This window comes from Ruegeria sp. HKCCD3925 (assembly GCF_057221175.1).
The window spans coordinates 394,980-507,180 of record NZ_JBWVBI010000001.1 but is presented as its reverse complement, the minus strand read 5'-3'; the positions used below and the strand labels follow the sequence as shown (position 1 = coordinate 507,180).

Here is a 112,201-nt window from a genome sequence, read left to right as displayed (position 1 = left end):
ACGGGTTTGCAGGTGGCGTTGGACGGGGCTGAGATCGGTGCGACTCGTCCTGACCCTGCACGGCCACCAGTGCGAGTGTGCCGGGATGTCGATGGGCCAGGGGTGGTGCGCCTGTTTACGGACCGTGTAGCCTCGCTGCCCTGACGGGTTGCAATGCCCTTGCAGATCGGGCAAAGCCTGCCCGGTTCAGCGATCCAAGGCGTTACCATGACCCAGCGATTTTCTTTCGACCTGAAAGCCACCGATGGCAAGGCCCGCACAGGCGTGATCAACACGCCGCGCGGTGAGGTGCGAACGCCGGCGTTCATGCCTGTGGGCACAGCCGCGACCGTCAAGGCGATGATGCCGGAAAGTGTGCGCGCCACGGGTGCCGATGTTCTGTTGGGCAACACCTATCATCTGATGCTGCGCCCAACGGCCGAGCGGATCGATCGTTTGGGAGGCCTGCACAAGTTCATGAACTGGGACCGGCCCATCCTGACGGATTCTGGCGGATTTCAGGTGATGTCGCTGGCCGGTCTGCGCAAACTGACCGAGAAGGGCGTGACCTTTAAATCTCACGTCGATGGCTCGAAGCACGAATTGACGCCGGAACGGTCGATGGAAATCCAGCGGCTTTTGGGCTCGGACATCGTCATGTGCTTTGATGAATGCCCTGCGCTGCCCGCCGATCGCGACCGTATCGCCGATTCCATGCGCCTTTCGATGCGGTGGGCTGCGCGGTCGCGTGAAGCGTTTGGAGACCGCCCCGGACATGCCCTGTTTGGGATCATGCAGGGCGGGCTGGAACAAGATCTTCGGAAAGAAAGTGCCGAGGCACTTAAGCAGGTCGGTTTTGAAGGCTACGCCGTCGGCGGCCTTGCCGTGGGTGAGGGGCAGGAGGCCATGTTCAGCTGCCTTGACTATGCGCCTGACTTCTTGCCCCAGGATAAACCGCGTTATCTGATGGGCGTAGGCAAGCCTGATGATATCGTAGGTGCCGTTGCACGTGGGATAGATATGATGGATTGCGTTCTACCTTCGCGGTCGGGTCGCACCGGGCAGGTGTTCACGCGTTACGGTGTGGTCAATATCAAGAACGCCCGCCATGCTGACGACCCACGCCCGCTGGATGAGAACTGCACATGCCCCGCGTGTTCAAGTTATTCTCGCGCCTACTTGCATCACGTGTTCCGCTCGAATGAGATGATCTCGGGCATGCTGCTGACTTGGCACAATCTGCATTACTTTCAGGAAATCATGCAGGGAATGCGGGACGCGATTTCACAGGGCACATTCGCAGAGTGGCAATCGCAATTCCACGCGCTTCGGGAGCAAGGCGATATTGAACCGCTGTAGATTGTGGCCATTGCGGTGACAAACGTAGTATTTTTTGCTATACTGTTCGCGCATTATTTACCATTTTCATTTGTTTTGTTCAGGAGGATTCAATGCCTCGCTTTATTGCTTCTATCGCAATCGTTTTTTGCGCCTCGACATCTCTTGCGGATGTCTGGACCTTCGAAACCCCGTCCGAGAATATTCAGTGTGTCGTCGGGCAGGGGGCAAGTGTTTCGGACCTGTCTTGCACCATAATTGAGCGGAGTGGTGCGCCTGCGTTCCCGCGCCCGGCGGATTGCCAGTCGGACTGGGGACATGATTTTTTCATGACCAATACGGGCGCCGTCCGCATGCTGTGCCAACCAGTCAGCCATAACCGGGACGGATTTGACCGTGCAGACTACGGCGTAACCGGAGAGTTTGGCGGGTTCGTTTGCCATTCCTCGAAAAAGGGCTTGGAATGTAGAAACGAAGTCGGTCATGGCTTCTTTTTGTCCCGAGCTAAGCAGAGGGTGTTCTGATCCACGCTGGATGATTTGTTGCCCGTTTTAATGCTGGGTTCGCTAAAATCGGTGGATATGTCTGTCGGATGCCTTGAAGTCCCCAAATCATCCGGTCATGCTGCATCACGACAAACGACGATGAGGTTGAAATGGGGGAACAGGTGCCCCACCTTTATCGTCCAAGACAGGAGATGGCCAAAGGTTGCCTGAATCAGGGACCAGCGCCGTCTTGCCAATGATAAGGATAGAGCATGCAAGAGCCTCTGAATTCCTCATACCCCGTCCTGCCGCTGCGCGATATCGTGGTCTTTCCACATATGATCGTGCCGCTGTTCGTGGGCCGTGACAAATCGGTCCGCGCCCTGGAAGAGGTGATGCAGGATGACAAGCAAATTCTGTTGTCCAGCCAGATTGATCCTGGTGAGGATGATCCGGAAATCGACGGTATCTACCGCTCGGGCGTTCTGGCCAACGTGCTGCAACTGCTGAAACTGCCCGATGGCACCGTGAAGGTGCTTGTCGAGGGGCAGGCGCGGGTGCAGATCACAGAATTCCTTGAAAACGATCAGTTTTTCGAAGCGCGCGCCGAGTATCTGACCGAGATTCCGGGCGATGTCACCACGACCGAAGCGCTGTTGCGCACCGTCGCGGACGAGTTTGAGCGCTATGCAAAAGTGCGCAAGAACATCCCCGAAGAAGCGCTGGCTGCTGTTGGTGAAACCACCGAGCCTGCAAAGTTGGCCGACCTTGTGTCAGGTCATCTGGGCATCGAGGTTGAACAGAAACAGGAACTGCTTGAGACGCTCTCGGTGAGCGAGCGGCTTGAGAAAGTCTATGGTCTGATGCAGGGCGAAATGTCGGTTCTGCAGGTCGAGAAAAAGATCAAGACCCGCGTCAAATCCCAGATGGAGAAGACGCAGCGCGAATACTATCTGAATGAGCAGATGAAAGCCATTCAGAAGGAGCTTGGCGATGGTGAGGACGGCAGCAACGAAGTTGCCGAACTGGAAGCCAAGATCAACGAGACCAAGCTGTCGAAAGAGGCGCGCGAAAAGGCCGAGGGTGAGCTGAAAAAGCTCAAGAACATGTCGCCCATGTCGGCTGAAGCGACCGTTGTGCGCAATTATCTGGACTGGATCCTGTCACTGCCGTGGGGCACCAAATCCCGCGTCAAAAAGGATCTGGGTCGCGCGCAGGACATTCTGGATGCCGATCACTATGGACTTGAGAAGGTCAAAGAGCGGATCGTCGAATATCTGGCGGTTCAACAGCGCTCGAAAAAGCTGAAAGGCCCGATCCTGTGCCTTGTTGGCCCTCCGGGTGTGGGTAAAACCTCGCTGGGTAAATCGGTCGCAAAAGCCACGGGGCGCGAATTCATTCGCATCTCGCTGGGTGGTGTGCGCGACGAATCTGAGATTCGTGGCCACCGTCGGACTTATATCGGGTCGATGCCCGGCAAGATCATTCAGGCGCTGAAGAAGGCGAAAACCACAAACCCTCTCATCCTGCTCGATGAAATCGACAAGATGGGGCAGGATTTCCGTGGCGATCCAGCCTCGGCGATGCTGGAGGTGTTGGACCCGGAACAGAACAACACGTTCATGGATCATTATCTTGAGGTCGAATATGACCTGTCCAACGTGATGTTCCTGACCACGTCTAACAGCTACAACATGCCTGGGCCTCTGCTAGACCGGATGGAGATCATCCCGCTGGCCGGTTACACCGAAGAGGAAAAGAGCGAGATCGCCAAGCAACACCTGATCGACAAACAGGTCAAAAACCATGGTCTGAAAGCCAAGGAGTTTGAGCTGACCGATGAGGCGCTGCAATCGATCATCCGCACCTATACCCGCGAGGCGGGTGTGCGGAACCTCGAACGCGAAATCGCCAAAGTGGCGCGGAAATCGCTGACCAAGATCATCAAGAAAGAGGCGGAGACCGTAAAGGTGACGCCCGACAATCTGGATGATTTTCTTGGAGTGCCCAAGTTCCGTTATGGCTTGGCTGAACAGGACGATCAGGTTGGTGTAGTCACTGGCTTGGCCTGGACTTCGGTCGGTGGTGATCTGCTGCATATCGAGGCTCTGAAACTGCCCGGCAAAGGGCGGATGAAGACCACTGGTAAGCTGGGCGATGTGATGAAGGAATCGATCGACGCGGCGTCGTCTTACGTCCGATCGATTTCGCCTCAGATCGGGGTTAAACCGCCGCAGTTCGACAAAATCGATATCCACGTGCACGTGCCCGATGGTGCGACGCCAAAGGATGGTCCGTCTGCGGGCTTGGCTATGGTGACCTCGATTGTTTCGGTCCTGACCGGTATTCCTGTGCGCAAGGACATCGCCATGACAGGCGAGGTTTCGCTGCGCGGCAACGCGATGCCGATTGGCGGGCTGAAAGAAAAACTGCTGGCTGCCCTGCGTGGCGGGATCAAGACCGTCCTCATTCCCGAAGAGAATGAAAAGGATCTGGCGGATATCCCCGACAACGTGAAAGAAGGGCTGGAGATCATCGCGGTCAAACACGTCTCGGAGGTACTAGAGCAGGCATTGATACGTAAGCCCGAGTCAATTGAGTGGGATGAGGCCGCTGAAGAGGCCGCTGCCGCTGCCGCCAAGGCGGCCGAAGGGGCAGGACCGTCGGCAACAGCCCACTAAGCCTGAAACAGATTAACTAGAAAGGCGGGGTTATTCCCCGCCTTTTTTGTTCAAAGCCCAATGACAGGTTTGGCCGGGTCCAGCACCTCTTCGTTTTCGATGTAAGCCTGGAATTTTTTGTCTGACAGCGCCGAGCGCACGGCGAGCGCAAAAATCACCGCCGAAAATGCCGCACACAGCACAATATCCCAACCAAACGGGATCTGCTTTTGCGCGCCTTCTCCAAACTGACCCATGTAAGAGATCAGCCCCAAACCACAGAAATAGGGCATCAGCCAAAGCGCCTCGGTCGCGTCCATTTCATCGAGCCGATTGTGAAAGCGGATCAGCAGCAGCGCCATGCCGATGAGCAGTGCAATTCCCAGCCTCCAGACCGTGTCCCATCCGCTCCAGTAGACGATCAGGGTTGAGATCGCGAAGGCCGTGAGCCCGACAAGTTTGACGGCGGGAATACGGATTGAGCGCGGGCGGTCAGGCATCAGATCGCGTAAGCACACCACGGCGATTGGGCCGACCGCGAATGAAAGCACAATGGCGGCCCCGTTCAGGGCGATTACGGTTGCGAACGGGACCGTCAGTAAAAACAGAGTGCCAATCAGAAAGTTGAGAGCCAAGGCCCAAAGCGGTACTCCGAACGATGACAAGATCTGCAAACGTTTCGGCAGGAACCCGTTTTGCGACAGGGCCAGAGCGATACGGGCGTTCGATCCTGTTGCAACCAACCCATTGCCAAATGGGCCGATGACCGACCCGACGTTCAGCATGCTGAGGAACCACAATATCCCGACGGACATGATGACGCCATCCAACGGACCTTGCCCACCGAAGCTGAGACTCGCCCAGCCATCGCGGATCATTGTGGGATCAAGCGCGCCGATAAAGGCCACCTGTAATCCAAGGTAGATCAAGGCACATAATACAATGGACAGAACCAGAGCGGCCGGGATGTCGAATTTTGGGTTTCGAACTTCTCCTGCCATATCAACAACATGCCGGAAACCTATAAAGGAAAAGATCACCCCACCGGTTGATACTGCGGCCATGATGCCTTTCAGGCCGTAGGGGGCGAAACCGTCAGGGGCGGAGAAATTCTGCACCTCAAAGCGGGTCGCGATCAACAACACGGACAATACTATCGGAATGGCAATCTTGGCCCAGGTCAGCGTTGCATTTACCTGTGCAAAAAATTTTACGCCCAGTGCGTTCACAGCGACGAACAGCAACATGAACAGCAAGGCGACCGAGACACCAGCGCCGGTCAGTTCGCCGGTATCCGCGGCGTGGAGCCATGACGCGTAGGGCGCGAGGTATTTAAGCATGGCTTCAACTTCGATCGGAGCGGTGGTGTTGTAGCCAATCCAGGCCGTCCATCCCATCGCCATCGACACGATGTTGCCGTGTGAGAACTGAGGGACGCGTGCGATTCCGCCTGGGATAGGTAACATCGCTGAAATCTCGGCGAATGTTATTGCCAGTATGAACATCGCAACGGCGCCAATAATCCAAGAAAGAACCGCGGCGGGGCCTGCGTGTTGCACGGCGAGTAGGGGGCCGAAAAGCCAGCCTGACCCAATGATTCCTCCAACCGAAATGAAGGTCAGGCCGACCAGGCCAATTTCCCGCTTCAGTTTCGCCATGTTATTTCTCGCCCAAAGAGGAGTGCCTTATTGGTGGCTATGACATCAGGATAAGCAGGCCACGGGAAACATGGCAAGCACCACATATCATGCAGAAAAATCGCGAAAACGAGGTCTGACCGATTCATCTTCTAAATCCTGCTGGGCGTGTTCTTCGAAACGCGATCGCCGGCAATAGGTATTTGAAGTGGAATCGACTCGGAACATGAGGCACGCTGGTCGTCTGTGCCAAGGTAGGAGAACCCAGGATGCCTCTGTACAATGATATGTTCGAGCTTTCGGTCGAAGATATGGATATAATCGAAGAGGCCATGCGTCATGCCATAGCTTCCAGATCGAATGTCCCTGTTGACGAGAGGGTAGAAGAAAGGGAAACCCGTGAAGACTTTGTGCGCAAGGCACACGACCTTCTGGGGCGTCTGCATGACCAAAAGGTTTTTTATCGTCCTAAATCCGGCGTGTATGTCGGAGGATGACAGCATTGTGCTCGCGGCGTTGAACTAAATGGTTCCAAAACGCTTCAACTATGTCGCATAAGCATTTGAATAATATGGTGGGTGATAAGAGATTTGAACTCCTGACATCTTCGATGTGAACGAAGCGCTCTACCACTGAGCTAATCACCCATAGCGGCGGTTGATACAGCGGCTTGTGTTTCGCCGCAAGTTCAAAGCGTTCAAATTGCAGCGCGTCAGACGAAATCCGGTTTTCACACATTGCCCGCCAAGTCGGATAGATCGGAAAAAATCAGGTTCGAGCAAAAAACTTGAAAACGCCGCTTGACGATGCCGGGGTGTAGCCATAATACACCCCAACGTTCAGAGATGAACGGGCAGTGGGCGGTTGTAGCTCAGTTGGTTAGAGTACCGGCCTGTCACGCCGGGGGTCGCGGGTTCGAGCCCCGTCAACCGCGCCATCGCTGCCAGCCTTTGATCCGGGCAAACGGATCGCACATAGACCCTAAATGCGCGGTTGTAGCTCAGTTGGTTAGAGTACCGGCCTGTCACGCCGGGGGTCGCGGGTTCGAGCCCCGTCAACCGCGCCATTTTCCTTCGATTTAGAAAGTCATACGCCCTTGTGGGCGTTTTTTTGTGCCGACATCTTACTGATCTTATGGTTTATTGCCTGCAAAACATCAGGGGCAAGCAGTGACCAGTCTAAATCGAGTTATTATGGCACGGCGCAGCCGGCAGTGGGTCCGCGGCCTAAAGCCGGAAACACTTGATGTCATTGAGATTTCTGGTTCGTGGGGTAAGCAATTTGGATTTTGCAGCTATGAACAGATTTGGCACAAGCAACATGATATCTGCACCGGACCCGTTCTGGACAAGCAGCAGCAGGTGCGAAAGGTCGATCTGGTTTTGGCCAATCAGGTGTGGGAGCACTTGGATCGCCCGGTTGAAGCCACGCTGAACGTGCTAGAGATGTTAAGGCCCGGAGGGTATTTCTGGCTTGCCGTCCCGTTCTTCATTCCGTTTCACGCCGCTCCGCATGACTGTTCGCGCTGGTCTGCGCGCGGATTGAAAAACCTGCTCACTGAGTGTGGGTTCGACCCGGATCTCATCCGGGCCGAACAGTGGGGCAATCGGCATGCCGCTTCGCGCAATCTCGAACTTGAATGGCCTCCTGTTTATGACCCTGAGACAGACAATTTGGAGAACGATCCCGATTTTCCAATCTGCGCATGGGCTCTGGCTAAGAAATCCAGTGCTTAAGCCGAGTGTCGAAAAATCGCCTGTTCTTACTTTGTTCTAATTTTTTGGTTGGAGACTCAGCCGCTCTCGCCTATCTCTGAGTGACGTTGGTTGTTGGGGGCCTGAATGGCTGAGCTGAAGAATATCGAGGTGCGCGGTGCGCGCGAGCATAACCTCAAGAGCATTGATGTCGACATCCCACGGGATCAGCTAGTGGTGATCACTGGCCTGTCGGGCTCGGGTAAGTCTTCTTTGGCATTTGATACGATCTATGCCGAAGGGCAGCGCCGCTACGTCGAAAGCCTGTCGGCCTATGCGCGCCAGTTCCTCGATATGATGGAGAAGCCCGATGTGGATCACATTAGCGGACTAAGCCCCGCGATTTCGATCGAGCAGAAGACGACCTCAAAAAACCCGCGTTCGACCGTGGGCACCGTAACCGAGATCTACGACTATCTGCGCTTGCTCTTTGCCCGTGCTGGTACGCCTTACAGCCCGGCCACAGGATTGCCGATTGAGGCACAGCAGGTGCAGGACATGGTCGACCGGATCATGACGATGGAGGAGGGCACGCGCGGCTATCTGCTGGCCCCCATCGTTCGTGATCGGAAGGGTGAATATCGGAAAGAATTCCTTGAGCTGCGCAAGCAGGGTTTTCAGCGCGTCAAGGTAGATGGTGAGTTCTATGAATTGGATGAGCCGCCGACACTGGACAAGAAGTTCCGCCACGATATCGACGTCGTTGTCGATCGTCTGGTGGTACGAGAAGGCATGGAAACACGCCTGGCCGACAGCCTAAGGACCGCACTGGATCTGGCGGACGGGATCGCAATCCTCGAAACCGCACCGAAGGAGGGCGACCCGGTACGGATCACATTCAGTGAGAATTTTGCTTGCCCGGTCAGTGGGTTCACCATCCCCGAGATCGAGCCGCGCCTGTTCTCATTCAACGCGCCCTTTGGGGCTTGCCCCGATTGCGACGGGCTTGGGGTCGAACTGTTCTTTGATGAACGTCTGGTCGTGCCGGACCAGACATTGAAACTCTATGACGGGGCACTTGCGCCCTGGCGGAAGGGTAAATCACCATATTTTCTGCAAACGATCGAAGCTATCGCGCGACATTACGAGTTTGACAAGAACACTCCCTGGAAGGACTTGCCCAAGAAAGTCCAGCAGGTGTTTCTGCGCGGGTCTGGTGATGAAGAGATCCAGTTCCGTTATGATGAAGGTGGCCGCGTCTATCAGGTTACCCGAAGCTTTGAAGGCGTCATCCCCAACATGGAGCGCCGCTATCGCGAGACTGACAGCGCCTGGATTCGCGAAGAATTCGAGCGCTATCAAAACAACCGACCCTGCGGCACATGCAAAGGCTACCGTCTGCGTGCTGAGGCGCTGGCCGTCAAGATCGCGGGTTTGCACGTCGGGCAGGTCGTCGAAATGTCGATCCGCGAGGCGCTGGCCTGGGTTGAGGATGCCCCAAATCATCTGAGCGCACAAAAGAACGAGATCGCGCGCGCAATTCTCAAGGAAATTCGCGAGCGGTTGGGTTTTTTGAATAATGTTGGATTAGAATATCTTACGATGTCTCGTTCAAGTGGCACCCTGTCCGGAGGTGAAAGTCAGCGTATCCGTCTGGCGAGCCAGATCGGCTCGGGCCTGACCGGGGTATTGTATGTGCTCGACGAGCCATCGATTGGTCTGCACCAACGCGACAATGATCGTTTGCTGGGAACGCTTAAGAATTTGCGTGACCAGGGCAACACGGTCATCGTCGTTGAGCATGACGAAGAGGCCATTCGCGAGGCGGATTATGTGTTTGATATCGGTCCCGGTGCAGGAGTGCATGGCGGACAGGTGGTCAGCCACGGTACGCCCGAGCATATCGCCGGCGATGCGGCCTCGATCACCGGTCAATATCTTTCGGGCACACGCGAGATCCCGGTGCCAGTTGAGCGGCGAAAGGGAAAGAAGCAGAAAGTGACCGTTGTTAAGGCGACGGGAAACAACCTCAAGAACGTGACGGCCGAATTTCCGCTCGGAAAATTTGTTTGTGTGACCGGTGTGTCTGGCGGTGGAAAATCGACGCTGACGATTGAGACTTTGTTCAAAACCGCCTCGATGCGGTTGAACGGCGCTCGCCAGACACCGGCGCCCTGTGAAACGATCAAAGGGCTTGAGCATCTGGACAAGGTGATCGACATAGACCAGCGACCCATTGGCCGGACTCCACGTTCAAATCCAGCGACTTACACCGGGGCTTTCACCCCGATCCGAGACTGGTTTGCCGGGTTGCCAGAAGCCAAAGCGCGTGGATACAAGCCCGGGCGGTTCAGCTTTAACGTCAAAGGCGGCCGGTGCGAAGCGTGTCAGGGTGATGGCGTCATCAAGATCGAGATGCACTTTCTGCCTGATGTTTATGTCACCTGCGAAACCTGTAAAGGCGCGCGATACAACCGTGAGACGCTTGAGATCAAATTCAAGGGTAAGTCCATCGCGGATGTACTTGATATGACAGTGGAAGATGCGCAGGAGTTTTTTAAAGCGGTGCCATCGATCCGTGACAAGATGGATGCCTTGGCTCGCGTTGGGCTCGGCTACATCAAAGTTGGTCAACAGGCGACCACGCTCTCCGGTGGTGAGGCGCAGCGTGTAAAGCTCTCTAAAGAACTGAGCAAGCGATCAACGGGTCGAACGCTGTATATTCTGGACGAACCCACAACGGGTCTGCATTTCGAGGACGTGCGTAAGCTATTGGAAGTCCTGCACGAACTGGTCGACCAAGGAAATACTGTTGTTGTCATCGAACATAATCTCGATGTCGTAAAAACCGCCGACTGGATAATCGACATTGGCCCGGAAGGTGGCGATGGCGGAGGTCAGATTGTGGCTGAGGGTACGCCCGAAGACGTCGCTGAATGTGAGCGTAGCCACACTGGGCGTTATCTGAAGCCAATGCTGGATGGGCAAGCCGTAGCTGCCGAATAGGAACAGAGCGAGAGAAGAAAATGCTGCGAATTTTCTTCTCTGGTGCTTCGTAGAGCGCTGCGTTCTGAGGTTGTTCAGTCTCTGGACCGCTTCTCAAAACGTGGCAGCATGGCGCTGAAATCGCGCCCCAAGCCATCTTCGTGTTCGACAAACAATTCATAGAGCTTTGTCGCAACCTGTCCCATGGGCGTATCAGCGTCCGCACTCTCGGCAGCCTGTTGGCTGAGACGTAGGTCTTTCAACATCAGCTCGGCGGCGAAACCAGGGGTATAGTTATTGTCGGATGGGCTTTCGGGTCCAACGCCGGGGGCAGGGCAATAGGCGTTCATTGTCCAGCTGTACCCTGAGGACGTGCTGACGACATCGAACATCTTTTGTCGATCCAATCCCAATTTATCAGCAAGCGCAAATGCCTCGCAGGTCGCGATCATCGTCACGCCGAGGATCATGTTGTTGCAGATTTTGGCGGCCTGACCCGCGCCAGCTTCACCGCAGTGAACCGCTTTTTGCCCCATGATTTCAAATAACGGAGCCGCCTTGGCAAAAGCTGCGTCAGATCCACCGGCCATAAAGGTCAACGTGCCTGCAGCGGCCCCACCAATCCCGCCGGATACAGGTGCATCGACTGATAGCAGACCAGCCTGAGCAGCTTGCTGCGCCACCGCGCGGGCGCTGTCGACATCGACCGTAGAGCAGTCAATCAGAACCGCGCCGTCTTGCATTTCAGGGACAACTTCATCGGCCACAGCGCGCAGAATTTGCCCGTTGGGAAGCATGGTGATAACCACGTCGGCTTCCGCAGCTGCGGCAGCGCCGGAAGGCGCCATGGCCACGCCTTCAACGGCGACATCAACTTGATCAAATCCGATGACGTCTTGGCCCGCGCGCGCCAGATTGGCCGCCATCGGGCCGCCCATGTTGCCAAGCCCTATGAATGCGATTTTCATCCCTTACTCCTCTGAAAAGCTTAGTGCATCCGCACCGAGCGGTTGCAGCATCTTGGACACCGCGACTGCAGGCACATCCAAATCAGCAAACTGCCAATTCGGGTTGCGATCCTTGTCGATGATCTGGGCGCGAATGCCTTCCAGAAAATCACCATGCTCCATCGCGCGATAGGTAAACCGGTACTCCAGATCCAGCGCTTTTTGCAATGTCAGGTTGGTTCCGCGCAGCCGATGCAAAATCTCGACAGCACAAGCCATGGAGATAGGAGAGTTTCGCTGCAGTGTGCCGAGAATTTTCGTCGAAAATTCTGTGTCATCGTTGCGCAAGCTGTTCAGGATATCGCCAAGGCTTTCTCCGCTGAATAGCCTGTCGATCTCGCCCTGCATTTCAGCCAAGGGGCTATCCGGTGCGGGCACTGCATGCTCATCCACCAGTTCCGCCCGTCCAGAGGCTTCCAACTGGTCTATCAGCCCCGCCCAATGCTTTTGGGGAATGAAATGGTCGGCAAACCCGGCATAGATCGCATCTCCGGGCCCCATGCGGTGGCCGGTGGTGCCCAGATACTCGCCCGATCGCCCCGGCGCCAGCGCCAACATCAGCGATCCGCCCACATCAGGAACCAGCCCGATTGAGCATTCCGGCATCGCGATCTTTGAGCTTTCTCCAACCACTCGATGGCTGCCATGGCACCCGATGCCAACCCCGCCACCCATGGTGAAACCTTGCAGGAAGCTGATCACTGGTTTTGAGTACTCAAAAATCAAGGCATTCAGGCGGTATTCGTCGCGCCAAAACGTTTGGCCATAAGCATAGTCCGCCTTGGTGCCGGTCGCATAAAGGTCGGCAATATCTCCGCCAGCGCAAAAGGCTTTGTCGCCTTCGGCATTGAGAATGATCAGATCGACTTGATCATCCTCACGCCAGTTGCGCAGAGCGGTATCGATGGCCATGCACATCTCATAGCTAAGGGCGTTCAGGGCGTGGGGTCGTGTCAGCGTGATGCGCCCGGCTCGGCCTGTGGTGCGAATGTCGATATCAGACATCAAAGACCTCAGCGATTGGAGAGCATCTGGCGCGCAACGATCACGCGCATGATCTCGTTCGTGCCTTCCAGAATTTGGTGCACGCGCAGATCCCGCACCAGTTTCTCGATGCCATAATCCGCCAGATAGCCATATCCACCGTGCAATTGCAGACACTGATCCACGACTTTCGATCCGGTTTCGGTTACGAACTTCTTGGCCATCGCGCAGAATTTTGTGGCGTCCGGTGCGCCCTGATCAAGTTTCCACGCTGCCTGACGCAAGAATGTGCGCGCCGCCTGTAGCTCAATCTCCATATCTGCCAGTCGGAACTGCAGCGCCTGAAACTGATCGATCGATTGTCCAAAGGCCTTGCGCTCGGACATATACTGCAACGTCATGTCCAGACCGTTCTGAGCTGCCCCCAGCGAGCAGGAGGCGATGTTCAGGCGGCCACCGTCCAGCCCCATCATCGCGTATTTGAAACCGTCGCCTTCAGCCCCGACCAGATTGCTGGATGGAATTTTGCAATCGTCAAACTGAACTTGCGCGGTTGGCTGGCTTTTCCAACCCATTTTTTGTTCCAGACCACCGAAACTCAGGCCCGGCGTGCCGTCTTCGACATAGACGGTAGAGATTCCTTTAGGGCCGTCTTCACCCGTGCGAACCATGCAGACATAGGCATCCGAATAGCCGCCGCCGGAAATGAACGCTTTTGTGCCGTTGAGCGTGAAGCCTTCATTGGTCCGTTCAGCGCGCGTTTTCAGCGCCGCAGCGTCCGATCCCGATCCGGGTTCCGTCAGGCAGTAGCTGAGGACGGTTTCGAGGCTGAGGATACTTGGCATAATGCGGGACTTCAGATCGTCACTGCCAAAGCTGTCCAGCATTTTGGCGCACATGTTGTGAATCGACAGGAACGCCGCGACCGAGGGGCAGGCCATCGATAGCGCTTCGAACACCAGTGTCGCATCCAATCGCGTCAAACCCGAACCACCAGCCTCTTCAGAGACATAAAGTCCACCAAATCCTAGTTCGCCGATTTTGGGCCAAAGCTCTTTGGGGATGGTTCCGTCTGCTTCCCACTGACGCGCGAAGGGGGCGATGTGGTCTTGGCCAAAGGCGTAGGCCATGTCGAAAATGGCCGTTTGTTCTTCGGTCAGCGCGAAATCCATGACGTGTGCTTCCTGATGGCTATAGAATTGAACGAGCGTTTTATTCTTCAATCCTTACAGAAATTTTTCAATGACGGCAAACCCGGCGATTTAGGGGATTTCTGGACGGTGAGGTATACTGCGGGAATTCTGCTTTCTTGATCATTACGGAGTATTCTTATGTCGTCACACAAGCTTGCTGTTATCGCGATTCACGGCATGGGCAGCCAGTACAATCCTCAGAACCAGCCCCCATCCACGACCCCAACGTTTTCCAAAGGGCTGAAACGACGCGTTTCGAACCGGGTCGGCGCGGATATGGATGATGTGATCTGGCACGAGGTGGTATGGGCACAGATCCTGCAAGGGCGGCAAAAGGCATATCTGCGCAAGGTCAACCGCAGCCTTGGATACGACAAGCTGCGCGAGTTTGTAGTGTGCAATCTGTCGGATGCTGCTTCTTACCGACCAACTCCGGATGATGGCGATAAGATCTATGAGGCGATCCACAAGAAAATCGAGAATGTGATGGGGGTCGTCAAATACCAGGTCGGACCACAGGGGCCTGTACTGATCCTGGCGCATTCGCTGGGTGGGCACATAATGTCGAACTATATTTATGACATGCAAAGACATCTGCGCCAGGGTGGTTCACCGGTTCACCCGACAGATGTTGAAAACATGAAAACCGTTGCTGGCCTCGTGACGTTTGGGTGCAATATTCCGATTTTTCTGTTCGCATATCCCGAGAATGAGATTTTTCCGATCATGGCCCCGAACCGCGCGCTGCCGCCTGCGTTGCAGTTTTCGACCTGGTGGCGAAACTACTATGACAAGCATGATGTTTTGGGTTTTCCTTTGGGCAAAAGCGCGCCAAGCTATGAACAGCTCGCTCAAAGTGGGGCCTTGAAGGATAAGCCGATCAATGCGGGCAAAATCTTTACGTCGTGGAACCCGCTTTCGCATAACGGATACTGGACGGATCGCGATTTGTATGAACCCGTAGCGGACCGGATCAAAGAGATTTTGGCGGCGGTTTGACTTTATAGGTCGGCGTGAAATTCCTCGATCAGGTGCTTGACCACCGCCATGCCCGGATCATCCCCGCGCGCCAAAGCTTCAGCGTAAACACGGCGTTGGCGGGTGGCGGAGGTGCCATTTTCTGCGATCTGCCGAAGTCGGGCGAGTTCGGTCATGGTGCCCAATGCCTCGGTGTCTTCGGCCAACATGCCCATCAGCTCTCCGATCAGTTCGGCCATCGGCTTGATCGCGCGATCGCCGAAATCGATCATGCCCTCGCCCACACCATAACGCTGCGCGCGCCAACGGTTTTCGCCGATCAGAAACTTATCATATTGCCGCCAACGAAGATTGCGGTCTTTCAGGCGGCACAGCATCCGGGTCAGCGCCTGCACTAGCGCTGCAAGCGAAAGCGTATGTTCAAGCCTTGGCTGTACGTCCATGATGCGTGTTTCTAGGGTGGGGAACCGGTGAGATGGACGTAGGTCCCACCAGATTTTAGAGGTGTCCTCGATCACGCCGAGTTCGACCAGCACGCCGGTGGTGCGTTCGTATTCGCCCCAACTGCTGAACACCGGGGGCAGACCGGTCCGGGGCAGATTGTCGAACACGGTGAGCCTATAGGAGGAAAGCCCGGTATCTTCGCCGTTCCAATAAGGAGACGAGGTCGACAACGCCAGCAGATGGGGCAGAAAGTAAGAAAGCTGGGGTACCAGGTCGGCGCGCAAGGCTTGATCTTCGACGCCCACATGCACATGCATTCCGCAGATCAGCATCCGCCGCGCCACGCCGCCCAAAGCATGCTGCAGGGCGTCATAGCGTTCTTTCCGTGTATGGTGCTGGTCTTTCCAGTTCGCAAACGGGTGGCAAGAGACCGCGATCGGAGCCAGATTATACTCGGCTGCACGTTTTGAAACACAAGAACGCAGGCGCTTTAGATCTTCGCGCGCCGATCTGATCGTAGCATGTGGGCGGGTCCCAACTTCGATCTGGCACTGCAGAAATTCCGGGCTGACCTGGCCTTCGAAATCTGCCTGACAAGCTTCCATCAATGCTGCGGGCGCCTCGGCGAGCTGCAGACTGTCTTGATCGACCAGCAGGTATTCCTCTTCAATGCCGATCGTGAATTCCTGCTGCATGGCGGCCCTCGTTGGTCAATTCACATCAGTGAATACGGAAATTAGCGTTTTGCCAAGGGTTTGGCCTGTCGGTTCTTGCGGAAGTCCTGCGTGCACGGGTAAAGAGCGGGCGCAACGTAATGTGGAGCCGTCCTCGTGAAACCCAGAAAATTTCCGCAGATCAATGCAGCCCTAGATGAGTTGGGCGTCAAGCTGATCGACAAGGTTACGGAACAGGATGAACGGGCGCGGCTGGAAGCGTTCGAACGGGCAGGGGGATTGACCAGGCCCGCTTATGCCCTGTCGCCGGGAATGGACGGATTCGATATCGCGCAACTGATCAAAGAGTATACGCGCCATGCCGATGAGCTTGCTGCGTTGAAGGACCCGGCGCGAAACCAAACCGGTTATTACACCGGCAACGGATATTACGATAGCCCGGATGCGGATGCGCTTTACCTGATGATCCGCCGCTTTCAGCCCAAGCGCGTGATCGAGGTCGGCTGCGGGAACTCTACCCGCGTGACGCGGCAGGCGATCATAGATGGTGGTTTGGATACGACGATCACGGCAATTGATCCGTACCCGCGCGCAGATATCGCCCATGTCGTCGATCAGTTTGAGCAGAAGCGACTGGAAGAAGTAGATCCCGCGCTGTTCGATCAGCTTGAGGCTGGGGATGTTCTGTTCATCGATTCAAGCCATGTGGTTCGGATGAGCAACGATGTCGCCCATCTATTCTGTCGGATCATTCCGGCGCTGAAACCCGGCGTTGTCATTCATGTCCACGATGTTTTTCTGCCTTATGAATACCCCAAACGGTTCTTCTATGACTGCCCAGGATGGGGTGAGCAGTACATGTTGCACGCCTTGCTGCAATCCGGTTTCTATTCAATGCTTTGGCCCGGTTATTACCTGCAGCAGGATCGCCCCGACGCCGTCGCAACGCTGCCGTTTCTAGAAGAGGGCCGTGCGCAGAGCATCTGGGTTCAGCTCAAAGAAAATTGATTTCTGTGTGATCCGGTTCGAACCCAGGCCCGTAACCCTTTCCATAACAAGCTGGAGAGGAGTTAACAGCCATGTTCCGCCGCACATTCATGGGCGCTGCCGCCGCATTTGCACTTGCACTGCCCGCCAAGGCACAGGCCGCTGATATCGTCGATACCGCAGTTGCTGCCGGGTCATTCAACACCCTGGTTGCTGCCGTTCAGGCCGCGGGCCTGGTTGATACGCTGAAAGGCGATGGGCCCTTCACCGTCTTTGCACCCACGGATGAAGCTTTTGCAGCTCTGCCTGAAGGCACTGTTGAAACCCTACTTCTGCCGGAAAACAAGGACCAGTTGGTGTCGATCCTGACCTACCATGTCGTGCCAGCCAAAGTGATGTCCGGCGACATTGCAGGAAAGCGCGCGAAGGTTCTGACCGTGCAAGGCGACCGACTAAGCGTGAACGCAAAAAATGGCGTGAAAGTTAATGGTGCCAAAGTTGTGCAGGCCGACATCGAAGCCAGCAACGGCGTCATTCACGTTGTCGACGAAGTGATCATTCCCGAATAAATCTACCACCTTCACGAAAACAAAAGCCCCGTTCCTGATGGACGGGGCTTTTTTGTGTTTCGTGTAGAAACTCGCCGTTTAGACCAAACGTACCTGAGTACCGACCTCTACCAGCGGATACAGCTCTTCAACGTGCTGGTTATAGAGACCAATACAGCCGGACGAGCTCTGACGTCCAATCTTGCGGGTATCATAGGTGCCGTGAACCAGGTAGGCAGGCCAGCCAAGATACATAGCGCGAGTTCCCAATGGGTTTCCAGGTTCACCACCCTCCATGCGAATTGGCAACGAGGGATCGCGTTCGCGCATTGATGGGGTTGGTGTCCAGCTTGGGTTCTCCGCCTTGCGTGTGACTTTGGTATAGCCGCGCTTGGTCAGCTCTTCGCTCATCGGGACAGAACTGGGGTACAGCTTGTAGGTTCCATCCGGCCCCCAGTAATGAACAGCCCGGCTGGTGATATCGGCCAACAATGCGCCGACGCCCAACTCGTCAAAGTGATCCTGCCAATTCTGCTGCGAGAACGATGAAACGTTACGACGTACTGGAAGCTGCGTGCTGATTGCTTCCTCGGTCTGTGGGAAAGCATCAGTGCTTTGAGCACGCACGATAGCAGGGGCCGCAATCAGCGATGCAGCGCCCAAAAGGGCGTGACGACGGGTAAAACGATTTTGGGACAAGGTTGCCTCCAGGGAGTTATGAGCTGCTCGGATAGTTGAATTACCGATAAAATATTAGTGAATGCCTGCTTTTTCCAGAGGGCGACCTCTGAATTTCTTGTGAGGTACGCGATCAGGCAGCAACTGGCGCAGGCACGAAAAAACCCGACCCATGTAGGGCCGGGTTTCCTGATTTGTAAGCTGAATGATCAGTCCATCGCTTTGAAGTTGAACTCGCCACCTTCCTTGATGCCCGACGGCCAGCGCGATGTCACTGTTTTGGTGCGGGTGTAGAACTTGAAGCTGTCTGGACCGTGCTGGTTCAGGTCGCCGAACATCGATTTCTTCCAGCCGCCAAAAGTGTGGTAGGCCAGCGGAACCGGGATCGGAACGTTGATGCCGACCATGCCGATGTTCACACGGCTGGCAAAGTCGCGCGCCGTATCACCGTCGCGGGTGAAGATCGCAGTGCCGTTGCCGTATTCATGATCCATCGCCAGTTTCAGCGCCTCTTCATAAGAACCCGCGCGGACGGTCGACAGGACCGGGCCAAAGATCTCTTGCTTGTAGATATCCATGTCGGGAGTGACGTTGTCGAACAGGTGCGGGCCAACAAAGAAGCCATCCTCATAGCCCTGCAGGCTGAAGTCGCGGTTGTCGACAACCAGCTTCGCGCCCTGCTCAACGCCCGAGTTGATCAGGCCAAGGATACGCTCTTTCGCGGCAGCAGTAACAACCGGACCCATGTCTACGTCGTCGCCCGCTGTGTAGGGGCCGACTTTCAGCTTTTCTACGCGCGGGATCAGTTTTTCGATCAGTGCGTCTGCGGTTTCTTCACCCACAGGAACGGCAACCGAGATCGCCATGCAGCGCTCGCCAGCCGCGCCAAAACCCGCACCGACCAGCGCGTCAGCAGCTTGATCCAGATCGGCGTCAGGCATAACGATCATGTGGTTCTTGGCGCCACCGAAGCACTGCGCGCGTTTGCCGTTGGCGGTTGCACGAGCATAGATGTACTGCGCGATCGGGGTTGAACCCACGAACGACACGCCCTGAATGATTTCGCTGTCCAGCAGGGTGTCCACGGCCTCTTTGTCACCGTTTACGACTTGGAACACGCCCTTGGGCAGACCAGCTTCGACAAACAGCTCTGCCAGCATCAATGGAACAGAGGGGTCGCGCTCGGACGGCTTTAGAACAACTGCGTTGCCGCAGGCCAGTGCCGGGCCAACGTGCCAAAGCGGCATCATTGCGGGGAAGTTGAATGGCATGATCGAAGCGACCACGCCCAGCGGCTGACGCATCGAATACATATCGATGCCCGGGCCCGCGCTGTCGGTGAACTCACCTTTCAGCATCTGGGGCGCGCCGATGCAGTACTCGATCACTTCCAGACCACGCTGCAAGTCACCCTTCGCATCGGGAATGGTCTTGCCATGTTCCCGGCTGAGAGCCTCGGCCAGCTTGTCCATGTCGCGGTTCATCAAGCCAACCATCGCCATCATAACGCGCGCGCGCTTCTGCGGGTTGGTTGCGCCCCAAGCGACCTGAGCTGCTGCAGCGTCTTCGATCGCAGCGGTGGTCTCGGCGACACTGGCCATCGGGCATTGGTACTGCACTTCACCCGTTGCTGGGTTGAATACATTGTCAAAGCGGCCAGATGTGCCAGCGACATTTTCGCCGTTGATGAAATGGGTCAGGTTCTGCATTGCAAACTCCTCCGGATTAAGTTGCGCGAAGAATAGACTTGCGAAAATCACCTGAACAGAGGCAATATTTCAAATCTGTTTTGCAAAAATGCAAAGGGTAGAGCATGACGCCGAATTGGGATGATTTGCGGGTATTTCTGGCGGTCGCGCGCGATGAAAGCCTTTCGGGTGCGGGGCGGGTTCTCAAGATAGACCCGGCGACAGTCGGGCGCAGAATCGCGCGGCTCGAAGCGGCATTGGACGCGGTGTTGTTCACGAAATCACAGCAGGGCTATGTGTTGACGACTGCAGGACAACGCCTGATGGAGCATGGGCTGCAGGCGGAAGAAGCTATGCGTGCAGCGACTGGTGTCATGTCAGGCTCTGCCAAATCGCTAAGCGGTCAGATCCGAATTGGTGCCCCGGATGGTAGTGCCAATTACCTGTTGCCACAGGTCTGCGCCAAGATCAGCGATGCCAATCCTGATCTCGACATTCAGATCCTGGCGTTGCCGCGCATCATCAACCTATCCCGGCGAGAGGCCGACATGGCGGTAACAGTCAGTGCGCCCACCGCAGGGAAACTGCTGGTGCAGAAGATATCCGACTATCGGCTGCATATGGTCGCAACGAAGGAATACCTGAGTCGTCACGCCGAAATTCGATCCATCGAGGATCTAAAAGGGCATCGGATGATAGGCTATATTCCGGACATGATTTTCGACCGCGAGCTGGACTATCTCAACGACATTGGTGTTGAACGTGTCGCGCTTGCATCAAACTCTGTTTCCGTTCAGCTGCGACAAGTTTCGCTGGGAACAGGGGTCTGCGTGGCACATGATTTCACATTGCCGTTCCATCTGGGATTGCAGAAAATCCTGACGGATCAGGTCAGTCTGACCCGGGGGTTCTATCTGGTCCGCCATCAGGGCGATCAGCGCAATGAGCGGTTGAACCGCTTTGCCGAGGCGTTGACGCGCGGAATACGGGACGAAGTAGCGCGGCTTGAGCGCGAAGCTTCACCTTGACACATTCACACATTCCGGCAACGCTTTGGAAAACAGTACGTAATTCCGGAGGTTTTCGCTTATGCTTGTACAGGCCATTCTCAAATCCAAGGCCAGCGGCGGTGTGGAGACGGTCGAGCCAACGGCATCCGTTTCTCAGGCTGCCGAGATTCTTGCGGAAAAGCGGATTGGTACTGTGGTCATTTCCGAGGATGGGGGGCAGACGGCAGCGGGCATTTTATCCGAACGAGACATTGTTCGCGAGTTGGCTGCCAGCGGCAGCGGATGCTTGGATAAACCCGTTAGCAACTATATGACCAAGCAACTTGTGACCGCCAGCCAGCAGGATACTGTTGAGTCTATCCTGTCCCAGATGACCGAAGGTCGATTTCGCCACATGCCTGTATTGGAAGATGGCAAACTGGTCGGCATCGTTACGCTGGGTGATGCGGTCAAGGCGCAACTGGCTGAACTTGCTATGGAAAAAGACGCGCTTGAGGGCATGATCATGGGGCACTGAACGCGGGGGCTGTTTCAGCCTCTTGCACCTGCGGCAAAGTTATGTTTGCTTGCGCAGAAATATTGTTGCGCTGGAGAGCCCAATGCGGGTTGGATTATATCCCGGTACTTTCGACCCTATCACCATGGGTCATATAGACATTATTCGCCGCGCGGCTGCGCTGGTGGATAAGCTCGTCATTGGTGTTGCTATCAACCGGGACAAAGGCCCGCTGTTTTCTTTGGAAGAGCGTGTCGCGATGATCGAGGCCGAATGCGCCCATCTAACCGAGCAGACTGGCACTGAGATTGTCGCGCATCCGTTTGAAAACCTGCTGATCGATTGCGCCCGCGATGTAGGCGCTCAGATCATCGTGCGCGGACTGCGTGCGGTTGCGGATTTCGAGTATGAATTCCAGATGGTTGGGATGAATCGCGCGTTGGACGACTCGATTGAGACCGTGTTCTTGATGGCAGAGGCACGGCATCAAGCCATTGCGTCGAAACTGGTCAAAGAAATCGCCAGATTGAACGGGGACGTGTCAAAATTCGTCACGCCCCGCGTCAATTCCGCCTTGAAAGAGCGGTTAGGATAGCGCGCCCATCGCGGCGGCAGTGTCCAGCATCCGGTTCGAGAAGCCCCATTCGTTGTCGTACCATGCAAGCACACGAACCAATGTGCCGTCAGTTACTTTGGTTTCAGCCAGTGAAACCGTCGAGCTGTGCGAGTCGTGGTTGAAATCGATCGAGATCAAGGGGCGATTCTCGGCCGCCAGCACACCGGGGATTTTGGCGGCGGCTTCTACAAAGAGGGCATTGACCTCTTCTTCGGTCGTCGGTCGCGAAACCTCAGCAACCAGATCAACGACTGAAACATTGGGCGTGGGGACACGAATGGCTTGCCCGGTCAACTTACCAGCAAGCTGCGGCAGAACCAGACCAACAGCCGATGCCGCGCCAGTTGTCGTCGGAATCATCGACAGCGCAGCTGCGCGCGACAGGTAGGGGTCTTTGCCCGCAGTGTCGTGAACCGGTTGGCTGGCCGTATATGCATGAACTGTGGTCATGTTGCCGTGTTTGATACCTAGTCCTGCGTCCAAAGCCGCCGCGACCGGCGACAGGCAGTTGGTGGTGCACGAGGCATTGGAAACAACGATATCGTCGGCGGTTAACTCATGATCGTTCACGCCGAACACGACTGTCTTCACGCCGCCGTCGCCACGGGCAGGGGCCGAGATCAATACTTTCTTTGATCCGTTTTTCATGTGCCGCTCAGCTGCTTCACGGGTCCGGAAAACACCGGTGCATTCCAGAACCACATCCACATCAGACCAGTCCAGTGCTTCGGGATCACGCTCGCTGGTCAGCCGGATGGGCCCAGCACCCACATCCAGACCTGCATCAGTCAGAGTTACGGGTTTGGAATAGCGTCCATGCACACTGTCGAACTCGAACAGATGTGCGTTCATTTCGGGCTTTGCCAGATCGTTGATTGCGATGATTTCAACATCAGTACGTCCGGATTCCATGACGGCCCGAAGAACGCCGCGCCCGATCCGTCCAAATCCATTGATTGCCAGCTTGAGTGTCATAATGCGCTCCGTCAGAACATGGTCCATAGATGGTTAGCGCTAACAAAGCCAGATTGGCGCGAAAGTCAAGAAAAACCTCTGTCAGCGCCAGAAGGCGAGCCAATCCAGGAAATCGTAGAGCTTCTTGCCCAGGAACAGCAGGTGTTCGGTGCCGAATAGTGCCACGTCCAGCATCAGACCGCCCAGAATTAGGATTCCAAGCCAGATGGCGATTTGATTTGTCATTTCTGCGCCCTGAACGAAAATGCCCGCTCAGATAACCTGAGCGGGCATAAAGGTACAAGCTATGTCCAAAGGGTCAGTTAAGGCGGCCCATCGCGACGGCGACATCCGCCATACGCACCGAGAATCCCCATTCGTTGTCATACCACGCCAGCACGCGCACCATACGGTTGTCGACCACACGGGTCTGATCCGGCGCGAAGATCGAGCTTTCTTCGGTATGGTTAAAATCGGTCGAAACCAGCGGCGCAGGCTCATACCCTAGAACGCGCTGCATCGGGCCTTTCGCTGCCTCTTCGACGATGGCGTTAACTTCTTCGACAGTGACGTCGCGCGAGGCGCGGAATGATAGATCAACGGCCGAGACGTTTGGAGTGGGCACGCGGATGGCCGAGCCGTCCAGGCGCCCTTTGAGGTTCGGCAGAACCTCTCCCAGTGCTGCAGCGGCGCCAGTGGACGTCGGGATCATCGACATGGCGGCAGCGCGGGCGCGATAAAGATCGCTGTGGCGACGGTCCAGCGTCGGTTGGTCGCCGGTATAGGCGTGAATCGTGGTCATGATGCCATGCTCGATGCCGATACCTTCGTCCAGAACCTTGGCAAGCGGAGCAAGGCAGTTGGTGGTGCAAGAACCGTTCGACACCATATTGTCGTTTGCGGTCAGGCTGTTGTGGTTCACACCAAATACGATGGTCTTGTCGACATTTTTGCCGGGAGCCGACAGCAGAACCTTACCAGCGCCGCGCTCAAGATGGGTTTTGGCTTTCAGGCCGTCGTTGAATTTACCGGTGCATTCCAGAACGACATCGCAGCCTTCCCAGTCCAGCTCGTTCATATCGTAGGTCGAGAACATCTCCATCGGGCCGCGACCCAGATCCATGGTGTTGCCTTCGACCGAGACGTCGCGTGGGAAACGTCCATGGATGCTGTCGTATTTCAACAGATGCGCCGAGGTTTCCAGCGGGCCGGTGGCGTTGACCTTGATCACTTCGATGTCGTTGCGCGCCGATGCGGCGATGTGCGACAGAGTACAGCGGCCGATGCGGCCAAAACCATTGATACCGACCTTGATGGTCATCCGACGTCTCCAAAAATGCGCTTGCGTTGCAGGCCATATAGCCGCGAATATTGAATCTCAAAAGGGCAAAAATGGCATATTTTTAAGGTGTTAGCGCAAACCTGCGCCGATTGCGCTAACGCTTGCGCTAGCCGTTGGATCAGGTAGGGTCCGATCGAACAGATGAATGGAAAGGAAGCGCGATGAGTGGTCTGTTGGCCCTGTTGGACGACGTGGCGGGCATTGCAAAGGTTGCGGCGGCCTCGGTGGACGATGTGGTGGCCGCTGCCGGCAAGGCTGGGGCCAAGACTGCGGGTGTGATCATTGACGATGCGGCCGTGACGCCCAAATACGTTCAGGGTTTTGCCCCGGCGCGGGAACTGCCGATCATCTGGCGCATCGCGCGCGGATCGATTTTCAACAAGATCATTCTGTTGTTGCCAGTGGCATTGCTACTAGCCAATTTTGCGCCTTGGTTGATCACACCGCTGCTTATGCTCGGTGGTTCATATCTGTGTTTTGAAGGGGCCGAAAAGATTTTTCATGTCTTGTTCCCACACGGAAGCCACGCGATCGAAGAGGATATGAAAAATCCTGATCCTGGCCATCTGGAAGAAAAGAAGGTGAAGGGTGCGATCAAGACTGACTTTATCCTGTCTGCCGAAATCATGACCATCGCTTTGGCGGCCATTGAAGCGCCGAATGTGTGGATGCAAGCCGCGACGCTGGCCGTTGTGGGCGTTGGGGTCACCGTCGCCGTTTATGGCTCGGTCGCTCTGATCGTGAAAATGGATGATGTCGGGTTGTTCCTGGCGCAAAACGCTCCGACGCCGATAGGGCGTGGAACGGGAAGGGGCCTCGTCAAAGCGATGCCCGTTGTTATGAAAGTTCTGTCTATCGTTGGTACTGCTGCGATGCTGTGGGTCGGCGGGTCGATCATGATCCACGGTATGGAGGTCCTGGGCTTTGGCTGGCTGGGCCATCACATTTACGACTGGGCAAATGCTGCGAGTCATGCTGTGTCTGAACAATGGGCAGGCGCGGTAAAGTGGATCGCGAAGGCGACAATGGATGGTGTATTCGGTCTGGTCTATGGGCTGGCGCTGATACCGGTGGCAACCAAGCTGCTGTCCCCCGCGATCAGCGCGATTTCGGGATCTGCGAACAAACACTGAAATCAGGATCATGTGACGTGAGGTTTCATCTGGCACAACGGTAAGAGCGGGGTAAGTTCCAATCGAAGCATATCCGGTGTGAGATCGATGACTAAACTCAGCCTTTCCCAAGTCCTTGCCAGTTCAGATCGGTTGAACGGGATGCTGCAGTTTCCGGTGCCGCCAAACTGGATGCAAGGCCGTACAACATATGGCGGCTTCTCGTCTGCCTTGCTGCTGGCTGCTGCGAGAAATGCGATCGATGTTCTGCCGCCATTACGCTCGGCCCTGATCAATTTTACCGCGCCCATCGGTTCACCTCCGCTGATCGAAACCGAGGTGCTTCGCAATGGGCGGAATGTCACAACGATCAATACACGAGCAAGGATTGAGGGGAATACAGCCGCACTTGGGACATTTACGTTTGGCAAGGCACAGGACAGCCATGTGGCGTTCGAACATCCGGCTAAGGCAGAGATACAGCCAGAGATCACAGAACACTATTTCCCGCCAGATTTGCCAAAACTTCCCATTGCATTTCTTGAGAACTTCGACGTTCGATTGATCGACGGGGCGCGGCCATTTGCTGGTGCAGAGCGTGGCTATGTGAAGGTTTGGGCGCGCCATAATGATGCCGATATGCGCGATAGGATCGAAGGGTTGATCGCAATTGCGGACCTGTTGCCACCGGCCATATTCCCGACATTGAAGAAGCCGGGAAACAACTCGTCAATGAACTGGATTTTCAACGTACTATCCGAAGATATTCATACTCGCGATGGATGGTGGTTGATGGAACATCAATTGACAGCTGGACATGACGGCTACAGCTCTCAGGTCATGCGGATGTGGAACACCGATGGTGATCTAATTGTCGATGGTATGCAGTCAGTAATAATTTTCGTCTAACAAAAAGGCCCCGGTTTTAACCGAGGCCTTTTGACTAATTTGGGTAGGTTCAACCCAGCAGTTCTTTGACCTTGGCGACTGTTGCTTCGGTCGTGATGCCAAAATGCTTGTAGAGCTCTCCGGCGGGTGCCGACGCACCAAAGCTGGACATGCCGATGAACCCAGCCTTGGCCTCGCGACCACGCTCGCCCAGAAGCCAACGGTCCCAGCCTCCGGCGCGAACCGCAGCCTCGATACCGACGCGGACGGCTCCCGCAGGCAATACGCGCTTGCGGTAGGCTTCGTCTTGTTCGGCAAACAGCTCCATACAGGGCATGGAAACGACCCGAGTGCCGATGCCTTCGGCCTCAAGTATTGCTTTAGCTTCCATCGCCAGCGAAACCTCGGAACCTGTGGCAATCAGAATCGCCTGACGCTTGTTTTCTGCGTCAGCCAATACATAAGCGCCTTGCGCGGTCAGGTTTTTGGCTTTGTGCTGGGTCCGAACAGTTGGCACGCCTTGACGGGTCAGCGACAGGACTGAGGGGCTATCCTTGAAGGTCAGCGCCAATTCCCAGGCTTCGGCGGTCTCAACCGTATCCGCGGGGCGGAACACATAAGTGTTCGGCGTCGCGCGTGAGATCGCCAGATGTTCCACCGGTTGGTGCGTCGGACCGTCTTCGCCCAGACCAATCGAGTCGTGGGTCATCACGAACACCGTCGGGATCTTCATAAGTGCAGCCAAACGCATCGAGGGCCGCGCATAGTCGGTGAAGGCCATGAACGTACCGCCATACGGGCGAATGCCACCATGCAGCGCCATACCGTTCATAGCAGCGGCCATACCGTGTTCACGAATGCCGTAATGGATATACCGACCCTTGCGGTTTTCCGGAAGGAACACGCCCATATCAGCCGATTTGGTGTTGTTCGATCCAGTCAGGTCAGCCGAGCCGCCAATGGTTTCGGGCATGATCGGGTTTACGACATTCAACACCTTCTCAGACGAGGCGCGAGTGGCCAGCTTTGGCTGGTCTTCCGACATCTGTTTCTTGAACGACCGGATGGCGCCGGCCAGCTTCTTTGGTGCCTCAAACGCATAGGCGCGGTTGAATTCGGCTTGTTTACGTTCGGAGACTTGCGCAAAACGCTCCTCCCACGCTGCGCGCTCGGCTTTACCACGTGCACCAATGGCCTCCCAAGCGGCTTTGACCTCAGCAGGGATGACGAACGCATCATGCGGCCAGTCATATGCTTCTTTGGCGGCGTTCAACTGATTCTGATCGGTCAGAGCGCCATGGCCTTTTGAAGTGTCCTGCGCCGCGTGACCCAGTGCAATGTGGCTTTCACAAGCAATCATCGTCGGTTTGTTCGACTTCTTCGCCTGCACGATGGCCGCATCGATGGCCTCGGGGTCGTGGCCGTCAATCTCAAGCACATGCCAGCCCGAGGCCGCAAAACGGCGCACCTGATCGGTGCGGTCGGCGATGTCGACTGTGCCGTCGATGGTGATGTTGTTGTTATCCCAGAAGACGATCAGCTTGCTCAGCTCGTGGCGACCGGCCAAAGTGATCGCCTCTTGGCTGACGCCTTCCATCAGGCAGCCGTCGCCCGCAATCACGTAGGTATAGTGATCAACGATCTTCTTGCCATAATGCGCACGCTGAATTTCCTCGGCCATCGCAAAGCCAACGGCATTCGAAATGCCCTGACCCAAAGGTCCGGTAGTGGTTTCGACACCATCAATCAGGAAGTTTTCGGGGTGCCCGGCAGTTTTGGCGCCCAATTGACGGAAGTTCTTGATCTCTTCCAGCGTAACATCGTCATGACCGGTGAGATACAGCAGCGAATAGACCAGCATCGAACCGTGACCCGCCGATAGGATGAACCGATCGCGGTCCGGCCAGTTCGGGGCAGTGGCGTCGAATTTGAGGTGCTTTTCGAACAATACGGTCGCAACATCGGCCATGCCCATCGGCATACCGGAATGGCCGGAATTGGCGGCGGCGACAGCGTCGAGGGTCAGGGTGCGGATGGCCGCAGCCTTGTCCCAGTGTTCGGGGTTGGCATTGCGCAGCGCAGTCAGGTCCACGGGCGTTGTTCCTTTGGTTTACGGGCAGATGGGCGCTGAATACCATCCGATTGTCAAAGTGCAAGCAGAACCGCGTGGCACGCCGAATTGGCGCTTCAAGAGCGGTGTGCAAGTGGTTGAAACCAAACAGTGGGTATTTTCTGTCGCATTCCGTTAGACTAGGGCTGAGCGCCGCCGCTTTTGATTCGGGTAGGCGAATATCAGAACGAACCTTGATAAAGAGGTGACACAGGCATGAGTCAGATCGAAGAACTACAACGCCGCATTATCACCGCGATGGAGCGGATCGGTAATGGTGTCGAGGCCTTGCACGTTGCTGGATCCGCAGCCGGTGATGACACGTCGCTGCGAACGGCGCTTGAAGAAGAGCGGGTGGCCAATGCCCAGCTTGAGGAACGGCTGAAAACGATCAAAGAGAGGCACGCGCAAGAGATTGACGCGCTGCGTGCGCAACCGGCACCGAGTTCGGAAGTGGATGCGCTGCGTGCGCAATTGGCCGAGGCGACTTCTCAGCTCGCCACGGTTGAGGCTGCGCGGGCCGAGTTGGCGGATGCCAAGGCTGCGCTTGAAAACACGGACGAAGTCGAGGGCTTGAAGGCAGAGATTGAGACTCTGCGATCACATCAGGGCGCTGCAGAAGAGGCGAATACGTTGCGCGCGCAGGTCGAGCAACTGACCCCAATCGCGGATCGCGCGGAAGAGATGGAGGCCGAACTGGCCCGTCTGCGGGCTGAACTGGTCGATAGCGAGCGGTTAACCGAACTCAATGCCGAGCTTGAGATGCTGCGCGCGGAACGGGCTAGCCATGGGGCCGCGATGTCCCGGTTGGATGATGATTTGCAACGGCTTCGCAATGCAAACGATCAGCTCCGAAGCGCTGTCGATGAATTACGCGCCGCCGCAGAGGACGGTGTCACGGATGCTGACATGCTGAACCGGGCCACGACAGCCGAATTAGAAGCCATACGTGCCGCGCGCGCGTCGGACGCAGCCGAAGCGCATGCGGTCCTGGCTCGGCTTGAGCCATTGCTAAGTCATGCCAATCTGGCCGAGGGAGAGGTGGAATAATGCCCGAAGTAACCATTCATATCGGTGGCCGCGGCTTTGATGTCTCGTGCCAGGACGGTGAAGAACCGTTTCTGCAGGCGGCAGCCAGACTGCTGGATGATGAGGCTCAGGTTTTGTCGGACCAGATCGGACGTATGCCGGAATCGCGGATGCTGCTGATGGCGGGACTTATGTTGGCAGACAAGGCAGCCGCGCATGAAGATCGCATGAAACTGGCCGAGGCCAAGCTGGTTGAATTGGAGACCGAATTGAAGCGGCTCCGCAGCCAACCGCAGCCGGAACCTGAACGGATCGAGGTCGCGGTAGTGCCGCCATCTGTCACGGATACGCTGGCTGAAATGGCGGCGCGCGCCGAAGCCCTGGCGGCAGTCATTGAAGAAAGGACGGCCTAATGCCGATCGCCCGAATGGCCTTTTGCGCGGCCGTCGTCTCGCTGACTGGCACGATGGCAAAGGCCGATATCGACATTCTGTCCGTGACGTTTACCTGTGAAAACAACACGCAAGTGCCGGTGTCCTACTTTAACGCCTCAAATGGCGATGGGGCGGCTGCGATGATGATCGATGATCAGTTGATCCCTATGAAACAGGTTCCAAGCGGCTCGGGCATCCGGTATGAATCCGTCGGAGGGGCAGGGACATACACCCTGCGCTCCAAGGGGTGGGATGCCACGATCAGCCATCAGGCCGAAGGCGACACAGCCCCGGAACTCGTATTGTTCAAGGACTGTAGCAGCCGATAGCTTACGCGTTTGCTTCGCGGATTTTGTCCGCAGCGTCTTTGTTATAGCCCACACTGTTTTCATCGAACAGTGTGTCTAGCTCGCCCGACAGCGTCATTTCAGTGATAATGTCGCAACCGCCGACAAACTCGCCTTTGACATAAAGCTGAGGCACGGTTGGCCAGTCGGAGTAGTCCTTGATGCCCTGGCGCACAGCTTCGTCAGCCAGAACGTTTACGTCGGTGTATTCGACGCCCATGTAATTCAGAACACCGGCCACCCGGGATGAGAACCCGCACTGCGGCATCTCTTTGGTGCCTTTCATGTAAAGCACCACATCGTTGGCTTTGACGGTTTCGTCGATCTGGGTCTTAACGTCGCTCATCTTGCTTTTCCTTTTCATCCGCTTGCGCGGCGGTCGTTCGGTTATCGGGCAGTTCAGGTGCCCATCCTTCTTCTTCAAGCCGCCGGTGTTCTGCTTGTGCAAGCGTCACCGGATCAAGCCCGTATCGTTCAATTCCCCCAACCTTGCTAAGCGTATCGGGGTCAGGGCGCATATCCGACAGTTTTCGTTTTCTGTTGCGTTTGACATAGGCTTCGATGAGGGCGGCGACAACTATCAATGCACCAAGAAGAGATATCCAGAAGGGCCAGCCACTCATCTTTTCAAAGCCACTTAGGCGCTTTTTTGAAAGTAGTTCTGTGTCATTCAGGTACCTTCGTCGTCAACGCCAGCGCGTGCAATTCCCCATCAGATCCATCCATCTTGCCTTTCAGCGCAGCGTAAACCGCACGCTGTTGCTGAACGCGGTTTTTGCCGCGAAAGCTCTCGTCCACGACCATGGCGGACATGTGCACGCCATCGCTGCCACCAACCTGAATTTGCGCATTGGGAAAGCTTTCGCGCAGCAGGGTTTCGATCTCGTGGGCGCTCATCGGCATGTAGGTTCACTCCTGTAGGTCTTTCCCAAGATGTAGAGTGATGAGAGCGGGCGTGCAAGATGTCGAGCATCTTTCAGATACGCGAATCCCGCGCCTATGGAAGACGCGGGAATTCTGGAATTCGGAAGAGACGATTTATCAGGCGACCGCGGCGGCAAAGCTCTGGCGGAAGGTCTCGGTCAGTTCTGCCAAAGGAGCTTCGGAATTGCCGATCTTCACGCTTTCACCGGTAAATCGACCAACCGAGACCAGCGGGACACCAGCCTGACCGGCAGCGATCATTAGCGCCTCGGCTTGATCGAAGTTGCACGCCACAAGATAACGGGCCTGGTCTTCGCCGAATAGGAACTCGGATGATGCATCATCCAGGCAAACGCCTACGCCTGCAGCTTCAGCAAGTTCAAACGCAGCCAGTGCAAGGCCTCCATCGCTCAGATCAGTACATGCTTTGATCATCTCGCGATTGGCACGGATGAATTCCCCGTTGCGCGCCTCTGCAGCCAGATCAACGTGCGGCGCGTCTCCGTCCTCGCGGTTGAATACCTCGGCCAGCAGGGCGGACTGACCCATATGGCCGTTGGTTTCGCCAATGACCAGCGCAACATGGCCATCCCGAACCTCGTTTCCGATGATCTCGTCGCTATGAGCAAGAAGACCAACCGCGCCGATGGTGGGGGTTGGCAGGATCGCCTGACCGTCTGTCTCGTTATAAAGCGAGACGTTGCCCGACACGATGGGCATATCCAGCGCACCAACGGCGGCACCGATACCTTGGATCGCGCCGACGAACTGACCCATGATCTCGGGCTTTTCGGGGTTCCCGAAGTTCAGGTTGTCTGTGGTGGCAAGTGGTTTGGCCCCCACGGCGGTCAGGTTGCGATAGGCCTCCGCCACCGCTTGTTTGCCGCCTTCCACCGGGTTTGCACGGACATAGCGCGGGGTTACGTCGCTGGTGAAGGCCAGCACCTTGTCGGTGCCATGTACGCGGACCATGCCAGCGCCCAGACCCGGCGTGCGAGTTGAATCCGCCATGACCATGGTGTCGTATTGCTCATAGACCCATTGTTTGCCTGCGTAATTGGGTGAAGAGAGCAGGGCGCGCAGACCGTCGATCGGATCGATCTGTGGTACGTCTTCCAGTGGCGCGGACTCAGGGGTCGGTTCCCACGGGCGGTCGTATTCAGGCGCGGTCGAGGACAGTTTAGACAGGACCAGATCGGCTTTGATCTCACCATTGTGCATGATCAGGAAACGGTCTTCGGTAATGGTTTCGCCTACGATGGCAAAATCGAGGTCCCATTTTTCGAACACGGCGCGGGCCTCGGCCTCAAGCTCAGGTTTGAGGACCATCAGCATCCGTTCCTGAGATTCCGACAGCATCATTTCATAGGCTGTCATGTTCTCTTCGCGCTGCGGGACATTCTCGAGGTCCAAACGCACGCCCAGACCACCTTTGTCGCCCATCTCTACAGCCGAGCAGGTCAAGCCCGCTGCGCCCATGTCCTGGATCGAGATCACGGCACCGGTCTGCATCAGTTCCAGCGTTGCTTCCATCAGGCGCTTTTCGGTGAAGGGGTCGCCGACCTGAACGGTGGGGCGTTTTTCTTCGATGGTGTCATCGAATTCGGCCGATGCCATGGTTGCTCCGCCCACACCGTCACGACCGGTTTTTGCGCCCAAATAGACGACGGGCATCCCAACGCCCGAAGCGGCCGAGTAGAAAATCTTGTCACTGTCAGCCAGACCAGCGGCAAACGCGTTCACAAGGCAGTTGCCGTTATAGGCCGGGTGGAACCGAACTTCGCCACCCACGCAAGGCACACCGAAGCAGTTGCCGTAGCCGCCAATCCCCTCGACCACTCCGTTCACCAATTGGCGCGTCTTATGGTGGCCCGGCTCGCCAAAGGACAGTGCGTTCATCGAGGCGATGGGCCGTGCGCCCATGGTGAAAACATCCCGCAGGATGCCGCCCACGCCGGTCGCCGCGCCCTGATAGGGTTCGATATACGAGGGGTGGTTGTGGCTTTCCATCTTGAACACCACGGCCTGACCGTCGCCGATATCGACGACACCCGCATTCTCGCCTGGGCCGCAGATAACCTGAGGGCCAGAGGTTGGAAGGGTGCGCAACCATTTCTTGGATGACTTATAAGAACAATGCTCGTTCCACATCGCCGAAAAGATGCCAAGCTCGGTAAAGGTCGGCTCACGCCCGATGATCTCAAGGATCATGTCGTATTCCTCGGGCTTGAGCCCATGTGCGGCAATCAGATCGGGTGTGATGGCGGGCTCTTGCATCTTCTGTCCTGTGTCCAAGTGGGCCGAGATTGCGGGCCTTTTAGGGCAATGGGCCGCTTGAGGAAAGAGCCAAACCCGCACAGGGGTCATCGGGCAATAAAAAACGGAACCGGCCATAAGGCCGGTTCCGATTTCAGAGGCGTGCTGATTTGGTTCAGCCAGCGGCTGAAACGTGTCGAAGCCTAAGTGTCAGGCGGGGTTTTGCCCTTTGTTGACCGCATCTGCGGCGGCTGCACCGGCGGCAGCTTTTTGTTCTTCAGTTATGTTCTCAGCCTCATCCAACCCCGGGATGGCGACGCGCACCTCGCGGCGGGCGAAATCGATACCATTTGCGTTGAATTCGGCCTTCACACGGTTAAAGATTTCCTTACGCAGTGTGAATTGCTTGCCGGGCTTGGCCATGAACTTGCCTCGGATGATCATACCGACATCGTCGAAGTCGAACACACCCTGAGATTTGAAGGGCTGCAGGAAGCCATCTTTGTGAACCTCGTCCTGCATCATCTCGGCACCGATCTTCTTGAAGATCTTCTTGACCTTGTTGGGGTCGGTGTCGAACGGCACAGTAAATTTCAACTTCATGATCACCCAGTCACGGCTGAAGTTGGTGAGCTTTTGAATCTCGCCATAAGGTATAGTGTGCACCGGACCACGATGGTGGCGAAGCTGCATTGAGCGGATCGAAATTTTCTCGACCGTTCCCATGGTCCCGCCGACATCGACATATTCGCCGACGCGGAAGGCGTCATCGATCAGGAAGAAGATGCCGCCAACGATATCGGCCACCAGTTTCTGCGCACCAAAGCCGATGGCCAGACCCAAAACACCAGCACCAGCCAGCAGCGGCGTGATGTTAATGCCCAGAGCGCTCAGGGCCAGTAGGCCGAAGATCACCGAGATGGTGACTTGTGCGGTAATCCGCAACAAGGGCAGGACGGTCGCCAGACGCGAACCACCCGCGCCGCCACCTTCTCCGCCGGCTTCTTCATCCAGCTCCTCGGCCGCTGTCTGTTCCTTGGCCAGACGACGGTTAATCCACAGAGAGACGATCTCGTTCAGGATGTAGCCGACAGCGATGATCAGCAGGAACTCTATGATTGCGCCGCCAACTTCGGCACCGATACCTGCGGACGCAACATGGCGCAGATCAAGCTGCCAAACACGGGAAATCATGAAGACGACGAAGAGGCCAGCAATCACCCGACCGATGCGAATATAACTGCGCTTGGCCGATCGATAGGCGCGTTCTGCTAATGGCCCTTCGCCCGACATTGGCGGCTGCAGGTGACGCACCAAACCACGTATCAATGTATCAAGTGCAGGTGCAATCAACAGCCAGAACATGGTTGTGAAATGCGCTCCACCGGACAGCACGCGGATCAGCGCCGGGTTGCGTTGTGCCACCAGGAATTCGACCAGCAGCCAAATCACGACCGAAACGCCGATTGCAAAATACGGGTAATACCGCGCGACTTCTTCGTCGAACTTGGTGTGGTCCGGGTCGGTACCCAGCATCATCTGTGACAAACCTTCGCGCGCAGTCCAGGCGATTATGCCAATATAGACGTGGATTGCAGCGTTCAGCCAGAAACCGATGCGCGTTTGATCGCCGGTTACCCCGTTGAGCGCGTTGAACCTTAGTACGAACAAGGTAAAGCCGATAAGGATCAGCAGACCGATCAGGTTGCGATGCAGGTATTTTGCCCAGTGGTCGTCAATGTTTACCAATCGGAATTGTGGCTTTTGCGGCGCAAGAACAAAGCGCGAGACTGCTGCCCCCAGACGCGGCACCCAGATTAGGTAGAATACAAATGGGGCTGCATAGATGATCTGCTCGGGGCTCAGCAATCCTCGGCCAATCGCCCGAATGACGACGTAGAATACGATAAGCCCTGCAATTTCGCGGCAAAATCGGCGGAACAGGTAGTTCACAGCGCCTCTGAGATCAGCGTCACCCGAGGGCTCGGTTGCCTCATGCCAGCGGCGGGTCAGGAAAATGAATAGCTTCTCAGCAATGAAGCCGACTATCAGGACCGAGAGCACCAGCCCCATTAGCGTCAGAACACCAGCGCCCCCCAATTTGTCAGAGAAATTGCTAAATGCAGTGATTTGCGCACTGATGATATTGGGAACTGTGGTCAGAACATGTGTCCAGGATGCGACCATTTCTGCCCAGATCTCATTGAGCTCGGTCAGCGGGTCTTCCTGACCTTCCTTTTCCGCCGCTTGCTTTTCGGCAACAGCGTCAAGGCGTTCCAGAAGGATTGCCCGTACCTGGTCGTCAGACATGCGCGCAACCAGATCATCAACCTGCTCTGGCGTCAGATCTTCGGGAATTTCAACTGTAGCGGTTGTGCTTGTGTCTTGTGCATGAAGTGGCACGGCCAGGAACAAGACTGAAATCATCGCCAACAATAGGCGGAATGAGTGGAACATGAATTAGCCCTCGAACACGAAATTTAGGTGTTTTTTCGGGATCATAGGCCTACGCGTTGGATTTTCCCAGTGCTTTCCACTGAATTGCATCAGCCTCGCGCAAAAAAAAGGCCGAGCACTAAGCTCGGCCGTAGTCCAACAGGGAGGTATGAAGATGATGAGCGTTTCAGCATCACCGCCTTCATGTGCTCATTTAGGGATCAGTTTATTAACGATCAAGGTCTATTAGCAGACCCCGGCGTCATGCCCGCTATGCTCTGAGTGCATGGCTATAGCTTGCCCAATTGCCTTAGCTGTTTGCGATGGGCGATTATCTCATCCTGCACAAAGTCCCGAAATGCCGCTATCCGTTTGGAATGACGCAATTCTTCGGGGTAGGCGAGGTAAACCGGTACATCAGCACTTTCGATGTCTGACATGACGGGGACCAGATCCGGGAAGTCCTCAGTCACATAATCAGGAAGTACTCCGATACCCAGATCATGCAGCACGCCCTGAAGAACGCCGAAATAGTTGTTCACGGTCAGCAACGAGCCGGGATTGTATGTCATAAGGTGACGAACCATCGACGCGCTTGCCCCAACCTGAGGGGCTGCGGGCGTTTGGCAGATCAATCGGTGCTTGGAAATGTCTTCCAGCGTTTCAGGCGCCCCACCATGAGCATCCAAATAGCTGCGCGTTGCATAGAGCAGCATCTGCACTGTCATCAGACGTTTGCGCACGAGATCGGCCTGGCTGGGCTCTTTCATGCGGATGGCCACATCGGCTTCACGCATTGGCAGATCCAATACCCGCTCTTCAAGCATGAGGTCGATATTGAGGTCAGGATACTGTTCATAGAGCTTCGGTAGGCGCGGTGCGAGCCACAGCGTGCCGAACCCGAAGGTGGTGGTCACCCTCAGTACGCCAAAGACCTCATCTTCACTATCCCGGATACGCGCTGCAGCGGCATCCAGACGTTTCAGCATGGCCGTCGTGGCATCGAACAGCAATTCGCCTTGTTCTGTCAGAATCAGACCGCGTGCATGGCGGTGGAACAAGGTTGCATCGAGTGATTCTTCAAGCGCGCGGATCTGACGGCTCACTGCGGATTGAGATAAATTGAGCTTGTCTCCCGCGTGTGTGAGGCTGCCAGCGTCTGCAACCGCGTGAAATATTCTGAGCTTATCCCAATCCATCGCCGCAACTTTCGTTATCCTCGCGCAGCCCTATATGAAACAGGTAACAAATTCCACAATGAAACCCGGAAATCGTTACGGAATAGAGTAAAATCACTATACAGGTCAGTATTTATGACCTAATATGCACGAGAATAAAGCACACTAATCCGACGAGGGGAGACGTCAGATGAGTCAGCCGAAAATTTCACTCAACGACCGGTTCGACCTGTCCAAAAGCCCGGTTCTTTTGAACGGAACGCAGGCACTGGTGCGTTTGATGCTGATGCAAAAAGTACGAGACACTGCGGCGGAATTGAACACAGCGGGTCTGGTCACAGGCTATCGGGGGTCTCCGCTTGGGGCTGTAGACCTTCAGATGTCTCGTGCAGAAAAGCAACTCGCCGAAAAGGATGTCACCTTTCAATTCGGATTGAACGAAGATCTGGCCGCAACCGCATTATGGGGCAGCCAACAGGCGGGGCTGCGTGGCGACGGAAAATTCGATGGTGTTTTTGGGCTCTGGTATGGCAAGGGGCCGGGCGTAGATCGATCCGGTGATGTGATGCGCCATGCCAATATGGCGGGCACGGCGCAACATGGCGGTGTATTGATGGCCATGGGCGATGATCACACGGGTGAAAGCTCGACCGTTTTACATCAGTCGGAATGGTCACTGGTGGACATGTATATGCCCGTGGTCAGCCCGGCAGGTGTGCAAGAAATTCTGGACTATGGCATTTACGGATTCGCGCTCAGCCGGTTCGCCGGGGTCTGGGTCGGGCTGAAAACGATGAAAGACACGATCGAAGTGACTTCCGTCGTAGATGGCCGCCCTGACCGAATGCAGCTGGTCACCCCTCAATTCGATATGCCAGAGGGTGGGCTGAATATTCGGCTGGGTGATACGCCGCATCTGCAGGAAGCGCGCGTAATCGACCACAAGCGCTTTGCGGCAGAGGTCTTTTCGCACGCCAACAAGTTGGACAAGCGGGTCTGGGGAAAACCGGGCGCCAAGATTGGGTTTGTGGCGGCGGGTAAGAACTGGCTTGATCTGACTCATGCCATGTCGCTGCTGAACATCAACGCGGATGAGGCCGAACGGCTAGGCATTACCACCTATAAGATCGGTCAGACTTTCCCTTTGGATATGAAGGGCTTCCACGATTGGGCTGAGGGGCTGGATCTGATCGTGATCGTCGAGGAAAAGCGCAAGCTGATCGAAGTTCAGGTTAAAGAAGCGATCTTTGACGACCGTCGTGGGCGCCGTGTTTATGGCTGGTACAAAGGCGGCGCGGGGACGCTGCACCGCGAAGAACTGTTCCCGACCCGAGGGGCGCTTGACCCGATCATGATTGCCGAGAAGCTGGGTGAGATCCTAATCGAAGAGGGGCGCGATACAGATGGCGTTCGTGCCGGACTGGAGGCGCTGTCCGAAGCGCGCCGGGCTGACAATGCGCAGGAAATCGCGGCGCGTTTACCATACTTTTGTTCAGGATGTCCGCATAACAGTTCAACCAAGCTGCCTGATGGCAGCCGAGCCTATGCCGGGATTGGCTGTCACTACATGGTGCAGTGGATGGATCGCGAAACCACCGGTTTCACCCAGATGGGCGGCGAAGGGGCGAACTGGATTGGCGAGGCTCCGTTTTCGACCACACAACATGTTTTCCAAAACCTCGGCGATGGCACCTATAACCATTCCGGCGTGCAGGCGATCCGGGCGGCACTGGCCGCGGGCACAAATATCACCTTTAAGATCCTCTATAACGACGCCGTTGCGATGACCGGAGGTCAGGAGAACGAAGGTGGGCTAAGTGCCGAACGCATCGTCGCCGAGGTCCGCGCGATGGGAGTCAGCAACGTTGCTGTCGTTTACGACGAAAAAGAAGATGTGAATTTTGGTGCGTTGCCTTCGGGCGTTGAGACGTTCGAGCGTTCAAAACTGATGCAGGTTCAGGAAAAATTCCGCGAAATCGAGGGTGTATCGGTCATTATTTATGTCCAGACCTGCGCAGCTGAAAAGCGCAGGAGACGCAAGCGCGGCACGTTCCCCGACCCCGATAAGCGAGTGTTCATAAATACTGATATCTGTGAGGGTTGCGGAGATTGCGGCGTTCAGTCGAACTGTGTTTCCATCGTACCGAAAGAGACCGAACTTGGCCGCAAGCGTGCGATTGATCAGTCAAGCTGCAACAAGGATTTTTCCTGCTTGAACGGGTTCTGCCCGTCTTTTGTAACCGTTGAAGGGGCGAAAATCCGCAAAGAGGCGACGACCGACCTCGACTTGCCCGATCTACCGGACCCCGTTTTGCCACAGATCAATGGCACTCATAACGTCGTAATTACCGGAGTTGGCGGCACAGGCGTTGTCACCATCGGGGCGGTTCTGGCGCAAGCTGCACAAATCGACGGCAAGGGTGCCGGTATGATGGAAATGGCCGGCCTCGCACAGAAGGGTGGCGCCGTACATATCCATTGCCGTCTGGCCAACCGGCCCGATGATATCAGCGCGATCCGTGTTGCCACTGGCGAGGCGCATGCGCTGATCGGCGGTGATCTGGTGGTATCGGCCGGGGCCAAGACGCTTGGCCTCACGCAAGCCGGCCAGACCGGCGCTGTTGTGAACAGTCATGAAATTATCACCGGTGACTTCACGCGCGATACAGAATTCACAATCCCCAGCGATCAATTGCAGCTTGCGCTGCAGGCGCGGTTGAAAGATGGGGTGGCCCTTTTCGATGCCACCGATCTGGCGCGAGCCGTGATGGGCGACTCAATCTATTCCAATATGATGGTCTTTGGCGCAGCCTGGCAGCGTGGTTTGCTACCGATCAGTCACCAAGCGATAATGGGTGCTATTGAGTTGAATGGTGCGGCGGTCGAGCGCAACAAACGCGCCTTTGAAGTTGGTCGCTGGGCGGTGACCCACCCCGACGACGTGGCCAATATTTTGCGCCCCAACGTAGCAGAGTTACCAAAGACCCTCGATCAAGTGATCGATTTCCGCGCTGCGCACCTGATCGACTATCAGAACAAGCGGTTGGCGAAACGTTATCGCAAGCTGGTCGACAGCGTCGAAGATCAACACGTTAGTGAGGCTATTGCCAAAGGCTACCATAAGCTTTTGTCATATAAGGATGAATATGAAGTCGCCCGATTGCTGCTCGACAGTCGCCAGAAGGCGGAGGCCGAGTTTGATGGTGACTTTAAGATGACCTTCCATCTTGCGCCGCCAACCCTGGGGACGAAGGGCGACAATGGACGCCCGGCCAAGAAAGCGTTCGGAGAGTGGTTTCTTGGTCCGTTGAAGGTTCTAGCCAAGCTGAAAGGTTTGCGCGGCACTCCGCTGGATATCTTTGGCTACACGACAGAGCGCAAAATGGAGCGTGCTCTGATCCGCCAGTATGAAAAGGACATGAAAGAGGTTTTGCCCAGCCTGAAACCCGAAACCAGTGATGCGATCGCGGCCCTTGCGGCTCTGCCATTGGACATTCGCGGTTTCGGTCCGGTTTTGGTCGCGAATGAAGCCAAGGCTGCGAAACGTCGCGAGGAATTGTTGGCTGTTATTCGCGATGGCGGGCCTCAGATGAAAGCTGCGGCAGAGTGAGGCTTTACAAGCTTGTCATCAAACCTATGCAAAATGGCTACCCGGCCTTATCTAAGCGGCAGCAAACCGGAGTAGCCAATGCCCTCGCGCCATCACGTCGCTCGTGACATCTCTTACGCCCATTCTGCAGAAACGCGGAGCGGGCGGATGGTGATCAAGCTGATGGAAAACACCACCGGTCGTCTGCGTCTTATCCGCCGCGCTGACGGGTATGAGCAGGAGGTCGCACAGGGGCGTGATTTTTGGTCCGTAATGGTGGATCGATATGGGCTGACATTAGACGTGGTTGGCGGTGCGTTGTCGAACATCCCAAAAGATGGGCCATTGATCCTGATTGCGAACCATCCCTATGGCATTCTAGACGGGCTAATGATGGGACACATCCTGTCTCAGACTCGGACAGACTTTCGCATTCTCGCCAATCATGTTTTTCGCAAAGCTGAAGACCTGAACAGCATCGTGCTGCCAATTTCGTTTGATGCCACAAAAGATGCGATGAAGCTGAACCTTGCGACCCGAAAAACCGCTCTGAACTACCTAAGCGATGGTGGTGCAATCGGGATCTTCCCGGGTGGCACCGTCAGCACTGCGGCCAAGCCATTTTCTCATCCGATGGATCCAGGGTGGCGCGGATTTACAGCGCGGATGGTTGCCAAATCCAATGCGACCGTTGTGCCGGTTTTCTTCGATGGTCACACCTCGCGTTTGTTCCAGATTGCCAGCCATCTGCACAACACTCTGCGGATGGGGTTGCTGATCAAAGAGTTCAAGAAACGTGTCGATACCCCCGTCCGCGTGGTTGTAGGAGACCCCATTGGGCGCGACATTCTGGACCCGCTGGGCAAGGATACGCGCAAGATGATGGATTTCCTGCGCAAAGCCACGTATGAGCTGTCTCCAGAGCCATTGAAGTCTTATGACTATGGCTATGAATTCGAGGAACGGCATCGCGCCTGAAGGGGCAAATGGCAGTAGGTATCTTTGATTCCGGATTGGGTGGTTTGACCGTCCTGAACGCCGCGCAGAAACGTCTGCCCGACGTTGATTTCCTTTATTTCGCGGACAGCGCGCATGCGCCTTATGGTGTGCGCGATGCCGAGGATATCTTTAACCTGACACGAAACGCTGTGCAGGACCTTTGGGATCGCGGCTGCAATCTGGTGATTCTGGCCTGCAATACCGCAAGCGCCGCCGCCCTGCGTCGGATGCAAGAAGCGGGCGTGCCAGAAGGAAAGCGTGTACTGGGCGTATTTGTGCCTTTGATTGAGGCGCTGACTGAACGGCAATGGGGCGACAACTCTCCACCGCGTGAGGTTCAGGTGCAGCATGTTGCGCTGTTTGCGACGCCCGCGACAGTGTCGAGCCGTGCGTTTCAGCGGGAGCTGGCGTTTCGGGCGATCGGGGTTGATGTCGAGGCGCAAGCCTGCGGCGGGGTGGTGGACGCCATCGAAGAGGGCGACATGATCTTGGCCGAGGCCTTGGTACGCAGCCATGTGGATGCTCTGAAGCGCAAGATGCCGGAACCGCAAGCAGCCATTCTGGGCTGTACGCATTACCCGCTGATGGCAGAGACGTTTCAGCAGGCGCTCGGACCGGATGTGAAAGTCTATAGCCAGGGTGATCTGGTTGCGGAAAGCCTTGCAGACTACTTGCAACGGCATCCGAATATGCTGGGTGAGGGCACTGATGGCTTCCTGACAACGGGTAAGCCGGGCGTTGTGACGGATCGCGCGACTCAGTTCCTCCGACGACAAATCACCTTTGAAGCCGCCTGACCTAGGTCAAGGACGGCGCTTTTCCGATTCCGTAATTCGTTGACCGTCACAGCGGCGGTCACCCCATGTGACACATGAATGAAAGAGGTCTGACATGACCCACAAAATCGCAATTCTTGGCGCTTCTGGTTACACCGGCGCGGAACTCGTGCGGCTGATCGCCGGGCATCCGAGTATGGAAATCAAAGCTCTGGCCGCCGAGCGGAAGGCTGGACAGACAATGGCGCAGGTATTTCCGCATTTGCGCCATATGGATTTGCCGGTGCTTTGCAAGATTTCCGAGATCGACTTTAGCCAAATCGACCTGTGTTTCTGCGCTCTGCCGCACAAGACCAGTCAGGAAGTCATTCGCGAACTGCCCAACACCTTGAAAATTGTTGACCTGTCAGCAGATTTTCGACTTCGCGATGGCGACGAATACAAGAAGTGGTATGGGAATTCACATGCCGCGCTTGGGCATCAGAAAGAGGCGGTTTATGGTCTGACCGAGTTCTACCGTGACGAAATCCGCGGCGCTCGGCTGGTTGCCGGGACCGGATGCAATGCCGCGACGGGTCAGTATGTGCTGCGTCCGCTGATTTCGGCGGGTGTGATTGATCTGGATGACATCGTTCTGGACCTGAAATGCGCGGTCTCGGGCGCAGGACGGGCGCTGAAAGAGAATCTATTGCACGCAGAACTCAGTGAAGGGGCGAACGCATATGCCGTTGGCGGGACGCACCGGCATCTGGGCGAGTTTGATCAGGAATTCACGGAACTGGCTGGACGGACGGTGCATGTGCAGTTCACACCGCACCTGATCCCAGCCAACCGGGGTATTCTGGCCACAACCTATGTAAAGGGTGACCCGCAGAGCGTGTATGAGACACTTCAATCGGCCTATGAAGCCGAGCCCTTCATTGAGATGCTGCCATTTGGCGAGACGCCCTCAACCCACCATGTGCGGGGGTCGAACTTCTGCCATATCGGTGTCGTTGGAGATCGGATCGAACGCCGTGCAATCGTGGTGGCAGCATTGGATAACCTGACAAAAGGTAGCAGTGGGCAAGCCTTGCAGAACGCCAACCTGATGTTAGGTGAGGATGAAACCCTGGGTCTGATGATGGCCCCCTTGTTCCCGTGAGGACGGTATGAAAACGCTTAAGAAACGTCGTCGTGTACAAGTCATTCTAGTGGCTGTTGCGGCCCTGATACTGGCGACGGGTCTGATTGGATATGCGATGCGTGATGGCATCAACTTCTTCCGCTCACCCAGTCAGGTGATTGCAGAACCGCCGAAACCGACCGAGGTGTTCCGTATAGGTGGATTGGTCGAAGAAGGTTCGATCATTCGCGGGCAGGGTGAGACTGTGCATTTCGTCGTGACCGACGGCGGTGAAAGCGTAAAGGTCGCTTTTACCGGTGTTCTGCCTGATTTGTTCTCGGAAAATCAGGGTATGGTGGGCACCGGAAGTTATGTGAACGGAGTCTTTGAAGCCACTGAAATCCTTGCGAAACATGATGAAACCTACATGCCCAAAGAGGTTGTGGACGCATTAAAAGAGCAAGGCGTTTATCAGGAATCAGGCGATAGCTGAATGCAGCATCGCTGAATGCCATCGGCGCTAAAATTTCTAAACAGAAGAAGCGGGGCGTTGCGTGCGAGAGGTAGGCAGCGCCCTTTGTTTTGCAGTGGTGTTAACGAAATTGTCCGACCGTTTACCAAAGTTTGGCAGAGGGGGCGGCAATGCGGACAGTGCGGCAGATTGCAAAAGGGATCGTGGCGCGGGAAGGTGGTTTTGTGGATGACCTCGATGATCCCGGCGGTGCCACGAAATACGGGGTGACGATCCATACCATGCGCAGATTGGGTCTCGATCTGGACCGAGATGGTTCGGTGACGCAACAAGACGTGCGCATGCTTAGCAAAGCGCAGGCCGTCGATATTTTTCTGGAACACTATTTTGAGAAACCACGCCTTCAGGTGCTGCCGGAAGCCGTACAGGCATCCGTGTTCGACATGTACGTCAATGCAGGAGCTCAAGCGGTGAAAATCCTGCAGAACCTGCTGCGGCAGATGGAGTATGACATTACGGTTGACGGGGTCATCGGCCCTCAGACTGCGCAGGCGAGCCGCGAGGCGGCTAGTCCAAAGCCTCTGGTGTTTCGCGATGCCTATGGGGTCGCAAGACGAAACTATTACTTCCGTTTAGCAGACCGGCGGATGGCTCTTCGTAAATATGCCAGAACACGCGCGGGCGGCAAAGGCGGATGGATCAAGCGTGCCGAAGAGTTTTTATCGCCCAAGTATCATCTGAGCGAGGACGCGTTTCGGAAAAGGGTTTCGGGATGGGTTTGATCTCGGGTTTGTTGGCGCTCTTGTTTGGCGGAGGTCGCAATGTGGTTCGCGAAACTGCGGAAGTGTTTCGCGAAAATGTAGAAAGCGGTGCCGAGCGTTCTGTCGAACTGCGCAGTGCGGCCATGGCGCAATTCGGCACTGAATTCCAAGCCCCAAGCAAAACCAGATTTGATCGGTTCATGGACGGGCTGAATCGCCTTCCGCGACCGGCGCTGGCTTTGGGAACATTGGGTTTGTTTCTGGCCGCCATGATCGATCCGCTGTGGTTCGCAGCACGTATGCAGGGAATTGCGCTGGTGCCAGAGCCACTGTGGTGGCTGTTAGGGGTGATCGTGTCGTTTTACTTTGGCGCGCGGCATCAGATCAAAGCGCAGGATTTTCAAAGAGAAATCAGCGCGACAATGCTGAGGGCGCCTGAGGTGATCGCCAATCTTGAAACGATCCGCGGGTTGCGCGATGACAGTCCGGGTGTCGCCGATACTGGCTCGGACGCATCGTTGGCCGAAGCCGTCAACCAGCCGGATTCGAACCCTGCATTGGAGGACTGGAAGCGGCTACGAAAGACCTGAGGCGCGACATTATGTGCGGTGATCCGAGGCGAATGTGAATGGCACTTGCACCGGTGCCGCAGTATAAGCAGGCCATGATTACAGAACTCGGCCATTTCGCACTTATCTTAGCCTTCCTCGTTGCCATCGTCCAAACTGTGGTGCCGTTGATCGGGGCTGCCAACCGTTGGAACGGGTGGATGGTTTTCGCTGAACCGGCCGCCATCACGCAGTTCATCTTGGCCGCCTTTTCCTTCGGTGCGCTGGTCTGGGCGTTTACCACGTCTGACTTCTCGTTGCGGATCGTGGTGGAGAATAGCCATTCGGCAAAACCGATGCTCTACAAGATTACCGGGACCTGGGGAAACCATGAAGGTTCGATGCTGTTATGGGTCCTGATTGTAGCGATATTCGGCGCGATGGCCGCCATATTCGGCGCTGGCTTGCCTCCGACCTTAAAGGCGCGGGTGCTGGCCGTTCAGGCCGCGATCGGAGTGGCTTTCTATGCCTTTATCCTCTTCACATCGAACCCGTTTGACCGACTGCCTGTTCCTCCGTTCGATGGACGGGACCTGAACCCGCTGCTGCAGGACCCCGGTTTGGCCTTCCATCCGCCATTCCTGTATCTGGGCTATGTCGGCCTCAGCATGGCGTTCAGTTTTGCCGTTGCTGCATTGATCGAGGGCCGGGTGGACGCGGCTTGGGGGCGTTGGGTACGGCCTTGGACATTGGCGGCTTGGGTCTTCCTGACGATCGGTATCGCGCTTGGATCCTGGTGGGCCTACTACGAATTGGGCTGGGGCGGGTTCTGGTTCTGGGATCCTGTTGAGAACGCCAGCTTTATGCCTTGGCTACTGGCGGCCGCTCTATTGCATTCCTCCATCGTGGTGGAAAAACGCGAGGCGTTGAAAAGCTGGACCATCTTGCTTGCGATTATCGCGTTTGGGTTTTCTCTGATCGGGACCTTTATCGTGAGATCGGGGCTGCTGACTTCGGTCCATGCTTTTGCCAATGATCCTGAGCGTGGCGTATTTATCCTGTTCATCCTGATCATCTTTACCGGCGGTGCGTTGACCCTGTTTGCTGCACGCGCGCAGGCGATGGAGGCGAAGGGTGTCTTCGGAATGGTCAGCCGCGAAAGTGCATTGGTTCTGAACAACATCTTGTTGGCAGTTAGCTGCTTTGTCGTGTTTTTTGGCACAATGTGGCCAATGGTGGCCGAGATGGCGTTCGATAGAAAACTCTCGGTGGGCGCGCCGTTCTTCAATGCGGCATTTACCCCATTCATGGTCGCCCTCGGAATCGTTCTTCCCGTCGGCGCAATGCTGCCGTGGAAGCGGGGCAAGCTAAGCCGGGCGGCATGGTCTTTGCGCTATGCATTTGTACTGGCGGTCACGATCGCGATACTGGTCTGGGTGATGCAGACCGGACGCAGCGCATTGGGACCCGTAGGTTTGTTCCTGGGGGCGTGGATCACCTTCGGCGCCATCGTCGATCTTTGGAGCCGCACTGGCCGCAAAGGCAGTTTTGGACGCCTGTTTCGACTGCCCGGCGCAGACTGGGGTAAGGCGGTGGCCCATTGTGGTTTGGGTGTCACCATGTTTGCCATCGCAGGCCTAACCGCTTGGGAAGTCGAGGATATTCGTGTCGCTCAACCGGGTCAGCCTTTTGAAGTGGGGCAGTTTACGTTGACGTTGCAAGATGTGCGTCAGGTACAGGGGCCGAACTATTTCTCAACCATGGCGGATGTGCTTGTTGAGAAGGACGGGCGCTATATCGCGACTCTTAACCCGGAAAAGCGCGACTACCCTGTGGCACGGATGCCGACAACTGAGGCTGCAATCGACTACCGCTTTCTGCGCGATCTATATGTTGTGATCGGGGATCAACAAGCTGATGGCGGCTGGGTGATGCGAACCTATATCAAACCTCTGGCCAACTGGATTTGGGGCGGATGTATCCTCATGGCTCTGGGCGGTGTGCTCAGCCTGTCGGATCGCCGTTTCCGTGTTGCAGCCGGTGCACGGAAAACGCCTGCAAGCGGGGTTCCTGCCGAATGAAGCGCCTGCTTGTTGTCCTGCTGCTGATTGCATCCCCGATCATGGCTATTCAGCCGGATGAAGTGCTTGACGACCCGGCGCTCGAGACACGAGCACGGGATATCAGTACCGGTCTGCGCTGCTTGGTGTGCCGGAACGAAAGCATTGACGAAAGCAATGCCGAACTTGCGCGTGATCTGCGTATCTTGGTGCGAGAACGTCTGGTTGCGGGGGATACTGATCAAGAGGTTGTGGACTTCATCGTTGATCGCTATGGCGAATATGTGCTGCTGAAACCCACCGCGACCGGCGCCAATCTGTTGTTATGGCTGTCGGCTCCTGTCATGCTGCTGATAGCGGCCGGCATGGGGTGGAACTTTTTGCGCAAGCGTTCGCAGCATCAGGAAGTAGCGCATTCAGAAGGCCTTAGTGAGGAAGAACAAGAGCGTCTGCGCCGAATTCTGGAAGACTGACGCGCGGTTCTTCTTTTCCTTTTTCCGCATTTGCGTCAGTGTTTTGCAGAACGCTGCGCAGCTGAGGTTTTGCATGGAATACGAAGCGGTCCTTCTGGACATTACTGATAATTTGGCGGTTTTGACATTGAACCGGCCGGATAAGATGAATGCGTTGACGACGCAGATGCGGGCCGAGATCACCTACGCAATGAAAGATGCCGCGCAACACGCTCGCGCGATCGTCCTGACCGGTGCTGGACCTGCCTTTTGTTCGGGGCAAGATCTTGGCGACGCGTCGAGCACAGGAAAGATCGACCTCGAACGCGCGCTTCGGGACGAATATGAACCGATGCTTGAGGCTGTCTATGATTGCCCCGTGCCAACTATAGCGGCAGTTAACGGGCCAGCAGCGGGGGCGGGGGCTAACCTGGCACTTTGTGCCGATGTGGTGATAGCAACCGAGAGTGCCTATTTCCTGCAAGCTTTCGCTCGGATCGGTCTGCTGCCCGATGCAGGCGGCACCTGGTTCATGCCGCGTCAGATGGGGTTTGCCAAAGCGATGGGTGCAGCGCTGTTTGCAGACAAGATCAGTGCGCGCCAGGCGGATGAATGGGGATTGATCTGGGAAGCGGTTGCAGATGATGAGTTCGACGCTCATTGGCGCAAGAGAGCTGCGTATTTGGCGAATGGCCCAACCTCTGGGTTTCGCGCGATCAAAAAAGCGATCCGGGGAACTTACGATAGAACGTTACCTCAGCAACTTGCGGCCGAAGCCCACCTGCAGGGCGAATGCGGACGTACCCGAGACTTTGCCGAAGGCGTCGTAGCCTTTCTGGAAAAGCGCCCTGCGAAATTCGAAGGGCGCTGATCATTCAATCAGGCCCGACGGCGGCGACGAGTGCGCCGTTCGGGAACGGCCTCCTCCCCAGTGCCATCTGAGGCTGAGGTAAACGGACCAAGTGCCGATACGATCTGATCCAGGGTCGGGCGTTCGCCGCGCGGGCCGTTGTCTAACGCCTCGCGCATTTTGCGCAAATGCGCAGGCATGGTGCCACAGCAACCGCCAATGATCGTTGCACCTGCGTCGCGCGCCATGGCGGCGTACTGGCCCATCAGTTCAGGCGTTCCATCATAATGGATATGACCGTCCACATATTTCGGGATCCCTGCGTTGCCCTTGGAAATCAGTGGACGTTCGTTTCCTTGGGCAGCGAACCCAAGCACCGTCCGCAGTATATCCGAGGCACCAGTGCCGCAATTCGCCCCGAACGCAACCGGAGGATTGGGCAGAGTTTCCACGATCATTGCCAGATCAGAAGATGTAACACCCATCATTGTGCGGCCAGCCGTGTCAAAACTCATGGTGCCGCACCACGGCATATCTGCCAGAGCGAACGCTTCTGCCGCAGCCCGGAATTCTTCCGGCGCGCTTATGGTCTCAAGCCACAGAACATCTGCGCCTCCAGTCTTTAGCGCCGCAGCCTGTTCATGAAACATCTCGACGGCTTCGGCGTGTGAAAGACTGCCGACAGGTTCCATGATCTCGCCGGTCGGGCCAACAGAGCCGGCCACGATGATCGGGCGACCTGCCTTATCAGCGACTTCGCGACCCAGTTCAGCGCCAATACGATTCAGCTCGGCCACGCGGTTCTGGGCGTCGTGTAACTTCAAACGCGCGGCTGTTCCACCAAATGTGTTTGTCAAAAACAGATCACTGCCGGCATCGACCGAGCCCTGATACAGAGCACGAATCTTGTCAGGCGCATCGACGTTCCACAATTCCGGCGCATCGCCTGATTGCAGGCCCATGTTGAACAGGTTCGTCCCGGTTGCGCCATCCGCCAGAATGACGTCAACGGTTTCCAGAAGGTTGCTGAGCGCGTTTGTCATTGGAGTATTCCAAAATTGGGGCCACAGCCCGTCAAAATATGAGACGCCCCGTGTCTCATGACCGGGGCGTCAAATCAAATTCATAAAACTCATGAAGATCATGAGTTTTGCAGCTCAGGCATCAGGACTCGGCTTCCGCCATCACCTGCTCTTTGGCTTCGACCAGAAGTTCGACCATCTTCTCGCGGATTTTAGCCTCATCCGCGAGATCACCGAGGTAGCCTTTGACCGCCTCGACAACATCGTCTTCGCTGACATTTTGCAGGTCGGTGTGGACAAGTTCCTGCCCGTATTTACGCGCCTGTTCCACAGTCTCGCCTTTCAGCGCCGAGGCCCATACAGCCATAAATCGATTGCGGCGCATCCGGGCGATGAACTGCATCTTTTCGTCATGAGCGAATTTGTTTTCAAACGCGGCTTCACGTTCGTCGAATGTGGTCATTGGTTGGGGACCTCTTGGGTTAGATGTTCTTTTCTGATGATATGACTATACGACGCCCTGTGCGCAAGGTATTTGCGCTGCGTCAAAGCCTCTCGGGGTTGCGAACTTGCGGGAAAGCGGGGCTTGCACTATGAGGGCGCCAACGTGAAGGGACTCATTCCCTTTCCCCAGACTGGAAAGGTCGCTCATGGCGCGTCGCAAGAAGATTTACGAAGGTAAAGCCAAGATCCTGTATGAAGGTCCCGAGCCGGGCACCATCGTGCAGTACTTCAAGGATGACGCCACAGCTTTCAACGCCGAGAAGAAAGACGTGATCGATGGAAAGGGCGTTCTGAACAACCGGTTAAGCGAATTCTTCATGACCGGTCTGGCCCAGATCGGAGTTCCGACGCATTTCATTCGCCGTCTGAACATGCGAGAACAACTTGTGCGGAATTGTGAGATCATTCCACTGGAAGTGATCGTCCGCAACTATGCCGCCGGATCGATGTCCAAACGCCTCGGTATCGCCGAGGGTACTCAACTGCCGCGCCCGATTGTTGAATACTGCTACAAGGACGATGCGCTGGGTGATCCGCTGGTGACCGAAGAGCACATTGCGGCATTCGGCTGGGCGAGCCAGCAGGATATGGACGATATCCTGAGCCTTGCACTGCGCGTTAATGATTTCATGAGCGGCGTGATGCTGGCGGTTGGTATTCGTCTGGTCGATTTCAAAATCGAGATCGGGCGCGTGTTCGAAGGCGATTTCCAACGACTGATCATTGCGGACGAAATCAGCCCCGATAGCTGCCGTCTATGGGATATCGAAACCGGTCAGAAGCTGGACAAGGATGTGTTCCGCCGTGATCTGGGTAGCCTGACTGATGCATATTCTGAGGTCGCCCGCCGTCTTGGCGTTCTGCCCAAAAGCAATGTCACAAAACCAACGCTGATCAACTGATCCTGTCCTGTATCGACAGGGTTGTCCGACAAGCCCAAGCGGGGTATCCCGCGCCCAACGAAACGGATCGATGCGCGGTCCATCAGTGGAGTTCTCGAAAATGAAAGCACGTGTGCATGTGATGCTCAAGAACGGGGTTCTGGACCCGCAGGGCGAGGCTGTGCGTCACGCATTGGGTGCGATGGGCTTTGATCAGGTCGAAGGTGTCCGTCAGGGCAAGGTGATCGATCTGGAACTGGCAGACGGCGCGACCGAGGCGGACGTAACCAAGATGTGCGAAAAGCTGTTGGCCAACACGGTCATCGAACGCTTCGAGATCGAACTGCTCTGAGTTTTCCGACCTAGGAGGGTCCGCCATGCGCGCAGCCGTCATCGTTTTTCCTGGTTCCAACTGTGATCGGGACCTTGCCGTCGCCTTCGAGCAGGCCGGTTTTTCCGTCGATATGGTCTGGCATAAAGATGCCGCGCTGCCCGAGGGCATAGATATTGTCGGTGTTCCGGGTGGGTTTTCCTATGGTGACTATCTGCGCTGCGGCGCGATTGCGGCCCAATCGCCGATTTGCAAAGCGCTGGCCGCGCATACCGAGCGTGGTGGCTATGCCGTCGGTATCTGCAACGGTTTTCAGGTTCTGACCGAAACCGGAATTCTGCCTGGCGCGCTGTTGCGCAACGCCGGTCTGAAATACATCTGCAAAACGATCGGACTGAAGGTCGAAACCAGCGATAGCGCCTTTACTGAAGGGTACAATGCCGGGGATGTGATCGATATCCCGATTGCGCATCACGATGGCAATTATTTCGCAGACGATGAGACCTTGGCCGAGTTGAAGGATCAGGATCGCATTGCCTTCACATATGCCGAAAATCCCAATGGTTCGCGCGACGATATTGCAGGGATTTTATCGCACAACCGGCGCGTGTTAGGCATGATGCCCCACCCCGAGCGGGCGGCGGATTCAGGCCACGGAGGCACCGACGGGACGGCGCTCTTCCGCGCATTGGCCGGGGTGCTGACGCCCGCGTGACTTGAGGTCATCAGTCGGGACGCGTAGCGTCAGTACATGAGCGCGGAAGATCAAGCAGACAGCAAAGGGTTTCTGAACCGGTTTCGCGGCGCGCCTATGGGCTGGCGGCTGCGGCTTGCCGTGTTTTTGTTGCTGCTTGCTACCGTCGCCACAGTGTGGATCACCAACAGTCTGCTAACAAGTCGCTTCACCGAATCGACCAGAAACCGGGCCGAACTGCGGTTAGCCTTGTATTCCGGCAACCTGCTGAGTGAGTTGCGACGCAACGCCATCGTGCCGCAGTTGCTTGCCCGTGACCCCACCCTGATTTCGGCCCTGCAATCCAGCGATTACACGCTGTCGAGCCAGCGCCTGATCTCTTTCGTTGAAGAAATCGGGGCGGCCTCGCTGGTTTTGCTGGATGGGGATGGCCTGACACGTGCCGCAACCGACCGGAACCGGTTGCAGGAAAGCCACCGGAACTCGCCTTACTTCATCGATGCTATCCGGTCGAATGCCACTATATTCTCGGTCATTCCACGTGAGTCCGGCGGTTACAGCTTTGTGTACTCGCGGCGAATCGAGGCGAATGCAGAGATTCTTGGCGTGATCGTAGTCGAAGTTGATTTGCAGAAATTTGAACGCGCCTGGGCTGGTATTTCTGACGCGGTGATGGTCACAGACAGCACTGGTACGATCATCCTCTCGACCGAGCCTCAGTGGCGAGGTCTGGATGAAAGCGGTGCCATGTTGCGCCAACCCCCTCAGAACGCGATTCAGCGCGCAATCCGGGCCACAACCGATTGGAGCGCTTTGCCCCCCGATGCCTATCTTCAGGGCGAGGCTGTGATGCGGATGGAGACCCGCATTCCGTTCCGGGGCTGGCAAATGACTTCGTTCACCACCTATTCATCGATCCGCGAGCGGGTGAACAGCGTTCTGGCGCTTGAGATCATGGCATTTGCGATTCTTCTGGCGCTGACCTTCTATGCGCTCAGCCGCAGAGCAACGTTGCGCATGACCTTGTTCCAGCGCGAGTCGGCGGAGCTTCGCGCATTGAACGTAAGGCTGCAGCGGGAAATCGCTGAGCGTGAACGTGTTGAAAAGACGCTGGAAGTTGCCGAACAAACCCTTGCCCAGAGCTCAAAACTGGCAGCACTTGGAGAGATGTCTGCGGCAGTCAGTCACGAGTTAAATCAACCTCTGGCTGCGATGAAAACTTATCTGGCCGGCGCGCGTCTGCTTTTGCGTCGAAACCGACCCGAAGAGGCGTTAGCCAGCTTTGGGCGGATCGACGGATTGATTGAGCGGATGGGAGCGATCACGCGCCAGCTCAAATCCTATGCGCGCAAAGGTGCAGATGCGTTTTCGCCAGTAAATCTTGGCGAAGCGCTGGCCTCGTCCCTGTCGATGATGGAACCGCAGCTGCGTCAGCGGCATGTGAAGATAACCCAGATTTTGCCCGAAGAACCTGTTATAGTGATGGGTGATCGGATGCGGATCGAACAGGTTATGGTCAATCTCTTGCGCAATGCGCTGGATGCGACCAAGTCTGTGGATGAGCCGGATGTCGAGATCATTCTCGCTGCAGGTGAAACTGCGGTACTGACCGTGCGGGACAATGGCCACGGGATCGAGGATATCGAAAACCTGTTCGAGCCGTTTTATACAACCAAACGCCCGGGGGACGGCGTTGGTCTGGGGCTTGCCATCTCGTCCGGGATCGTGAACGACCATGGCGGACGGCTGACCGCGCGCAATGGCCAACAGGGTGGCGCGGTGTTTGAGATGCAATTGCCCATATTGGGAAGCGACGGCCTTGAGGCCGCGGAATAGAGGAAGTGACTATGGCACAGGCCATGAAAATCGCCATCGTGGATGATGAACAGGACATGCGCCAGTCGATCAGCCAGTGGCTGGCTTTGTCGGGGTACGACACCGAAACCTTTTCAAGCGCCGAGGATGCGCTCAAGGTGTTAGGGCCAGAATACCCCGGGATCGTGATTTCTGACATCAAGATGCCCGGAATGGATGGCATTCAACTGCTGAAAAAGCTGATGGGGGCCGATAGCACGCTTCCGGTGATCATGATCACGGGACATGGCGATGTGCCAATGGCCGTAGAGGCGATGCGTGTCGGGGCGTTCGATTTCCTTGAAAAGCCGTTTAACCCCGATCGCATGTCCGAACTGGCCAAACGCGCCAGCAATGCGCGTCGTCTGACGCTCGACAACCGAGCCCTGCGGCGTGAGCTGTCTGGCGGTACGCAGATCATGAACAAGCTGATCGGTGCCAGCCCCGTCATGGAGCGGTTGCGTGAAGATATTCTGGATCTGGGGCAGGCGGATGGTCATGTCCTGATCGATGGGGAAACCGGAACCGGAAAGACTTTGGTGGCGCATGCATTGCACGCGGTTGGTAGCCGGGCGGGTAAGAAATTCGTCCTGGTTTCTTGCGCAGCACTTGAGGAAGAAGCGCTGTCGAAACGCCTGTTTGGCCCGATGCTCCCCGAAGACACGCAGTTGCCCGCCATCGAAGAGGCCCGAGGCGGTACGCTGGTTCTTGAGGATGTCGAAGCCCTGAGTGATACGCTGCAGGCCCGTCTATTGAGCGTTATGAATGAGCAGGGCACCCCTGCGGAAACGCGGATCGTTGCGATTTCGAACCTGCAGGAAGCGGGCAAAACCTCAGAAGATGTATTGCGTCCCGATCTGTTCTATCGGTTGGCGGCGCTGCGCATCACCATGCCTCCGCTGCGACAGCGGGGTGAGGACATCCTGACGCTGTTCACCCGTCTGAGCGAACAGTTCGCAGAGGAATATGGCTGCGACGCGCCTCAGGTCAGTGCGCAGGAAGCGGCTCAGCTGCTTCAGGCCCCGTGGCCCGGGAATGTGAGGCAGTTGATCAACATTGCTGAGCGTGCGGTGCTGCAGTCGCGGCGCGGGTCGGGGACAATTGCTTCGCTGCTGATGTCGGATCACGAAGAGATGCAGCCAGTGATGACAACTGAAGGCAAGCCGCTGAAGGAATATGTTGAAGCCTTCGAGCGGATGCTGATCGACAATACGATGCGCCGTCACAAGGGATCGATCGCCTCGGTGATGGAAGAACTCTGCCTGCCACGCCGGACACTGAACGAAAAGATGGCGAAGTACGGGTTGCAGCGTTCGGATTACCTGTGAAAGCGGAGGAGGGGGCCAGCCCCCTCTTGAGCTTGCGGTTCAATTCAACCCCTGGATATTTCTGAACAGATGAAGGGACTCTTCGGCGCGTTCTTGGGTCGCGATGCAGTTTGCCCATTGTCTTTTCCACAGGACTGCTTTTATTGTGATCGAACGGGCCGGGTATTTTGTGCCTGCAAGCCCCGTGTTTTGAGTTTCGCTGCTGAGCTGATGGTGAGGATAGATCCCGCGCGGCGCGGCAGACCGATTATGCCCCGATGGGGCAGATGAACGCCTGAACCCGTCTATGCGGGTGAAAGGAATAAATGGGCGGGCCGCATTTAGACGCGCCTGTCGGAGAAGAACCGCGATGACGCGCGCGCAACGATTGAGTATACGGGCAGGGGGCCAAAGCGCCAGACCCTGCCGCGCGCCGTCCGATATCGCCCGTACAAGACACCTCCCCAAAAGCGCCTGTCCGCCTGGACGGGTCAGGACAACGCGTTTGGCGCGGTGCACCAAGGACACATGGCTAAGAAAATGCTTATCGATGCCACCCACGCGGAGGAAACCCGCGTTGTGGTGGTCGACGGAAACAAGGTTGAGGAATTTGACTTTGAATCCGAAAACAAACGCCAGCTTGCTGGCAACATCTATCTTGCAAAAGTAACACGGGTTGAGCCGTCGCTACAGGCGGCATTTGTGGACTACGGCGGGAACCGGCACGGGTTTCTGGCGTTTTCTGAAATACATCCCGACTATTACCAGATCCCCGTCGCCGACCGTGAGGCGCTGATGGAGGAAGAGCGCGCCTATGCCGAGGCGATGAAGGCGCGGGATGAGGCCGAGGAAACAAAGCCCAAGAAGCGCCGGTCGCGTTCGCGCTCGAAGGCCGCTGACGTCAAGACGGACGATCCGGTTGAGACGCTGGAGGTTTCCTCAGAGCCGACCGGAATGGAAACCATCGATCTGGATGACGGTGAAGAGACGGAGGTGCCCGAAGGGACGTCTCCGATGGAAATCGTTGCCGAGACGCCGGTGGAAGAGCCAGAGGATGCCGCCGAGCCTGTTGCTGAAGAAGCTCCGACCGAAGAAGCTAAGTCCGAAGATGTAGATCAGCAGGCGGAAGCGCCAGAAGAGACTGCTGAGGTAGCGGAAGACGCGCCTGTCGAAGCAACTGATACCGACCAAGAAGAACCTTCGGATGAGGTCGAAGCCAAGTCTGACGAAGAAGAGGCGGAAGCTTCTGGTGACGAGCCCGAGGCGGATGGCGAGACAGAAAGCAAAAGCGCTGACGCGGCTTCGAAAGACGATACCATCGAGTCGGTCGCAGACGAAGACGATAGCGAGGATATCCGTCCTCCGCGCAAGCCACGCCCGCGCCGCTACAAGATTCAGGAAGTTATCAAGGTGCGTCAGGTCCTGCTGGTGCAGGTGGTCAAGGAAGAGCGCGGCAACAAGGGTGCGGCACTTACCACGTATCTGTCTTTGGCGGGTCGGTACTGCGTACTGATGCCCAATACCGCAAGGGGCGGCGGAATTAGCCGCAAGATCACCAATGCCGCTGACCGGAAGAAACTGAAAGACATTGCCGCTGAAATCGACGTGCCCACGGGCGCGGGTCTGATCGTTCGTACGGCGGGTGCCAAGCGGACAAAATCAGAGATCAAGCGCGACTATGAATACCTGCAACGACTGTGGGAGCAGATCCGCGAGCTGACGTTGCAATCCATTGCGCCTGCGAAAATTTATGAAGAAGGCGACCTAATCAAACGCTCGATCCGCGACTTGTATAATCGCGACATCGATGAGGTTCTGGTTGAAGGCGAGGGCGGGTATCGCATCGCCAAAGACTTCATGAAGATGATCATGCCGTCGCACGCCAAGAACGTGAAGCGATACGAAGACGCGCTGCCGCTATTCGCGCGATATCAGGTGGAAAGCTATCTGGCCGGGATGTTCAACCCGACGGTTCAGCTGAAATCCGGTGGCTATATCGTGATCGGGGTGACCGAAGCGCTGGTGGCGATCGATGTGAACTCGGGTCGGGCGACCAAAGAAGGTTCGATCGAGGAAACCGCGTTGAAGACCAATCTGGAGGCCGCCGAAGAAGTGGCGCGCCAATTGCGTCTGCGCGATCTGGCCGGTCTGATCGTGATCGATTTCATCGATATGGACGAGCGCAAAAATAACTCGGCCGTTGAGAAACGACTGAAAGACAAGCTGAAAACGGATCGTGCCCGTATTCAGGTGGGCCGGATTTCGGGCTTTGGACTGCTCGAAATGAGCCGTCAGCGTCTGCGTCCTGGAATGCTTGAGGCGACGACCCAGCCATGCCCGTCTTGCCATGGTACCGGCCTGATCCGGTCGGACGACAATATGGCACTGTCAATCCTTCGCCAGATTGAAGAGGAAGGCACTCGCCGCCGTTCGCGTGAGGTATTGGTGCGTTGCCCGGTTAGCATCGCCAACTTCCTGATGAACCAGAAACGCGAACACATCGCGCAGATCGAAGCGCGGTATGGTTTGTCGGTTCGGATCGAAGGGGACGTTCATTTGGTCAGCCCCGACTTCTCGATGGAGAAGTTCAAGACCGCTAGCCGCGTTGTTCCTGAAGCAACTGCGCCGGTGGTTTCGGTTGATGCGTCGCTGATGGATATGGTCGACGCCACGGATGAGGACGAAACCGAAGAAGAAACTGCGGTTCAGAGCGAGGAAGAGACCAAGCCCAAGCGTAAACGGCGTCGGCGCCGGCGCAAGAAGAGTTCGGGCAATGGTGACGCGCCGGATGGCAATGCGGACGAGTCTGACGCAGACAGTGTAACCGACTCGAGCAACGAAGCTGAGAGCGTCGATACCAAGCAGACCGAGGCTGAGCCTGTTGCTGAGGAAGATGCTGAGAAAGCGGCCAAACCGAAAAAGCGCCGGGCACCGCGCCGACGCAAAAAGGATACTGAGGCCACAGTCGAAGCAAGTGAGACGCAGACCGAAGCGGATAATGCGAACTCCGATCCGCAGAAAGAGCCGGTCAATGCTGAGGCCGCCGAGGCTGAACAGCAAGAGCCAGCCGATGAGTCTGAAAGCATCGAACCAGCCGCTGAGCCCGATAGTGCTGATGCACCATCAGAACTTGAGATCGCCGAAGCAACGTCGGCTTCTGAAGTCGCTGAAGAAGTGCCAGAGGAACCTGCTGAAGCGCCTGAACTGGTTGCCGAAGAAGCCGAAGAATCGACCGTGGCAGCAGAACCCGAAGTCATTGAGGCTGCCACCCCAGAGCCGGTCTTGGAGGCAGTGGCAGACGAACCCGAACCCGCGCCGGCCAAGCCAAAGCGCCGAGGGTGGTGGTCATTGGGACAGTAAGAAAAAGGCGGGCCAACTGGCCCGCCTTTTTCATTAGGGTGCGTTCCAAAGAATCCTCAGGCCGATTTTTGGATCACATATATCTGATGACCATCCACTGTGTCTTGCGAGACAAGTGTATGGCCAGATTCGGTACAGAAATGCGGTACGTCGATAATCGCGGCAGGATCATCGGCCAGCACGCGCAGCATACCCCCCGCAGGCAAGGATTTCAGGCGCTTCCGAGCCTTCAAAACAGGCAAGGGGCACAACAATCCCAACGCATCCAGTGTTTCAATCTCATTGGTCATGGGGCTGAGATATTTCTAACGAGCCATACTGTCCAGCGCGCAACCACGAGGATGTGACCGAATGGCCTCGTGACGAAACCCGCGCGATAACTTATGTGCTGAGTCATGTTCGGAATTGAGATCATAGACGCGGGCCTTCTGCCTGCCATGTTTATCGCCATGCTGGGCGGGTTGATAAGTTTTCTGTCTCCCTGCGTGCTGCCGATTGTGCCACCGTACCTCGCGTATATGAGCGGTGTGACTATCAACGAGATGCAGGATGAGGCGCGCGCGCGGCGCAAGGCGACCCTGGCGGCACTGTTTTTTGTTTTGGGTCTATCGACAGTGTTCCTGCTGCTGGGCTTCACAGCCTCGGTCTTTGGGGCGTTTGTACTTCAGAATCAGGTGCTTTTCGCCAAACTCTCGGGTGCTGTCGTCATTGTCTTTGGCCTGCACTTTCTGAACGTGTTCCGTATTCCTTTGTTGGATCGTGAGGCACGCGTTGATACGGGTGACTCCAGCGGATCTGTGTTCGGGGCATATATTCTGGGACTGGCCTTCGCCTTCGGTTGGACGCCGTGCATCGGCCCACAATTAGGTGCAATCTTGTCGCTGGCCGCCTCCGAAGCATCAGTCACGCGTGGCACCGTATTACTTGGCGTATATGCGGCAGGCCTGGGCATTCCATTCTTGCTGGCTGCGATGTTCCTGAACCGCTCGATGGCGGTTATGAACCGCATCAAACCGCATATGGGCACAATCGAGAAGGTGATGGGCGGGCTGCTGCTGTTTGTTGGCATCATGCTTGTCACCGGTTTGTTCACCGAATTCAGCTGGTGGCTGCTGGAAACATTCCCGGCATTGGCAAACCTCGGTTAACCCTCTGGCTTTAAACGCGGATGGATAGACGCCAGGTCTTACCTTGGCGTCAACGCTGCGCTAATCTTTGGCGCAGAGGGCCGGGTAATGAGCAGTCAGCAATCCAAACCGCAGGTGCGCAAACGCCGGGTGTTTTACATTCCCGGCTACGACCCGATTCATCCGCGCCGATATCGAGAGCTCTACCGCAAAGAGGGGCGCGCCCAGGCTGAGATATCGGGATACCAGATCGATATTAGAGCTAGGACGGGCGAAGGTCCCTACGGCTGGCAGGTGACTTCTCAGCAGGACGGCAGTCCTGTTGATGCAGATGTTCAGGTTCTGGTCTGGTCGGATATCGTGCGTGACAGCATGGCTCAATCGATACCGGCAACCTATCTGCAACTGGCGAGAACCGCCTGGATATATATCTCGACCGGTACGCTTTGGCGGCTGATGCAGCTGCGCAAGGGGCCCGTAATTGCGGCGCTATACCCGGTTGCAATGCTGCTGCTGCAGCTTTTGGCATCGTTGTTGATTGCTTGGGGTTTAGTCGCTGTATTGAAACCACTCGTTGGGTGGTGGTCTTTGGTACCTGCTGCCGGGGTAATCTATGCTCTGATGCAATGGTTCCGAAAGATCGATAATCGTCTGTTCGCTTATTACCTTATGCATGACTATGCCCACTCGGCGAAGCTATACGGTGCGTATTCGCAAGATCTGCAATCGAGGCTGCGGGAGTTTTCTGACCTGATCACCGAGACGCTGGACACAGACACCGATGAGGTGCTGGTCGTAGGTCACAGCTCTGGCGCCCATCTTGGTGTGTCAGTGTTGGCAGATGTTTTACGACGACGGGGCGGTGTACTGGATAAGCCAGTCGTATCCTTTCTGACCTTGGGACAGGTGGTGCCAATGGTTTCGTTTCTACCGCAGGCACACACGCTTCGCGCTGATCTTAAATATCTATCCGAACGCGCGGATATGACTTGGATCGATGTCTCTGCACCGGGGGATGGCTGCGCGTTTGCGTTGTGCGATCCGGTCGCGGTCAGCGGCGTCGCTGGCCCCAAAAAATGCGGGCCGCTGGTTCTTTCTGCGGCCTTCACCCAAACACTGTCCCCCGCGCGATGGCAGCAATTGCGTTGGCGCTTTTTTCGCCTGCACTTTCAATATCTTTGTGCGTTCGATCAACCTGGACTTTATGACTATTTCCGCATCACCGCAGGTCCTGAAACATTGAACCAGCGGTTTGAAGGGCGCGCGCCATCTCGGTCGCGCATTGAACGGGCGGTTTCGAAATACATTGCGGTGGAAGCATGACGCCCCCAAAGCCCGAAGCACGACCGGATAAAGTCTCGCTGTGGCGGTATCTACGTCTGTTTCGGCAAGACTTGCTGTCTGCTCAGCCCCAGCGTCTATATCGAGCATGGATGGCTGAATTCCGAACGCCGTTCTTTCGCTCGTATATGGTCAACCAACCCGATCTGATCCGCGCAGTTCTGAAAGAGCGCCCGGATGCGTTTCCAAAATCAAATCGCATCAGCGAAGGCTTACGCCCCTTATTGGGCCGGTCCGTGTTCCTGACCAATGGCGAAGTCTGGAAACGGCAGCGCAGGATCATTGATCCCGCCTTTGAAGGCGGACGTTTGAAAGATACGTTTCCCGCAATGTTAAATGCGGCGCAGGCTTGTGCGGATCGGCTTTCTGGCAGGGTTGGGCAGAAGGTGGAATGTGAAGAAATCACAAGCCATGTCGCGGCGGATGTGATTTTCCGTACCCTGTTTTCGGTTCCTATCGAACATGAGGTTGCCGCGCAGGTCTTCGATAAATTCAGAATCTATCAACGCGAACAGCCCTTGCTGAACCTGGCCGCCTTCTTGCCCGTTCCAAGCTGGATGCCCCGTTTTCATTCTCGCAAAACCCGCCAAACGGCCCGCGAGATCCGGGATCTGATCAGCCGATTGACGGATGAACGCGCCAAGGCGATAGCAAACGGGTCAGCCCCCGATGATCTGGCCACCAAGATCATGACGACAACAGACCCGGAAACCGGAGACCGGTTCGATGCGCAGGAAATGGTTGATCAGGTCGCCATCTTCTTTTTGGCGGGGCACGAGACCAGCGCATCGGCACTGGCCTGGACGCTCTACCTGATGGCGATGCATCCGGACTGGCAGGAAAAGCTGGCTGAGGAAGCGAAAGCTCTGGACATGCCCAAGTTTTCTACCATGTCCCAACTGAAACTCAGCCGCGATGTGTTTCGTGAAGCTTTGCGCCTGTATCCACCAGTTCCAATGATGGTGCGCGAGGCGACATGTCCTGAACGCTTCCGTGATCGGGATATTTCGCAGGGTTCTCAGATCGTTGTAAGCCCCTGGCACTTACATCGGCACGAAAGGCTTTGGGACCGGCCGGACGATTTCGACCCCACGCGATGGACGACGGAAAACGGAAAGAAATGCCAGCGCGAGGCCTATATTCCCTTTTCGGCTGGCCCCCGGGTCTGCACGGGCGCAGGGTTCGCGATGGTAGAAGGTCCTTTGATCTTATCGATGCTCTTGCGTCGTTACCGATTCGAAACAATACCAGACGAAACGCCGGTACCGGTCGCGCATTTGACCGTCAGATCGAAAGACGGAATTTGGTTGCGCTTGGTTGAGCGCTAACAAACTACCATCGCTCTTCGGCATGCTGTATGCGGATTGAAAACGCGGAATCATATTGAACGGGATTGAGTTATGTCGAAAGCAGAACAGCGCGCGCAGATGTCCGAAGGCGCAGGATTTATCGCAGCACTGGACCAAAGCGGCGGTTCAACCCCCAAAGCGCTGGCTTTGTATGGTGTTGAAGCATCGGATTACGGATCAGACGAAGAGATGTTCGGCGAGATTCAGAAGATGCGCGCGCGGATCATTCTGGCTGACGATTTCACCAAGGATAAAGTGATTGGCGCGATCCTGTTCGAACGGACTTTGGGTGAAGAAATCGACGGCAAGAAGGTTGCGGATTACCTTTGGTCCGAAAAAGGCATCGTGCCGTTCCTGAAAATCGACAAAGGACTTGAGGATCAGGCCAACGGTGTTCAGATGATGAAGCCAATTCCGGGGCTGGCTGAGACGTTGGCCAAGGCGGATGGTGTTTTTGGCACCAAGGAACGCTCAGTTATCCACGAAGCAAATGCTCAGGGCATTGCCGACGTTGTCGCGCAGCAGTTCCAGGTCGCACGCGTGGTCACTGATGCGGGAATGGTCCCAATTGTCGAGCCTGAGGTAAACATCCACTCGGAAACCAAGGCCGAGGCTGAGGACATTCTGAAATCAGAAATTCTGAAGAATCTGGATCAATTGGTCGAGGGTCAGGAAGTGATGCTGAAGCTGACCATCCCCAGCCAGGCCAACCTTTATGATGAGGTGGCGGATCACCCGCGCGTCCTGCGTGTTGTGGCGCTGTCCGGCGGATACTCGACCGAGCAGGCCTGCGACCTGCTTGGCCAAAACAGCAAGATGATCGCCTCGTTTTCGCGCGCACTGACCGAAGGGCTGTCCAAACAGCAATCTGACGCAGAATTCAACGCAGCGCTCGGCGGGAATATCGACAATATCTTCCGCGCCTCGATCTGATCGTGGGGTAATCTATTCGGGCTTGATGAAATCGCGGCGCATCTGCGCCGCTTTTTCGCGCATGACACATCCGTTGGCGTGATCATTGATCAACCCCATGGCCTGCATAAAGGCAAAGATCGTGGTGGGGCCTACGAATTTCCAACCGCGTTTTTTCAGATCTTTCGACATCGCAATGGATTCTGCCGACGTGGAAGCGCTTTGCGGGGCGGGTGGCGCCGTAGGCTCGTACCTCCAGACATAAGCGGCCAATGATCCTTCGGAAGCGATTAGGTCCTGCACGCGGCAGGCATTGTTGATAACGGCTTCAATCTTACCGCGGTGTCGCACGATGCCTTTGTCGTCCAGAAGTCGATTGATATCTGCGTCAGAAAACCCTGCTATCTTATTGAAATCAAATTTACAAAACGCTGCTCTGAAATTCTCGCGTTTTGACAGAATAGTGCGCCAACTCAGGCCCGACTGAAAGCTCTCGAGGCAAAGTTTCTCAAACAATCGTCTGTCATCGGAAACCGGATATCCCCATTCGTTATCATGATAGTCAAAGAATTCGGGCGCGGCGTTGCACCACGAACACCGAGGTTTTCCATCTGGGCCCGTTGCCAAATCGTTCATGAATGTACCCTTTTTGTTCTCCGCGAGGATAAGCGACGCGATTGTTTGAAATCAAGTACTCAATCGGTTTGACGATACCAATTCAGAATGAAGACACGAATGGCCGAAGCCAGTCCGGTTTCCGGGTCGCGCTCTGCATCAATATTTGCCGCCAGGACATTGATTGGGATATCTTTTTCCCGCGCGATATCACGGAAGGCTTGCCAGAACTCATCCTCAAGCGAAACGGATGTTCGATGACCTTGCAAGGTCAGGGAGCGTTTGACAGGACGTCCACTCATTCGTCGACCTTGTGACCGTCAAGGTCCCGGCGCTGCCGGTCTTGCTGCAGCTTTACTACGGTCCTGTCGGCTTTGGATTGTCCGTGTTTCGCAGCGTTTGCATCCGCGCGGGCCTTTTTTTCAGCCCGCGCTTTTTCTTTTCGAAACCGGTTCAGGTTAACCGGTTTACCCATCAGTCCTTGGGTCCAATCATATGCTCGGGCCGCACAACCGCATCAAACGTCGCCTCATCCACAAAGCCCAACGCAATCGCTTCTTCCTTAAGTGTTGTGCCGTTCTTGTGCGCTGTTTTGGCGACGGTCGTGGCGTTGTCATACCCGATTGTCGGTGCCAGAGCAGTCACCAGCATCAGGGATTCCTTCATCAGCTTGTCGATGCGTGGCTCGTTGGCTTTGATGCCCAACAGCATCCGCTCGGTAAAGCTGTCGGTCGCATCGCCCAGCAGCTGGATCGACTGCAGCAGGTTATAGGACATCATCGGGTTGTAGACGTTCAGCTGGAAATGGCCCTGCGAACCTGCAAACTTCATTGCTGCGTCGTTGCCCATCACATGCGCGGCCACCTGAGTCAGCGCTTCGGCCTGTGTCGGGTTCACCTTTCCGGGCATGATGGAGGAACCGGGCTCGTTTTCGGGCAGGATAAGCTCACCCAATCCTGAGCGGGGCCCCGAACCCAACAGACGGATATCGTTGGCAATCTTGTAGCAGGAACCGGCGATCGTGGCCAACGCGCCCGACAGGAAGACCATCGCATCATGTGCGGCCAAAGCTTCGAATTTGTTCGGCGCGGTCACAAAGGGCAGGCCGGTGATATCGGCCATATTCTTGGCGACAGCCTCATCCCAGCCGCCATGCGTGTTCAAACCGGTACCCACAGCAGTACCGCCTTGAGCCAGTTCATAGATACCGGGCATTGCAGCTTCTACACGCGCAATGCCCTGACGTATTTGATGCGCATACCCGCCGAATTCCTGTTCCAACGTCAACGGCGTGGCATCCTGCGTATGGGTGCGGCCGATCTTGATGATACCGGCAAACTCTTTTGCCTTGGCTTCCAGCGCCGAGGCGAACTTCTCAAGCCCGGGCATCAACACATCGCGCACACTCATCGCTGTGGCGATGTGCATCGCGGTGGGGAAAGTATCGTTCGAGGATTGACCCATATTGCAGTGATCATTCGGGTGAACGGGATCTTTCGAGCCGATCTCGCCACCCATAATCTCAATCGCGCGGTTCGCAATGACCTCGTTCGAGTTCATGTTGGATTGCGTGCCCGAGCCGGTTTGCCATACGACCAGAGGAAAGTTGTCGTCAAACTTGCCTTCGAACACTTCACCGGCCGCTTGTATGATCGCGTCGGCGATCTTGGCGTCCAGCTTGCCGATGGCCTTGTTTTCAATTGCACAGGCCTTTTTGATCACACCCAGCGCGCGCACGATGGCGACGGGCTGCTTTTCCCAGCCGATGGGGAAGTTCATGATCGAACGCTGCGTTTGCGCGCCCCAGTACTTATCGGCAGGCACCTCAAGCGGGCCAAAGCTGTCGGATTCAGTGCGGGTTTGAGACATCGGTCGCTCCGGTCTGGTATGCAGTCGTATGCCGTTTACCCGCAGCAAGGCTGTGGCGCAATCGGCCAGTTGAGCGCACCTTAAACTTGGGCCGCGAAAAGGTATAGACGCGGCACAGCTACAAATAATTTCTGTTAGCGAAAACAGTGCCATTGTACGTCGGCGGGCTAAAGTTAAGATGGGACAATAACCCTGACGGAGGCAACCATGCGCGTGTCACTTCTCAAAAGCCCTTTGTATACACTTGCGTTATTGTTTGCCGCGAGTTTTTGGCTGGCAGTATTTGTGCAACACGCTCAGGCGACGGGAATCGAGCCGTTCGTGGGCGACTATACCGGTTCGGCCGACGTTGTTGATGCGGATGGTACGGCGACCCCTCGGGATATGAGCGTTTCGATTCAGGAAATTAAAGGGGGCTTCAACGTGAGTTGGACCACCACGACTTACAAAGCCGACGGTCGCATCAAGGATGAGAAATACTCGGTTGATTTTCAAAGCTCGGATCGGCCCGATGTTTATTCTGCGGCCATGAAGCGTAATGTGTTTGGCCACGAGGTGCCGCTTGACCCGATGAAAGGGGAACCCTTTGTTTGGGGGCGGATCGAAGGAGATACTCTGACGGTGTTTTCGTTGTTCATAGCCGAAAACGGTGGCTATGAGCTTCAGCAATTTGACCGGACACTAGCTGATGGTGGGCTCGACCTGTCATTTTCCCGGTTTCGCGATGGGGTTAAGTCGCGCTCGGTCGAGACATTCCTTCAAAAAGAATAAACCCCGCATCAAGCGGGGTTTTCTGGTCATTTCCGGAAGCTGTCCAGCGAGACCACGTCCGCATCATGCTGCGGTTCAGCCTCTTCGGCCTCAAGCTCAATCGAGGCCTCTTCCGTCACATGGATCTCTTCGTCCTCGTCTTCCGGGCTTTCAAAGCGCAAGCCAAACTCAACCGAAGGATCCACGAAGGTCTTGATCGCCAGATAGGGGATGTAAAGCGGTTCCGGCGCATCCCCGAAATTCAGCGTAATCGAAAAGCCATCGTCACCGACTTCGAGGTTTTCGAACCAGTGCTGCATGACAATCGTCATCTCGCCTGGATAGCGCTCACGCAGCCAATCAGCCAACTCAACGCCCTCATGCCGTGTATCAAAAGTGATAAAGAAATGATGCGAACCGGGCAGGCCGGTTTCGGACACGTCGGTCAGGACGGTCTTGATCAGGCCTCGCATGGCCGTGTGCATCAGATTCCCGTAGTCGATGTCTTGCGACATGGTTGATCCTCGAAAGTGGTTAATCCCAGCATAGTTCATTCGGACGGAAACGAAAGGCTGTGCTGGGCTGTATTGATTACAAAATCTGCATGCCTAGTCCGGCCAGAACCATGATACCAAGTGTGGTTGCTAAACCGGATTTCATACGGAAAATCAACAGGCCAGCCAGAACGGTCAGCACAAGTGCGCTGAATTCAAGCGACGAAAGGTCGGGTAGGGGGAGAGAAACTGGTCCCCAATGCCACCCCGGAATTGAGGTGAACAAGACGTTTAGCCCGAACCACACGGAGAGGTTGAGAATCACTCCGACGACCGCAGCTGTGATTCCGTGCATCGCGGCCCCAAGACGCGGACGCTCGGCGATTCTGTCTAGATGCGGGGCTGCAAGAAAAATCCACAGAAAACACGGTACAAACGTCGCCCATAAAGCGACAATGCCCGCCGCAAACGCTAGCGAGGCGCCTCCGGCAATCTGACCGCTAAGCATGGCCACAAATTGAGTCACCAGAATCAGCGGCCCAGGCGTGGTTTCGGCCAGACCTAGCGCGTCGATCATCTGGTCCGTGCTGATCCATTGGTAGGTTTCGACCACGGTCTGGGTCATATAGGCCAGCACCGCATAGGCACCGCCAAAAGTTACAACCGCAAGGCGGGCAAAGAACCAGCCCAGATCGCTGAGCAGTTCCTGACCGCTCAAAGACAGAACAAACAACGGCCCCAGCCAAAGAATAAGCCAGAAAACCGCTGTGCGAACAGGATTGGCAAGTGTTGGGCTGGTTTGAACGGCAACGGGCTTGTCGTCTTTCGAAGTCACGAATCCCCAAACGGCAGCGCACAGGATGATTAGCGGGAAGGGCAGGTTGAAGACAAAGATCCCCAAAAAGGCGAGGCCTGCGATTGCCCGGTGTTCAATGTCTGTAAGTGCTTTCTTCGATAGGTTCCGTAATGCTTGCAGGACGATGATGATCACCGTGGCCTTGATGCCCAAGAATCCGGCTTGAACCAAAGGCAATGTACCATAGGCCGCATAAAGCAATACCAGCAGCGCGATCACCAGAGCACCCGGCAGTACAAACAAACTGCCTGCGATTAACCCCCCGGCCACTCCGCGCAGCCGCCATCCTGCATAAGTGGCAAGCTGCATGGCTTCAGGGCCCGGCAACAGCATGCATAAGGAAAGCGCGCGCAGATAGGTCTGTTCGTCCAACCAAGGGCGTTTTTCGACCAGCTCCTGATGCATCAGTGAAATTTGGGCGGCGGGGCCGCCGAAGGACAACAACCCGATGCGCCCAAACACCCTGATCAACTCGTGATATGAAGGGGTCATCTGCCGTGACCCGCGGGCCAATCATGCGTCTCGCTAGAGCCATCGCGCGCCCAGCGATAGAGTGCATCATAGATGTGCATTCCAGCCTGCAATTGTTGTTGGTCATCCCGATACTGGCGCGACAAGCCGACCGAAAGGGCCAGCAACCCGGCGGCCTCAGGCGCCAGATCGTGCCTGTTTGTATCGGCGGCACGTATGATCGTCGCCATGCGGTCCAGAGGCTCAGATCGAAGCTTGAAGTCATCCAGCATCGTGTCAAAGGTGCAATTGTCGCCGCGATGGCTCCAATCAGTTCCTTCAACATCAAAGGGTGTGGCGCCGAAGTGCTCGGCAACCCCCTGAATTTCATCCGGTGCTACAAACAGGAACCGAGCGCGCCTGTCGACAAACCTGCGGATCAGCCAGGGGCACGCGATGCGATCAATCTTGGGGCGGTGCCGCGTCAACCAGACCGTGTTGCCTTTTGCAACTGCAGGAAGGGCAGGCACAGGCACGACCATTGCGCCCGGCATAGCGCGCCAGGCGAACATTCCACCTTCCAGAAATTCTGCCACCACCCCTTCAGCCTGCAGCCATGAAACAACGCCCTGACTCAGCTTTTTGCCTTTCTGGCAAATTACTACGCAAGAATGATCGCCGGTATGATTTCTTATGCCATCAACATTTTGATATGGCATTCGGAATGCGCCGGGTATGAGGGAGGGATCATCGTCGAAATCCCCATCTGTTCGCACATCAAACAGGATAGGAGCCTGAGGCGTACCGATCAGGCGCAAGAGTTGTCGGGGTGTAATTGCATTGGGGGCAGCCATTGCATGTTTCCTTATTGCTTTGGATACATGCGAACTTGGGCTGCCGCCTCACGGGGTGTTCGCAAGCTTACCCCTTGATCCTCTGCTAGCGCGCAAATGCGGGATGGGTCAAGCTTGCGGTCAAGTTTATCAGGCCCAGTCCAACCTTTGCCCGGTCATGCAAACCGGAAGGGTATCCTGTGGGAACTGCCCCAGTTGTTCAAAAAGTGTAATGAAATCAAACTGATTATAGGCCTCGACCATCTTGTCCCCTTTGAAGCGCGCCATGACTTGTCCGGTAACTTCAAGCGGGGCACCGTTATCGGCCCGGAAGGTGCGGACATGCAGAATACCAGAGACCCAATCACCATTTTCGATGATCTTCGGCAGTTCGACTGTGATCTCGCCCAGAACATGACGAAACGCCATGACCAGATCGCGAAAGTCGTCCGCGCCAACCTGCATTTCGGGTATCAACCCTTCGGCCATCGTATCCGGGGCAAAAAACTGATCGATTGCATCGGTATTGCCTTGTTCCCAGACCTCTGAATACCATGCCCTAAGCCTGTCAGAATTCGTCATCTCAGCCCTCCTGTCGCTTGTTCAGGAAGATGGATCAGAGAAATGAATAAACCCTGAATCCCTGGTGAGTTATGGGCATGGAGCAGACATAATCGGTAAAATGCAGGTTTCTGTTGCCAGGTACCTGCGAACCCCGCCTTACGCGGCTAGGCGCAAGGGCTTAAGTTTCGGTCTTGCTACTGCTTACGCAGCAACTGCAACCGGAGCACGATTGTCGTTTGCAATTGTACTAGTTTCGCCGGTAACGGTGGCAGACAGCCGAGACAAAGCTAACCCCTTTAGACGTTCGTCGATCCTATTTCGGCCCCATGATCCTCAAACGAAGGATGTTGGTGGAGCCGCCGGGTACCGCCCCCGGGTCCGATCCGCTTATTACGAGCGCGTTTATGTCCATAGTCCCGAAGGACCCCTCATATATAGGTTAGGACGTGGTCGGATGCAAACCCGGAATGCTAAGGTTGACTTATATAAAATTCAATAAGTTAAGCAGCTCTGTTCATGTTGGCGATAATAAGCCAAAGGGCCAGAACAAGCTCGATTCCACCAAAAGTCAGCGCCTTGACGAACGGGGGATTATCCAGCGCCAAAGACACAAACCGACCCAACGCCGCCCCTGCATAAACAACGCCCAGCATGGCATATGCCATCGGTGTGTTGAGCCAGAGAACCACGGCACCTGTCACCACGAACAACCCGCCAACCGAGGCTCGCATCTCACTAAGTCCCATGGTGCTTTTGGTGGGGGCTAGGTCCAGCGCGTTGGCTGTGTAGGCCGGGGCCAGAAATCCGAACAAACCAAAGCCGACGGTCAGCAAGGCGGCAATCACGTTAAGGGTTGCGATCATGGACTTTTTCCCTTTCTGCTCTGCTCGCAGAGTCTAGCGCAGCACTATGTAAAGAAAAGCATCTAAATCGCTGACCACAAGCCTATAACTCCGACCGCGATCAGGCTGAGAGCCCAGACAAGTTCCAGATTGAACCAGCTGCGTGACAGAAATTGAAGGCCCAGCCAGCGATAGACGGCGAAGGCCAAAATGCCTCCGCCAAGGATCATGGCGGCTGTGTGAAGTGCAGCGACCGTCAGTACGAGCAGGCCATTGCTCGCCATGATCTGAGAGACTGCGATCTGGCCCGTTTCCAGCTCGTCTGATCCACACAATCCAAGATAAATCGGAACCAACATCAACGCCGCGCCGTGTGCCAGCGCAACGAGGAACGACCAAAGTGCCAATTTGCTTGGCGGTACGCGCGACAACATCCGGGGATGCCGGCGTGTTATGGCGATGTAAACACCCATTGTGATCACAATCAGCGCAGCGCCGATACGAATTTCGCGTTGATATTCAACCAGAACTGCCATCATAGCAAATGGCAGTAGGACCCCCAGCATGGCGACGAAATGACCACCAGCCAGGGCGGTCAATGCGCGCCACAAAGCTGATGGCCGTTGTTCCATCAGCGCCGAAGATACCGCAAGCGGCCAGCCCATTCCGGGATTCAGGCCATGATAAGCGCCGCTAAGCACAACGGCCAGCCAGAGACCAGCCGTTGATGTCATCAGAGTCTCCAACTCAGACCGATGGGTAGCAGAAACTATCGGTTGAACAGTCTCCACCCTCAAGCCGGATTTGGTGGGCCCGATATCCGTCGGGGAAGTCGACCCAGAACTTCGGATCCAATGTCAGGCCCCCGTTCTCGCCAACATCCGCCTTGACCATCGCAGCCCCGCGTTCACCGGGATAGAACTGATCATCCCATGTGGAATACAGCGAATTGGTCCAATATACCCGCTTTCCGTCGCGGCTGATTTCAACCATCTGCGGCCCGTAACCAAAGTCTTGCCCGTTGGGATGTTTTGTTTTCTTGACGATCCCCCCGATCTCGACTTTGCCCGCAAGGGTCGGGTTCATGGGATCAGAGACATCGTATTGATGCATCTCACCCGTGCCCCAACAGGCCACATAAAGGTATTTATCGTCCAAGCTGAGATCGATATCCGTGACCAGTGGCGGAACGGCAGAGAAGCCTTTCAGCAATTCAGGCAAGTCATCTGGATCAGCGGGCTGCGGATCGATCGTGATAGTCTTCTTGGCCTCGAAGGTGCCATCATCATTACGCCACCAAGTAAAGATCGCGCCCTGCAGGTTGGTCGTGTCAACCACCACACCACAGAACCCATATTGTTTGACCGGATCGTGAGCGGGCCGGATTTCCAGGGCCATCTGGTGATTTTCACCTAGATCGATGGTCTGAATATTGGTCCGGCTGCGTAGGTTCCAGAAATGGATGCTGTGCCCGTATTTGTTCGAAAGCAGATCCTCGGCCACGATGCCGTTTTCGAATTGCGGAGGCAGTCCCCATTCCGAACTGACCATATAGTCGCGTGGCAGGTTCCACCAGAAATCGTAGTGTTTGTCTTGGATACCTCGCTCGATCTCGTAGCGCCCAATGATCTCGAAGCTCTCGCAATCCATGATGAAAATGCCCGGTGGGCCGTCCGTGCCGTCTTCGCCACCGCCTCCAAGCGTGCTCACGTAGATCCCCTCCGGTCCGCAATGGATCGTGTGCGGGCGGGAATATCCAGTTTTTGCAAAGACTTCTTCGGGTTCGATGATCTTGTGTATCTTGGCCTCAAGCGGGTTCTTTACGTCGATAATGTAGATCCGGCTGGATCGTATGCCAGGAACAATGAGGTAGCGGCGTTCCAGAAACGCATGGCCACTAAGCGGTGACAGCGCAGAGGAACAAGCGTTCCACCCGAAATGGTGAAACTCATCGCCTTTTTCTGGCATGATCACCTGATGAACAATTTTTCCGTAATCATCCGAAGTCGGATCCACGTTCACGACGGCCAAACCGTCTGGTTGGGAAAAATCAGGGCTTAGCATCAACGTGAATGCAAGCGTTTCAGTGGGGCCCTCCATCGCCAGTTTGGCTGATGGGTAAAAGGTTGGGTCCGGTCTTTGGTTCATAACGTCCTCCCGTAAGTCATTGATCTTCAATTCATGTTGGAAGTTCCGGTCTTAACGCCGGATGTCATGCTGCCTGCTCGGGCACCTCGCCGTCCTTCGTTCCTTTTTGCCTGTGGTCAGGCGGGTTTGCGTCGTCTTTCGGCCACGTCCTGCGCCAGTTGCCGTGTGTAGGCCTCAAGTTTGATCAATGCTGCATCGACCGAGCCGGCATCACGCGCTTCCAGTGCGTCTGTGATGTCACTGTGGAGGGCGATGATCTCTTCGCGGGATCGGGCCGTGAACGTAATCATGTTCATCAGAGGTTGCATAGCCTCGACCGCACCGGCCAATTGGTAGGACAGAACGGGGTTGCCCGCGCCATCCACAAGCGCGCGATGAAAGGCGACGTCGGACGCGCAGAAAGCCTCATCTGTGAGACCTGGTTGCGCCTGACGAAAAATCTCGGCCCGCATGGTGGCGAGTTGATCCGCGGTACGACGTTGTGCCGACAAAGCAGCGCATGCACGTTCGAGCGCATAACGCGCTTCGCATGCGGTGTCGAAACTGACTGCGTTCATCGACAGCAGCAGTGTCGAGGTTGTGACTTGTTGGGAATAGGCGTCCTCAAAACTCAGTCGGTTCACAAACGCACCACCCGATGCCCCGCGTTGCGTGCGGATAAGGGACTGCGCTGCTAGACGTTTCAATGCTTCGCGAACCGTAGGCCGTGATACTTTGAACTGATCGGCCAACTCAGATTCTGAGGGCAGACGCTCATCTACGATCAGCCGACCCGAGATAATTGCGTCCCGGATCGCCTGAGCAATTTGAGCGGATAGATCTGCAGTACTCTGAGGGTCGATTTTCATGGTTGTTTTCGGCGATGCGTAATTTTTATTTGTCTGACATTTAAAAGTCTGACATTTGAAAAGCAAGAGAGTTGAGTCGGGAGGAGCAAGTGAGTCGCTCAATTTTCCGCAGCGCGCTTTGGTTGGGCTTCTACATCACGATCCTTTGGTCGTGGTGGATGATGGTCTCGATGAGCCGCGATATGGACGTGGACTGGATCGGTCGACCTGGACCGATGGGTCAGGCGATGGCGGCCATGGATCCGCGTATGGACATGTATATGCCCATGGCCGAGTTCGGCCCACTTTTCTGGATGTGGGCGATCATGATGGCGGCCATGATGCTGCCGACTTTGGTGCCAACGTTGCGCAGTTATGATGATCTGATCCGCAGCGCGAACGGTACGCGGGCAGGGTGGCTGGGCGTTCTATCCGGATACTTCATAGTTTGGGTGGGCTTTGCTGTGCTGATCACTGGCCTGCAATTGGCGCTGCTGTTTGGCGGCGCGGTCGATATGTTGGGAATCGCTAAATCGCCATATCTGGCCGCCGGCCTGTTGATCGCCGTGGGTGCCTTTCAGTTTTCTCGGGTGAAAGAAGTCTGCCACGGTGTTTGCCATGCACCGATGACGTATTTTCTGGGCCACTGGAAAACCGGATTCGGCGGCGGTGTACGCATGGGCGTCGGACTGGGTGCGTTCTGTGTCGGTTGCTGCTGGGGCTTCATGGCGTTGGGCTTTGTCGGCGGCGTCATGAGCCTGCTCTGGATGGGGCTGGCGACCCTGTTCATGGTATTGGAAAAACTTCCCCAGATCGGGCACGCCGTGACCCGTCCTATGGGATTCGTCTTGATTGCGGGTGGTTTTGCACTGCTCGCTCATCACATTGTTTACGGAGGATAAGCCGATGGCTAAAAACAGAAAACCGGATGCAGACAAGCTGCCGGTCAGTCAAAGAATTGACAGCCGGATGCCAAATCCCAAGCGGCGTGAGATGAGCCCGACCGATTGGGCGGTTAAGGGTGAACTGATCCTGAACTGTTCGTGTGACGTATTCTGCCCATGCGTGGTTTCGCTGGGTGCACACCCTCCGACCGAAGGGCATTGCCACGCGTGGATGGGTATCGCGATCGACGAAGGCCACTACGAAGGCGAAGATTTGTCCGGACTGAATGTGGGCCTGTTGGTTGATATCCCCGGACGCATGGGCGAAGGCCAGTGGAAAGTCGCGGCTTATGTGGATGAACGTGCCAGCGGCAAGGCTTATAATGGACTGTTGCAGATATTCAGCGGTCAGGCAGGTGGCACAACCGGGCTGTTCACTATGTTGGTCAGCGAGATCATAGGGGCTGAACGTGCACCGATTCAAATCGAAAGGGACGGCACCAAACGCCGGATCATGATAGGGCGCAAGATTCAGGGTGAGATCGAAATGCTTGCGGGCAAAGACCCAGAGCATCCGGTGATGGTTTCAAATTCGAAATACTGGATGGGGCCGGACATCATTGTTGCAAAAGGCACGAAATCCAAGGTGCGCGACTATGGTCGCGTATGGGACTTCGGCGGCAAGTCAGCCGAGATCTGCCCGATTGACTGGCACGGGCCTAAGTAATGATAACCGGTGCCTATGCCCGTGAAATGGCGCGATATAACCACTGGCAAAACAACCAGTTAAAGAGCTTTCTCAAAGCCCTTTCAGACGAAGAATTGGCACGGGATCGCGGCGCTTTTTTCGGGTCGATCATGGGAACTGCCAATCATCTGCTATGGGGGGATTGGATCTGGATTTCCCGGTTTGACAAGGGACCGGGACCAGGTGGCGGCATTCCTGAGAGTGTCTCGATCTGCACTGGCATGGCCGACTGGCTGCCGCTGCGCGATACGATTGACGCCCGTATTGCGAGATGGGCCAATACGTTGGGGGATGATGTCCTGAGCGGTTCGTTCACGTGGTACTCGGCTGCAAAAGAGAACGACGTAACAAAGTCTTACGGGCAATGCGTCATTCATATGTTCAATCATCAGACACATCATCGCGGACAATTGCACCAAATGCTGACCGAGGCTGGTTCGCAGGCACCTGTCAGCGATCTTGTCTTTCTGCCAGAGGATTTCTGACATGGCAGTCATCTCACCGAACCGGCGCGTGCGCAAAACCCCATTCACTCCGGGCGTCGAGGCCGAAGGCGTCACAGGGTATACCGTTTATAATCACATGCTGCTTGCGACGGTTTTTGAAAGCATCGAGGCTGATGCGGCGCATCTGAAACAGCATGTTCAGGTCTGGGATGTCTCGTGTGAGCGGCAGGTACAGATCAAAGGCCCGGATGCGTTGCGGCTGATGAAGATGCTCAGCCCGCGCGATATGGACAAAATGCAGGCGAACCAGTGCTATTATGTGCCGATAGTAGATCACAATGGCGGCATGCTGAATGATCCTGTTGCGATCAAACTGACGGATGATCACTATTGGTTGTCGGTTGCCGATGGTGACCTTTGGCAATTTGCTCTGGGAATCGTGATTGCGCTGGGGCTGGATGTCGATATTTCTGAGCCGGATGTGTCGCCCTTGGCGGTACAAGGCCCCAAGGCGGACGAGCTGATGACGCGCGTCTTTGGTGATGAAGTCAGGGATATAAAGTTCTTTCGATACAAACGGTTGGCGTTTGAAGATACATCATTCGTCGTCGCCCGGTCTGGCTGGTCAAAACAAGGCGGGTTCGAGATATACGTCGAAGGTTCGGATTATGGCATGCCGCTATGGGACATGCTGTTTTCCAATGGCCGCGATCTGAACGTGCGGGCAGGTTGCCCAAACGGGATTGAGCGTGTTGAAAGCGGTCTGTTGAGTTTCGGGTCGGACATGCGGCGGGAGAATACGCCCTATGAATGCGGGCTAGCACGGTTCTGCAATTCTCCGCTGGATTATATCGGCAAAGCCGCTTTGGCGGATCAGGCGAAAAACGGTCCACCCCGGCAGATCCGTCCGCTTGTTATTGAAGGTGAGATCGGACCGTGCACCGAATCTTGGCCGCTGATGGCCGCGGGCCGGCAGGTCGGGCAGGTGGCTTCGGCTGCGTATTCACCCGAGTTTGGAGTGAATGTAGCCATTGGAATGGTCGACCGGTCCCATTGGGCGCCAGGTACGCGGATTGAATTGATGACCGAACATGGAATGCGATGGGCCGAGGTGCAGGAAAAATTCTGGCGCTAAGCCCTTGTTTCAGGAACACAGCCGATTGAGGCAATAGAAGGAGTAAGTTCATGTTTAATGCACTTGTCGTTGAAAAAGATGAAGAAAGTGGCCTCGCAAGCGCTTCGGTGAAGCAGATTTCTCTGGATACGCTGCCGGATGGAGAAGTGACGATCGCCGTTGAATATTCAACGGTGAACTACAAGGACGGCCTGTGCATGTCGCCCAAAGGCGGTGGTCTGGTGCGTAGCTATCCTCATATTCCGGGCATCGATTATGCGGGCACGATCGAGCAGTCCTCGGATGCACGCTACAAACCTGGCGACAAGGTCGTGCTGACGGGCTGGCGCGTAGGTGAAGCGCATTGGGGCGGCTATTCACAAAAAGCAAACGCGCGGGCAGATTGGCTGGTGCCGTTGCCGGATGGGTTGGATACACGGCAGGCGATGGCAGTTGGCACTGCCGGGTTCACCGCTATGCTGGCCGTCATGGCGCTGGAGGATCAAGGTTTGCAGCCGGGTCATGGCCCGGTGTTGGTCACAGGTGCCGCAGGAGGTGTCGGCTCGGTCGCGACGGCCATTTTGGCCCATCTGGGCTATGAGGTTGCAGCTGTGACCGGGCGTCCTGAAACCGAAGAATACCTGAAATCACTGGGTGCAACCACAATTGTCCCGCGTGACGAGTTGAACGAGACCACCAAGCGTCCGCTGGAAAGTGAAACTTGGTCCGGATGTGTTGATGCGGTGGGCGGAGCGATGCTTGCCCGCGTGCTGGGGCAGATGAAGTATGGGGCCTCGGTAGCTGCGGTTGGCCTTGCCGGTGGTGCGGCGCTGCCCGCAACCGTGATCCCATTCCTGCTGCGCGGTGTTAATCTGTTGGGCATCGACAGCGTGATGCAGCCATACGACAACCGGGTCCGAGCCTGGAAGCGTATCGCGACCGATTTGCCCATGGATAAGCTTGAGGCGATGGTCCATGCAGCAACCCTTTCTGATCTGCCCCAGTTGGGAGCGGACATTCTGCAAGGTCAGGTAAAAGGGCGCGTCGTGGTCAACGTGAACGCTTGATAGACAAAACAGACAACGGTTCGGCCGGAGCATGCATCCGGCCGAACCAATTGTCGGGAATGAGGCCGAAATGCCGGAAACAGTTCTGGCCATTGCCACATTTCGTGACCATGATTGCTATACATCCCATTTGTGATGGCTTAAGACCCATCCGAACATCACCTGAAGACGGGGAGTGAGCAGCATGTCTGATGATTTCGAACTCGATACCGATGATCTGAAACGCCGCATGGACGGTGCCATGGCCAACCTCAGAACCGAATTCGCTTCGCTGCGGACCGGTCGTGCATCGGCTTCAATGCTTGAGCCCGTCATGGTCGATGCTTACGGCGCGATGACTCCGATCAATCAGGTTGGTACCGTGAACGTCCCTGAACCGCGCATGGTAACCGTGAATGTTTGGGACAAGGGCCTCGTCGGCAAAGTTGAAAAGGCCATTCGGGAAAGCGGTTTGGGTATTAACCCGCAACTGAATGGTACCATCATCATGCTGCCGATTCCCGAACTGAACGAAGAACGCCGTCGCGAGCTCGGCAAGGTCGCGGGTCAATATGCAGAAAGCGCACGGGTTTCGATCAGGAATGTGCGCCGTGATGGCATGGACCAGATCAAAAAGGCCAAGGCAGACGGCATGTCCGAGGACGATCAGAAATTCTGGGAAACCGAGGTTCAGGAGCTGACGGATACCATGATCAAATCCGTCGATGATGCGCTCGAGACCAAACAAGCCGAGATCATGCAGGTCTGAGCCTCGGATATGCCAAAGGATCCCGATACCTCTCCGATTGCAGGGCCGCGCCACGTTGCTATCATCATGGACGGCAACGGTCGCTGGGCACAGTCACGCGGGCGGCCTCGATTGTTTGGCCATCATGCAGGTGCGCGCCGCGTCCGTGAGGTGGTCGAGGCCTGCCCGGGTTTAGGGATCAAGTATCTGACAGTATTTGCGTTTTCGACTGAAAACTGGAAACGCACTCAGGTCGAAGTTGCAGGCCTGATGAGCTTGTTCCGCCGTTACATCGTCAAAGAGACCAAGACCTTGAAAGATAACGGCATTCGGGTCCGTTTCATTGGGGATAGAGTTCGGCTGGATGCCAAGTTGACCGAGCTGATGGATACGCTTGAACGCGAAACACAGAACAATGACCTGGTTCATCTAACCGTTGCCTTGAACTATGGCGGTCGTGACGAGGTGGCGCGCGCGACCAGACGTTTGGCACGTGACGTTGCCGATGGCATTCTGCGCCCCGAGGACGTGGACGAGGAAACTCTGCCCAAATATCTGGACACGCGCGTTCTGCCTGACCCCGATTTGGTGATCCGTACCAGTGGTGAAGCGCGGATTTCTAATTTCCTGCTGTGGCAGTCTGCCTATTCCGAGTACGAATTCATCGATACTTTGTGGCCTGATTTCACCGCTGCAGAACTCGAACGGCTGTGCCGCAACTATGGATCGCGTGAACGGCGGTTTGGAGCGGTCCCGGCATGAGTGATGGCCGATGGTCTGATCTGACTGCCCGGGTTTTGTCGGCTTCGGTTCTTGTGACTATTGCGGCAGTCGAAGTTTGGCTAGGCGGCCTGTGGTTTGAGATATTTATCGGCACCGTCTGCGGTCTGATGATATGGGAACTGATCCGGATGATCGACCCAGAACGTCAGGGTGTCGCGATTCAGCTGGCGATACTGACCGGGTTCGCCGTGGTCCTAAGCTATCATCTACCACCGCTATACAAGCTTCCATGTTTGGTGGCCCCGGCATTGGTAGGAGCAGGACAGATCAACCGTGCGCGCGGGATATACGTCCTGTTTGCCCTTTGGATCGCGATGTCGGGGCTGGGATTCATATCGATCCGAGAGAACCTGGGATTTGGATGGATGGTTTGGCTGATCCTTGTGGTCGTGGCCACGGATGTCGCCGGGTATTTTGTGGGCAAAACGCTTGGCGGACCTAAGTTTTGGCCCAGAGTTAGCCCCAAGAAGACATGGTCCGGTACGGTTGGAGGCTGGGTTGCTGCCGCGCTGGTCGGAACAGTTTTTGCGCACTATGCCGGTTTCGGCATTGCTTTTATCGTTGTCTCCGTTCTTGCCTCTATGGCCAGCCAGATCGGTGATATTGTTGAAAGCGCGACAAAACGTGGCTTTGGCGTTAAGGACAGCTCAAACCTTATACCCGGTCATGGCGGGTTTCTGGATCGGTTTGATGGGATGATGGGCGCGTCGGTCTTTGTGTTGCTCGCAGGGCTGTTTTACGCGCCCGGAGGTATGTGATGCGAAGGGTATCCATATTTGGTGCGACTGGTTCCATTGGCCAGAATACGATTGATCTGATCGCAAGAAATCCGAATGCCTATGACGTGGTCGCGTTGACCGGTGGACGCAACGTCGCGCAGCTTGCGCGCGATGCGGTGCGCCTGGATGCAGACGTGGCGGTGACTGCGTTTGATGACAAACTCGATGATCTGCGTGACGCATTGGCCGGCAGCGGAGTGCGAGCGGCTGCGGGGCAGGCCGCTCTGATCGAGGCCGGGGCGCGACCGGCGGATTGGGTGATGTCGGCGATTGTCGGTTCCGCAGGATTGGCTCCGGGGATCGAAGCGTTGAAACAAGGGGCGACACTCGCGCTTGCCAACAAGGAAACGCTGGTTTGTGCCGGGCCGCTGGTTCTGGAAACGGCTCGGGCGCATGGCGCCACGCTATTACCCGTGGATAGCGAACATTCGGCAGTTTTTCAGGCGCTTGTGGGCGAGGATATGACAAGCGTTGAACGGATCATTATCACCGCAAGCGGTGGAGCGTTCCGGGATTGGCCGCTTGGCGATCTGGACAAAGCAACTGTTGAACAGGCATCGAGTCATCCGAACTGGAACATGGGACAGCGGATTACGATCGACAGCGCATCTATGTTCAACAAGGCATTGGAAGTTATAGAAACCAAAGAATATTTTGGCGTTAACCCATCGAATATCGAAGTCCTCGTGCACCCCGAATCCATCGTTCACGCACTGGTCGGTTTTCAGGACGGCGCCTTGATGGCACATCTGGGGGCTCCGGATATGCGCCATGCCATCGGGTACGCGCTGCATTGGCCCGAACGGCGCGATTTACCTGTTGCGCGTCTGGATCTCGCGCAACTGGGTCAGTTGCGATTTCATGCACCGGATGAAGTGCGTTATCCGGCTTTGCGTCTTGCCCGCGAAGTGATGCAGCGCGGTGGCTTGTCCGGTGCGATCTTCAACGCCGCCAAAGAGCGCGCATTGGACCACTTTATAGAAAACCGGATACGTTTTTTGGATATGGCAGACACGGTGTCGGCCGTGTTGGAGCGTTTTGAGGCTTCAGACAGCCTGATTGATGCACCATTGACCCTTGATAATGTACAGCAAACGGACCATCTCGCACGTCAGTGGGTCGATGAAACCGTATTGGAACGAGCAGGATAGAACTTTTGGACATACTCTCTTTGATCCCGCAATTTGGCAATCTGCTCTACACGATAATAGCCTTTGTTATTGCGCTTTCAGTGATCGTCGCGGTGCACGAATACGGCCACTACATCGTTGGTCGGTGGTCTGGCATTCATGCCGAAGTGTTCTCGATCGGTTTCGGCCCGGTTCTATGGAGCCGTGTAGACAAGCGCGGCACTCGCTGGCAGGTCGCGCTGCTGCCATTTGGCGGTTATGTCAAATTCCTGGGGGATGCCAATGCCGCGTCCGGCAAGGACGTAGACGCGATGAGTGAGATCTCTGCACAAAACCCGGAAGAGCTGCGCCGCACCATGCACGGTGCCCCGCTTTGGGCGCGTGCGGTTACTGTTGCGGCAGGGCCGGTCTTTAATTTCGTGATGTCGATATTGGTGTTTGGCCTGATTTTCTGGTCGCAGGGTGTTTCCCGTGAACCTTTGACTGTTGGCGCACTGCAGCCGTTGCCTGGTACAATTCAGGGTTTGCAGGAGGGCGATGAGATTATCGCCATCGCAGGCATTCCAACACCGGATTTCGATGACGCAAGCAACTGGTCCGATTTCATCAATTCGCTGCCTGTAGAACCAGAGCTGGACTATACGGTTATCCGAGATGGAGAGACCACTGATGTCGTGGCACCTTGGCTCTTTCCACCGCTAATCCAACAGGTTACGCCGCGCAGTGCAGCGATGGACATACAGTTGCAGCAAGGCGACGTAATCACGGCGGTAGACGGTGATCCGATCTTTGCGTTCGAGCAGCTTAAGGAACATGTCGAAGGATCGAACGGGCGCGTATTGCTGCTGGATGTATGGCGCGACGGGGCGGATTTAGAATTTGCACTTGCGCCCCGACGCACCGACGAGCCGACGTCCGATGGTGGTTTCATCACCCATTGGCGCATCGGTATCGTAGGCGGCATGATGATCGATCCCGAAACCGTTCCAGCGGGCATTTGGGATTCGATCGAAGGTGGCGTGGTCCAAACCGGGCGCATCATCGAAGGCTCGCTGTCGGGAATGTGGCACATGATCACCGGAGCGATCAGCACCTGCAACATTTCCGGGCCGATCGGTATTGCCGAAACCTCGGGTGCTATGGCCAGCCAGGGGGCACAGAACTTCATCTTCTTCATCGCCGTATTGTCAACGGCGGTCGGGTTGCTGAACCTGTTCCCGATCCCAGCCTTGGATGGGGGGCATTTGCTATTCTACGCTTATGAAGCTGTGTCTGGCAGACCACCCAGTGACAAAGCGCTGAGGGTACTGATGGGGGTCGGTGTCACACTGATCCTGTCATTGATGCTTTTCTCGGTCAGTAATGATCTGTTCTGCTGATTAAGGCGATCTTGGCACCGTTCCGACGCAAAATTGCCGCAATTCAAGCCTATCTTATTGGGGTGCATCGATAAGTGTAGGCTTGAGTTCAATGACCAAGGCGTTTCAAAAATCCTATCAGAGTGTCAGTGTCCTGTTCCAGTTGAACTGGGATATGCTGCTTAGCTTTGCCGTGACCGCACTGGCCCTAGCTGTTGGTGGTTATCTGCTCGGTTTGTGATTCTCCAGAACATGTCTGACTTACATGCAACGGCCTGATGGGCCGTTTTTGCTTTTTCGTCTTTTGACATGGCCTCACAATCGGGCTACTCAGCAGCTAAAGGCTGAAAATTCTGGGTAGTGATAAAAATGACTGACAGCAGGCGCACGGGCACATACTGCGGCTCGCGGGGGCGGAAAAGCAACATTTTGTGGCAGGCACTAACGTTCTTTTTCCTTTTTGCTACACCGGGTTTACTGGTTCTGACGCAGCCCGCGCAGGCGCAATCCTACACCATCAACAGCTTCGAGGTTGAGGGCAATCGACGGATCGAGACTTCGACGATTATCGCCCGCACCGGAATCGAACCGGGGCAGACTGTTACGGCAGGACAATTGAATGATGCCTTCCAGCGTTTGCTTGACAGTGGTGTTTTTGAAACAGTCGAACTTACACCGCGTGGCAGTACGTTGGTCATCGCGGTCGAGGAATACCCGACCATCAACCAGATTAGCATCGAGGGCAATCGCCGCGTAAAAGATGATCTCCTGCTCGAAGCGATATCGTCCCAAACCCGCCGCGTATTCACGCCTCAACAGGCCGAAGCGGACGCTGACCTGATTGCCGAAGTATATTCGGCGCAGGGCCGCGTATCCGCGACGGTTATCCCGCGCATCATTCGTCGCAGCGATAACCGTGTCGATCTGGTGTTCGAAGTCGCCGAGGGAACGACAATCGAGGTCGAGCGAGTCAGTTTTGTAGGAAACCGCGCGTTTTCGGACCGTCGACTGCGCCGCGTGCTTGAAACAAAGCAGGCGAACATTCTGCGGACCTTCCTTCGCGGCGACACCTTCATTGCCGACAGAATCGAATTCGACAAACAGGTGATCCGTGATTTCTACCTGTCACGCGGTTATATCGATTTTCGCGTCAATAGTGCCAATGTCGAATTCACCCGCGAACGGGATGCATTCTTTCTGGTTATGAACGTCACAGAAGGACAGCGGTTCTCGTTCGGTCAGATTACGACCGTCAGTGAGATCCCGGGTGTGGACCCGGCGCCTTATCAGGCGGCTCTGAAAGTCAAACCAGGTGTTATTTACTCTCCGACGGTGCTTGAGAACTCGATCGCGCGGATGGAGCGTCTGGGGCTGAAAAACGGCGTTGATTTTCTGCGGGTCGAGCCCCGGGTAACGCGTAATCCCCGCGATCTGACATTGGATGTCCAGTTCGTGCTGACCCGTGGCCCGCGTATCTTTGTGGAACGCATCGATATCGAGGGGAACACAACCACCCTGGACCGTGTGATCCGCCGCCAATTCGATACCGTTGAAGGCGACCCCTTCAATCCCCGCGAAATCCGCCAGAGCGCCGAACGTATTCGCGCCTTGGGTTTCTTCTCGGTCGCTGATGTGGAAACCCGCGAGGGATCGTCGCCAAGCCAGGTTATCGTGGACGTGGATGTCGAAGAACAACCAACCGGTTCGTTGAGCCTGGGTGGTAGCTACTCGGTCTCGGACGGTTTCGGGATCGCAATCGGATTGAATGAATCGAACTTCCTCGGCCGCGGGCAAAACCTGGGTATCACGTTGTCGACAGCTCAGGATTCTGAGCAGTACGTTATCAACTTTACCGAGCCTTATCTGCTGGGCCGTAAGCTACGCTTTGATCTTGGGCTTGGTCTGGCCAGCACCAATTCGAGCTTTGCCAGCTACGACACAAAAACAGTGTTCTTCCGCCCACAGCTGAGCTACGCGATCGGTGAATTGTCGGCGCTGCGTCTTCGCTATGGTTGGGATCGCAGCGAAATGACCCAGCAGAGCAATGAGCGGAACGGCGCTGTCATCTCATCAGAGATCGATCAGGGGAAACGAACCAGCAGTTCTCTGGGTGTGTCCTACGTATACGATAGCCGTATTGGTGGCCTGAACCCCACAGCGGGCGTCCTGTTCGAAGTCGGCGTGGATGCTGCTGGTCTTGGCGGGGACAATGAATTCTTCAAAACCACGGCACGGGCGATAGCCCAAAAACGCGTCCTCAACGAAGAAGTCGTATTGCGCGCGACGCTTGAATTGGGTGCACTGAACTGGACCGGGGACGATTTCAGCCGCACGCTCGACCGGTTTGTTCTAGGTCCTAGCACATTCCGCGGGTTTGAGCCTGCTGGTATCGGGCCGCGTGACCTTTCGAACGGGCAGGACGATGCCATCGGCGGCAACTACTACTGGGTTGCTCGTTTCGAATCGGACTTCCCGCTGGGGCTGCCCGAAGAACTGGGGCTGCGTGGCGGCGTCTTCTACGATGTTGGCAACCTCTACAATCTCAACAACGTCAACACCGCTGGCGCTGATATTGTTGGTGAAAGCGGTTCGATCCGGCATGTTGTAGGGGTATCCGTACTGTGGGAAACACCGTTTGGTCCGCTTCGCTTCAACTTCTCGCAGGCCCTCAAGAAAGAGGACTTCGATAAAGAGCAAAGCTTTGACCTGACCGTTCAAGCCAGGTTCTGATCGCGAATGATCACCGAAGTTAAGAACATCCTGCAGGGCCCGCTAAGGGCCCTGTGCGTTTTGGTACTTGTAGCTGTAGCAATGCCGCTGGGTGCGCAGCAATTGGGCGTGCCACAAACAGACGTTCTGACAATCTCCAGTGAGCGTTTGTTTGCAGATTCCGCCTTTGGGCAGCGCGTCTTTCGCGAGATTGAAGCCGAAAGCACCCTTTTGGCTGAAGAAAACGAACGGATTGTGGCGCAGTTGAGCAAGGAAGAAAAAGATCTGACCGAAAAGAGGTCAGATCTTTCGGCGGACGAGTTTCGCCCGCTTGCCGAAGCTTTTGACGAGAAAGTTCAATCACACCGTGACGGCCAGCGCGCCAAACTGGACGCATTAGCGCGGCGCGGCGAAGAGGCGCGTGGTCAGTTTTTTGAAATGGCGCAACCGGTGCTGATCGAATTGCTGCGCGAATTTGGCGCCTCGATTGTGATCGAGCGGTCCAATGTGGTTCTAAGCACGGACGCCTCAGATATTACCAACGCTGCGATCGCCAGGATCGATGCCGCTATCGGCGACGGCGCTACACTTGAAAACAATAACAACGAATAGGCTGGCTTGCCCTTGGGTACGGGTATTGCTAACCACGCTTGAAAGAGACATCCAGAACAGGACATCCGCACCATGACCACGGAAACCAAGAGCGCCGACATTCAGCTGATTCAGCGTATATTGCCGCATCGCTATCCGTTTTTGTTGGTCGACAAGGTTGTGGATATCGATGGCTATCAATCAGCGGTGGGCATCAAGAATGTCACCATGAACGAGCCGCACTTTCAGGGCCATTTCCCCGGAACTCCGATCATGCCTGGCGTGACCATTGTCGAGGCGATGGCGCAGACTGCAGGGGTTATGCTGGGTGTCGGCATGGATGTAATCGACAGCGAGTTGCTGATCTATTTCATGAATATCGACAAATGCAAATTCCGCCGCAAGGTCGTACCTGGCGATGTTCTCGAAATGCATGTCGAAACTGTACGCGGTAAGAAAGGTGGCAAGATCTTCAAGTTCAGCGGCCGCGCGACAGTCGAGGGCGAGGTTGCTGCCGAAGCTGAATTTTCGGCCTATGTCGACTGGGACATGGAAAAAACAACATGAGCGGTATTCATCCCAGCGCCATTATCGAAGACGGTGCGCAGATCGGGCAGGGTTGTACGATTGGTCCATTCTGCCATATCGGTCCGCAGGTCCGTCTGGGCGATCGGGTCGAACTGAAATCCCATGTCGTAGTCACCGGCGATACGTCAATTGGTGATGACACAGTGATTTTCAGCTTTGCTGTTGTCGGGGAAATTCCGCAAGACAAGAAATTCGGTGGCGAGAACACGCGCCTTGAAATCGGTGAGCGCAACCGTATCCGCGAACACGTCACTATCAACACCGGCACGGATGGCGGCGGTGGTATCACCCGGATTGGCGATGACTGCTTACTGATGGCCGGTGTCCACGTGGCGCATGATGTACAAATCGGCAACCGGGTCATTCTGGTGAATCACGCTGGCGCGGCTGGTCACTGTATTATCGAGGATGACGTCATCGTTGGCGGAATTTCGGGCTTACATCAGTTCGTGCGCGTAGGTCGCGGTGCCATCATTGGCGCGCTTACGATGGTCCCGAATGATGTGATCCCATATGGGCTTGTTCAGGCGCCTCGGGGCGAGTTGGATGGCTTGAATCTGGTCGGTTTGAAACGGCGTGGTGTAACGCGTGAGGATATCTCGGCATTGCGCGCGGCCTTCAAGGAACTGTCAGAAGGAGACGGCACCTTCATGGATCGCGCCACCCGGCTGGGCGAGGATGCAGACAACGAATATGTGCGCCAGATCGTCGAATTTGTGACGGGGCAAACAGACCGTTCGTTCCTGACCCCGAGGAAGTAGGCCAATGCTGGCATTGATCGCAGGAACTGGCGCTTTACCAGACGAGGTGGTCACTTGTCTGCCAAACCGCCCGCTGATCTGCGCTCTGGAAGGGTTTGAGCCCGATACACTGACCACCGACTTGGTTTTTCCATTGGAGCAACTGGGTAGCTTCATCGCCGATCTCAAAGCCCGCGGCGTGACCGAGATTTGCATGGCAGGGGCAGTGCGTCGTCCGACTGTCAATCCAGCTCGCATTGATGCGGCGACGATGCCGCTGGTGCCGATCCTGCAAAAGGCCATCATGGCCGGTGACGACGGCGCATTGCGCGCGGTCATTGGTTTATTTGAGGATGCCGGTTTGACGGTCCGTGCGGCGCATGAGATCGCGCCGGATTTGCTGCCGCCGCTTGGCTCATTGACCGAAGCCCAGCCTTCTGAAGCGGATCACACCGACGCAGATCGAGCGGCAGGAATTCTGCGCAACATGGGGGCGGCGGATATCGGTCAGGCTTGCGTAGTACTGAAATCCCAAGCGTTGGCGATCGAGGGCATCTATGGCACCGCATGGATGCTGCAATCCTTGACTCAGCGCCCCGACGCGGGCGGTGGCATTCTGTACAAGGGTCCAAAACCAGATCAGGATCGCCGCGCAGATATGCCTGCCATCGGACCCGACACCGTTTCGGCGGCCGTCGCGGCGGGCCTGTCGGGCATTGTCATCGAAAAGGGCGGCGTCATTGTTTTGCAGCGCGACCGCGTGATTGATGAATGCAATCGCCTTGGTCTGTTTCTTTATGTCCGCGAGCGCACGGTCTGATGCGCGTATTTCTGGTCGCCGGTGAACCTTCGGGCGACCGTTTAGGGGCCGCGTTGATGGAAGGTCTGCGCACCCTTTTGCCAGAGGTGCAGTTTGATGGGGTTGGCGGGCCGCTAATGCAGGCGCAGGGGCTGACCAGCCGATTTCCCATGTCTGAACTCAGCATTATGGGGTTGGTCGAGGTTCTGCCCAAGTTCTTTCACCTAAAACGCCGTATCGCTGAGACTGCTCAGGCAGTTCTAGACACGAAGCCTGATGTACTGATCACTATCGACAGCCCGGATTTCTCGTTGCGTGTGGCTAAGCTGGTAAAGGCCTCCAGCGAGATTCGCACTGTCCACTACGTTGCCCCCAGCGTCTGGGCCTGGAGACCGGGGCGCGCAGACAAGATGGCGAAAGTAATCGATCACGTCCTTGCGCTGTTACCCTTTGAACCGCCTTATATGGAGCGGGCAGGGATGGAGTGTGACTTTGTCGGCCATCCGGTTGTGAACGAACCCATTGCGTCCGATCAGGATATCCAGCGATTCCGCGCGGCTCATGATCTCGGCGACGCCCCCGTTCTGTTGGCATTGCCCGGCTCTCGACGGGGTGAGGTCGAGCGGCTGGCTCCGATCTTTGGCGCTGCTTTGCAGGAATTTCTGAAAGACCGTCCCGGTATGCGCGTGGTCGTGCCCGCAGTTGCACATATGGTTGATGCGGTCGTCGAACAGGTTCGGAACTGGCCGGGGAATCCGATAGTTGTCGATCCGCGGGAATTGCCCTCGGACGACGCGCAAGCGCAGAAACGGGCAGCGTTTGCCGCAGCTGATATTGCATTGGCTGCATCCGGCACGGTCTCATTGGAACTGGCCGCGCAGGCAACACCGATGGTGATCGCCTATAACCTCAACTGGCTGACCACGCTGATCGCAAAACGAATGGTTAAGCTGGACACCGTCACACTGGTCAATCTGGTCTCGGAGACACACGCAGTACCCGAATGTCTGCTGGATGAATGCCAACCGGACAAGATCGCTTCGGCGTTGGAACAGGTGGCCGCCACCCCCGACGCCCAACATCAAGCCATGGCGACGACGATGGAGCGTCTTGGTCGCGGTGGCGAAGCACCGGGTTTGCGTGCGGCAAGGTCCGTTTTGGACAGAATGAAATCGTGATGCTGGATCATGTGATCTTTGCTGCTTCTGCCTTCATGGCGCAGGTTTTGACCAATCTCGACAACCTTGCAGCTCTTGTAGCGTTGATGATGGTGTCTGGTCCGCGCCGGACCGTTGCGGGGTTCCTGCTGGCGCAGATGTTAATCATCGCTGCCGCCTTATTGTTGGCCTTGGGTGTCGATGATGTGGTGCCACATTGGGCTGGATATCTGGGCGTGTTACCACTTGGCCTCGGGCTGATCGGAGTTATCCGTCAGTTCCGCGGATCGGAGACCGAGGAGGCCCCTCAAATATCCACGGGTGCTTCGACATTCGTCACCATGCTGCTGTTCATAAGTCTGTCGATGGACACGTTCGCTGTGCTTGCGCCGCTATTGGCCGACTCAGCCCCCAGCTATCGGATTGCGGGTGTCACCGGCGCGGTGGCCGCAGCGCTGACGCTGACCATGCTGGGGCTTTGGGGTGCACAATCCCCAATCATGACCGGCGGTTTCGCACGTCGGCTTGAGAAACTGGTGCCTTACGTGATGATTTGTGCCGGGATCTATATCCTCAGCAACTCGTGGACTGACGCGATTTAGTAACCGCGCCAGATCCAGCCGCCGCCAAAGATACGGCTGCTATCGGTTTCGTAGAACACACAAGCCTGACCCGGAGAGATACCTTCCTCGGGCGTCAGCAATTCAACCTCGGCTGTTGTGTCCGAAAGGGGTCGAATAATCGCCTCACGCGGGGGGCGGGTCGAGCGGACTTTGACCGAAACATGCCATTCGTTCTTTGACGTGAACGGTTCGTCACCCAGCCAATTGATCTCGCGCACGGGAACGGTTCTTGTGGCCAACATCTCTTTGGGGCCGACAACAACCTGTTTCTTGTCCACATCCAGCTTGACCACATACAAAGGTTCGCTGAGACCACCGATACCGAGCCCACGACGCTGACCGATCGTATAGTGAATCACCCCGTTATGCTGCGCCAGAACGCGGCCATCGGCGTGTACGATCTCACCGGGTTCTGCGGCTCCGGGGCGCAGTTTTTCGATCACGCTGGCATAGTTTCCGTTGGGCACAAAACAGATGTCCTGACTATCCGGCTTGTCTGCAACGGCCAGCCCATATTGTGCCGCCATCTCGCGCGTGGCGTCCTTGGAGGGCAGGTGGCCTAACGGGAAACGCAGGAAATCCAACTGTTCCGGTGTGGTCGAAAATAGGAAATAGGACTGATCGCGATTTGCATCCTCAGCACTATGCAATTCGGCCCCATTTGCGCCCATCTTGCGCTGAATATAATGGCCCGTGGCCATGCAGTCGGCCTCAAGGTCCTTGGCGGTCTCAAGCAAGTCCTTGAACTTTACCCGTTCATTGCAACGGATGCAGGGCACCGGAGTCGCGCCGGCAAGATAGCTGTCGGCGAATTCGTCGATTACAGCGTCCTTGAAGATATTTTCATAGTCCAAGACGTAGTGAGGGAACCCGCGTTCTTCCGCCACGCGACGCGCATCGTGGATGTCGATCCCCGCACAGCACGCGCCTTTCTTGGCCAACGCCGCACCGTGATCGTAAAGCTGCAGAGTAACACCTACGACATCATAGCCTTGATCAGCGAGATGGGCCGCCACAACAGAGCTGTCCACACCGCCAGACATGGCCACGACAACCCGCGTTTCCGAGGGTGGTTTGGCAAAGCCAAGCGAGTTCAGCGGGGTCTCGGTATCGAGGGCCATAGGCGGTTCCTGTCCGGGTTAAGAAAGACCGGCAGAATATAAGAAAATTCTAGACACTCTCAAGGGGCGGTTTCACGCCCTTTTAAGTAGGCTGGGTGCAGCTTTGTCGCAGCAGCAGAAGGTATGAGAGATGTATTTGCACAAAGTGGAAGGTCCAAGGTCGGTCACCCTACCGGACGGGAGCGTGCTGACACGCGCCGATTTGCCTCCTGCGGATACGCGGCGCTGGGTGGCGTCGCGCAAGGTGATCGTCGTGCGTGGTGTACTTTATGGGTTGATTTCGTTGTCCGAAGCCAAAAAGCGCTATGGCATCAGCGATGAAGAGTTCAACTCGTGGGTCTCAGCAGTTGCTGAGCACGGGATCGATGCGTTGAAGGTAACGGCCTTAAAAAAATATCGACAACTTAAAGGTGAAAGTGAATAAATGATTCAACGGTAACGTCAGATTAACCATTTTTATTCAGGCTCAAATCAGTTGAAGAATTTGACCTAAATTGGAGCAGTGAACATGCGCATACTTCTTGTCGAGGATGATCCAACCACGTCCAAAAGCATCGAACTGATGCTGACACACGCCAATCTCAACGTGTATGCGACGGACCTTGGCGAAGAAGGCATCGATCTGGCCAAGCTATATGATTACGACCTCATCCTGTTGGACTTGAATCTGCCGGATATGAACGGCCATGAAGTGTTGCGCCAACTGCGCATAGCACGAGTAGAGACACCGATCCTGATTCTGTCGGGCGCTGATGACACCGAAAGCAAGATCAAGGGATTTGGATTTGGAGCAGACGATTATCTGACCAAACCTTTCCATCGCGAAGAGCTGGTGGCGCGCATTCATGCGATTATCCGCCGCTCTAAGGGGCATTCTCAATCCGTGATTCACACCGGGCAGGTCGCCGTAAATCTGGATGCCAAAACCGTAGAGGTGAACGGAAAAACCGTACACCTGACAGGCAAGGAATATCAGATGCTGGAACTTCTGAGCCTGCGGAAAGGGACAACACTTACCAAAGAAATGTTCCTGAACCATCTCTACGGCGGCATGGATGAGCCCGAGCTCAAGATTATCGACGTCTTCATCTGCAAGTTACGCAAGAAACTCAGCAATGCGACCGGTGGTGAGAATTATATCGAGACGGTCTGGGGCCGTGGATATGTCCTGCGTGATCCGCAAGCCAACAACATGGGTGAAACCCGCATGGCCGTGGGCGCCTAATCTGATCTGATTGCTACCGTCAATGGTCCGGGGCGGTAAATCCACTCGCGTGTCAGCACAACACTGGACCTGACCATGGCCTCGTCCTATCACTGGTTTTCAAGACGATGTGACAGGGCGGGGCCATGAGCGATACCACAGCAATCGCAGATCTGACAGAAGATGAAGCACGGGAAGAATTGGCCCGGCTCGCCAACGAACTGCTGCGGGCAAACCAGCTTTATCACACTGAAGATGCACCAGAAATTTCGGATGCCGACTATGATGCTCTCAAGCGTCGCAATGCCGAGATCGAGGCGCGTTTCCCCGAACTGAAACGCTCCGACAGCCCTACTGAACAAGTGGGCGCACGCGTTTCAGACGGGTTTGCAAAAGTGACCCACGCCGTGCGTATGATGTCACTGGGCAATGCGTTTGATGACACGGATGTTGCCGATTTTGACCGCTCGATCCGCAAATATCTGGGACTGGGAGATGAGGCACCGCTCGCCTATACAGCTGAGCCCAAAATCGACGGCCTGTCATTATCCCTGCGGTATGAGCAGGGTGAACTGATGCAGGCTGCAACACGTGGTGATGGTGAGACCGGTGAAAACGTTACCGCAAATGCGCGTACGCTTTCCGATATTCCACACCGAATTGAGGGTGCACCAGACGTTCTTGAGGTTCGCGGCGAGGTCTACATGTCTCACCATGATTTCGAGGCTTTGAACGCACGTCAGGTCGAAACAGGTGGAAAGACCTTTGCAAATCCGCGCAACGCTGCGGCTGGTTCGCTCCGTCAACTGGATTCCGAAATAACACGATCTCGCCCGCTGAAATTCTTTGCCTACGCCTGGGGTGAATTGTCTGCACCGCTAGCTGAGACTCAGATGGATGCAATTGATCGCCTCAAAACCTTGGGGTTCCAGGTCAATGCGCTGACAAGGCGTTGCTCAACGACTAATGAGATGTTGGAACATTACCGTCAGATTGAAGCTCAGCGCGCGACCTTGGGCTATGACATTGATGGGGTCGTATACAAGGTCGATGATCTGAGTCTGCAGGCCCGGCTGGGTTTCCGATCTACCACGCCCCGCTGGGCGATTGCGCACAAGTTTCCTGCCGAACTGGCTTGGACGCGGCTTGTAGCCATCGACATTCAGGTGGGCCGTACCGGCGCGCTTAGCCCGGTAGCGCGGCTGCATCCGGTAACCGTTGGCGGGGTAGTTGTTTCGAACGCGACCCTACACAATGAAGATTATATTGCAGGGCGGGACGCCAAAGGCGGAGTCATTCGTGAGGGCAAGGATATTCGCGTTGGAGATTGGGTTCAGGTCTATCGGGCCGGGGATGTGATCCCGAAAATCTCGGATGTTGATCTGTCGAAACGACCCGATGATGCGCGGCCCTTCGCTTTCCCGACGACATGCCCGGAATGTGACAGCGACGCGATCCGGGAAGAGGGGGATGCGGTCCGCCGCTGCACAGGGGGGCTGATATGTCCCGCTCAGGCGGTTGAAAAACTCAAACATTTCGTATCGCGCAAGGCGTTCGATATCGAAGGGCTTGGCGCAAAACAAATCGAGATGTTTTATGGCGATCCTCTTCTGCCAATAAACACACCCGCTGATATATTTACGTTGAAAGATCGCGACACCGAAAACCTGGCCCGGTTGAAAAACCGCGACGGCTGGGGCGAGACATCGGCAAGCAACCTGTTTGCAGCGATCGATGACAAGCGAACCATACCGTTTGCCCGTCTGTTGTTCGCTCTGGGGATTCGTCATGTGGGCGAAGTTGGTGCACGAGATTTGGCGTTGTTTTATCGGGAATGGGATGTAATGGCGGCCTCCATTGATACGGCCCGGCCTGCCGCGCTTGCGCAGCGTGCAGCCGATGAAGCGGAAGACGCCGAGAGAATCGCGGCTACTGCAGAAGCGAGACGCGCGAAAGTTAAAGAAGTTCGGGACGCGGCTTTCGCGCGAATGGATGTTTCGACAGATGCCGCGAGCGCCTGGGCTGATCTGATTGGTATCGACGGAATCGGCGCCACGCTCGGGTTGTCACTATCTGATGCGTTTGCCAATTCGGAGGAACGCCAAGCATTTGATGATCTGCGTAAACATCTGACGGTTGTTCCACCAGAGGCTCCTGCGTCAGACAGTCCAGTCGCAGGAAAAACCGTCGTGTTTACAGGAACGCTTGAAAAGATGACACGCGCCGAGGCCAAGGCCCGCGCCGAAGCGTTAGGGGCCAAAGTATCCGGCTCGGTCAGTCAGAAAACTGATTTGCTCGTGGCGGGCCCGGGCGCAGGGTCCAAGGCGAAAAAAGCGGCTGATCTGGGCATCGAAACCTTGGATGAAGATAGCTGGCTTCAACTGATTGGCGATCTATGAGCGGCAGGCCTGAACAGCTCTTTCCGCTGTTTGCGGGTCTTGAAACACTAGATGGTGTGGGGCCGAAGACCGCGCAGCTTCTGGGCCAATTAGGGATCGATTCACCGCGCGATGTATTGTTTTCGCTACCCTATGCGGTGATTGACCGGCGGCGACGCGATACGATTCAGGGCGCCGACCTTCCGACGACTCTGACTGTTGAGGTGACAATCGGCGCGCATCGAGCACCGCGGAACAAAGGGGGCGCATATCGCATTCATGTTGAAGACAGTCAGGCGGATTTCCAACTGGTGTTTTTTCATGCCCGAGGGGACTATCTGAAGAAGCTGTTGCCGGAGGGCGCACGCCGGGTGGTATCGGGAAAGCTTGAGCTGTTCGATGGCATGGCTCAGATGGTACACCCCGATCATATGGTAGCGCCTGAAAACGCAGGCGAATTGCCCGAGTTTGAGCCGGTTTATCATCTGACTCAGGGTGTGACGCAAAAAACTGCCTATAAAGCTGCTCAAAGTGCGTTGGCGCGAGTACCTGCATTGGCCGAATGGGCCGACCCCGCTCAGGTGGCACAACAGAATTGGCCAGATTGGACAACTGCTGTTCACGCGGCGCATCACCCACAAGGGGCGGACGACGTAGCACCTTTTGCGCCTGCGCGGGAACGTCTGGCTTACGATGAGCTGCTCGCACATCAACTGACGCTGGCCCTGGCACGACAGCGTGAGCGTAAAGCGCGAGGGATCGTCAGTCTCGGCACCGGTGCTTTGCAATCCAAGGTGCTGGCAAGCCTTCCATATCGACCAACCGGAGCGCAGACACGCGCGATCGAGGAAATCTCGGCAGATATGGCCGCTGAGACGCGGATGAACCGGTTGCTTCAGGGCGATGTGGGGGCAGGAAAGACTCTGGTAGCATTTGTTTCGCTGCTTATAGCCGTCGAAGCTGGCGGGCAGGGGGTGATGATGGCCCCTACCGAAATCCTTGCCCGGCAGCATCTTGAAGGGCTGCGTCCGTTGGCAGAAGAAGCCGGAGTTGTGCTGGAAATCCTGACCGGGCGCGACAAGGGGGCTGAGCGTCGAGCGAAGCTGGCTGCGCTGAAGCAGGGAGATATTCAGATATTGGTCGGAACCCACGCGGTGTTTCAGGACGATGTTGAATTCAAAGCCCTAAGGCTGGCCATCGTTGATGAGCAGCACCGTTTTGGCGTCCGCCAACGCATGGAGCTGTCCGAAAAGGGCCAACGCGCTGATGTGCTGGTGATGACCGCTACGCCCATCCCGCGCAGTTTGGCGCTTGCGCAGTACGGCGATATGGACGTCTCGGTGCTGGATGAAAAGCCGCCGGGTCGTAAACCGATCAAGACCGCAGTCGTCAGCACGCGACGCATGGACGAAGTTGTGGCCCATCTGCGCGGTGCGATTGATGCAGGCAAACAATGCTATTGGGTGTGCCCATTAGTCGATGAATCCGAGGTCTCGGACCTGACTGCAGCTGAAGAGCGTTTCAAAAGGTTGCGCGCGATCTTGGGGGACGATGTGGTGGGTCTGGTACACGGCCAAATGCCGCCCGCCGATAAAGACGCGGCAATGGCGGTGTTTCAGAGTGGTAAGACCAAAGTCCTTGTCGCTACTACGGTGATCGAGGTTGGGGTGAACGTGCCCAACGCCACGATCATGGTGATTGAGCGGGCAGAGATTTTTGGTCTGGCGCAGTTGCATCAGCTTAGGGGCCGAGTTGGACGTGGTGAAGATGCCTCAACCTGTTTGTTGATGTATCAGCCACCGCTTAGCGAGGGTGGTCGCAAACGGCTGGAGGTACTCCGAGAAACTGAAGACGGCTTCCGCATTGCCGAGACCGATCTGCAGATGCGCGGTGCGGGTGACTTGATCGGAACCGCACAATCTGGCCTGCCAAAGTTCCGGATAGCTGATCTTGAAAGGCAAGCTGGGCTGATGGCGGTGGCGCAATCAGATGCGCGCGCTTTGCTGTCCGCAGACCCCAAATTGACCTCGGATCGGGGGCAGGCTGCGCGTGTTCTTCTGTGGCTTATGAAGCAGGATCAGGCGATCCGTTTGATATCAGTGGGTTAGACCGAAAATCCCACTAAGTTCACAAATGTTCTCAAAAAGTTCTTTACCGACTCGTTAAAATATGAGAACAAAAGGTCAACAAAGGATTAAACCTGACCGGAGGTGAGACCATGCTGAGCCAGATCAAAACTGCCTTTACCCGTTCACAATCCACGATTTTGCAGGATGCAGCGGGCGCGGTTTCACTGGTTGTGATGCTGGTGGTTGCCCTTCACCTGCCAACCGGGTTCTAAGCCTTTCTGCCTGCGATCTCGTGCCGATCACACCGCGCTTGTCTCCCCGTCATAGTCAAGGGTGACCTGCCTGTCCCATTTCCCTTGAAGGGGCCTGCCTCGGCCCCGTGCGGTGATCCGGACTCTACATGAGAAACGCATGACTTGCCGCCGCCCTTTCCGCCCGGAAGGTGCGGCGGTTCTTTTTTACAGCTGTCCGGTTTTGATGATTTCGATCGTGGCGGATAGAACTGAATTTACGGCGACAGATGCAAGGATCATCCCCATCACGCGGCTGATGATCGCTGCGCCGGAATGCCCGATCAACCGAATGATCGGCTCGGCCAGCAGCATCAGCACAAACGCTATGGCTATAACGACCAGCATAACCAGTGCAGTGATGCTCTGATCGGCAACGCTGTATCGGTTGTTGTCCGTTAGAACCACTATCGCCAGCATCGCGCCCGGTGACGCAAGCGAAGGGACGGCCAAAGGGAAAATGGCCGGATTGGTCTTGTGCATTTTGTCGTCCAGGTCTTCTTCGGCCTGGCGCTGCTCGATCACCTGTTTGCTTTCGCCAAAGATCATGGTCAGAGCGAAGAGAAACAGAATAATTCCGCCTGCAACCTGAAACGAGTTAAGGCCGATATCCAAAGCCTCGATCACAAGTTGCCCAAAGATCAGAAAGAACAGCAGAATGCCTGCGCTGACCAACGCGGCCAGTAAAGCAGTTTTACGACGCGCACCCGTCGCGATTCCAGCAGTGACAGCGATAAAGACGGGGATGGTGCCGATCGGGTCGATCACGACCCAGAGCGTCACAAAATGTTCCAGCAAATTGTTCACGTTAGCCCCCCCCAATCATTGGGGGCACCCTATACGGCTTTGTATGGAAAAGCCAATCAGGCGCAGTTGGCTTGTTCGGCCTGCTCCATCGCCTCGGCGGTCGCGTCAAGCGCCAGCAGGATTGACGCGTGGCGGTTCTTGTAGTCCCGCGCGGGCATCAGGACTTCGAGTCCGTCAAAGGGCGCCTCGGGGGCAGGGCCGTCTTTTTTCAGCATTGCGGAAAGCTGATCACGTGCGGTTTCGACCTGCGACCGCGTCGCCCCGATCACGGCGCTGCCTACGATCGAAGCCGAGGCCTGACCCAACGCACAGGCCTTGACGTCTTGCCCAAAGTCCACGATCCGCCCATCTTCAAGCTTGACGTCTACAGTCACGGTCGATCCACACAAAGGGGCTCGTTTCTTTACCGTCGCATCGGGATTATCCAAGCGATCCAGATGCGGAATATCCGCAGCTAGCGCCAAGATGCGTCCGGAATAGAGCTTGATCAGATCGGTTTCGCCGCTCATGGCTTTCCCTCGTTGTCCATTCCCCATACATAATGGCGGGATTCTGGGATGCAAAAGGTTTTTGCGATGGCTGACGCAGTCTTGTTCGATCCGTCGACACTGAAATTCAACGAGGCGGGTTTGATCCCCGCGATCGCACAGGACGAAGCGACGGGCGAGGTTCTGATGATGGCCTGGATGAATGCCCAATCCATCGAGCACACGTTGGAAACCGGACGGGTTACGTATTGGTCGCGGTCACGACAGGCGTTCTGGATCAAGGGCGAAAGCTCAGGCCACTTGCAGGCCCTGGTGGATTTTCGCGTCGATTGCGACAGGGATTGCCTGCTGGTTGTGGTGAACCAAACGGGGCCAGCCTGTCACACCAACCGGCGAAGTTGTTTCTACACGGCCGTCCGCGATGGGACCGAAGTCGAACTCATGAAGCCGATGGAATAGTGGGGCCTCTGATGGTGGTCAGGTCAAATGTCCACCATCTTTCTGATTTCAGCAGGAGATGCTCCTTGTTCGCGATAAAGCGAGATGGCGCGTGCGTCGTCACGTTTTGCGAGGCGTTTGCCGTTGTTGTCCCGGATCAGACGGTGATGATGATAAACAGGTGTCGGCAAACCAAGCAGCCCTTGTAAAAGGACATGTATCTGCGTGGCATCGAACAAATCCTCGCCCCGGACCACATGGGAGATGTTCTGATCCGCATCATCAACCACGACGGACAGGTGATACGAACTGCCCATATTGCGCCGAACGAGAATGATGTCGCCAACCGCGTTCATGAGGTTGTGCGCATCAAGCTCATGCGTTCCCAAATACTTCGCACCAGTTTCACAAAATCCACGAAGTTCGGATGCCTTGATTGCCTTGTGCATGTTCAGGCGCAGAACATCCCCAGCTGAAGCATCCGACAAAGGGCGGTCGCGGCACGTGCCTGGATAGATGCGCCCGTCAGGTCCGAACTGGGGTACACCTTCCTGCGGAGCACCGGCCGCAGATTCGATATCGGCACGATTGCAGCTGCAAGGGTAGACAAGGCCCATGTTTTTCAGAATTTCCAATGCCTCTCTGTATCGCGGCAGCCTGTCCGACTGGCGCATCGCCGGGTGCGGCCAGCGCAGTCCAAGCCAGTGCAGGTCGTCGTAGATCTGGGTTTCCCAATGGGACCTGGATCGCGATTGATCAATATCTTCGATCCGTAAAAGAAATGATCCACCCGCAGCCCGTGCCTGATCAAACGCAAGAAGCGCGGAATAGGCATGCCCCAAATGCAGCGGACCTGTTGGCGATGGCGCAAAACGCGTTGTGAATGTCACGTTTTTTCAACAACATAAACGTCTGATTTCATGTCCATACCCGGTAGATGCGGACCGTATTCGCGGAATAACAGCCTTGCGTGACCCATGTCCAGCCAGTCGTTCAGCCGCCCGGTGTAGGTGCGGTCAGCCAAAGTGTGATCGTTGAAGGAAAACGCCAGATATCCGCCACGTGGCAGCGCGTTCATAAGTAGATCAAAGGTTTCAGGCGGCGCGGCACCAACGCCGATGACGCCAATGCATGTTATGGCTGAGTAAGCCTCGGCCTCAATGGGGTTGGGATCAGTAACTTCGAAGTTTATCAAGTTGCGATAAACCCCCTTGGCAGCGGCACCTTCCAGCATCTTTGGTGTTGGATCCATCCCATCGATGACACGAAAACCCGCCTTGCGAAGTGCTAAACCCGACAACCCGGTACCGCATCCGTAGTCCAGCACTGGCGCATCAGCATCTGAGACAAAGGATTTCAATGCTGCCGCAACACGGTCAGGGGTGACATATCCGTGCTCACCGACTTCATCATCGTATGAGGCCGCCCATTTTTGGTAGTGATCGTGCGTTTCCTGGGCAGAATTCAGATTGTATGTGTCTTTCAGAAACTTATCGCTCATACCTTACATGTTAGGCGCAGGCTGGGGGCGACGTCCAGTCAACACTGCTTTACCCAATCGCTCCAGACTTCTTTTGCGCGATCGGTATAGGCCTTGTAGCGGTCCTTGCGGCCTCGGCGCCCCCCCTTCAGGCCGTCGACCGGACGAAACAAACCGAAATTCACGTTCATCGGCTGGAAGGTCTTGGCTTCGGCGCCGCCCGTGATGTGGTGGATCAATGCGCCCATCGCACTGTCTTGCGGTACGTCGGGAAGGGATCGGCCTAGTATTTCGGCAGCGGCCAAACGGCCTGCCAAAAGGCCCATCGCTGCGCTTTCCACATACCCTTCCACCCCCGTGATTTGCCCCGCAAAACGAATATTTGGCCTAGACTTAAGCCGCATCTGCGCGTCCAGCAAAGTCGGAGAGTTGATGAAAGTATTGCGGTGAATGCCACCCAATCGCGCAAAGCTGGCATTTTCCAGACCCGGTATCATACGAAATACCTCGGTCTGCGCTCCGTACTTCATCTTGGTTTGAAAACCGACGATATTGAACAACGTGCCCAAGGCATTGTCGCGCCGCAATTGGACGACGGCATAAGGTTTTACGTCCGGTTGATGCGGATTTGTCAGGCCAACAGGTTTCATCGGGCCATGGCGTAAAGTTTCACGACCGCGCTCGGCCATAACCTCGATCGGCAGACAGCCGTCGAAATAACCAGCGGTCTCTCCCTCGTGGAATTCGGTCTTATCTGCAGCCAGCAGCGCATTAATGAAGGCTTCGTGCTGGTCACGATCCATCGGACAGTTGAGGTAGGCGGTGCGCTCTTCCTCAGTCTCGCCCTTATCGTAGCGTGACTGCATCCAGGCTTTGCTCATATCAATGCTGTCTGCATAGACGATGGGGGCGATCGCGTCGAAAAAGGCCAGCGCCTCGGCACCAGTCTCTGCGCGAATGGCTTCCCCCAATGCGGGCGAGGTCAACGGCCCGGTTGCAAAGATCCACTTTCCGTCTTGGGGTAGACTGGTAACTTCTTCCGCTGAGACCGAGACCCGTGGATGGGCCTTCAGCTTGGCAGTTACGGCTTCGGCAAAAGGATCACGGTCAACCGCAAGCGCGCCACCCGCAGGCAGGCGATGGCTATCTGCGGTCGTCATGATCAACCCGTTTGCCGCGCGCATTTCCCAATGCAGCAAGCCGACTGCATTCTGTTCATCATCATCCGATCGGAATGAGTTCGAACACACCATCTCGGCCAGATTGCCGGTCTGGTGTGCAAACGTGCCCACATTAGGACGCATTTCGTGGATCACAACATCCACGCCCATTTCCGCTGCCTGCCAGGCGGCCTCGGACCCGGCCATGCCGCCGCCCACGATATGCAATGTCTCTGTCATGTGCTGCCAAATAGGGCAGAGCAGCGCCATGCGCAATGCGCAGTAATCGCTTTAGTTCTGAGGGGGATTCTTGGGGTCGCCGCTGCGGGAATGTCAACGCCGGTGAGAGAAACCAGCTTGGAGGGACCTTCCGCCCACGGCGACCCAAAAGTATGGTCAGGCCTTGGCCTTGACCCAGCTTTGCCACAGTGTCGCCCTTTTGAAAAGTGAAAAAATGCGAACAGTCGGCAAAAAATGTATTAAATAATTGCGTTACTGGTGCCAATCAGGCGGGCGCTTTTCGATAAAGGCACTAATTCCTTCCTCAGTATTCCGGTCCATCATATTCTGTGCCATTACCTCGGCGGTATAATCGTATGCCTGATCAGTCCGCATTGTAATCTGTTGATAAAAAGCGGTTTTACCGATTTTTACCGCACTGCTGAGCTTGCCTGCCAACTTCTCGGCCAACGCATTGGTTTCATCTTCCAACAAGTTCTCGGGAACCGCTCGATTGATCAGACCCAGCTCAGCCGCGCGTTCGGCGGTGATAAAATCACCGGTCGTGAGCATTTCAAACGCCTGTTTCCGCGGTATATTCCGGCTGAGAGCCACCATCGGAGTGGAGCAGAACAAGCCGATATTGACACCATTTACGCCGAACCGTGTGCCCTCGGCCGCGATTGCCAGGTCACAGGTTGCTACAAGCTGACACCCTGCGGCAGTGGCGATCCCGTGCGCTTGGGCGATCACGGGTTGGGGCAGGGACTGAATGGACATCATCATCTTGGCACATCGGTCGAACAGATCCTGAAAATAGGAAAGCCCACCATCGGGTGCCTGCCGCCCCTGGGTCATCTGTTTCAGATCGTGCCCCGCGCAAAACGCTTTCCCCGCACCGGAAATAACAACAACACGAATCGACTTGTCTTCGCGCAGCGCATCGAACTCTGCCTGAAGGGCCGCCAGCATTTCATCGCTGAGGGCGTTCAACCGCTCAGGCGCGTTCATTCGAAGCCGTGCAATCGCACCTGTGTCGTGACGTTCCAGAATTGCCATCTTGCCCTCCCGCTGGCGTTCAGGCCAACTCTAGGCGGGCAGAGCGACGAGGGGAAGCATGTCATTAGCACTGAACAAGCAAGAATTGACGGAATACCTGGCGCAGGTGTTTCCACAGGTTCATAGCGACTTTGTCGTCGAGGATCTGACAGAAGCAAACATCACCATGCGCCTGAGGGTCGAAGACCGTCACCTACGCCCCGGAGGCACAGTATCTGGTCCGTCCATGTTCGGGCTGGCTGATGTCAGTGTATATGCAATGGTTTTGGCACGGAAAGGTCGGCAATCTCTGGCTGTCACCACCAACAGTTCTCTGGATTTCTTGCGCAAGCCGGAAGGCGGGGCGGACCTGATTGCCGAGTGTAAGTTGTTGAAATTAGGTAGAACGCTGGCTGTTGGGGATGTGCTGATTTACTCGGAAGGCTCTGACAAGCCCGTCGCGCGGGCCAGCATGACCTATTCGCTTCCTCCAGAAGGCTCAGCCGCTGCTGCCTTTGGGTAAAAAAAGGCCGGGGATAAACCCCGGCCAGGAAGAGGTCCCTTAGATGGGACTGGGGATAGTCTATTTCATCCAGAAATAGCGGCTGACTTCTGCATCTGCCCGATGGCGGGTCAGCCCGACATCGCGGAGCAGCCTGTCATCCAGCTTACCTAAGTTTACCCGGCTGCGGCGGCGTTGTTCCCATTGTGTGACCGACGCCGCAAACCGCACGGCCAGCGCGGCGATCAGCGGCAGCCGAGGGCTGTCGTTCAGCAGCAAGAGGGCGGGGTTGTGCATTGCGCGTGTCATCTTGGGTATCCTTTCAAATTGTATTGACACAAAGTAAAAATGTTCGGTACACTGCTTTGATACATTCAGCATTGTGTCGAAATCAAAGGAAGAATTGTAATGGATACAATTTGGCCAGAGGCGCTACCGAAATCCAAAGGTCCAAAATATACTCTGGTCGCTGACACGATCCGAAAAGCGATAGAAAACAAAACGCTGGAGGTTGGAAAGAAACTGCCTCCGGTGCGTGAGTTAGCGTATCGATTAAAGATTACACCAGGCACTGTCGCGCGCGCCTATACGATCCTGACCGACGAAGGTTTGCTACAAGCCGAGGTCGGGCGTGGTACATTTGTAGCCCCGCCGAGATCGCCCATTCTGGATGATGTCTGGTCGCGGCAGCTACATCTGAGGGACGACAAATATGAATCCAATGTCAGCCTGTTCAGCCCACGCTTGCCGGATGTGGGGCAGGTGACATTAATCCGCGAATGCCTTGAAAAGGTTGCAAAAGGCGATCCGCGGATGTTTATGAACTATCCGACCCGAGATGCCTACCTACCCGTGCGCCAGGTTGTGGCCGACTGGTTGTCAGATCTTCCTCTGGGCTCAATTAATGCAGATGACATTGTACTGACACATGGTGGGCAAAGTGGCATTTGCGTTGTGTTCCAGACCGTTCTGAAAGATCCAAAACCCATCGTGTTGGTTGAGGACTTGTCTTATGCCGGGTTCAGACGGGCAGGTGAGTTGATGCGCGCCGAGGTTGTCGGGGTAAAAATGGACAAATGGGGCATAAGCCCCGATGCGCTGGACCACATTCTCAGGCAAACGAAGGCGCAGGCGATCTGCGTCTCACCCGAAGTGCAGAACCCAACGGGCGGGCATTCACCTTTGGAGCGGCGCAAAGAAGTTGTCGAGATTGCGCGAAAGCATGAATTACAGATCATCGAAGACGATTGCTATCGCATGGGCGAGGCCCGCGCGCCCAGCTATCGTGCTTTGGCACCCGAACGGGGCTGGCATGTTTCGTCAATTTCGAAAACTCTAACACCAGCATTACGGGTAGGTTTCGCCATCGCACCGAAAGAGCAGAGCGTCGATCTGCGGCGTTCTGCAGAATACGGGTATTTCGGGCTCGCCCAGCCTTTGGCTGAGTTGACGCGGTTGCTGTTGGGACATCCAGAGGCGAGGCAACTTGCAAAAAACGTCCGTACCAAGATGGGCGAATATGTACGTGTGGCGGTAAACGCCCTGGGTGGCTTCGATCTAAACTGGGATTCGGAGATTCCCTTCGTCTGGCTTCATTTGCCTTCCGGTTGGCGGTCTGCTGCGTTCAGCCGGGCGGCCGAGCGGGAAGGTATTCAGCTGCGATCGGCCGATGAATTCGCGCTGCGGGATGGTCGCGCGCCAAATGCCGTTCGTATAGCGGTGAATGGGCATGTCTCGCTCGAGAAGTTCGAAGATGCCATGCTGCGTCTGCGCGCGCTGCTCGATAACCCACCCGAACAAATAAGCGTCTAGCCGCTATTGCACTGGGGCAGGGTCGCCAAAAAAGCCCGCCAAATGTGCAATCTTGCCATCGGCATCGAGACGAATGAAATCATGCCCGGTAACCATAATGGACCCATCGGAAGCAATCATATGCCAGGTGAAGTGGACTACATCATGGTGTGAATTCGGCTCACTGGTCAGCTCAACTCGGCCCTTTGTATCACTCAGAACCGCTCCGATATGGGCATTGAGTTGATCTCTGCCGGAAACTTCTGCAGTTGGATCGACGTAACGACCAGTTTGTGCAAAACACTGCTCAAGAAGGCTCAGTCGCCTTTCGGGATCGGTCGACTGCCATGCCGCACCATAGGCAGCGATAACCTGTTCCAATTCTTGCATAGCCACCTCCGACATTGGATGATCTTGGTTGAGTCTAGCTTAACTAAGCTACGCAAAATTGGATATGCCGAAGAAATTTTGGGGTAAAATAATACCTATTTTATAAGTTATTGTTATTGATAGATATATTATACTTTGCCTGTATTGACCTGCATAACTAGTAGGTCTAAACCCCCTCCATCGAATTCGGGCCGCTCCGCCAAGGGGCGGTCTTTCACATCAAACAGGACTATCCTGCCATGAAAACCTTTTCTGCAACACCTGCAGACATCGACAAGAAATGGATCCTGATCGACGCCGAGGGCGTTGTTCTGGGCCGTCTTGCCTCGATCGTCGCCATGCGCCTGCGTGGCAAGCACAAAGCGTCGTTCACACCCAACATGGACATGGGCGACAATGTCATCGTGATCAACGCTGACAAAATCCAGATGACCGGCAAGAAGCGCGAAGAGAACTTCTACTGGCACACTGGCCACCCGGGCGGCATCAAGTCGCGCACCAAGCAGCAGATCCTGGAAGGTGCACACCCCGAGCGCGTCGTGACCCAAGCGGTCAAGCGCATGCTGCCGGGCAACCGTCTGGCGCGTCAGCAGATGACCAACCTGCGCGTTTATGCTGGTGCCGAGCATCCTCATGAGGCGCAAGCGCCCGAAGTTCTGGACGTAAAGTCCATGAACAAGAAAAACACCCGGAGCTAATGACCGATGGCTGATCAGATCAATACTCTCGAAGAGCTGAGCGCCGTCGCAGGCGTTGAAACCGTGGCCGAAGAAGTTATCGTACGTGAACCCGTACGTGACGAGCTGGGTCGTTCCTACGCCACCGGCAAGCGTAAAGACGCTGTTGCCCGCGTCTGGATCAAGCCGGGTTCCGGCAAGGTCACCGTAAACGGCAAGGATCAGGACAAGTATTTTGCGCGTCCCGTTCTCCAGCTGATCCTGCGCCAGCCGTTCCAGGTTGCTGGTGTGGAAGGTGAGTTCGACGTTGTTGCAACCGTCAAAGGCGGTGGCCTGACCGGTCAGGCCGGTGCGGTCAAGCACGGCATCTCGAAAGCGCTGCAACTGTACGATCCGTCGCTGCGTGGCGCTCTGAAAGCCGCTGGCTTCCTGACCCGCGACAGTCGCGTTGTGGAACGTAAGAAATACGGTAAGCGCAAAGCGCGTCGTTCGTTCCAGTTCTCGAAGCGTTAATCGCTACGGATACCGAATTGGAAAGGGCTCGCAACTGCGAGCCCTTTTTCCTTGGTCGGTTTATTCTTCGTAAACCAGTTTCCACGCACCATTTTCGACGACGCTGACAAATACAGAGTCAGCACCCTGATGGTCATTGGGCCCATAGGTGATCTGGTTGCCGACCAACTCATCCATGTAATCCAGAGATTCCATCGCGGCAATGAAGCTATCATGCGTCAGATCAGGACCTGCAGCTTCAAGTGCTTTGACCATCATCTCGGCCGCTGAATAGCCCAGCATTGAAAATCCGACCGGGTCTTCGCCCGTAGCCTCTTTGTATTCAGCAATAAATGCTGCCGGGGCGGGCTCTTCGGCGCGCGCCCAGAGATCCAGCCACGAGGCCGCCGCATAGAAACCGTCGGTCACACCACCGGGCACCTGCGCCACCACGGTTAGGAAGCTGGCAGAGGTGCCGAGGAACTTCATGTCGGTCAGGCCCATTTTCTTGGCCGTTCCAACAACGGTGATTGCCTGACGCACGCCGAGCGCCATCGTGACGATGTCACAACCTTCTTCTTTAAGCTTGCTCAAGGACCCCACGAAATCCGTCTCGTCCGGTTTATGGGTGGTCTCAGCGCCGAAAGTGATGCCAGCCTCTTCGGCTCCCGCTTTGCTGCCTTCCAGAATTTCCTCACCGAAATCAGTAGGCAGGTACATGGTGCAAACGGTTTGCGATCCAAATTCACCGTTCAGATACTTCACCCCGATCCGAGCTTGATCGTAATAGGTCGAGAACGAGGTGAACTTGTTCTTCATCGGCTCTTGCAGCATTTGCCGCGCGGCGGTCAAGGGGGCGACATTAGGAATACCTTTCGGGTCCAGCAGCTTGAACCCAGCAACATTCATCGGCGTACCCAGCGACTGCAACATCGCGAAAACCTTGTCACGGTTCAGCAGCTTGTTATAGCCCTGCATCGCGCGTGGCATCTGATAGCCGTTATCCTCGACGACAAAGCGGATCTTGCGGCCATGCACGCCACCCTCGGCGTTGACGCGATCAAAGACCACATTTGCGCCTTTGGTGGCCGGAACGCCCACGGCAGCGAAGATGCCGCTGAGGTCGTTGACTGAGCCAATGACGATCTCGTCATCTGTCACGCCTTGTGTTTGCGCCCAGCTGATCGTGGCAGATGCAGTCAATGCCGTCGCTGCGGCAAGGCCCTTAAACAAGTGTTTCATACTTCTCCTCCCTGTTGGGTCGCCCCTTAACTAATTGTACATATCTTCAATGAGATGTGCGTGTTTCTTTTCCACCAGACCACGTTTGAGTTTCATAGTCGCCGTCAGCTCCTCATCTTCGGCAGTGAGCAACACGTCGATCAGCCGGAAATCCTTGATCTGTTCGACCCGCGCAAAGTCCTTATTGACCGCTGCGATTTCATTGCCGATCAACTCCGTCACTTCGGACGCAGCACAAAGGGAAGAAAAGTTCGAAAAGGGGATCTTGCGCTCTTGTGCGAATTTCTCAACGTTTTCCTGATCGATCATGATTAGCGCCGTCAGGTACTTGCGCCGATCCCCGATGATCACCGCGTCCGAGATATACTGGCTGAACTTCAACCCGCTCTCGATCTCTGCGGGCGTGACGTTCTTACCGCCCGCAGTAATGATGATGTCCTTGAGGCGCCCTGTGATGGTGACAAAGCCTTCCTCGTCGATATGCCCCATATCCCCAGTGCGCAGCCAGCCGTCACAGGTGAAGCTTTCGGCTGTTTTGGCATTGTTGCGCCAGTAGCCCTGAAAGACGTTCAGGCCTTTGACCTGAATTTCTCCGTCATCCGAGATGCGCAGGTCGTTGCCAGGAACAGGTTTCCCAATGGTGCCGATCTTGTTGGCCTCAAGCGTGTTCAGCGCTGCTATGCCGGCGGTTTCGGTCATACCGAAGCCCTCGACAATGGGCACACCAATTGCCCAATACCACCTGAGCAAATCGGGAGAGATCGGCGCTGCACCTGAGCCGCCTCGGCGGAGACGATCTAAGCCCAGCATCCGGCGCAGGTTGCGCAGAACAAGCCGATCCCAAAGCCAAAACTGCATAGCGATCGGTGCTGGAACAGGTTTGCCTGCAAGGATAAATTCAGCCCGCGCCATTCCAGACTTGAGCGCCTGTGCAAAGGCGAAACGCCCTGTGGGCGTTGCTTCTTTCGCCATGAACATGACCTGCGAGTAGATCTTCTCCCACACGCGAGGGACGGCAGTGAAGGTGGCGGGAGAGACCTCTTGCAGGTTGGAGAACACTGTCTCGGGGCTTTCAGCGAAATTCACAGTAGTCTTCATCGCAAGCGGGTAGTAGATCGACACGTCGCGTTCGAGGATATGACAGAGCGGCAAAAAACATAGCTGTTCGTCGGTTGATTGGGAGGGCAGGGAATGCGCCCCTGCCTCTATCGCGGCCATGATGTTCTCATGGCTTAGCATGGCGCCTTTGGGATTACCGGTGGTACCTGACGTATATATGAGCAGGGCGGTGTCTTGTGACGTGGTTTCAGCGATTTCTGCTTCGAATGCGCCGGGTTCATCGACCTCAGCCTGTTGCCCCAGAGCATACAAGTCCTCGATCATCATGCAACGCGGATGATCCAGGTCGTGCAGGCCTTCATCCTCAAGGATAATGACCTTGAGCAGATCGGACAGATCCGCCTCGACTTCGAGGAACTTGTCCAACTGCTCTTCATCTTCAACGATCAGAAACCGGCTGCCACTGTCATTGATCAGGTATTTTAACTGGCTGGCCGAATCTGTGGTGTAGACGCCCGAAGCAATCCCTCCGACACACTGGATGCCCATGTCGAACCACGCCCATTCCTTGCGGTCTTCGGACAGGATCGAGACAACCTCGCCACGTTGCAGACCCAGCTTGCGCAGGGCCAGCCCGATCCATTTGGCGTGTTGCCAGTAGTCGGCCCATGAGTAGGATTTCCAGATGCCGAAGTCCTTCTCGCGATGCGCCGTACGCTGTCCCAGTTCGGCACAGCGTTTCTGGAATAGCTCGCATATCGTGACACAGCCATCGACTCGCAGGGGTCTCTGACCGGGCGTAGCGTTGAACTGCACACCGTTGATACTGGTCTGAGGGGGCAGGGGGCTTGCGTCCATCCAGCTCACCTCCACGTCTTTTTGCGTTTCCAGCGACGGTTTTCTCGCGCGCCTTCTTCCTGAACGCCCAGATAGAAGTTCTGAATGTCCTCGGATTGCAGCAAGGTTTCAGCCGCACCATCCATAACGATCCGTCCGATCTCCATTACATAGCCATGATGGGCGAGTTCCAGTGCTGCATTAGCGTTCTGCTCGACCAGCATCATTGTCATGCTCTGTTCGTCATTCAGGCGTTTGAGAATGCCAAAAATCTCTTGCACCAGCAGCGGCGATAGGCCCAGCGAAGGCTCATCCAACAGCATGATACGCGGGTTAGCCATCAGGCCGCGCCCAATCGCCAGCATCTGCTGTTGCCCGCCGGATAGAGTGCCAGCCTCCTGATTGCGGCGGTCTTTCAACACAGGAAAGTAGGAAAACACCAGATCGCGGTCATGATCGATCTGTCCTTTATCCGACAGGGTATAAGCCCCAAGGTTCAGGTTCTCGTCGACGGTCAAAAGTGGAAAGACCTCGCGTCCCTCGGGCACATGGACGATGCCTTTTTGCACGACCTTGTGAGGTTCCGATCCCTGTATTTGCTGACCGTCAAATGTGATTGAACCTTTTTCGGGATCCATCACGCCTGAGATTGTTTTCATCAGCGTTGTCTTGCCCGCGCCATTTGCGCCCAGGATTGAAACGACCTGCCCTCGATGCACGTCCAATGACACGCCACGAATGGCCATGATCGGGCCATAAAAGCTTTCAACATTGCGAATGCTAAGGATCGGTTGGTTCATGAAGCTTTGCCCAAATAGGCCTCTACCACAGCAGGATGAGATTGAACTTCGGCTGGGGTTCCAAGGGCAAGCTTCGCTCCGTCGGCCATGGCAAGAACCCGGTCGGATACGCCCGAGACCAGACCCATATCATGCTCTACCATAAGCACGGTAATGCCCATCTGACGCCGGATGTCATCGATCCACCAACGCATATCTGTGGTCTCTTCCACCGATAGGCCCGAGGCGGGTTCATCCAACAGCAGGAGTTTTGGATCGGTGGCCAACGCTCGGGCGACTTCGACCACCTTACGCACGCCATAGGGTAAGCCCGAGATCATCTTGTCACGAAAGGCCTGGAGGTCGAGGAAGTCGATGATCTCTTCTACCTTTTCTCGGTTCTCGATCTCCTGCCTGCGAGCTGAGGGCGAGAACAGAATTTCCGAGATCAGATTGGTTTTGCGGTGCCGGTGGCGCCCGACCAGGAGGTTCTGCAAAACGGTCGCATGTTCGAACAGTTCAATGTTCTGGAACGTCCGCGCGACGCCATAGGCCGCGACACCCGAGGGCTTGATACGCAGCAGATCATGCCCGTCAAAGTGGATCGCACCTGCATAAGGATCATAGAAGCGCGAAATCAGGTTGAAGACCGTTGATTTGCCTGCGCCGTTGGGACCGACGATGGCGAACACCTCACCTTCTTGCACGTTGAAGGACAGATCATCCACAGCAGTCAGACCGCCGAATTTCAGGGTAACGTTTTCAAACTCCAGCAAGCTCATCTCAGACGCTCCGTCTTGAGATAGGACTTTTGTCTTTTGAACATGTACTTGCGGTAGAAGGGGAACAGTTCGAACCACGTCCGGATTTTTAGCCACCGACCATACAGACCCATCGGTTCGAACAGAATAAAGGCGATCAGGATCATGCCGAAGATGCCGAATTCGAGCCCCGGAATGGCGACCGTATTGCCGCCAAACAGGGCTGCTGCGTATTCTTTTGAAATCGACAGAAACTGCGGTAGGAAACCGATCACGATTGCGCCCAAAAACGCGCCATGGATCGAACCCAGACCTCCGATAACGATCATCATCAGCAATTGGATGGAAATTACGACACTGAAGGTCTCGTTATTGAACGCCCCAGAGAACATACCCATCAATGCGCCTGCTAGTCCGGTGACGGCGCAGGAGAGGGCGAAAGAGATCGTCTTGGTGCGCGCGATATCCACACCCATCGCCTGCGCTGAGACCTCAGAGTCTCGTACGGCGATGAAGCTGCGGCCCAAGGGCGCGCGCAATAGGTTGATATAGCCCAGTGTCACGATAACGGCGACGGCCAGCACCAGCCAGAAAAACGGGGCCGGGGTGGCCCAACGATCGACCAGATGTCCGAAGATTTCGACACCACCCAGATATTTACCCGCGACGCCTCCGGTGACGGGTTCGGCCAGAACGATGATGTCGTCCATGAGCACAGACAGAGCCAGGGTGAAGATCGCAAGATAGATGCCATGCAGGCGCAGGGCAGGAATAGCGACGGTCGCTCCGACGATGCCGGTCAACAGACCCGCCAGAGGGAAAGCGATGAGGAATGGTACTCCAGCCTCGATCAGGATGACATTGGCATAGCACCCAACGGCCAGAAAGGCGGCATGGCCAAGGCTGGCCTGCCCGGTGTGGCCGGTTAGGATCATCAAGCCCAAACCCGCGATGGCCCAGATCAGAACATTGGTCAGTTCGCCAAGATAAAAGTCATCCAACCACCACGGCGCAGCGGCTACGACCGCCAACAGGATCAGATAGAGGCTAAGCTGATAGCCATCCTTCCACGGGCGAATGTCCTGCATATAGTTTGTTTTGAA

112 protein-coding genes, 3 tRNA genes, 1 other RNA gene and 1 pseudogene (2 of these 117 only partly in view) are annotated in these 112,201 nt (G+C 55.9%); 69 read left to right on the top strand and 48 right to left on the bottom strand.

Features of this window, described 5'->3' with window-relative positions; genetic code table 11:
- From AC2TEM_RS02560 to lon, 4 genes are all read left to right on the top strand, one after another.
- A protein-coding gene (locus tag AC2TEM_RS02560; RefSeq protein WP_170421375.1) for a nucleoside hydrolase crosses the window boundary here: on the top strand, positions 1-144 show its end. It extends 768 nt beyond the left edge of the window; the window shows 144 of its 912 coding nt (coding positions 769-912); the start codon falls outside the window, past its left edge; its stop codon occupies positions 142-144.
- A 63-nt stretch (positions 145-207) separates the two neighbouring features.
- Positions 208-1,338 carry a tRNA guanosine(34) transglycosylase Tgt gene (gene tgt, locus AC2TEM_RS02555; RefSeq protein WP_170422434.1) on the top strand — a complete coding sequence of 377 codons (1,131 nt, stop codon included), beginning with the start codon at positions 208-210 and terminating at the stop codon, positions 1,336-1,338.
- Positions 1,339-1,430: 92 nt separating this feature from the next.
- Positions 1,431-1,841 (top strand): DUF6636 domain-containing protein, encoded by a 411-nt coding sequence (locus tag AC2TEM_RS02550; RefSeq protein WP_170421378.1) that lies wholly within the window; start codon positions 1,431-1,433, stop codon positions 1,839-1,841.
- A 233-nt stretch (positions 1,842-2,074) separates the two neighbouring features.
- Positions 2,075-4,483, top strand: coding sequence for an endopeptidase La (lon, locus tag AC2TEM_RS02545; RefSeq protein WP_170393206.1), 2,409 nt, complete (start codon positions 2,075-2,077; stop codon positions 4,481-4,483).
- Between the two features lie 50 nt (positions 4,484-4,533).
- Here lon and AC2TEM_RS02540 read toward each other — a convergent pair whose 3' ends face one another.
- The gene (locus AC2TEM_RS02540; protein ID WP_170421381.1) at positions 4,534-6,120 is read right to left on the bottom strand and encodes an APC family permease; all 1,587 of its coding nucleotides are present in this window, start codon (positions 6,118-6,120) and stop codon (positions 4,534-4,536) included.
- Positions 6,121-6,368: 248 nt separating this feature from the next.
- Here AC2TEM_RS02540 and AC2TEM_RS02535 point away from each other — a divergent pair, with 248 nt between their 5' ends.
- Complete coding sequence (locus tag AC2TEM_RS02535; protein WP_170405503.1) at positions 6,369-6,596, top strand: hypothetical protein; 228 nt, start codon at positions 6,369-6,371, stop codon at positions 6,594-6,596.
- A 75-nt stretch (positions 6,597-6,671) separates the two neighbouring features.
- On the opposite strand, the gene AC2TEM_RS02530 is transcribed toward AC2TEM_RS02535, so the two are convergent.
- Positions 6,672-6,746 (bottom strand) — tRNA-Val (locus AC2TEM_RS02530).
- A 213-nt stretch (positions 6,747-6,959) separates the two neighbouring features.
- Between AC2TEM_RS02530 and AC2TEM_RS02525 the strand changes: the two genes are divergently transcribed.
- The 4 genes from AC2TEM_RS02525 to uvrA all read left to right on the top strand — a co-directional run bounded on the left by AC2TEM_RS02525 (position 6,960) and on the right by uvrA (position 10,799).
- Positions 6,960-7,036: transfer RNA gene (locus AC2TEM_RS02525), tRNA-Asp, on the top strand.
- Positions 7,037-7,088: 52 nt separating this feature from the next.
- Positions 7,089-7,165 (top strand) — tRNA-Asp (locus tag AC2TEM_RS02520).
- A 127-nt stretch (positions 7,166-7,292) separates the two neighbouring features.
- Positions 7,293-7,835: a methyltransferase domain-containing protein gene (locus AC2TEM_RS02515; protein ID WP_170421384.1), complete on the top strand. Its 543-nt coding sequence runs from the start codon at positions 7,293-7,295 to the stop codon at positions 7,833-7,835.
- Between the two features lie 105 nt (positions 7,836-7,940).
- Positions 7,941-10,799, top strand: a complete 2,859-nt coding sequence (gene uvrA / locus AC2TEM_RS02510) for an excinuclease ABC subunit UvrA (RefSeq protein ID WP_170421387.1) — start codon at positions 7,941-7,943, stop codon at positions 10,797-10,799.
- 74 nt (positions 10,800-10,873) lie between these two features.
- Here the strand turns inward: uvrA and mmsB are convergent, their stop codons facing one another.
- The 3 genes from mmsB to AC2TEM_RS02495 are packed head-to-tail and all read right to left on the bottom strand — an operon-like array spanning position 10,874 to position 13,941.
- Entirely contained in the window at positions 10,874-11,746 is an 873-nt protein-coding gene (mmsB, locus tag AC2TEM_RS02505; RefSeq protein ID WP_170421390.1) for a 3-hydroxyisobutyrate dehydrogenase, read from the bottom strand.
- A 3-nt stretch (positions 11,747-11,749) separates the two neighbouring features.
- Positions 11,750-12,790 carry an enoyl-CoA hydratase/isomerase family protein gene (locus AC2TEM_RS02500; protein ID WP_170421393.1) on the bottom strand — a complete coding sequence of 347 codons (1,041 nt, stop codon included), beginning with the start codon at positions 12,788-12,790 and terminating at the stop codon, positions 11,750-11,752.
- 8 nt (positions 12,791-12,798) lie between these two features.
- Positions 12,799-13,941 (bottom strand): acyl-CoA dehydrogenase family protein, encoded by a 1,143-nt coding sequence (locus AC2TEM_RS02495; protein WP_170421396.1) that lies wholly within the window; start codon positions 13,939-13,941, stop codon positions 12,799-12,801.
- A gap of 159 nt (positions 13,942-14,100) precedes the next feature.
- On the opposite strand from AC2TEM_RS02495, the gene AC2TEM_RS02490 reads away from it, so the two are divergent.
- A complete protein-coding gene (locus AC2TEM_RS02490) occupies positions 14,101-14,961 on the top strand; it encodes a hypothetical protein (RefSeq protein ID WP_170393198.1) in 861 nt (286 codons plus the stop codon).
- A gap of 2 nt (positions 14,962-14,963) precedes the next feature.
- Here AC2TEM_RS02490 and AC2TEM_RS02485 read toward each other — a convergent pair whose 3' ends face one another.
- Positions 14,964-16,079 (bottom strand): carboxylate-amine ligase, encoded by a 1,116-nt coding sequence (locus AC2TEM_RS02485; RefSeq protein WP_170421400.1) that lies wholly within the window; start codon positions 16,077-16,079, stop codon positions 14,964-14,966.
- A gap of 135 nt (positions 16,080-16,214) precedes the next feature.
- Between AC2TEM_RS02485 and AC2TEM_RS02480 the strand changes: the two genes are divergently transcribed.
- Both AC2TEM_RS02480 and AC2TEM_RS02475 read left to right on the top strand, forming a co-directional pair.
- Positions 16,215-17,066, top strand: a complete 852-nt coding sequence (locus AC2TEM_RS02480) for a class I SAM-dependent methyltransferase (protein WP_480855971.1) — start codon at positions 16,215-16,217, stop codon at positions 17,064-17,066.
- Positions 17,067-17,137: 71 nt separating this feature from the next.
- Complete coding sequence (locus AC2TEM_RS02475; RefSeq protein WP_480704723.1) at positions 17,138-17,614, top strand: fasciclin domain-containing protein; 477 nt, start codon at positions 17,138-17,140, stop codon at positions 17,612-17,614.
- Positions 17,615-17,692: 78 nt separating this feature from the next.
- On the opposite strand, the gene AC2TEM_RS02470 is transcribed toward AC2TEM_RS02475, so the two are convergent.
- Entirely contained in the window at positions 17,693-18,292 is a 600-nt protein-coding gene (locus AC2TEM_RS02470; RefSeq protein WP_480704725.1) for a L,D-transpeptidase, read from the bottom strand.
- A 188-nt stretch (positions 18,293-18,480) separates the two neighbouring features.
- Positions 18,481-19,980 carry a CoA-acylating methylmalonate-semialdehyde dehydrogenase gene (locus AC2TEM_RS02465; protein WP_170421406.1) on the bottom strand — a complete coding sequence of 500 codons (1,500 nt, stop codon included), beginning with the start codon at positions 19,978-19,980 and terminating at the stop codon, positions 18,481-18,483.
- A gap of 104 nt (positions 19,981-20,084) precedes the next feature.
- On the opposite strand from AC2TEM_RS02465, the gene AC2TEM_RS02460 reads away from it, so the two are divergent.
- The 3 genes from AC2TEM_RS02460 (at position 20,085) to coaD (ending at position 22,060) form a co-directional block, all read left to right on the top strand.
- Entirely contained in the window at positions 20,085-20,987 is a 903-nt protein-coding gene (locus AC2TEM_RS02460) for a LysR family transcriptional regulator (RefSeq protein WP_170421408.1), read from the top strand.
- Positions 20,988-21,048: 61 nt separating this feature from the next.
- Positions 21,049-21,486, top strand: coding sequence for a CBS domain-containing protein (locus AC2TEM_RS02455; RefSeq protein ID WP_170405529.1), 438 nt, complete (start codon positions 21,049-21,051; stop codon positions 21,484-21,486).
- Between the two features lie 82 nt (positions 21,487-21,568).
- Entirely contained in the window at positions 21,569-22,060 is a 492-nt protein-coding gene (coaD, locus tag AC2TEM_RS02450; RefSeq protein WP_170393190.1) for a pantetheine-phosphate adenylyltransferase, read from the top strand.
- Here the strand turns inward: coaD and gap (AC2TEM_RS02445) are convergent.
- The 3 genes from gap (AC2TEM_RS02445) to gap (AC2TEM_RS02435) form a co-directional block, all read right to left on the bottom strand.
- A complete protein-coding gene (gene gap / locus AC2TEM_RS02445) occupies positions 22,052-23,056 on the bottom strand; it encodes a type I glyceraldehyde-3-phosphate dehydrogenase (protein WP_170421411.1) in 1,005 nt (334 codons plus the stop codon). The genes coaD and gap (AC2TEM_RS02445) overlap by 9 nt on opposite strands.
- A gap of 81 nt (positions 23,057-23,137) precedes the next feature.
- On the bottom strand, positions 23,138-23,281 hold the full coding sequence (locus AC2TEM_RS02440; RefSeq protein WP_010439846.1) for a hypothetical protein: 144 nt from the start codon (positions 23,279-23,281) through the stop codon (positions 23,138-23,140).
- Positions 23,282-23,354: 73 nt separating this feature from the next.
- Positions 23,355-24,356, bottom strand: coding sequence for a type I glyceraldehyde-3-phosphate dehydrogenase (gene gap / locus AC2TEM_RS02435; protein WP_170393188.1), 1,002 nt, complete (start codon positions 24,354-24,356; stop codon positions 23,355-23,357).
- Positions 24,357-24,538: 182 nt separating this feature from the next.
- Between gap (AC2TEM_RS02435) and AC2TEM_RS02430 the strand changes: the two genes are divergently transcribed.
- Positions 24,539-25,510, top strand: a complete 972-nt coding sequence (locus AC2TEM_RS02430; RefSeq protein WP_170421414.1) for a DUF808 domain-containing protein — start codon at positions 24,539-24,541, stop codon at positions 25,508-25,510.
- An 87-nt stretch (positions 25,511-25,597) separates the two neighbouring features.
- On the top strand, positions 25,598-26,398 hold the full coding sequence (locus AC2TEM_RS02425) for a thioesterase family protein (protein ID WP_170421417.1): 801 nt from the start codon (positions 25,598-25,600) through the stop codon (positions 26,396-26,398).
- Between the two features lie 49 nt (positions 26,399-26,447).
- Here AC2TEM_RS02425 and tkt read toward each other — a convergent pair whose 3' ends face one another.
- Positions 26,448-28,469 carry a transketolase gene (gene tkt, locus AC2TEM_RS02420; RefSeq protein WP_170421420.1) on the bottom strand — a complete coding sequence of 674 codons (2,022 nt, stop codon included), beginning with the start codon at positions 28,467-28,469 and terminating at the stop codon, positions 26,448-26,450.
- Positions 28,470-28,703: 234 nt separating this feature from the next.
- Here tkt and AC2TEM_RS02415 point away from each other — a divergent pair, with 234 nt between their 5' ends.
- The 3 genes from AC2TEM_RS02415 to AC2TEM_RS02405 are packed head-to-tail and all read left to right on the top strand — an operon-like array spanning position 28,704 to position 30,279.
- On the top strand, positions 28,704-29,537 hold the full coding sequence (locus tag AC2TEM_RS02415; RefSeq protein ID WP_170421423.1) for a coiled-coil domain-containing protein: 834 nt from the start codon (positions 28,704-28,706) through the stop codon (positions 29,535-29,537).
- Positions 29,537-29,929, top strand: coding sequence for a cell division protein ZapA (locus tag AC2TEM_RS02410; protein ID WP_170393183.1), 393 nt, complete (start codon positions 29,537-29,539; stop codon positions 29,927-29,929). Before AC2TEM_RS02415 ends, AC2TEM_RS02410 begins: the two co-directional genes overlap by 1 nt.
- On the top strand, positions 29,929-30,279 hold the full coding sequence (locus AC2TEM_RS02405) for an MliC family protein (RefSeq protein WP_170405544.1): 351 nt from the start codon (positions 29,929-29,931) through the stop codon (positions 30,277-30,279). Before AC2TEM_RS02410 ends, AC2TEM_RS02405 begins: the two co-directional genes overlap by 1 nt.
- A 1-nt stretch (position 30,280) precedes the next feature.
- Here the strand turns inward: AC2TEM_RS02405 and grxD are convergent, their stop codons facing one another.
- The 6 genes from grxD to AC2TEM_RS02375 form a co-directional block, all read right to left on the bottom strand.
- Positions 30,281-30,643: a Grx4 family monothiol glutaredoxin gene (gene grxD, locus AC2TEM_RS02400; protein ID WP_170393181.1), complete on the bottom strand. Its 363-nt coding sequence runs from the start codon at positions 30,641-30,643 to the stop codon at positions 30,281-30,283.
- Positions 30,630-30,920 carry a hypothetical protein gene (locus AC2TEM_RS02395; RefSeq protein ID WP_170393180.1) on the bottom strand — a complete coding sequence of 97 codons (291 nt, stop codon included), beginning with the start codon at positions 30,918-30,920 and terminating at the stop codon, positions 30,630-30,632. Before AC2TEM_RS02395 ends, grxD begins: the two co-directional genes overlap by 14 nt.
- 43 nt (positions 30,921-30,963) lie before the next feature.
- Complete coding sequence (locus AC2TEM_RS02390; protein WP_170421425.1) at positions 30,964-31,200, bottom strand: BolA/IbaG family iron-sulfur metabolism protein; 237 nt, start codon at positions 31,198-31,200, stop codon at positions 30,964-30,966.
- A 138-nt stretch (positions 31,201-31,338) separates the two neighbouring features.
- On the bottom strand, positions 31,339-33,498 hold the full coding sequence (gene purL / locus AC2TEM_RS02385) for a phosphoribosylformylglycinamidine synthase subunit PurL (RefSeq protein ID WP_170608861.1): 2,160 nt from the start codon (positions 33,496-33,498) through the stop codon (positions 31,339-31,341).
- A 189-nt stretch (positions 33,499-33,687) separates the two neighbouring features.
- The gene (locus tag AC2TEM_RS02380; RefSeq protein WP_170393177.1) at positions 33,688-35,934 is read right to left on the bottom strand and encodes a mechanosensitive ion channel family protein; all 2,247 of its coding nucleotides are present in this window, start codon (positions 35,932-35,934) and stop codon (positions 33,688-33,690) included.
- A 269-nt stretch (positions 35,935-36,203) separates the two neighbouring features.
- Entirely contained in the window at positions 36,204-37,112 is a 909-nt protein-coding gene (locus AC2TEM_RS02375; protein WP_170393176.1) for a LysR family transcriptional regulator, read from the bottom strand.
- A gap of 169 nt (positions 37,113-37,281) precedes the next feature.
- Between AC2TEM_RS02375 and AC2TEM_RS02370 the strand changes: the two genes are divergently transcribed.
- The 10 genes from AC2TEM_RS02370 to AC2TEM_RS02325 all read left to right on the top strand — a co-directional run bounded on the left by AC2TEM_RS02370 (position 37,282) and on the right by AC2TEM_RS02325 (position 48,724).
- Positions 37,282-40,701: an indolepyruvate ferredoxin oxidoreductase family protein gene (locus tag AC2TEM_RS02370; protein ID WP_170421432.1), complete on the top strand. Its 3,420-nt coding sequence runs from the start codon at positions 37,282-37,284 to the stop codon at positions 40,699-40,701.
- A 78-nt stretch (positions 40,702-40,779) separates the two neighbouring features.
- Complete coding sequence (locus AC2TEM_RS02365; protein ID WP_170421435.1) at positions 40,780-41,658, top strand: lysophospholipid acyltransferase family protein; 879 nt, start codon at positions 40,780-40,782, stop codon at positions 41,656-41,658.
- Positions 41,659-41,666: 8 nt separating this feature from the next.
- Positions 41,667-42,476: a glutamate racemase gene (murI, locus tag AC2TEM_RS02360; RefSeq protein ID WP_170405556.1), complete on the top strand. Its 810-nt coding sequence runs from the start codon at positions 41,667-41,669 to the stop codon at positions 42,474-42,476.
- 94 nt (positions 42,477-42,570) lie between these two features.
- Positions 42,571-43,599, top strand: coding sequence for an N-acetyl-gamma-glutamyl-phosphate reductase (gene argC / locus AC2TEM_RS02355; protein ID WP_170421438.1), 1,029 nt, complete (start codon positions 42,571-42,573; stop codon positions 43,597-43,599).
- Positions 43,600-43,606: 7 nt separating this feature from the next.
- On the top strand, positions 43,607-44,053 hold the full coding sequence (gene ccmE / locus AC2TEM_RS02350; protein WP_170405562.1) for a cytochrome c maturation protein CcmE: 447 nt from the start codon (positions 43,607-43,609) through the stop codon (positions 44,051-44,053).
- A gap of 149 nt (positions 44,054-44,202) precedes the next feature.
- Positions 44,203-44,814 carry a holin-associated N-acetylmuramidase gene (locus AC2TEM_RS02345; RefSeq protein WP_170421441.1) on the top strand — a complete coding sequence of 204 codons (612 nt, stop codon included), beginning with the start codon at positions 44,203-44,205 and terminating at the stop codon, positions 44,812-44,814.
- On the top strand, positions 44,805-45,383 hold the full coding sequence (locus AC2TEM_RS02340) for a holin family protein (protein ID WP_170421443.1): 579 nt from the start codon (positions 44,805-44,807) through the stop codon (positions 45,381-45,383). The genes AC2TEM_RS02345 and AC2TEM_RS02340 overlap by 10 nt, the downstream gene beginning before the upstream one ends.
- Positions 45,384-45,457: 74 nt before the next feature.
- Positions 45,458-47,422 (top strand): heme lyase CcmF/NrfE family subunit, encoded by a 1,965-nt coding sequence (locus AC2TEM_RS02335; RefSeq protein WP_170422436.1) that lies wholly within the window; start codon positions 45,458-45,460, stop codon positions 47,420-47,422.
- Positions 47,419-47,874, top strand: a complete 456-nt coding sequence (locus AC2TEM_RS02330; RefSeq protein ID WP_170421446.1) for a cytochrome c-type biogenesis protein — start codon at positions 47,419-47,421, stop codon at positions 47,872-47,874. Before AC2TEM_RS02335 ends, AC2TEM_RS02330 begins: the two co-directional genes overlap by 4 nt.
- Before the next feature lie 73 nt (positions 47,875-47,947).
- Entirely contained in the window at positions 47,948-48,724 is a 777-nt protein-coding gene (locus tag AC2TEM_RS02325; protein ID WP_170421449.1) for an enoyl-CoA hydratase-related protein, read from the top strand.
- A gap of 8 nt (positions 48,725-48,732) precedes the next feature.
- Here AC2TEM_RS02325 and bmt read toward each other — a convergent pair whose 3' ends face one another.
- Positions 48,733-49,746, bottom strand: a complete 1,014-nt coding sequence (gene bmt / locus AC2TEM_RS02320) for a betaine--homocysteine S-methyltransferase (RefSeq protein WP_170421452.1) — start codon at positions 49,744-49,746, stop codon at positions 48,733-48,735.
- A 121-nt stretch (positions 49,747-49,867) separates the two neighbouring features.
- Entirely contained in the window at positions 49,868-50,188 is a 321-nt protein-coding gene (locus AC2TEM_RS02315; protein ID WP_170393165.1) for a DUF1476 domain-containing protein, read from the bottom strand.
- 187 nt (positions 50,189-50,375) lie between these two features.
- Between AC2TEM_RS02315 and purC the strand changes: the two genes are divergently transcribed.
- The 6 genes from purC to AC2TEM_RS02285 all read left to right on the top strand — a co-directional run bounded on the left by purC (position 50,376) and on the right by AC2TEM_RS02285 (position 58,656).
- A complete protein-coding gene (gene purC, locus AC2TEM_RS02310; protein ID WP_170393164.1) occupies positions 50,376-51,131 on the top strand; it encodes a phosphoribosylaminoimidazolesuccinocarboxamide synthase in 756 nt (251 codons plus the stop codon).
- A gap of 100 nt (positions 51,132-51,231) precedes the next feature.
- Positions 51,232-51,462: a phosphoribosylformylglycinamidine synthase subunit PurS gene (purS, locus tag AC2TEM_RS02305; RefSeq protein WP_010439914.1), complete on the top strand. Its 231-nt coding sequence runs from the start codon at positions 51,232-51,234 to the stop codon at positions 51,460-51,462.
- Positions 51,463-51,487: 25 nt separating this feature from the next.
- Positions 51,488-52,156 (top strand): phosphoribosylformylglycinamidine synthase subunit PurQ, encoded by a 669-nt coding sequence (purQ, locus tag AC2TEM_RS02300; protein ID WP_170393163.1) that lies wholly within the window; start codon positions 51,488-51,490, stop codon positions 52,154-52,156.
- 36 nt (positions 52,157-52,192) lie between these two features.
- Positions 52,193-53,971 carry a sensor histidine kinase gene (locus tag AC2TEM_RS02295; RefSeq protein ID WP_370644429.1) on the top strand — a complete coding sequence of 593 codons (1,779 nt, stop codon included), beginning with the start codon at positions 52,193-52,195 and terminating at the stop codon, positions 53,969-53,971.
- 11 nt (positions 53,972-53,982) lie between these two features.
- Positions 53,983-55,317 carry a sigma-54-dependent transcriptional regulator gene (locus AC2TEM_RS02290; RefSeq protein WP_170393162.1) on the top strand — a complete coding sequence of 445 codons (1,335 nt, stop codon included), beginning with the start codon at positions 53,983-53,985 and terminating at the stop codon, positions 55,315-55,317.
- Between the two features lie 507 nt (positions 55,318-55,824).
- Positions 55,825-58,656, top strand: coding sequence for an Rne/Rng family ribonuclease (locus AC2TEM_RS02285; RefSeq protein ID WP_170421455.1), 2,832 nt, complete (start codon positions 55,825-55,827; stop codon positions 58,654-58,656).
- A gap of 56 nt (positions 58,657-58,712) precedes the next feature.
- On the opposite strand, the gene AC2TEM_RS02280 is transcribed toward AC2TEM_RS02285, so the two are convergent.
- The gene (locus AC2TEM_RS02280) at positions 58,713-58,946 is read right to left on the bottom strand and encodes a sulfurtransferase TusA family protein (RefSeq protein ID WP_170393161.1); all 234 of its coding nucleotides are present in this window, start codon (positions 58,944-58,946) and stop codon (positions 58,713-58,715) included.
- Between the two features lie 105 nt (positions 58,947-59,051).
- Here AC2TEM_RS02280 and AC2TEM_RS02275 point away from each other — a divergent pair, with 105 nt between their 5' ends.
- The 4 genes from AC2TEM_RS02275 to AC2TEM_RS02260 all read left to right on the top strand — a co-directional run bounded on the left by AC2TEM_RS02275 (position 59,052) and on the right by AC2TEM_RS02260 (position 63,406).
- A complete protein-coding gene (locus tag AC2TEM_RS02275; RefSeq protein WP_170393160.1) occupies positions 59,052-59,804 on the top strand; it encodes a cytochrome c biogenesis CcdA family protein in 753 nt (250 codons plus the stop codon).
- An 87-nt stretch (positions 59,805-59,891) separates the two neighbouring features.
- Complete coding sequence (locus AC2TEM_RS02270; protein ID WP_170421458.1) at positions 59,892-61,106, top strand: hypothetical protein; 1,215 nt, start codon at positions 59,892-59,894, stop codon at positions 61,104-61,106.
- Complete coding sequence (locus tag AC2TEM_RS02265; protein WP_170421461.1) at positions 61,103-62,452, top strand: cytochrome P450; 1,350 nt, start codon at positions 61,103-61,105, stop codon at positions 62,450-62,452. The genes AC2TEM_RS02270 and AC2TEM_RS02265 overlap by 4 nt, the downstream gene beginning before the upstream one ends.
- Before the next feature lie 72 nt (positions 62,453-62,524).
- On the top strand, positions 62,525-63,406 hold the full coding sequence (locus tag AC2TEM_RS02260; protein ID WP_170393157.1) for a fructose bisphosphate aldolase: 882 nt from the start codon (positions 62,525-62,527) through the stop codon (positions 63,404-63,406).
- A 12-nt stretch (positions 63,407-63,418) separates the two neighbouring features.
- Here the strand turns inward: AC2TEM_RS02260 and AC2TEM_RS02255 are convergent, their stop codons facing one another.
- Genes AC2TEM_RS02255 through fumC form a run of 4 tightly spaced genes read right to left on the bottom strand, consistent with a single transcriptional unit; the run spans position 63,419 to position 65,869 of the window.
- Complete coding sequence (locus AC2TEM_RS02255) at positions 63,419-64,021, bottom strand: DNA-3-methyladenine glycosylase I (RefSeq protein WP_170421464.1); 603 nt, start codon at positions 64,019-64,021, stop codon at positions 63,419-63,421.
- A 59-nt stretch (positions 64,022-64,080) separates the two neighbouring features.
- Positions 64,081-64,302 carry a ribbon-helix-helix domain-containing protein gene (locus tag AC2TEM_RS02250; protein ID WP_170393155.1) on the bottom strand — a complete coding sequence of 74 codons (222 nt, stop codon included), beginning with the start codon at positions 64,300-64,302 and terminating at the stop codon, positions 64,081-64,083.
- Positions 64,299-64,475 carry a DUF4169 family protein gene (locus AC2TEM_RS02245; protein WP_170393154.1) on the bottom strand — a complete coding sequence of 59 codons (177 nt, stop codon included), beginning with the start codon at positions 64,473-64,475 and terminating at the stop codon, positions 64,299-64,301. Before AC2TEM_RS02245 ends, AC2TEM_RS02250 begins: the two co-directional genes overlap by 4 nt.
- Positions 64,475-65,869, bottom strand: a complete 1,395-nt coding sequence (gene fumC / locus AC2TEM_RS02240) for a class II fumarate hydratase (protein ID WP_170421467.1) — start codon at positions 65,867-65,869, stop codon at positions 64,475-64,477. Before fumC ends, AC2TEM_RS02245 begins: the two co-directional genes overlap by 1 nt.
- Positions 65,870-66,076: 207 nt before the next feature.
- Here fumC and AC2TEM_RS02235 point away from each other — a divergent pair, with 207 nt between their 5' ends.
- Complete coding sequence (locus AC2TEM_RS02235; protein ID WP_170421470.1) at positions 66,077-66,640, top strand: hypothetical protein; 564 nt, start codon at positions 66,077-66,079, stop codon at positions 66,638-66,640.
- Between the two features lie 26 nt (positions 66,641-66,666).
- Here the strand turns inward: AC2TEM_RS02235 and AC2TEM_RS02230 are convergent, their stop codons facing one another.
- The 9 genes from AC2TEM_RS02230 to AC2TEM_RS02190 form a co-directional block, all read right to left on the bottom strand.
- Complete coding sequence (locus AC2TEM_RS02230; RefSeq protein WP_170421473.1) at positions 66,667-67,134, bottom strand: ClpXP protease specificity-enhancing factor SspB; 468 nt, start codon at positions 67,132-67,134, stop codon at positions 66,667-66,669.
- Positions 67,135-67,210: 76 nt separating this feature from the next.
- Positions 67,211-68,461, bottom strand: coding sequence for a chromate efflux transporter (chrA, locus tag AC2TEM_RS02225; protein WP_170421476.1), 1,251 nt, complete (start codon positions 68,459-68,461; stop codon positions 67,211-67,213).
- On the bottom strand, positions 68,458-69,273 hold the full coding sequence (locus AC2TEM_RS02220) for a sulfurtransferase/chromate resistance protein (protein ID WP_170421479.1): 816 nt from the start codon (positions 69,271-69,273) through the stop codon (positions 68,458-68,460). Before AC2TEM_RS02220 ends, chrA begins: the two co-directional genes overlap by 4 nt.
- Before the next feature lie 129 nt (positions 69,274-69,402).
- Positions 69,403-69,834 (bottom strand): ester cyclase, encoded by a 432-nt coding sequence (locus tag AC2TEM_RS02215; RefSeq protein WP_170393148.1) that lies wholly within the window; start codon positions 69,832-69,834, stop codon positions 69,403-69,405.
- A gap of 99 nt (positions 69,835-69,933) precedes the next feature.
- Positions 69,934-70,280, bottom strand: a transfer-messenger RNA (tmRNA) gene (gene ssrA, locus AC2TEM_RS02210).
- Between the two features lie 36 nt (positions 70,281-70,316).
- Positions 70,317-70,679 (bottom strand): DUF4345 family protein, encoded by a 363-nt coding sequence (locus tag AC2TEM_RS02205; RefSeq protein WP_170421482.1) that lies wholly within the window; start codon positions 70,677-70,679, stop codon positions 70,317-70,319.
- A 62-nt stretch (positions 70,680-70,741) separates the two neighbouring features.
- Entirely contained in the window at positions 70,742-71,392 is a 651-nt protein-coding gene (locus AC2TEM_RS02200) for a hypothetical protein (protein WP_170421484.1), read from the bottom strand.
- A 13-nt stretch (positions 71,393-71,405) separates the two neighbouring features.
- Complete coding sequence (locus AC2TEM_RS02195; protein ID WP_170393145.1) at positions 71,406-72,806, bottom strand: selenium-binding protein SBP56-related protein; 1,401 nt, start codon at positions 72,804-72,806, stop codon at positions 71,406-71,408.
- Between the two features lie 116 nt (positions 72,807-72,922).
- On the bottom strand, positions 72,923-73,654 hold the full coding sequence (locus AC2TEM_RS02190) for a GntR family transcriptional regulator (RefSeq protein ID WP_170421487.1): 732 nt from the start codon (positions 73,652-73,654) through the stop codon (positions 72,923-72,925).
- An 89-nt stretch (positions 73,655-73,743) separates the two neighbouring features.
- On the opposite strand from AC2TEM_RS02190, the gene AC2TEM_RS02185 reads away from it, so the two are divergent.
- The 18 genes from AC2TEM_RS02185 (at position 73,744) to AC2TEM_RS02100 (ending at position 89,855) form a co-directional block, all read left to right on the top strand.
- Positions 73,744-74,535: a DUF2182 domain-containing protein gene (locus tag AC2TEM_RS02185; protein ID WP_170421490.1), complete on the top strand. Its 792-nt coding sequence runs from the start codon at positions 73,744-73,746 to the stop codon at positions 74,533-74,535.
- A 4-nt stretch (positions 74,536-74,539) separates the two neighbouring features.
- Positions 74,540-75,244, top strand: a complete 705-nt coding sequence (locus AC2TEM_RS02180; protein ID WP_480855970.1) for a DUF1326 domain-containing protein — start codon at positions 74,540-74,542, stop codon at positions 75,242-75,244.
- Positions 75,244-75,750: a DinB family protein gene (locus AC2TEM_RS02175; protein WP_170421493.1), complete on the top strand. Its 507-nt coding sequence runs from the start codon at positions 75,244-75,246 to the stop codon at positions 75,748-75,750. The genes AC2TEM_RS02180 and AC2TEM_RS02175 overlap by 1 nt, the downstream gene beginning before the upstream one ends.
- Before the next feature lies 1 nt (position 75,751).
- Positions 75,752-76,846 carry a dimethylsulfoniopropionate demethylase gene (locus tag AC2TEM_RS02170; protein ID WP_170421496.1) on the top strand — a complete coding sequence of 365 codons (1,095 nt, stop codon included), beginning with the start codon at positions 75,752-75,754 and terminating at the stop codon, positions 76,844-76,846.
- A gap of 50 nt (positions 76,847-76,896) precedes the next feature.
- The gene (gene acuI / locus AC2TEM_RS02165; protein ID WP_170421499.1) at positions 76,897-77,892 is read left to right on the top strand and encodes an acryloyl-CoA reductase; all 996 of its coding nucleotides are present in this window, start codon (positions 76,897-76,899) and stop codon (positions 77,890-77,892) included.
- A gap of 184 nt (positions 77,893-78,076) precedes the next feature.
- Positions 78,077-78,640: a ribosome recycling factor gene (gene frr, locus AC2TEM_RS02160; RefSeq protein WP_170393138.1), complete on the top strand. Its 564-nt coding sequence runs from the start codon at positions 78,077-78,079 to the stop codon at positions 78,638-78,640.
- A 9-nt stretch (positions 78,641-78,649) separates the two neighbouring features.
- On the top strand, positions 78,650-79,381 hold the full coding sequence (gene uppS / locus AC2TEM_RS02155; RefSeq protein WP_170421502.1) for an undecaprenyl pyrophosphate synthase: 732 nt from the start codon (positions 78,650-78,652) through the stop codon (positions 79,379-79,381).
- Positions 79,378-80,160, top strand: a complete 783-nt coding sequence (locus AC2TEM_RS02150; RefSeq protein ID WP_170393136.1) for a phosphatidate cytidylyltransferase — start codon at positions 79,378-79,380, stop codon at positions 80,158-80,160. Before uppS ends, AC2TEM_RS02150 begins: the two co-directional genes overlap by 4 nt.
- The gene (gene dxr, locus AC2TEM_RS02145; protein WP_170421505.1) at positions 80,160-81,332 is read left to right on the top strand and encodes a 1-deoxy-D-xylulose-5-phosphate reductoisomerase; all 1,173 of its coding nucleotides are present in this window, start codon (positions 80,160-80,162) and stop codon (positions 81,330-81,332) included. Before AC2TEM_RS02150 ends, dxr begins: the two co-directional genes overlap by 1 nt.
- A gap of 5 nt (positions 81,333-81,337) precedes the next feature.
- The gene (gene rseP, locus AC2TEM_RS02140; RefSeq protein ID WP_170421508.1) at positions 81,338-82,690 is read left to right on the top strand and encodes an RIP metalloprotease RseP; all 1,353 of its coding nucleotides are present in this window, start codon (positions 81,338-81,340) and stop codon (positions 82,688-82,690) included.
- A gap of 91 nt (positions 82,691-82,781) precedes the next feature.
- Positions 82,782-82,910 (top strand): hypothetical protein, encoded by a 129-nt coding sequence (locus AC2TEM_RS02135; protein ID WP_255612105.1) that lies wholly within the window; start codon positions 82,782-82,784, stop codon positions 82,908-82,910.
- A gap of 128 nt (positions 82,911-83,038) precedes the next feature.
- On the top strand, positions 83,039-85,399 hold the full coding sequence (gene bamA, locus AC2TEM_RS02130; protein WP_170393133.1) for an outer membrane protein assembly factor BamA: 2,361 nt from the start codon (positions 83,039-83,041) through the stop codon (positions 85,397-85,399).
- Positions 85,400-85,405: 6 nt separating this feature from the next.
- Complete coding sequence (locus AC2TEM_RS02125) at positions 85,406-85,990, top strand: OmpH family outer membrane protein (RefSeq protein ID WP_170393132.1); 585 nt, start codon at positions 85,406-85,408, stop codon at positions 85,988-85,990.
- Positions 85,991-86,062: 72 nt separating this feature from the next.
- Positions 86,063-86,536: a 3-hydroxyacyl-ACP dehydratase FabZ gene (fabZ, locus tag AC2TEM_RS02120; RefSeq protein WP_170393131.1), complete on the top strand. Its 474-nt coding sequence runs from the start codon at positions 86,063-86,065 to the stop codon at positions 86,534-86,536.
- Complete coding sequence (gene lpxA, locus AC2TEM_RS02115; RefSeq protein WP_170405636.1) at positions 86,533-87,318, top strand: acyl-ACP--UDP-N-acetylglucosamine O-acyltransferase; 786 nt, start codon at positions 86,533-86,535, stop codon at positions 87,316-87,318. The genes fabZ and lpxA overlap by 4 nt, the downstream gene beginning before the upstream one ends.
- Positions 87,319-87,322: 4 nt before the next feature.
- Positions 87,323-88,117: a UDP-2,3-diacylglucosamine diphosphatase LpxI domain-containing protein gene (locus tag AC2TEM_RS02110; protein ID WP_170421514.1), complete on the top strand. Its 795-nt coding sequence runs from the start codon at positions 87,323-87,325 to the stop codon at positions 88,115-88,117.
- Positions 88,117-89,274, top strand: a complete 1,158-nt coding sequence (gene lpxB, locus AC2TEM_RS02105; protein ID WP_170421517.1) for a lipid-A-disaccharide synthase — start codon at positions 88,117-88,119, stop codon at positions 89,272-89,274. The genes AC2TEM_RS02110 and lpxB overlap by 1 nt, the downstream gene beginning before the upstream one ends.
- Positions 89,274-89,855, top strand: a complete 582-nt coding sequence (locus AC2TEM_RS02100) for a cadmium resistance transporter (protein ID WP_170421521.1) — start codon at positions 89,274-89,276, stop codon at positions 89,853-89,855. Before lpxB ends, AC2TEM_RS02100 begins: the two co-directional genes overlap by 1 nt.
- Here the strand turns inward: AC2TEM_RS02100 and mnmA are convergent.
- Positions 89,852-90,997, bottom strand: coding sequence for a tRNA 2-thiouridine(34) synthase MnmA (gene mnmA / locus AC2TEM_RS02095; protein WP_170421523.1), 1,146 nt, complete (start codon positions 90,995-90,997; stop codon positions 89,852-89,854). The genes AC2TEM_RS02100 and mnmA overlap by 4 nt on opposite strands.
- A gap of 130 nt (positions 90,998-91,127) precedes the next feature.
- On the opposite strand from mnmA, the gene sciP reads away from it, so the two are divergent.
- From sciP to AC2TEM_RS02070, 5 genes are all read left to right on the top strand, one after another.
- Entirely contained in the window at positions 91,128-91,421 is a 294-nt protein-coding gene (sciP, locus tag AC2TEM_RS02090; RefSeq protein ID WP_170393125.1) for a CtrA inhibitor SciP, read from the top strand.
- Positions 91,422-91,505: 84 nt separating this feature from the next.
- Entirely contained in the window at positions 91,506-92,222 is a 717-nt protein-coding gene (ctrA, locus tag AC2TEM_RS02085; RefSeq protein WP_170393124.1) for a response regulator transcription factor CtrA, read from the top strand.
- Positions 92,223-92,347: 125 nt separating this feature from the next.
- Complete coding sequence (ligA, locus tag AC2TEM_RS02080) at positions 92,348-94,600, top strand: NAD-dependent DNA ligase LigA (protein ID WP_170421525.1); 2,253 nt, start codon at positions 92,348-92,350, stop codon at positions 94,598-94,600.
- Complete coding sequence (gene recG, locus AC2TEM_RS02075; protein ID WP_170421528.1) at positions 94,597-96,687, top strand: ATP-dependent DNA helicase RecG; 2,091 nt, start codon at positions 94,597-94,599, stop codon at positions 96,685-96,687. Before ligA ends, recG begins: the two co-directional genes overlap by 4 nt.
- A gap of 110 nt (positions 96,688-96,797) precedes the next feature.
- Positions 96,798-96,920 (top strand): hypothetical protein, encoded by a 123-nt coding sequence (locus AC2TEM_RS02070; protein ID WP_255612104.1) that lies wholly within the window; start codon positions 96,798-96,800, stop codon positions 96,918-96,920.
- 186 nt (positions 96,921-97,106) lie between these two features.
- Here the strand turns inward: AC2TEM_RS02070 and AC2TEM_RS02065 are convergent, their stop codons facing one another.
- Positions 97,107-97,745: a MarC family protein gene (locus AC2TEM_RS02065; RefSeq protein ID WP_170393121.1), complete on the bottom strand. Its 639-nt coding sequence runs from the start codon at positions 97,743-97,745 to the stop codon at positions 97,107-97,109.
- 56 nt (positions 97,746-97,801) lie between these two features.
- Positions 97,802-98,254 (bottom strand): iron-sulfur cluster assembly scaffold protein, encoded by a 453-nt coding sequence (locus tag AC2TEM_RS02060; protein WP_170421531.1) that lies wholly within the window; start codon positions 98,252-98,254, stop codon positions 97,802-97,804.
- Between the two features lie 48 nt (positions 98,255-98,302).
- Between AC2TEM_RS02060 and hisI the strand changes: the two genes are divergently transcribed.
- The gene (gene hisI / locus AC2TEM_RS02055; RefSeq protein ID WP_170421534.1) at positions 98,303-98,692 is read left to right on the top strand and encodes a phosphoribosyl-AMP cyclohydrolase; all 390 of its coding nucleotides are present in this window, start codon (positions 98,303-98,305) and stop codon (positions 98,690-98,692) included.
- A gap of 23 nt (positions 98,693-98,715) precedes the next feature.
- Here hisI and gluQRS read toward each other — a convergent pair whose 3' ends face one another.
- From gluQRS to AC2TEM_RS02035, 4 genes and pseudogenes are all read right to left on the bottom strand, one after another.
- A complete protein-coding gene (gene gluQRS / locus AC2TEM_RS02050; protein ID WP_170421537.1) occupies positions 98,716-99,561 on the bottom strand; it encodes a tRNA glutamyl-Q(34) synthetase GluQRS in 846 nt (281 codons plus the stop codon).
- Entirely contained in the window at positions 99,558-100,172 is a 615-nt protein-coding gene (locus AC2TEM_RS02045; RefSeq protein WP_170421540.1) for a class I SAM-dependent methyltransferase, read from the bottom strand. Before AC2TEM_RS02045 ends, gluQRS begins: the two co-directional genes overlap by 4 nt.
- Positions 100,173-100,210: 38 nt before the next feature.
- On the bottom strand, positions 100,211-101,551 hold the full coding sequence (gene trmFO / locus AC2TEM_RS02040; RefSeq protein ID WP_170421543.1) for a methylenetetrahydrofolate--tRNA-(uracil(54)-C(5))-methyltransferase (FADH(2)-oxidizing) TrmFO: 1,341 nt from the start codon (positions 101,549-101,551) through the stop codon (positions 100,211-100,213).
- Positions 101,552-101,803: 252 nt separating this feature from the next.
- A pseudogene (locus AC2TEM_RS02035) lies at positions 101,804-102,598 on the bottom strand (enoyl-CoA hydratase); the annotation flags it as partial.
- A gap of 49 nt (positions 102,599-102,647) precedes the next feature.
- On the opposite strand from AC2TEM_RS02035, the gene AC2TEM_RS02030 reads away from it, so the two are divergent.
- Positions 102,648-103,091 (top strand): PaaI family thioesterase, encoded by a 444-nt coding sequence (locus AC2TEM_RS02030; protein WP_170421549.1) that lies wholly within the window; start codon positions 102,648-102,650, stop codon positions 103,089-103,091.
- A gap of 60 nt (positions 103,092-103,151) precedes the next feature.
- On the opposite strand, the gene AC2TEM_RS02025 is transcribed toward AC2TEM_RS02030, so the two are convergent.
- Positions 103,152-103,379: a YjiS-like domain-containing protein gene (locus tag AC2TEM_RS02025; protein ID WP_170393113.1), complete on the bottom strand. Its 228-nt coding sequence runs from the start codon at positions 103,377-103,379 to the stop codon at positions 103,152-103,154.
- A gap of 99 nt (positions 103,380-103,478) precedes the next feature.
- Here AC2TEM_RS02025 and AC2TEM_RS02020 point away from each other — a divergent pair, with 99 nt between their 5' ends.
- Entirely contained in the window at positions 103,479-104,882 is a 1,404-nt protein-coding gene (locus tag AC2TEM_RS02020) for an aminotransferase-like domain-containing protein (RefSeq protein ID WP_170421552.1), read from the top strand.
- A gap of 3 nt (positions 104,883-104,885) precedes the next feature.
- On the opposite strand, the gene AC2TEM_RS02015 is transcribed toward AC2TEM_RS02020, so the two are convergent.
- Positions 104,886-105,251 carry a nuclear transport factor 2 family protein gene (locus AC2TEM_RS02015; RefSeq protein ID WP_170421555.1) on the bottom strand — a complete coding sequence of 122 codons (366 nt, stop codon included), beginning with the start codon at positions 105,249-105,251 and terminating at the stop codon, positions 104,886-104,888.
- 239 nt (positions 105,252-105,490) lie between these two features.
- On the opposite strand from AC2TEM_RS02015, the gene rplM reads away from it, so the two are divergent.
- A complete protein-coding gene (rplM, locus tag AC2TEM_RS02010) occupies positions 105,491-105,949 on the top strand; it encodes a 50S ribosomal protein L13 (RefSeq protein ID WP_039536983.1) in 459 nt (152 codons plus the stop codon).
- A gap of 6 nt (positions 105,950-105,955) precedes the next feature.
- Complete coding sequence (gene rpsI / locus AC2TEM_RS02005; protein WP_039535473.1) at positions 105,956-106,441, top strand: 30S ribosomal protein S9; 486 nt, start codon at positions 105,956-105,958, stop codon at positions 106,439-106,441.
- Positions 106,442-106,501: 60 nt separating this feature from the next.
- Here the strand turns inward: rpsI and AC2TEM_RS02000 are convergent, their stop codons facing one another.
- The 5 genes in view from AC2TEM_RS02000 to AC2TEM_RS01980 are tightly spaced (at most 30 nt apart) and all read right to left on the bottom strand, a layout consistent with a single transcriptional unit that may run on beyond the window.
- Positions 106,502-107,662 (bottom strand): ABC transporter substrate-binding protein, encoded by a 1,161-nt coding sequence (locus AC2TEM_RS02000; RefSeq protein WP_170608863.1) that lies wholly within the window; start codon positions 107,660-107,662, stop codon positions 106,502-106,504.
- A gap of 30 nt (positions 107,663-107,692) precedes the next feature.
- Positions 107,693-109,579, bottom strand: a complete 1,887-nt coding sequence (locus tag AC2TEM_RS01995) for an AMP-dependent synthetase/ligase (RefSeq protein WP_170421561.1) — start codon at positions 109,577-109,579, stop codon at positions 107,693-107,695.
- A gap of 5 nt (positions 109,580-109,584) precedes the next feature.
- Positions 109,585-110,358 carry an ABC transporter ATP-binding protein gene (locus AC2TEM_RS01990; RefSeq protein ID WP_170405694.1) on the bottom strand — a complete coding sequence of 258 codons (774 nt, stop codon included), beginning with the start codon at positions 110,356-110,358 and terminating at the stop codon, positions 109,585-109,587.
- Positions 110,355-111,119 (bottom strand): ABC transporter ATP-binding protein, encoded by a 765-nt coding sequence (locus tag AC2TEM_RS01985; protein ID WP_170421563.1) that lies wholly within the window; start codon positions 111,117-111,119, stop codon positions 110,355-110,357. Before AC2TEM_RS01985 ends, AC2TEM_RS01990 begins: the two co-directional genes overlap by 4 nt.
- A protein-coding gene (locus AC2TEM_RS01980) for a branched-chain amino acid ABC transporter permease (RefSeq protein ID WP_480855969.1) crosses the window boundary here: on the bottom strand, positions 111,116-112,201 show its 3' portion. The gene runs 12 nt beyond the window's last position; 1,086 of the gene's 1,098 nt are visible here — the last part of the coding sequence; the start codon falls outside the window, past its right edge — the gene reads right to left on this strand; its stop codon occupies positions 111,116-111,118. The genes AC2TEM_RS01985 and AC2TEM_RS01980 overlap by 4 nt, the downstream gene beginning before the upstream one ends.

Excerpts from the sequence above, each read along its gene's own strand:
- AC2TEM_RS02540 (WP_170421381.1), bottom strand. The coding sequence starts at position 6,120 with ATGGCGAAACTGAAGCGGGAAATTGGCCTGGTCGGCCTGACCTTCATT.
- bamA (WP_170393133.1), top strand. The coding sequence starts at position 83,039 with ATGACTGACAGCAGGCGCACGGGCACATACTGCGGCTCGCGGGGGCGG.
- lpxB (WP_170421517.1), top strand. The coding sequence starts at position 88,117 with ATGCGCGTATTTCTGGTCGCCGGTGAACCTTCGGGCGACCGTTTAGGG.
- AC2TEM_RS02365 (WP_170421435.1), top strand. The coding sequence starts at position 40,780 with ATGCCCTCGCGCCATCACGTCGCTCGTGACATCTCTTACGCCCATTCT.
- murI (WP_170405556.1), top strand. The coding sequence starts at position 41,667 with ATGGCAGTAGGTATCTTTGATTCCGGATTGGGTGGTTTGACCGTCCTG.
- AC2TEM_RS02220 (WP_170421479.1), bottom strand. The coding sequence starts at position 69,273 with ATGGCTGCCCCCAATGCAATTACACCCCGACAACTCTTGCGCCTGATC.
- uvrA (WP_170421387.1), top strand. The coding sequence starts at position 7,941 with ATGGCTGAGCTGAAGAATATCGAGGTGCGCGGTGCGCGCGAGCATAAC.
- AC2TEM_RS02375 (WP_170393176.1), bottom strand. The coding sequence starts at position 37,112 with ATGGATTGGGATAAGCTCAGAATATTTCACGCGGTTGCAGACGCTGGC.
- mnmA (WP_170421523.1), bottom strand. The coding sequence starts at position 90,997 with ATGGCCCTCGATACCGAGACCCCGCTGAACTCGCTTGGCTTTGCCAAA.
- AC2TEM_RS02025 (WP_170393113.1), bottom strand. The coding sequence starts at position 103,379 with ATGACACGCGCAATGCACAACCCCGCCCTCTTGCTGCTGAACGACAGC.
- AC2TEM_RS02485 (WP_170421400.1), bottom strand. The coding sequence starts at position 16,079 with ATGCAGCAGGAATTCACGATCGGCATTGAAGAGGAATACCTGCTGGTC.
- hisI (WP_170421534.1), top strand. The coding sequence starts at position 98,303 with ATGCAAAAGGTTTTTGCGATGGCTGACGCAGTCTTGTTCGATCCGTCG.
- AC2TEM_RS02490 (WP_170393198.1), top strand. The coding sequence starts at position 14,101 with ATGTCGTCACACAAGCTTGCTGTTATCGCGATTCACGGCATGGGCAGC.
- AC2TEM_RS02430 (WP_170421414.1), top strand. The coding sequence starts at position 24,539 with ATGAGTGGTCTGTTGGCCCTGTTGGACGACGTGGCGGGCATTGCAAAG.
- AC2TEM_RS02180 (WP_480855970.1), top strand. The coding sequence starts at position 74,540 with ATGGCTAAAAACAGAAAACCGGATGCAGACAAGCTGCCGGTCAGTCAA.
- grxD (WP_170393181.1), bottom strand. The coding sequence starts at position 30,643 with ATGAGCGACGTTAAGACCCAGATCGACGAAACCGTCAAAGCCAACGAT.
- AC2TEM_RS02125 (WP_170393132.1), top strand. The coding sequence starts at position 85,406 with ATGATCACCGAAGTTAAGAACATCCTGCAGGGCCCGCTAAGGGCCCTG.
- AC2TEM_RS02230 (WP_170421473.1), bottom strand. The coding sequence starts at position 67,134 with ATGTCGCAAGACATCGACTACGGGAATCTGATGCACACGGCCATGCGA.
- AC2TEM_RS02340 (WP_170421443.1), top strand. The coding sequence starts at position 44,805 with ATGGGTTTGATCTCGGGTTTGTTGGCGCTCTTGTTTGGCGGAGGTCGC.
- AC2TEM_RS01990 (WP_170405694.1), bottom strand. The coding sequence starts at position 110,358 with ATGAACCAACCGATCCTTAGCATTCGCAATGTTGAAAGCTTTTATGGC.
- AC2TEM_RS02405 (WP_170405544.1), top strand. The coding sequence starts at position 29,929 with ATGCCGATCGCCCGAATGGCCTTTTGCGCGGCCGTCGTCTCGCTGACT.
- AC2TEM_RS02390 (WP_170421425.1), bottom strand. The coding sequence starts at position 31,200 with ATGCCGATGAGCGCCCACGAGATCGAAACCCTGCTGCGCGAAAGCTTT.
- purQ (WP_170393163.1), top strand. The coding sequence starts at position 51,488 with ATGCGCGCAGCCGTCATCGTTTTTCCTGGTTCCAACTGTGATCGGGAC.
- AC2TEM_RS02330 (WP_170421446.1), top strand. The coding sequence starts at position 47,419 with ATGAAGCGCCTGCTTGTTGTCCTGCTGCTGATTGCATCCCCGATCATG.
- argC (WP_170421438.1), top strand. The coding sequence starts at position 42,571 with ATGACCCACAAAATCGCAATTCTTGGCGCTTCTGGTTACACCGGCGCG.
- recG (WP_170421528.1), top strand. The coding sequence starts at position 94,597 with ATGAGCGGCAGGCCTGAACAGCTCTTTCCGCTGTTTGCGGGTCTTGAA.
- sciP (WP_170393125.1), top strand. The coding sequence starts at position 91,128 with ATGTATTTGCACAAAGTGGAAGGTCCAAGGTCGGTCACCCTACCGGAC.
- AC2TEM_RS02295 (WP_370644429.1), top strand. The coding sequence starts at position 52,193 with ATGAGCGCGGAAGATCAAGCAGACAGCAAAGGGTTTCTGAACCGGTTT.
- AC2TEM_RS02150 (WP_170393136.1), top strand. The coding sequence starts at position 79,378 with ATGAGTGATGGCCGATGGTCTGATCTGACTGCCCGGGTTTTGTCGGCT.
- gap (WP_170421411.1), bottom strand. The coding sequence starts at position 23,056 with ATGACACTCAAGCTGGCAATCAATGGATTTGGACGGATCGGGCGCGGC.
- AC2TEM_RS02070 (WP_255612104.1), top strand. The coding sequence starts at position 96,798 with ATGCTGAGCCAGATCAAAACTGCCTTTACCCGTTCACAATCCACGATT.
- AC2TEM_RS02460 (WP_170421408.1), top strand. The coding sequence starts at position 20,085 with ATGACGCCGAATTGGGATGATTTGCGGGTATTTCTGGCGGTCGCGCGC.
- bmt (WP_170421452.1), bottom strand. The coding sequence starts at position 49,746 with ATGACAAACGCGCTCAGCAACCTTCTGGAAACCGTTGACGTCATTCTG.
- AC2TEM_RS02245 (WP_170393154.1), bottom strand. The coding sequence starts at position 64,475 with ATGGGTAAACCGGTTAACCTGAACCGGTTTCGAAAAGAAAAAGCGCGG.
- AC2TEM_RS02255 (WP_170421464.1), bottom strand. The coding sequence starts at position 64,021 with ATGAACGATTTGGCAACGGGCCCAGATGGAAAACCTCGGTGTTCGTGG.
- AC2TEM_RS02515 (WP_170421384.1), top strand. The coding sequence starts at position 7,293 with ATGGCACGGCGCAGCCGGCAGTGGGTCCGCGGCCTAAAGCCGGAAACA.
- AC2TEM_RS02250 (WP_170393155.1), bottom strand. The coding sequence starts at position 64,302 with ATGAGTGGACGTCCTGTCAAACGCTCCCTGACCTTGCAAGGTCATCGA.
- AC2TEM_RS02380 (WP_170393177.1), bottom strand. The coding sequence starts at position 35,934 with ATGTTCCACTCATTCCGCCTATTGTTGGCGATGATTTCAGTCTTGTTC.
- AC2TEM_RS02170 (WP_170421496.1), top strand. The coding sequence starts at position 75,752 with ATGGCAGTCATCTCACCGAACCGGCGCGTGCGCAAAACCCCATTCACT.
- AC2TEM_RS02060 (WP_170421531.1), bottom strand. The coding sequence starts at position 98,254 with ATGAGCGGCGAAACCGATCTGATCAAGCTCTATTCCGGACGCATCTTG.
- coaD (WP_170393190.1), top strand. The coding sequence starts at position 21,569 with ATGCGGGTTGGATTATATCCCGGTACTTTCGACCCTATCACCATGGGT.
- AC2TEM_RS02495 (WP_170421396.1), bottom strand. The coding sequence starts at position 13,941 with ATGGATTTCGCGCTGACCGAAGAACAAACGGCCATTTTCGACATGGCC.
- AC2TEM_RS02345 (WP_170421441.1), top strand. The coding sequence starts at position 44,203 with ATGCGGACAGTGCGGCAGATTGCAAAAGGGATCGTGGCGCGGGAAGGT.
- ccmE (WP_170405562.1), top strand. The coding sequence starts at position 43,607 with ATGAAAACGCTTAAGAAACGTCGTCGTGTACAAGTCATTCTAGTGGCT.
- rpsI (WP_039535473.1), top strand. The coding sequence starts at position 105,956 with ATGGCTGATCAGATCAATACTCTCGAAGAGCTGAGCGCCGTCGCAGGC.
- AC2TEM_RS02325 (WP_170421449.1), top strand. The coding sequence starts at position 47,948 with ATGGAATACGAAGCGGTCCTTCTGGACATTACTGATAATTTGGCGGTT.
- acuI (WP_170421499.1), top strand. The coding sequence starts at position 76,897 with ATGTTTAATGCACTTGTCGTTGAAAAAGATGAAGAAAGTGGCCTCGCA.
- AC2TEM_RS02425 (WP_170421417.1), top strand. The coding sequence starts at position 25,598 with ATGACTAAACTCAGCCTTTCCCAAGTCCTTGCCAGTTCAGATCGGTTG.
- AC2TEM_RS02195 (WP_170393145.1), bottom strand. The coding sequence starts at position 72,806 with ATGAACCAAAGACCGGACCCAACCTTTTACCCATCAGCCAAACTGGCG.
- ligA (WP_170421525.1), top strand. The coding sequence starts at position 92,348 with ATGAGCGATACCACAGCAATCGCAGATCTGACAGAAGATGAAGCACGG.
- AC2TEM_RS02315 (WP_170393165.1), bottom strand. The coding sequence starts at position 50,188 with ATGACCACATTCGACGAACGTGAAGCCGCGTTTGAAAACAAATTCGCT.
- ctrA (WP_170393124.1), top strand. The coding sequence starts at position 91,506 with ATGCGCATACTTCTTGTCGAGGATGATCCAACCACGTCCAAAAGCATC.
- gap (WP_170393188.1), bottom strand. The coding sequence starts at position 24,356 with ATGACCATCAAGGTCGGTATCAATGGTTTTGGCCGCATCGGCCGCTGT.
- purS (WP_010439914.1), top strand. The coding sequence starts at position 51,232 with ATGAAAGCACGTGTGCATGTGATGCTCAAGAACGGGGTTCTGGACCCG.
- AC2TEM_RS02285 (WP_170421455.1), top strand. The coding sequence starts at position 55,825 with ATGGCTAAGAAAATGCTTATCGATGCCACCCACGCGGAGGAAACCCGC.
- purC (WP_170393164.1), top strand. The coding sequence starts at position 50,376 with ATGGCGCGTCGCAAGAAGATTTACGAAGGTAAAGCCAAGATCCTGTAT.
- AC2TEM_RS02500 (WP_170421393.1), bottom strand. The coding sequence starts at position 12,790 with ATGTCTGATATCGACATTCGCACCACAGGCCGAGCCGGGCGCATCACG.
- AC2TEM_RS02190 (WP_170421487.1), bottom strand. The coding sequence starts at position 73,654 with ATGAAAATCGACCCTCAGAGTACTGCAGATCTATCCGCTCAAATTGCT.
- AC2TEM_RS02395 (WP_170393180.1), bottom strand. The coding sequence starts at position 30,920 with ATGAGTGGCTGGCCCTTCTGGATATCTCTTCTTGGTGCATTGATAGTT.
- AC2TEM_RS02135 (WP_255612105.1), top strand. The coding sequence starts at position 82,782 with ATGACCAAGGCGTTTCAAAAATCCTATCAGAGTGTCAGTGTCCTGTTC.
- AC2TEM_RS02280 (WP_170393161.1), bottom strand. The coding sequence starts at position 58,946 with ATGACCAATGAGATTGAAACACTGGATGCGTTGGGATTGTTGTGCCCC.
- AC2TEM_RS02215 (WP_170393148.1), bottom strand. The coding sequence starts at position 69,834 with ATGACGAATTCTGACAGGCTTAGGGCATGGTATTCAGAGGTCTGGGAA.
- AC2TEM_RS02550 (WP_170421378.1), top strand. The coding sequence starts at position 1,431 with ATGCCTCGCTTTATTGCTTCTATCGCAATCGTTTTTTGCGCCTCGACA.
- AC2TEM_RS02475 (WP_480704723.1), top strand. The coding sequence starts at position 17,138 with ATGTTCCGCCGCACATTCATGGGCGCTGCCGCCGCATTTGCACTTGCA.
- AC2TEM_RS02260 (WP_170393157.1), top strand. The coding sequence starts at position 62,525 with ATGTCGAAAGCAGAACAGCGCGCGCAGATGTCCGAAGGCGCAGGATTT.
- uppS (WP_170421502.1), top strand. The coding sequence starts at position 78,650 with ATGCCAAAGGATCCCGATACCTCTCCGATTGCAGGGCCGCGCCACGTT.
- AC2TEM_RS02465 (WP_170421406.1), bottom strand. The coding sequence starts at position 19,980 with ATGCAGAACCTGACCCATTTCATCAACGGCGAAAATGTCGCTGGCACA.
- AC2TEM_RS02235 (WP_170421470.1), top strand. The coding sequence starts at position 66,077 with ATGCGCGTGTCACTTCTCAAAAGCCCTTTGTATACACTTGCGTTATTG.
- AC2TEM_RS02030 (WP_170421549.1), top strand. The coding sequence starts at position 102,648 with ATGTCATTAGCACTGAACAAGCAAGAATTGACGGAATACCTGGCGCAG.
- tgt (WP_170422434.1), top strand. The coding sequence starts at position 208 with ATGACCCAGCGATTTTCTTTCGACCTGAAAGCCACCGATGGCAAGGCC.
- AC2TEM_RS02175 (WP_170421493.1), top strand. The coding sequence starts at position 75,244 with ATGATAACCGGTGCCTATGCCCGTGAAATGGCGCGATATAACCACTGG.
- AC2TEM_RS02370 (WP_170421432.1), top strand. The coding sequence starts at position 37,282 with ATGAGTCAGCCGAAAATTTCACTCAACGACCGGTTCGACCTGTCCAAA.
- AC2TEM_RS02290 (WP_170393162.1), top strand. The coding sequence starts at position 53,983 with ATGGCACAGGCCATGAAAATCGCCATCGTGGATGATGAACAGGACATG.
- fabZ (WP_170393131.1), top strand. The coding sequence starts at position 86,063 with ATGACCACGGAAACCAAGAGCGCCGACATTCAGCTGATTCAGCGTATA.
- AC2TEM_RS02415 (WP_170421423.1), top strand. The coding sequence starts at position 28,704 with ATGAGTCAGATCGAAGAACTACAACGCCGCATTATCACCGCGATGGAG.
- dxr (WP_170421505.1), top strand. The coding sequence starts at position 80,160 with ATGCGAAGGGTATCCATATTTGGTGCGACTGGTTCCATTGGCCAGAAT.
- AC2TEM_RS02205 (WP_170421482.1), bottom strand. The coding sequence starts at position 70,679 with ATGATCGCAACCCTTAACGTGATTGCCGCCTTGCTGACCGTCGGCTTT.
- frr (WP_170393138.1), top strand. The coding sequence starts at position 78,077 with ATGTCTGATGATTTCGAACTCGATACCGATGATCTGAAACGCCGCATG.
- AC2TEM_RS02335 (WP_170422436.1), top strand. The coding sequence starts at position 45,458 with ATGATTACAGAACTCGGCCATTTCGCACTTATCTTAGCCTTCCTCGTT.
- AC2TEM_RS02455 (WP_170405529.1), top strand. The coding sequence starts at position 21,049 with ATGCTTGTACAGGCCATTCTCAAATCCAAGGCCAGCGGCGGTGTGGAG.
- chrA (WP_170421476.1), bottom strand. The coding sequence starts at position 68,461 with ATGACCCCTTCATATCACGAGTTGATCAGGGTGTTTGGGCGCATCGGG.
- AC2TEM_RS02020 (WP_170421552.1), top strand. The coding sequence starts at position 103,479 with ATGGATACAATTTGGCCAGAGGCGCTACCGAAATCCAAAGGTCCAAAA.
- AC2TEM_RS02270 (WP_170421458.1), top strand. The coding sequence starts at position 59,892 with ATGAGCAGTCAGCAATCCAAACCGCAGGTGCGCAAACGCCGGGTGTTT.
- AC2TEM_RS02440 (WP_010439846.1), bottom strand. The coding sequence starts at position 23,281 with ATGACAAATCAAATCGCCATCTGGCTTGGAATCCTAATTCTGGGCGGT.
- purL (WP_170608861.1), bottom strand. The coding sequence starts at position 33,498 with ATGCAAGAGCCCGCCATCACACCCGATCTGATTGCCGCACATGGGCTC.
- AC2TEM_RS02535 (WP_170405503.1), top strand. The coding sequence starts at position 6,369 with ATGCCTCTGTACAATGATATGTTCGAGCTTTCGGTCGAAGATATGGAT.
- AC2TEM_RS02265 (WP_170421461.1), top strand. The coding sequence starts at position 61,103 with ATGACGCCCCCAAAGCCCGAAGCACGACCGGATAAAGTCTCGCTGTGG.
- AC2TEM_RS02410 (WP_170393183.1), top strand. The coding sequence starts at position 29,537 with ATGCCCGAAGTAACCATTCATATCGGTGGCCGCGGCTTTGATGTCTCG.
- trmFO (WP_170421543.1), bottom strand. The coding sequence starts at position 101,551 with ATGACAGAGACATTGCATATCGTGGGCGGCGGCATGGCCGGGTCCGAG.
- fumC (WP_170421467.1), bottom strand. The coding sequence starts at position 65,869 with ATGTCTCAAACCCGCACTGAATCCGACAGCTTTGGCCCGCTTGAGGTG.
- AC2TEM_RS01995 (WP_170421561.1), bottom strand. The coding sequence starts at position 109,579 with ATGGACGCAAGCCCCCTGCCCCCTCAGACCAGTATCAACGGTGTGCAG.
- AC2TEM_RS02015 (WP_170421555.1), bottom strand. The coding sequence starts at position 105,251 with ATGCAAGAATTGGAACAGGTTATCGCTGCCTATGGTGCGGCATGGCAG.
- AC2TEM_RS02200 (WP_170421484.1), bottom strand. The coding sequence starts at position 71,392 with ATGACATCAACGGCTGGTCTCTGGCTGGCCGTTGTGCTTAGCGGCGCT.
- rplM (WP_039536983.1), top strand. The coding sequence starts at position 105,491 with ATGAAAACCTTTTCTGCAACACCTGCAGACATCGACAAGAAATGGATC.
- AC2TEM_RS02275 (WP_170393160.1), top strand. The coding sequence starts at position 59,052 with ATGTTCGGAATTGAGATCATAGACGCGGGCCTTCTGCCTGCCATGTTT.
- AC2TEM_RS02100 (WP_170421521.1), top strand. The coding sequence starts at position 89,274 with ATGCTGGATCATGTGATCTTTGCTGCTTCTGCCTTCATGGCGCAGGTT.
- lpxA (WP_170405636.1), top strand. The coding sequence starts at position 86,533 with ATGAGCGGTATTCATCCCAGCGCCATTATCGAAGACGGTGCGCAGATC.
- AC2TEM_RS02000 (WP_170608863.1), bottom strand. The coding sequence starts at position 107,662 with ATGAAACACTTGTTTAAGGGCCTTGCCGCAGCGACGGCATTGACTGCA.
- AC2TEM_RS01985 (WP_170421563.1), bottom strand. The coding sequence starts at position 111,119 with ATGAGCTTGCTGGAGTTTGAAAACGTTACCCTGAAATTCGGCGGTCTG.
- AC2TEM_RS02045 (WP_170421540.1), bottom strand. The coding sequence starts at position 100,172 with ATGAGCGATAAGTTTCTGAAAGACACATACAATCTGAATTCTGCCCAG.
- AC2TEM_RS02110 (WP_170421514.1), top strand. The coding sequence starts at position 87,323 with ATGCTGGCATTGATCGCAGGAACTGGCGCTTTACCAGACGAGGTGGTC.
- lon (WP_170393206.1), top strand. The coding sequence starts at position 2,075 with ATGCAAGAGCCTCTGAATTCCTCATACCCCGTCCTGCCGCTGCGCGAT.
- mmsB (WP_170421390.1), bottom strand. The coding sequence starts at position 11,746 with ATGAAAATCGCATTCATAGGGCTTGGCAACATGGGCGGCCCGATGGCG.